Below are 88,141 nucleotides of genomic sequence, written 5' to 3' on the forward strand. Positions count from 1 at the left end.
CCAGGATCAAACTCTCCAATAAAGAGTTGATATAGCTCATAAAATGTACTAGTTTAGTACGTTGTTTTGTTAATCGAAATTAACGTTGGCACGCTTGGTTTTGTTTAGTTTTCAAAGATCATTTTTGGAGCGGGTGAAGGGAATCGAACCCTCATCATCAGCTTGGAAGGCTGAGGTTTTACCACTAAACTACACCCGCAAAGTGACTCCACTGGTCGGGAAGACAGGATTCGAACCTGCGACCCCTTGGTCCCAAACCAAGTGCTCTACCAAGCTGAGCTACTTCCCGTTTATATGGCGCGCCCGAGAGGAGTCGAACCCCTAACCTTTTGATCCGTAGTCAAACGCTCTATCCAATTGAGCTACGGGCGCATATTCATTTAAGAATCTTTTAGAAGCAACTTAAACATTTTATCAAATCACGATGCTTATGTCAATACTTTTTTCGAAACTATTTTGTTTATAACTGGTGCGGCCGAGAGGACTTGAACCTCCACGGGGTCGCCCCCACTAGGCCCTCAACCTAGCGCGTCTGCCATTCCGCCACGACCGCGAATGAAAACAATGGTGCGGGTGAAGGGACTTGAACCCCCACGTCACAAGGACACTAGATCCTAAGTCTAGCGCGTCTGCCAATTCCGCCACACCCGCACGGTGTGTATAATGGTGAGCCATGAAGGACTCGAACCTTCGACCCTCTGATTAAAAGTCAGATGCTCTACCAACTGAGCTAATGGCTCATCTAATAATGAGTAGTACTATTGAGTTAATCACTTGTTTCTGACGCCCAAATCTCAGTAAGTTTATTCAAGGAGCAACTCGATTTGTGCGCTGACGTCTCGCTTCACAGCAAATTCGATCGTGCTCTACCAACTGAGCTGATGGCTAATTATCAAATGAGTAAATATCTTTGCGAAAATGGCTGGGCTAGCTGGATTCGAACCAACGCATGACGGAGTCAAAGTCCGTTGCCTTACCGCTTGGCTATAGCCCAATAAAATAACATCTTTTAAATCATTCTATCAAATCAACAAGAATTTAATGATAACACTTTATCAAAAATAAATCAAGTTGTATTTTTAACCATACACTCATTTAAAACAATGGCGGTCCGGACGGGACTCGAACCCGCGACCTCCTGCGTGACAGGCAGGCATTCTAACCAACTGAACTACCGGACCAATTATATCTCGGAAATAAATAGGAAGTGAGCTTTGCGCATTACGCAATTACCCACATCCTATTCTTCCACATATGGTCATGACCCGTACGGGATTCGAACCCGTGTTACCGCCGTGAAAGGGCGGTGTCTTAACCGCTTGACCAACGGGCCATATAAAATATGGCGGAGAAGGAGGGATTTGAACCCTCGCGCCGCTTACGCGACCTACACCCTTAGCAGGGGCGCCTCTTCAGCCTCTTGAGTACTTCCCCGTATGGCTCCGCAGGCAGGATTCGAACCTGCGACCGATCGGTTAACAGCCGATAGCTCTACCACTGAGCTACTGCGGAATATTTTCAACAGACTTCCTTTATTATATTGAGTAAGGATTGTCCTGTCAATACTTTTATTTCATTTGAAGTTCCATTTCGTTTTTTAAATGCACCATCTGCGACGGCTTTTATAATTTATCATAGTACCAATCATTTCGTCAACCCTTTTTTATACAGATAGATTTTTCCACCGCATCTTCCACATACTAGACGAGTTGTATCAACTCTTCGCTTACGATTATAGAGTTGATGACAGTTCTTACATTTATATTGCAAAAAGACACTATTCCTCTTTTTTTCTTGCTTGAGAGGCGTACAGTACCTTGGAGCACCTACTTCTTTTAGTAATTCTTTAAAGTCTTTATCACCATGCTTATAGCCTCTTCCTTCTAAATGCAAATGGTAGTGACAAAGTTCATGCTTAATGATGCCAATCACCTCATCAAGACCATACTCTTGATAGTACTTTGGATTAACATCAATATTATGGCTTCTTAATAAATACCTTCCTCCAGTCGTCCTCAGCCTTTTGTTAAAGGTTGCTTTGTGGTTGAATTTTTTATGAAAATAGGTCAAAGATATATCCTCAACAATTTTCTGGAGCTGTGTATCATCCACGGTCATTTCCCCCAATTTATATGGTACATCGTACTAGCAGTCTGCATACATTATAAACACCCATACTCCATTATAATGGTTAAGGAGGTATGAGCAAATGCCATCATGGTTACAAAATCAAATGCAACGTGCCTTTTATGAAAAAAATCGCTACCAAATCAAATTACTTAATCAGTGCTGGTTTTTCTATAGAGAAAAACACTGCTCGTAAAAAGCAGTGTTTCTTTTTAATTGTGCACCATAGTAAGTGCAACTCTTCCTTTTTTATGATCAACATCATCCACCCAAACCGTTACAACATCTCCAACAGATACAATATCAAGCGGATGCTTAACAAAGGATTTGCTCAATTTTGAAATATGAACTAGACCATCTTGCTTTACACCAATATCAACAAATGCTCCAAAATCAACGACATTGCGCACAGTCCCTTGCAATTCCATCCCTTGCTGCAAGTCTTCTAATTTTAAAACATCTTTCTTCAATAATGGTTTTGAAACTTCGTCGCGCGGGTCTCTTTCTGGACGAATTAATGCATCGCATATATCTTTAAGTGTTAACTCACCAATTCCAAGGACTTCTGCTGTTTCTTTGAGATTTATATTCAGAATCTTTTCTTTTAACTCTTCACTTCCCAGATCAGAAACAGAAGCATTTAATTGATCCAAAAGCTTATTTACTTCTGCATATCTTTCAGGGTGAATTCCAGTTCGATCCAAAGGCTGTTCACCTTCTAAGACTCTTAAGAAACCAATACACTGTTCAAATGTTTTCGCTCCTAAGCGAGGAATGTCCTTTAACTGTTTGCGGTTTGAAAATCTCCCAAGCTCTTCCCTCTTCTTCACAATATTGTTTGCAACAGCTTTACTTAAGCCGGCAACATATTGGAGCAATGAAGGTGAAGCTGTATTAACATTTACTCCTACCTGGTTTACGACTGTTTCAACAACAAAAGTTAACGACTCATTTAGCTTTTTTTGTGAAACATCATGCTGATATTGACCAACACCAACTGATTTAGGATCAATTTTAACTAATTCAGCCAATGGGTCCTGGAGTCTTCTTGCAATCGAAACAGCACTTCTCTCCTCAACCTGCAAATCAGGAAATTCCTCTCTAGCCAAATCGGAAGCAGAATAGACACTAGCACCAGCTTCATTAACAATTAAGTAAGAGACCTCTTCATCTATTTCTTTTAATATATCCGCAATAAATTGTTCTGTTTCTCTGGATGCAGTTCCATTCCCAATGGCTACAATTTCAATATTGTAGGTTTTCAAAACATCTTTTACAGTCGCAACCGCTTGCTCCTTCTTATTAACTGGCGGATGCGGATATACAACTCCTATATAAAACATTTTTCCGGTTTGATCAACAACAGCAAGTTTACAGCCTGTTCTATACGCCGGGTCTACTCCTAATACCATCCTACCTTTTAAAGGTGGCTGCAAAAGCAAGTTACGCAGGTTTTCTGAAAAAATATGGATTGCTCGATCCTCTGCCTTTTCTGATAGTTCTTTTCTAATTTCTCTTTCAATAGATGGCTGAATCAATCTTTTATAGGCATCATCAATGGTCTCCATCAAAATGGTATGTACGATCGTTGATTTACCCTTTAACTCTTGTTTCTGAATATAGTTAATAATTTCATCGTATGGCGGAATGATCGCGATGCGAAGAATATCTTCTTTTTCCCCCCGGTTTATCGCAAGTACACGGTGTGGAACAATTTTTTGAATAGGTTCTTCGTATTCGTAATACATTTCATACACATTTTTTTCATCTTTTTCTTTATCCTTTACAATAGAAGAGATAGCACCTTTTCTAAACGTTATATCACGGATCCACTGACGGTGCTTTGGTTCGTCAGATAGTTGCTCCGCAATAATATCCTTGGCTCCATTAATAGCTTCTTCAACTGTGTGTACCTCTTTTTCTTCATTTATAAATTCGCTTGCCTTTTCTGTTACATCTCCTTGACTTGGCAATTGGAGAATCCACTGCGCAAAGGGCTCAAGGCCTTTTTCCTTCGCTACAGTTGCCTTTGTTCTGCGCTTTTGTTTATAAGGCCGATATAAATCTTCAACCTGCTGCAGCTTCATGGATTTTTTAATATCAACAGCAAGCTCCTCAGTTAGCTTCCCTTGTTCGTCAATAAGACGGAGTACTTCTTCCTTGCGATTTTCAAGGTTTTGTATGTAAGTCCACTTTTCGGAGATGTCACGAATTTGTACCTCATCAAGTGCACCTGTTTGTTCCTTACGATAACGTGCAATAAACGGTACGGTATTCCCTTCTTCTAGCAGTCCTATCACATTAGCTACTTGCTTGAATTGGATCGAAAGCTCTTTACTAATGTGCTGCATGATTTGATCCTGTTTTTCTATCATCATAGCCTCCAAATTATATAGTCTCTCTTCTATACATCATTGATCTGTTTTAACAATCACATATGTAATCAGTTTACCAGATATAAATACATGAATAAAATAGGACTAAAGATAATCATTTATATACAAAAAATAATAGCCGCCCAACTATTTTAAGAAGTTAAAATAGCTGACCGACTATATAGGTCAAATCATCATTCCTTGTTTTTGTATAAGCCTCCAAAGATTGCGATAACTCTTCTACCGACCGCCCTTTAATAAGAAGCGCTTTTGCCCCCGGAAGCACCAGTCCATCTGTATGAATAATAAATTTGGATCCTTTATCATACGAATATGTTTGAGTTCGGTATTTCTGAGGTTTTCCTGATAAGTAGCCTAAAATCGGCAAGGGATAAATAAAGGAACCGGTTGGTGAACAAAGGATAAAGCGGATATTTCCCACTGAACTATATGTGAATTGGTTATTCTTAAAATCAATTTTCAGAATCGAGACTGTCGCACCTCGCTTATCCTTTAATTCTTGATTACAAAGATCAATTAAGACATCAACATCTTCATTATGTTTTCTTTCCACTAGTGCGCTTATAGCAGAAGAGGAATCATTTGCACGTTCTCCGCTCCCTAAACCATCGGCTAATGCACAAATAAAATAATCCTCAGTCGCTTTTATAAAAAAACTATCTCCACAGCAGGTTTTTCCTTCTTTTGGCAATTGATAAACTAATGTATGTACAAAGCTGTTAGATTCTCGAACAATCATTTATTTATCTCCGAAGGCATGTCTTTTAATAAAGCTTCCTTTAATTTTTGAATGGCCCTTCTTTGTAAACGTGAAACATGCATTTGTGATATTCCAAGCTGTTCACCTGTTTCCTTTTGGCTCATATTCAAATTAAACGTACAATCAATAATTTCTCTTTCTCTATCCGTTAATACATGTAATACGCTTTGTATCATAAGTTTTTGATTTACCTTTTCATAGCCTTGTTCTTTGGTACCTACAATATCCAGAATGGTAACAGTACTTCCCTCCGCATCAGCTTCTATTGAATGATCAACAGACAGGGCCTGATAGCTTTTTCCCATTTCCATTGTTTCTAGAACTTCCTCTTCTGTTACATCTAAATAATCTGCTATTTCTTGGACCTTCGGAGACCGCTGCATCTCATTTGTAAGTGTATCCACAGCTGTTTTAATCTTTGGTCCCAATTCTTTAATTCGTCTCGGAACATGGACACTCCATGTTTTGTCTCTTAGGAAACGCTTAATTTCTCCAATGATGGTTGGGATTGCGAATGCTTCAAACGGCTTACCGACTGTAGGGTCATATCTTCTGATCGCCCCAAGCAGACCAATCATCCCAACCTGTCTTAGATCTTCATGGAAGCTCTTTCCTTTGGAGTATTTTTTAGCTAATGTTTCAACTAAGCCCGTAAAGTGTTCAACTAGAGCTAATTGCGCATCGTTACTTTCAGTTTTCTGAAATTCAATAATTAGCTCATTCACCTTTTCTTTAGTTAGCTTCATAGTTCGTAATGGTTGTGTCATGATCTATTCGCTCCCCGCTTAAGTACTTAGTCATGAAGACTGTTACACCTGAGTTAACAAGTACACGGACTTCATCCATGAGCGTTTCCATCAAATAGAGACCCAACCCTCCTTCAGGAAGCTGGTCAATTGGACTTGAAGCAGAATAAGGACCAAGTTCATTTTTTGTTTTTTCAAAATCAAAGCTCTCTCCATTATCAGCAATCATGACATCAAGACGATCATGATAAAGACCAAATCCAACGACAACCTCTCCGCCTTCTTCATGCTTATAAGCGTGCTGAACAGCATTCGTACAAGCTTCGCTAGTTGCAATTTTCAAATCTTCTATATCATCATAGGAATATCCCATTCTACTAGCTATTCCAGAAAGAGTTAGTCTGATAATTCCTACATACTCCGGTTTAGCTGGAACCTTCATTTCTATATAATCTACTAATTCCTTCATTGTACCCCACCCTCTGATTTTGAAGATATATCAATGATGTCATTTAGTCCAGTTATACTAAATAGGCGTTCTAAGCGATCTGACAATTCAATAAGATTTAACTGACCATTATTCTTTCTTATGACTTTCAATAAGCCTACAAACACTCCTAAGCCCGTACTATCCATATAGGATACCTGTTTTAAGTTAACAATAATATTTGGGTTGGGCTTTTCTGCTAATGGTATTAAGGTTTCCCTTAACCTTGGAGCTGTATATGCATCAATTTCTCCTGCTACTAAAACCATTTCTTTATCATCAAGATTCTCTATGTCTATCTTTATATTCATTCGTTATCACCCCAAAAAGATCTAATATGTAGTTACATACCCCAATTTCTATAACATTAAACCATTCTTTTTAAAATTATTAATGTAAAATCATCTCTAAGTTGAAAATCCTGCATTTTTTCAAAATTTCGATAAATTTTTTCAACAATTTGTTGGGAAGTAAGATCTTTATATTGCCGGATCAAATCAGTAATAACAGACCTTTCAACAAACCCTTCGTCGGTTCTCGATTCCGTTACACCGTCTGAAAGTAGGATTACCATATCGCCTGGTTTTACGTTTTTTTGGTATTGGTGGTACTTAACATTTTGATCCACACCTAAAACAAGTCCTTTTGTTAAGAGGTCCTCAAACGAATCGGTAGAGGCATGATAATAAAAGCCTGGTTCATGGCCAGCAGAAGCATATGTAAAGAAATGATCACAAGTGTTATACATTCCGTAAAACATGGTAATAAACATACTCGCATCCACATTCCGTTCAACCACTCGATTCAGGTTTTCCAATATTTGATTAGGATATTTACGTGATTCTGGAAAACTATCCATTGCATATTTAATCATCGACATACATAAAGCAGCTGGTATTCCTTTACCAATAACATCTGCCACTGCAATACTGATTCCTTTATCATCTTGGACAAAGTGGTGATAGTCTCCATTCATTTGCTTTGCCGGTACGCTAATTGCACCTATATCCAATGAATCAATTACAGGAATGGATGTTTCCAGCAACGTTTGCTGAACACTTGCAGCAATCTGAATTTCTGATTTTATCTCTAGCTGCTGATCACGCAAGCTCTGATGCTCTTGATAGGCCATTCCATAGCCCATCATCACTTCCAGCAAGAAATCGAGTGAAGTTAGGACCTCACTTTTTATATCTGGAAAAAGCTCCTGCAAAACCTTACGGTGTATACTAATGATCTCTTCTGGTGATATTTGATGTTCGATCGTTTTTCTGCTTAGCTTTTGACCCTGATATAATGCTGATTCGGTTTGATCATCCAAGTAATTTCTTAAAAGCTCTCGATATTTCGTTTCTAAAAAATCACGATAATCCATTTAAGCCCTCCTACCGAAGCCATTTCACCGCCTGTATATTCGTGCCTTCTCCAACAGAGGAAGTTATATCAAATGTATCCATTAAGCGTTTAACTCCTGGTAATCCAGCACCTAATCCTCCTGAAGTTGAAAACCCATCTTCCATTACTTTTCGGATATCCGGTATTCCAGGCCCCTTATCAATGGCTATTATTTTTAAACCTTTTTTACCAAGGTCTTGGATGCGTTCTATACGCATTTCACCTTGTCCTGCATATAAATATATATTTCGAGCAAGTTCAGATATGGCAGTTGTAATTCTTGCTTGATCAACTGTACCAAACCCTAACTCTTTTGCAACATTTCGACCTAGCTGTCGAGCTGCAACGATGTCCCACTCGGTGACAATTTTGACACAGGATTGGTTTTCCATCCTTTACTCCTCCAACTCCCGCTGTAATGTTTCTAGCCCTTTTTCTAAATCTAAAGCAGTCTGTACATCCTCCAGGTGGATGCCTAACTCAATTAATGTAATGGCCACCGCAGGCTGAATTCCTGTTAGAACAACTTTAGCTCCCATTAGCTTAGACATGCTGATAACGTCCCCAAGAACCTTTGCGATAAAAGAGTCAATAACATCAACTGAAGTTAGATCGATAACGACTCCATTCGCCCCTGTTTCATGAATCTTATTTAGAAGATCTTCTTGAAATTGCAGAGCTGTCTGGTCATCTATCTCCCATTGAATGGAAACTAGTAAACAATTACGCAGCTTTAAAATCGGTATTCTAGCATTCATTTTGCTATTCCCCCAAAGATACAATTTGACGATTTGTCATTTCTAATGCGGCTTCAATTCCCTTTTGCAAAGAATTTTTAGTTATAACTTGACTTAAATCAATTCCTAGATTTACAATCGTTTGGGCAATTTCAGGGCGTATTCCTACAATTAAGCATTTTGCCCCTACAAGCCTTACTGCCTCAGATGCTTGTATAATATGATGAGCAACCATCGTATCAACAACTGGTACCCCTGTAATATCTATCAACACAACCTCTGCCCGGTGCTTAACAACACCTTCCAAAAGATTTTCCATAATTCGCTTTGCCCTTTCGGTATCAATTGTTCCTACTAAAGGCATAACGGTAATATTATCGAAAACCGGAATTAATGGAGCCGACAATTCCTGAAGAGCAATTTTTTGAAGGGATACTGTTCTCTCCCAAGATGATGCATAATAATGGAGAATTTCATTATTAATAGGAGAGATCCATTTATCAAATGACCAAACTAGATTCAATTTCTCTTCTTCATTTTTATCTACTGTCATCATTTCAAAAAGAACTTTATTCAGTTCCGCTAAGCTGGTCGAAATATATTTTAATGACCATCCTAATTGAACAACCTTTTGAGAGAATTCAGTAATTTTACCAACCATATCTTTATCCACACTTCTGAAATGAAGTAATAATATATTCATATATTCATTAGAAATAGTAGAATAGACTTGATCAGAAATAACGTTTGATACCTTCTGGTCATCGAGTTCTTTCATTCTCTCTGTCCAGTTTTTTAACAATTCTTCACGATTTAATTGTATAAATTCCATGAATGGATTTGAAAGATCGTTCATTTTTTTAGTAAATCCTCCTTCTTTAATTACGAGCGTATCTTTATTTTATTATACCGATTTATTACATTAAAAAAAAGAAATACCCTTATTTACCTTTATAAGATGAATTTCAAATCGTTAAAAAGCGAAAGAGGCTGCATACAGTGGCAGCCTCTTTCTATTTCATATTTAACACGTCTATTATTTTAAATTAACTAAAAATCAATAAGTCCTAAGCTTATTTGCAAGGCTTCATCTACTTTATCCATCATTTCATCATCAAGATGGGTAATTTTATCAGTAAGCCTCTGCTTATCAATCGTTCGAATCTGTTCAAGCAGGATCACCGAATCCCTTTCAAACCCGTAACGCTTTGCATCAATCTCAACATGAGTTGGCAATTTTGCTTTTTGAATTTGGGCCGTAATTGCCGCTATAATAACTGTAGGACTAAAGCGGTTTCCGATATCATTTTGGATAATTAATACAGGACGTACGCCACCTTGCTCCGAGCCGACAACAGGTGAAAGATCAGCAAAATATACGTCACCGCGTTTAACAATCAAATGATTAACCCCCGCTTACTAAGCGTTCAACGGTATGATCAGCCTCAGATTCTGCCAGAAATGCTTCAGATGCAATGTTTAGATTAATTTTTGCCATTTCCATGTAGCCGCGTCTCATTGATTCGCGAATTTGGCGCTTTTTTCGTTCACGAATATACATCTTCGTTGCTTGATAAATAAGCTCGTTTCTGTTCCCGTTCTCCTGTTTCACAAGTCCATCCAATTCTGATACTAATGCTTGAGGTAACTGAATTAAGATTTCTGTCGTTGCGCTGGATTCAGACACAAACATACACCTCCACCAAACTTACCATCCTAAATTCCATTCCAAATTTAATAATACCATTTACAGCCCAAGATGCAAAGTGTTTTATTAAGAAAAGCTCAAAGCGCCTTGACCAGCCTTGGGCAAATAAGAACGATTTAAAATGGAAGGCGTTCTTTGCCTTCAATTCTAAATTGGCTTATGACCTCGCAGGGCTAGGCGCTGCTGCTGGACAACAACAAGACGAAGCACAAAAAACCTAGGGCTAAACCAGCTGAAAAGATCCTTTAGTTATGTTGGTATCAAACGAAACCAAAGGATAACAAAATTTACTTATTTAACTTATGCCTTCCTCTATTATCGTCATGTACAGGTTATTTATTCACTTTTTATCCCAACAACGTTAATTATTTTACATATTTGTTAAAAGAGGATTACTCACTTCAATTATACTCCTATTTTTCAAAAACATACGGGGAACACGCGAAGTTACCGTACACGTAACTTCATAATTGATTGTATCAAGCCGTTTTGCTACTTCATCAACAGGAATATATTCATGATTTTGTTTACCGATTAGGGTTACTTTTGTTCCCACTGGGAGCTCATATGGAAGCTTAACCATACATTGATCCATACAAATTCTCCCTACTAACGCCGTTCGTTTCCCATCAACTATGACGTCTGAATTTTTTAAGCTTCTAATCCACCCATCAGCATAGCCAATTGGCAATGTTCCGATCCATTCGTCTTCCTCTGCCTCATATGTTGCACCATAACTGACTTTTGTCCCTTTCCGAATCTTTTTCACATGAACTAATTTTGTGTGCAAGGAAAAGGCTTCTTGGAGGGTATATGGTAATTCATCCTTTATTTCTAAAGAAGGTGATAAGCCGTACATAGAGATGCCCAGACGAACTGCATTATATAACTTAGTTGGAAAACGGAGTCCTGTTGCACTATTTCCACAATGAACAAGTATTTTATCTCGTGCAATTCCTTCGATAAGCTCCTGAAATTTTTCGTACTGAAAATGAAAATAACTAAGATCAAGTTCATCCGCCGTTGCGAAATGCGTATAAATACCTGTTATAACAAATTGAGAACTATCCTGAACAGCTTTAAATAGAGAGGCGAGGTCATCCGCATTAGTAACACCCAGGCGACTCATCCCTGTATCAAGCTTAACATGAAGATGAACAACATCCATTCCAGCATATTGTTTTGCTTCCTCAAGCCAATCAACCGAAAAGACAGTAAGGGTTATGTTATTTTCAATTGCTAGTGCAACATTTTCAGCTCTTGTGGCCCCTAAAACTAAAATCGGCACGTCCAGACCTGACTTCCTTAAAGCTAATGCTTCATCTAATAAGGCTACAGCAAGAATAGATGCTCCTGCTTCCAAGGCAGCTTTAGCAACCTGGACAGCTCCATGCCCATAGCCATTTGCTTTTACTACTGCAATAATTTCTACATTTTCTCCAATATGATGTTTCATTGATTTTACATTATGCACAATTGCATCCAAATCAACTTCCACCCATGTATCACGATAAAACTCTTGCTGCATCTTACTCCACTTCCTCATCCAAACGTTCTACTAGAATGATTATCGCGACAAAGGTATGGAAATGTCAAATAGTGAAACATAAAAACACAAAAATGGGGAAACATTATGCTTGTATTAGAGGAGTAAATCTTAACCTTTCCTTAATTAAAATAAGTTAACTTTAGTTGTTAATTTCCGCTTCAAGAGATCAGCTTTAGCGGATGATCCGGGAGCCTTCCAAGCTAATTTGCAGTTGCTTCGTTCTCCCCTGTCCTTGATGTTGCTACTGGAGTTTCGCTGCCTCACTGCAATCAATCAATTACTCTGCATCACTTGGTAAATAGCCACAAAGTTTACGAAAATAGCTCAAAAATAAATAAGGCTGTCTAAACCAAAGGGCTAGACCCTTCTAAGACAGCCTCATCTTTTATTTTGCTGCTTGACCTTGAACAGATTTGGCAACCATAAGCATTTCCTCTTCCGTTAAGTCTTCAGAAGCTAGCATATAGTCTACGCCATCATATGTCCAAGTAAGTGTTGATTCTGAAATAGCTCCGATTGTAAATCCTAGGTCTGCCGGATGACCATTCACATATGTTGAGGTGGAGGCAGAAGCAGGAGCGGCAATTTCAGCACTTTCTTGAATAAGCGTAAATGATTTTTCTCCGCCAAATGTCAGGATGACACGTTTTCCATTTTCAGTTTCCATTTCAGTCTCCTCTACTAATTCAACCCCTGCAGGCTGCTCAAGAGGATACTTAACTGCAAATGTCTCATTGTCACCTGAAGCCATTGTTGGAACTTCAATTTGGGCACTTGACATATTTTTCTCAACATCAAATGAATTATCGTCAAATGAAGCGTTGAATTCAAATTTAGAAAACTCTACTACAACAAGCGGATTTCTGTCTGTATCCATCACCTTAACCATAGAAGGGGATAAGTCCTTTTTATTAAAGGTAATTTCTTGAGTCGGCAGCATTCTATTATTTTGATAATTTGTTTTCGTTTCAAAAACATAGTTATTTTCTGCTGCACTGAACTTGGCCTCTGGATCATTGATAATATCCTTTACCAATGATTCAAATAGGTAGGCTTGACTACTATTTGTCGGCCATTCACTCTGGAAACGGAAACTCTTGTTTAGTGCAGGAGTTAGCACAAACACTCCCTCATCATTACGTAAAATCATCTGGCTTTGCTCTTTCTTTGAATTTTTAAGATTTACTCTGTAGTAAGTAGGTCCCTTATGCCAGATTTCAATTTCGTATTCTTGTGGTTCGCTGCCGGTTTGAAGTGTCATCTTTCCTTTGGCTTTATAACCGGACATTTCTTCAATCTTCTTTTCTAACGCTTGAACGACATCTGATTGTGATTTCTCTCCGCATCCCGCAAGTACGAGTACTGTTAAAAGTCCTACTAACAGTAACACTAAGCTTTTTTTCAACATGTTCAACCCCTTTGCCTCATATAACGTTAAAAAGGAAGAAATCGTTTGCTAGACCTCATCTTACTAAAAGACTAAGCTCTAAAACTTATTGTATTTCAAGCCAAAGATCAAGATGAACTCCAAAAACAACTTGTCTTCCCTATCGCATTACCAAATATATGAGACAAACTTTCCAAATATGCAGAAATAATTTTAAAAGCGGAAGCGGCTTGATTTGCCCCGACAAGCATAAGAAGCTCATAAATAGGAAGGTGTTCTTTACCATCCATTCATGAGCGTCTTATGCTCGAGAGGCCAGGCGCTGCAGCTGGACACCAAGACCAAGTTCAAACCCATATATGTATCCATCCCTCACCTTTCTAAAAGAACCTGTGCTGCAGCATACTGGCGCGAATGGGTAATCGAAACATGAATGGTATCTGTTTGCGGTAGCTCTTTTAGTAGTTTAATAATCGGCTTTCCTCTTTCATCATTGATCACTTCAATGTCCTGAAAACTTATTTCTTCTCCAATTCCTGTTCCTAATGCTTTTGAATAAGCCTCTTTTACAGCGAAACGCCCAGCTAAAAATTCCACTTTACGTTCCTTTGAAAGAGTTGCATATTTTTCAATTTCATTTATTGTTAAAATCCGTTTAATAAAACCTGGCTGACGTTCAACTATTCTTCGAATCCGATCGAGCTCAATGATATCTAAACCAATACCCGCTATCATCTGAAAACAACACCTTTCAATAGTCTGTAATCGTACTATTTTAATGAACTCGTACATATTCGTGTAGTATAAGTCGAATTCTACTAGCTATTCATTATGATGGCTATTTTATTGTACCTTATTGACCTTTAAGAATAAAATTGAAGTCAGATCTAAATAAATTTTAGAAAAGAGGCTAAGCAATGTTTACCAGAACAGAAAACTTTCAAACCTTTCTTAGGTTATATCCGGTTGTTTCGATTCTAGTCAGCATTCACATATTCTTTTGGTTGCTCTTCCAATTATCAATTCCCACCCTGCAAATTGTGTTAAGTTTATTGGACGGATATAATGCCGGAATTGCAAATGGTGAGTTTTGGCGCATTATTACACCGATCTTCCTTCATATTGGCTTTGGTCACCTTTTCTTCAATACGATTTCCCTTATCTTATTTGCTCCTGCATTAGAAAGAATGTTAGGAAAGGGAAAGTTTATTTTTCTCTATATTGGTGCAGGAATTATTGCAGATATCGCTACCTTTGTGTTAGAGCCGCAGCAATATTCACATATTGGGGCTTCAGGTGCTATTTTTGGCTTATTTGGAGCGTACCTATTTATGGTTTTCTTCCGAAAAGGGATGATGGATCAAGCGAATTCGCAAATCATCATAAGTATTTTAGTTATCGGATTAATCATGACATTTTTCAATGCAAATATTAACATTGTTGCCCATATTTTCGGCTTTATTGGCGGCTTTGCCTTAGCTCCCCTAATTATCAAAAAACGAGGACAGTTTGTTCATCAAACCTATTACAGTCCAAGCAATGTAAAAAAGTTCTCCCTTCATAAATTAGGGATAAAGCAGATTCTTTGGATGCTGTTCGGCTTATTAATCGTGATTGGGATTCTTACTCGGTTAATTTAAAGTGAGACTTACCGGATCTTTACGGGCAGTTAGTTTTCTCTACCTTCAAATCCTATTCTAAAATTTATAAAGAGATTTACTGCCCGTTAAGAGGGGATAGAGTGAGAGTTCCAGCAGTGGAGGTTTCTTCGATTGCGATAAAATAAGGCTGACTAAAAGGTTTAACCCTCTTAGACAGCCTTATTTTTCTTTTATTACTTCGGGTGTGAGTACCAGCCAGTCATGTTGTTAACATCCTCCTGATCTACATCCTGAATGGAGAAGGTTTTCCCCATAATCCCTGACTTTATCGAGGCCTCAAACGACTGTAATAATTTCCTTTTTTGAAAATAAGAAGTTTTGCTCTTTATCGTCTGCAGTCGATTGCGGTGGATGAGAACGGTCGTTTTTGAGACAAAGCGAAAGCTTAATTGTATCTGGTTCCCTGTTATATTCCAGCCTGCATCTCGATATGAGCAATATCCCCAATAAATGAATAAGGGAATTAATATGAAAGAAAAAGCCCCCCACGGTACGAAAAAATAAGTAATCGGGATACAAATGATAGCAGTAGGGATAGCCCTTCTAGCCATATACCGTTTTCTTGACCTTTTAGGCAATCGATTCAGGTCATCACTCTTTTTAAATAACGGAAGAAACTGCTCCAAGAGTACAGTTACCTCTTTTTTAGGCACGACAGGAAATAAGATTGTTGAAGCGCCTTCGTCACGGCTGCTTCCACCGGCACTTTCAATATAGACAGTTGCATATCCTAACAGTTGTCTAAGTGGATTTTGAACAATTCTAATTGCTTGGATACGCGTAATAGGAATTGACACTTGCTGTTTTTCGAAAATTCCCCTCGAGATTTTGATTTCATCATCAGCTTTTAACACAGTAAAATAAGCATACTTTAGCAAAACGCCTATAATACTTAACAACCATGCTATAAACAAGACAATAAATACCAACCCTGCATATAATGCAAAGCTTGCCTTTGTCAGAAATTCAAAACGGTCGATAATCTCCTCAAAGGGAATAAAATCATCAAATTGGGATACAAACGCTACAATAGCGGAGATGATTACGCCGATTCCGCTTGAAGTAGAAGCAGCAACAAAAAGATCCCTCGGCCTCATCTTAAACACAGGAAGCTCTGGCTGCTCCTCATTTTGAACTTCAACAAGCCTTAACCCATCCTGTTTATAGTCTGAGATCGACTGTTGTATACGATCCGCTTCTTGTTTTTTTATAGCCGTTAAAACAGCCTCGGCTTCCATTCCGCCGCCGGCTGTTTCGATTTGCACCTTTACAAGTCGGAACAGCTGCTGAACAATGCCTGCACTAATATTGATAGATTGAATCCGTTCAATTGGAATATAGCGTTTTTTCTTAATGAAAATCCCGTGCTCAATTCTTAGATCTCCATCTTCAAGCCAATAGGTAAACTTCCACCAATCCAAAATACTTGTGACAATGATAATGATAAATAAGCAAACACCGCCGATGCTTATATAAACATTAAAGCCCTCATTATTGCCAAAAAAGAAGAAAACAATGACAGGAATAATATATGACTTAATTATCTTTATGAAGCTTAAAAGCATACCTACTGGATGAATTCGCTTCGGTTCAAACATCATCATCCGTCACCCTTGCCAGCTTCGAAATGTGATCCCTTAGTAAATCTGCTTCTTGCAGGTCCAAGGCCGGAATTTCATGCTTTGTGGCTGCTGTTGATATTTCAATTGAAGCCAGATTATATTTTCGCAGCAATGGTCCTTGATGTGTATCAACATGCTGCACCCTTACCATTGGTACAAGTACTCGTTTGATCACAAAAAGTCCAAACTGGAGGTCGATCTCATGCTCATGTACTTCATAACGCCAAACGCGGTGCCTAATTTTTGGAATAATGTAAATGGATAATAGTGAAAAAATAAGCCAAATAATTGCAGCCCCTACTGTGATCCAGTATGTGAAATCTAGAAAATATACCCCTATCCCTACCCCAACTACCACCAATAAAAAAATAATTGAGCTAATAAGAGCACTTAGCCGCCAAACAGTTAACGCCTTTAAGCTTATTTTATTTTTCGGTAAATCCCTCAAACTTCTCTCTCCTTCAGTTAGAAAATAATCCCATTTGATTATAGCATCAATTAAAAGGTCGCAGCGTTTGTTTTATCCCTTTTTGAAAATTAATCTATTTTAAAGGACGCTTGATCCACCCATTCAATCTTATGATACTTCTTCAAATCATCCACTAACTGAAAAAGAGCATTGTCCTTCTGTTTTGCTTCAATCATACAATCCAGCCTATCTACGCTGCCTTTTACAACTCCTAAAAAATCCATAAACATTTGCGCGTCGATGAAATCAGAATGCGCCCGGAAATCCTTTGTATTTTTAGGGCTTGAGATATGCATCTTTACTGGCAGGGGCGAACCTTTCCATGTGTTAAGAATCCTTCCCCAGTGTTGTTCCCAATTTAAGTCATCATGGTAAGCCAAGTGATGATGGTAATCAAACACTTGTGGCACACCGAGCTTTTCACATAAATATAACGCATCGTTTAAGTGAAAGGTTGTATCATCATTTTCCAGCATCAGCATCTTTTGGATACCGGCAGGAATGAATCCCCAATTATGAATAAACTGTTCAAGCGCCTTCTCCTTATCATCATAGGCTCCCCCAATATGCAAGACACAACGATGCTCAGGGTCAATCTTCATTCCCTTTAATAATAATTCGTGCATCCGCAGTGTTTTTAATGACCTCTTTAAAATATCTGAATCAGTAGAGTTTAGCACAACAAAATGATCCGGATGAAAATCGACTCGCATCGGATGCTCGCTTAAAAATTCGTTAATTAATCCGAATGAATCGGATAAATTTCTCATAAAATGCCAATCTTGAAGCTCCTCATGATTAGCCAATGGAATTAATTTTGAGCTTAACCGAAAAAAAAGAATATCATTTGCGTAGCTATGCTTTAATAATCTTAAGCAGTTATCGATATTTGACTGTGCAATCTTCTCAAGCTTCCGTATGGCTGCCTCACGATCCTTAATTTTTGCAAATTGACTGTAGGTCATTGTTTGTGAGGGAGAACAGTTTTGAAGATTCATACTCATGGCCACATAACCTAATCTGACAATCGTCATAAATGGCATCACCTCCTGGAAATCCTTTTTTAGTTTCCCCTATTGTCTGATTTCCATTTAAAATGACGGGATGTCCCACGCAATGAACCACTTATTATTTTTTAAATTACTGATTGTTTCAATTGCAACGTTTTTTGGTTTTTGAACCATTCCGCTAAATTTTTGAACTACTCTCTTTTTCTATATAAAAAAAGATCGAACCCATAATATGGATTCGATCTTCATCATTTTATTTTGAATTTGAGTAGCGGCGCTTCGCTGAATTACCATAGTTGCCTTTGCCTCTGTCACGGTCACCGTAAGAACGGTTGTTGTTTTTCTTTTGTCCGCCGCTTCGGTTATAGTCGCCTCTTCTTTTATTATTGTTAGAACGACCTTTGTTTTTAGAGGATTTAATAAATAGCGGCGCTTCCTCTGTTAATTTTACTTCTACATCATTTGGCTCTTTCGTCATGAACTTAATAGCAGCAGCTACTACTAACTGTGCATCAAATTCTTCTAAAAGTTCTTCGGCAGTACGCTTGTAGAAAGAAAGGTTGTCATTTTCAACGATTGAGCGAATTTTCTCAACAGTCATTTGTTGTTGACTCTCAATAGCTTCATCAACTGTTGGCGGCTTCATGCGGTCCATCTTACGCTTTGTTGTACGCTCGATATTTTTTACGATGTCCATTTCTCTAGGTGTTACGAATGTCATCGCCATACCTGTTTTCCCTGCACGTCCAGTACGGCCAATCCGGTGAACATAGCTTTCCGGATCTTGAGGAACGTCAAAGTTATATACATGTGTGACACCTGAGATGTCCAATCCGCGAGCGGCAACATCTGTTGCAACTAACACTTCAATGGCACCCTCTTTAAATTTGCGTAAAGTTGACATACGCTTGGCTTGAGTAAGATCTCCATGTATACCTTCAGCTGTATATCCTCTTAATGTTAAAGCTTCAGCTAATTCATCTACACGACGTTTTGTACGTCCGAAAACGATCGCAAGCTCTGGAGATTGAATATCAAGCAATCTTGTGAGAACGTCAAATTTCTTTCTTTCGTGAGTTTCAAGGTAATATTGGGTAATGTTAGGCACAGTCATTTCTTTCGCCTTTACTTTAACCAGTTCTGGATCCTTCATGAATTTTTCTGCAATACGGCGAATCGGATCTGGCATTGTGGCAGAGAACAGTAAAGTTTGGCGATCTTCTGGAACATTTGAAAGAATAGCCTCAATATCCTCGATAAAGCCCATGTTTAGCATTTCATCTGCTTCATCCAGAACCATCGTGTGAACACCATTTAATCGGATTGTTTTACGGTTGATATGATCAATAAGACGTCCAGGTGTTCCAACAATAATATGAGGATTCTTTTTCAAGGAACGGATCTGTCTATTAATATCCTGACCACCATAGATCGGGAGAACACGTGAGCGCTTATGATAACCAATTTTATAAAGTTCTTCAGAAACCTGAATAGCAAGTTCACGTGTAGGAGCGACAACAACAGCTTGAATATTATTATTTTTCACGTCGATTTTTTCAATAAGCGGGATTCCAAATGCAGCTGTTTTTCCTGTCCCAGTTTGCGCCTGTCCGATTACGTCCTTATTTTGCAGACCTAACGGAATCGTTTGTGCCTGAATCGGAGACGGCTCTTCAAAACCCATTTTACTTATTGATTGCATCAGTGACGAACTTAAACCTAAATCTTGAAACGTTAATGTCAATGTATTCATACTCCTTCTATATCGTTTGCTGTAAATATTTACAGACCTTATAGGTAACAGGTTTTTAATCAAATGTATCTATCTAATTCAATAAGCTAAAAACAATTGGCCATTAGAAAAGCGCATGCGCCTTAACCAGCCTAAGGCAAATAAGACGCTTAAGAATAAAGACCTTTTTTGCTTCAATTCCTAAGCGGCTAATAACTCGAAGAGCTAGGCGCTGGAGCTAGACACCATGACAAAGTACAAAAATTTTTATACTTTCTTATCCAAATAAACCAAAAAGCAGCCTATTAAAGGGTGTATCATCAATAAAACGTTCAAATTAATTGCCAACAAAAAATGCCCTCATATCACCAAGGGCAGCAGTTTACCTTATTTAAAGCCCGCAAACACTTTAAAAGTAATCATACCACTACCAGTTTTTTATTTCAACTTCATGTATAACGAACTGAACCAAAAAAAGCATGATTTCCCATTCATTTCCCCATTGAACATCGGTATTTTAATTTACAAATTGACTAGCTGCCTGAGTTTTGGTGTGAAAATTCCCTATTGCTTGCAAAAAGGAAATTCTCAACATATTCCTTTAAGTCCTCATAATCTTCGCCATAGCATACATGATGCTTAGAGCAGGGGAGCAAACGAAGCTCCTTCTCTTTTGAAGGGATGGTTTTGTATAAATAGTGTGCACTTTTAACAGGAACAATTCCGTCACATTCACCTTGTATGATGAGGACTGGCAAGGTTAATTTTTTCAAATAAGGTTTTACCTTCTTCACTAATTTCTGAAATTCCATCGTTGCAAGCAGCGGAGTTTCATGTAATTTTTTCTTATAACGTTTAAATAACTCGTTTTCATTAATTTTCCCGGTCAGCATATCTTTAATCATATCTTTGCAATCCAGCAACAACTGTTTTGGGTTTACATAATAGACCGCAGCACTTAAGAGCACCAGCTTCTTCACTTCATATTTTGCCGCTAAATACGAAGCAATAACACCTCCCATTGAAAAGCCGACTACATATACCTCATCGGCTTCCTTCATTAGGGCGTTCAGCTCCTTTTCTGCATGTGCAATCCAATCATGATAGGTATACCCTTTTAGCGAGAGTGTTTCACCATGTCCCGGGAGAGTTGGCACTTTTACAATCCAATCTGTCTTTTCCTTCATATAGGATGCCAATGGCTCTACCTCATATGGCGCACCTGTAAAACCATGAATAAAGAGACATCCGATCATGCGTTGGTACCCCTCCTTAAAGCGCAGAGCCAGTTTTATGTAAGCAAAACCTTTTCTGCTGCATCACATAAGATTATTTTTAACATTTTACGGTTTATTCATCCCTGTTTTCCTATCTTTTTCCCGATCTTAACGGGGAGTAAACAGAAAGTGAAGAATAAAAAACAAGTGTGAGATGATTGCCCGTAAAGATCAGACGAAGGATTGTTACACAAGTTGGCAAAACACATAAAGAAGTGTCGGTTTTAACGTAATGTGTCTCAGCACAACCGTACGTGAGGGATGGCCGACTAACTTTCGTCACGACCTGTAGCAAAGTCGGCACTTATACATCCTGTATTTCCGGGCCCATAATGGAAGTCTCACTTTATTAATTCATTTACGACTTCTTCAAGTCTCATTCCACGGGAAGCCTTCACAAGTACAACATCGTTTTTGTTTACCATTGATTTTAGTTGGGTAATTAATGCCTGTTTATCCTCGAATGGGTGGATGCATTCCTCTGGAAGGTTTTGTTTAGCGCCATTTGCAATTTCAATCCCTAATTTTCCAAAGGTGAATAGATGGGAAATTTCCTCTTTTTTAAGGGATGCACCTACCTGGCGATGAAATTCCATCTCATTTTCCCCTAATTCAAGCATATCTCCAAGAACAACGAATTTTTGGTTAAAACCGGTTAAATCATTAAGTAAACGGATGGCTGCAAGCATTGAGGTAGGACTTGCATTGTAGGCATCATTAATAATGGATACCCCGTTTTTCGATTCAACTAACTCTAAACGCATTCCTGTTATTTTTATCGCTTTAAATCCTTCGATAATGTCTTTTTCTTTTACTTCAAAGAAACGTGCGGCTGCATAGGTTGCCAGCGCATTACTGACATTATGCTTTCCAAGCACCGGAATGAAAAATTCAGTATCCTTAATTTTAAAGGATGTTCCGTTAACCTGCTGAATAATTGATGTAGGGAAGTAATCGTTTTTAGGACCTTCTCCAAATGTTACAGAGGATATCGATAAAGATGGAACCCGTTCCTCCAGCAATGGCTCATCCCCATGGTAAATTAGCAAACCATCCTGTTTTAGACCCTGCACTATTTCAAGCTTAGCCTCGGCGATACCCTCTCTTGAACCTAAATCCATTAAATGAGCCTCACCGATATTTGTAATAAGCGCTACATCAGGTTTTGCAATCTTTGATAAAAGTTCAATTTCACCTTTTCCGCTCATTCCCATTTCTAGAACAGCAATTTCTGTATCCTCAGCCATACTTAAAACGGTTAAAGGAAGACCGATATGATTATTAAAGTTTCCTTTAGTTTTATGTACCTTATAGGTTGTTTCAAGAACGCTTGAGACCATATCTTTTGTCGTTGTTTTCCCATTGCTGCCTGTAATTCCAACAACCTTTGGCTTTACTTGCTGCAAGTAGGCTTCAGCAAGATCCTGCAACGCCTTTAATGTATCATCAACAAAAATAACCGGTATATTTTCCGGCGGATTTGATTCCTTTTCATCCCAGACAACGGCCGCGGCTCCATTCTCTATAGCCTTTTCGACAAATTTATGTCCGTTAAAGGTTTCTCCTGCTAATGGAAAAAATAAATTTCCCGTTTTTACCTGGCGAGAATCAGTTGTGACTCCGTTTATTTTTTCATGCTTAAATGCTTCATTCAGTCCTGAGCCATTTACCATACCTTCAATTTCGGTTAATGTACGTTGAATCATATTGTAAGCTCCTTTTCTATGAATATAGTCTTAACCTTTTTTTCAAACAAAGAGGAACTGATTATCATCCATTCAGCCCCTCTATTAAAACGCTATATTCAAGTTCTTAGTTAATTAAAAAGAATGCTTTATTTGCTGCTTTTGTTCAAATCTTTCTAGTGCAAGCGAAACCAGCTTTTCAATTAATTGTGGATATTCAACACCTGTATGCTTCCAAAGCAATGGGAACATGCTATATGGAGTAAAGCCAGGCATTGTATTTACCTCATTAATTAACGCCTTTCCGTCCTCAGTTAGGAAGAAATCAGCACGCACTAATCCAGAACCGTCAATTGCTTTAAATGACTTGATCGCCATTTCTTTAATCGTTTCATATTCTTCATCTGTAATATTTCCTGGAATAATGAGATCTGTATCCCCATCCTCATACTTTGCTTTATAATCATAGAATTCCTTTTTAGGCGCAATCTCACCAACAACAGAGCAAACAGGATGGTCATTGCCGATAACAGCAATTTCAATCTCGCGGCCGATAATTCCCTCTTCAACAATAATCTTGCGGTCATATTCAAAAGCTTCCTTGAAAGCTTGTTCTAATGACTCTCGATCTTTACATTTATTGATGCCAACGCTTGAACCCAGGTTGGCAGGCTTTACAAAGCAAGGGTAGCCTATTGTTTCTTCCACATTGTCGTAAGCTGTTTCTGGGGCTGATTCAAAATCGCTTTTAATAAAGGAAACATATTTAGCTTGCGCTAAACCTGCTTGAGCGAATAAATTCTTCATGATCACTTTATCCATGCCAGCTGCAGAAGCTAAAACACCATTTCCTACATATGGGAGATTCAACAACTCAAGCAATCCTTGTATTGTGCCATCCTCCCCATTTGGTCCATGTAACAATGGGAAAATAACATCTATTTTTTCCTGATCCGCTACTTTTGCAGGGAATAATTCAGAATTTAAGGAAACCGGGGAAACCGTGCTGCCTCCATCCTCAAGTTTGAGGGAGCTTACCTGACTTACAGGTGCATCTAAAGCATTTCCTCTTACCCATTCACCGTTTTGATTAATATAAATTGGATGTATTTCAAATTTATTCATATCTAAGGCATTTATAACTGCAAGGGCTGTTTGCAGGGAAACATTATGCTCTGCAGATTTCCCCCCATAAACAAGGCCTAATTTAATTTTCATGTAGATTTCCTCCTCAAGTATCATCATTCCTATTTTATCACTTTAAGCAAAAATTGTTATTAGAGATTCCTTTATTTCTTTTATAAGTTTTCGTAACAACTTGTCTTTTTTTAATGATACTGTCAGATTTTCTGTTTGTATTTATTAATCAGATGATTTTCCCTTGAGGATAATGTATGTATACTGGATGCATTCTCTTTACTTTCCCTTTGTTGCTTCAAAGGTATAAACTTTATGGTATGACCTCCCATTTTGTCCATTCGCTTGCTGATAATCCCCTGAAATAGCCACATTAGTAAAGCCGATTTTTTCAAGTACTAACTTAAATTCTTTTACCCCAAACCATAGAAATGTTTGCAATCTTCGTTCTCTTTGAAGACACTCTCCTGCTGTCCACTGTTCATAAGTCAAAAAATACGTTGCTTTTTGTTCATAATAATCCACATCAATCATTTGCGATTCAAATACTAATAGGTTGTCTTTATCATATTTTATTTCCGATTTCTTTGGATTTGAATGAGAATGTTCTTCCTGCAAAATTAAGTCAATGATTATTCTGCCGTTTGGCTTTATATGATCGTAGCATGATTTTAATGCCTTAATCGCCATCACTCTTTCAGGAATCGCTAAAAATTGCCCAAATGGTATGAAAATGGCATCATATAAATAGGAAGGTTTTAACAAAAACGGCTCAGCTGTTGTATTTTCCTCAAATACCTGCTTGGCAATAACCATCCCTTCAACTTGCAGACCATTGCCGGTTAATGATGGCTGTAAAATCGCCTTTCGTAAGCCCACCTCAAGAATTCTGCCCTTATATCCCGAAAGCTGTTTACTATAAAAACTTAAGGCATTTGAGTACACATTATTCATGTCTTTCCGTCCATCTAGTTTGTCCATGACAAACCAACGTAAAGCAGCATCCATTTCACATCACTCCTAACATAACTTTAAGGGGGAGCTTATCTTGCACTCCCTTTATCATTCCCTTTTTTTCTTAACAATTATGTAAAATAAACCCTCCCGCTAAAAAGTAAGTCAATCTTTTTCATTCATTTTCCAATATTTTCTTTATAATAAAGATGGAAACTTTTTATTGAATAAACGAAACATCTTATCTTTTTAGTCGTCTTTCATTATGGGGCAAGGGGGGAGAAAAGCGTGGACAAACAAAGCATTTCAAACATACTTGAAGCCAACAGATCAAAAATTATCAAAATAACCAAGAATATTATTAAAAACCCCTCTTTGGTAGATGACATTGTTCAAGATGCCAGTCTAAAAATCTATACATATTTTCAAAAGAAGGATTATGTGTTGCCTAAAAATCTGGAAGCATGGGTAACCATTATTACGAAAAATACTGCTTATGACCATCTAAGAAAACTAAAGCGGCAGCAAGATCTACAGCAAAATATAAATGAAATGTATCAATCTCATTATCCTCAGGGGTCAGAGATTCCAGAAAATACACTGCTTACCAGGGAAAAGATTCAGTATATAAATGAAGTCTTCCACCTGCTTGATGAGGAAACGCAAGAAATATTCATTCTTCGGAATAAAGGCTATTCCTATCAGGAAATTTCAAAAAAGAAGAAGCTTTCGTTAGGAAAAGTAAAAACGAAGATTTTCCGCGGCCGAAAAAAAATGATGGATCACCTTATCGAAAAGGGGGTGCTGTAATGACCTGTAAAGAGTTTCATGAGAATATCCTTACATTTGAGCAATTGTCCGAACAAGATCAGAATCAACTGTTAGAGCATATTGAACAATGCTCAGACTGTCAACTCTACTTTAATCGCTACTTAACATTAGAAGAAGGGCTAGATATCATTCTTGAAAAAGAACAAGTTCATGTCGCTGGCATCAAGAAAAAATCGTATCAGCGAATCTTTAAAACGGCATTACTCACCTGTGCTTCTCTTTTACTTTTGATTGTCGGTGCATGGAATACTCCGCCAGTAAAAGCTGTAATTAAAAAGGCATTAAACGAAGTGATCATCGACCATTTCTTAAATGGCCAAAAGCCGTTGAATCATCAAGAGGATAGTGCAACAACAGAGAATATAATTTATATGGAACAGAACCTGCAAAATGGGGAAACTGTTTATGTATACGTTTCGGGACAAAAAGTGAGAAAAGAGTATCAAAATGGCAACTACTCGATATCAGATGAAATGTATTTAGCATCCTATTCAAAAAAGGATAACTTGTTTGTTCTAAAAGAACTTGATTATGAAGGAATTCCTTATGAAGTTGAATTCTTCCGAAACATCGATCCAAAAAACATTTCCTATCTGGGTGAAAAAATGTATTTAAATCGAAAGGCCAATGTTTACTTAGTAAAAGAAGGGCAGCATGTAAAAAGAGAATATTGGTTTGATAAGGATTCTAGTTTATTTATTAAAGAGGTTGAAATTTACAATGGTAAGCGCCAGGAATGGGGAGGGTTAAAAAAGTTTGAAATGATGAAGGTTAAAAAAAATCATCGCTTATTTGATTTTATCGCACCTGAAGGAGCAAGGATTGTTGATGAGTCAAAATAGTTTGAACGGCATAAAGGATAAGGGGCTTCCCCCTTTCACAATATATAGGAATTTACACTCAAACTGTTAGTCCTACATATTGTGTTTAAGGGGTCTGACCCTTTGCTTTTACGTACAGTCATTATCCTGTTGCAAAGGATAAATAATGATAGGTTTGTTTCCCTACAATTCCATCAACTTTCAACCCCTTACGATTTTGAAATGCTTTTACAGCAGCCTCTGTTTTGGTCCCAAAGATTCCATCTATTGCCCCAGGCTCATATCCTAAGCAGCTCAGAGCAGATTGTATCCCCTTTACATATGTACGATTATTCCCTGAATATCCCTTTTTTGTTAGATAAGGAAAATCAAAATTTATCTTTGTATTATTTAATACGACACCAATTGTTCTGCCGCCAGAGGAGCCTGTCTGAATATACCCCTTCCAGCCCTGTCCAACAATCCACGTAAAACCAGATGATTCTGTTTGTATTTCCTTTGTCCAGGAACTTCTTCCATTGCAGCTAAATGCTCTTACATAATAATAGGCTGTACTGCTTAATTGGGATACCGTTGCTTGCTTTTGATCAGAATAATCTTTAGGGGGAAGGTCTAAGGCCTCCTCTGCAAATGCTTGTCCAATGCAGATGCTCCCAGCGAATACCAAACTTACCAAACATGTGATTATTTTCCCCATTCCAACTCCTCCTTTTTACTTAATACGGAAGCAAATGGAAGAATGTTTCACGAATTTCATGTTCTGATGAAATAATCAAACAGTCTCTTTATTAATTGGGAGACACCTTGTACACTTGAGTTGTATATAACTCAATTTATTTTACTCATACTATTAAAGGAAGTGAAAACCTTGAAACGAGTCAGTGTTTTTTGTGGTTCAAGTTCTGGAGCATCGCAAATGTATACAGATGATGCAAAACGACTAGGCACTCAGTTGGCAAAAGAAGGAATTACCTTGGTCTATGGCGGTTCAAAGGTTGGCCTTATGGGAACTGTTGCCAATGCTGCATTACAAGCGGGCGGAGAGGTAATTGGTGTGATTCCAAGAATGTTAATGGAAAGGGAAATCGCTCATACGGGTTTAACAGATTTGATTATTGTAAATACAATGCATGAGCGTAAAGCGAAAATGGAAGAATTATCAGATGGTTTTATCGCGATGCCTGGCGGTCCTGGAACGATGGAAGAGTTTTTCGAGGTCTATACTTGGGCCCAATTAGGTGAACACCAAAAGCCAATCGGTATGCTAAACAGCCAACATTATTATGATAAGCTTCTCTCCTTTTTTGACCATATGATCGAACAACAATTTTTAAGATCAGAATATCACTCCATGATAATTGTCGAAACAGATCCTCATCAACTCATCGAAAAATTTAGGCATTACGAGCCGCCAAAATTAACAAAATGGATAAATCGCGAACAAACATAAGGAATATTTTTCGGGAAATAATTTGTCTAAACTTGACGAGAAAAGACATATCCCGATGAGATTAAACCTAAAAAATTTAATTCCTTCATCTTGGAATATCATCAATGATTTGTTAAACACTACATACTAGAGGTGAGGTTTAATGAATCGAGGGATATGGACAGCACTTTCAGGGATTGGAATTGCTCAAGGATTAAAAATTTTTACCAATAAAAGGGTAAATGGTGTGTGGGATTGGCGGCCAATCTTCTCAACAGGCGGAATGCCCAGCTCCCATTCTGCAGGAGTATCTGCATTAGCAACCTATGTAGCGGCAAAAAAAGGGTGGGGTTCAACTGATACTGCTTTAGCGGTCATATTTGGAATCATCGTTATGTATGATGCACAAGGAATAAGAAGACATACAGGTGAAATTGCGAAAATAGTCAATGATCTTGATGCTGATATAGAAGTACTTTCAGGTCATATGCCAGGTTTATTTCATGTAAAACAAGAAAAGGAATTGAATGAGCTTTTAGGCCATCAGCCTGCTGAGGTTGCCGGCGGAGCCTTATTAGGAATTTTGATTGGCCTAGTTAGCTCAATGTTAGAAGCAAGAAGATAAGAAAGGAGCAAGCGCCTTGCTCTGCCTTGGTCCAATAAGCCACTCATGAATAGAAGGCTTATTTATCCTCAATTTAGTAAGAGGAAGGCTTGGAATCAGACACCAAAACTAGGTATAAATTTTATTCTTTCTTAATTTTTAAAAAGAGGATGACTCAACCTAAGGATCGGGCGATCTTTGTCCGTTCCTGCTGAGTCATCCTTATTCTATATGTTAGTTTGTCAGCAATTTGAATGCCTGGTATCCAAAATATAAGCCAAAGCCTATTAACGATATACCCGATATGATAGAGATAGCAATAAGCAGTTGATTTGTTAAAAATTTACGGAAGGTACTTGCTACACATGCCATCGTAAAATCCCAAAGCAGCAGACCTGATAAAATGGCTGTGCTATAAACAATCAGTTGATTTGTGCTGTAGGAGGCAGCTGCATTTGCTAATACTGAGCCATATATTCCAAGCCAAAACATAATAGTAAGCGGATTTGCCAAAGACATAAAAAAACCTGAGAAAAATGATTTTGAATACGTAACTTGCGTTCTCTGGTTATGTATCGTTATTTTATTAGCCCCAAACAGGCTTTCTATTCCTGTATAAACTAAGATAAAAAAGCCAAAAAGCCATAAAAATGCCTTCATAAATGGAATTTCTAAAAAATGCACTAACCCTAAATACACCACTAACATATAAGCTAGGTCTGCCGTTGTGGCTCCTAACCCCACTAGCCATGCATGTATGAATCCGCCTTTAATTCCCTTGTCAATCTGGGCAGCATTAATTGGACCGATCGGTGCTGCTAATGATAATCCCAAAAAAATGTAGCTAATAATAACGTTCATTCATTTTCCCCCAGAATTACAACAATTTGTGATGCTTGTACATTTTATTCATAAACAAGGAGATTATCACTTATTTTTCCAAAGGGAAAACATGATCCAATATGCTATTCATATCTTAAACTACTACGATATAACTCTTACATCTAATAAAAAAAACCAGCCCAAAGGCTGATTTTTTGTTTACTTAATGTACATTTACGAGCTTAATATGCTCGATATGATGTCTTCCATGCCAGGAGTATAATGCCAGAGTTGTAGCTAATGAGATAAAACTACCCATTCCCGGATGATAAAAGCGTTTATCATAGTCAGCTTTGCTCATTGACCTTAGCAAATGTGACCACCGAATATGGAGGGACTCTAGTAATTGAACGGAGACATCTACAGGCAGCTCCGTAGAATCGGGTAAGAGAGCCCATGAATTTTCATCATACGCTTTGATGGCAGGTTTATCTTCAGTAAGGGCAAGTTTAAAGCGAATATAACTGTTCATATGACTATCGGCAAGATGATGCACGACTTGCTTTACGGTCCAGCCGCCATGGCGGTACGGCGTATCCATTAATTGCGGTGATAGGCCTGCTAATGCCATTTTTAATCGTTCTGGGGTTTCTTCAATGTCTAAAATCCATTGTGCAATGTCATCATTTGTTAAGCGTTCTGGGGCTTTGAACTCTCCGATTGGATATTGAAGGCTTTTTCGCATCTGCACACTCTCCCTTAATTACTTCTTACAATTTGATTATATTTCCTATACTCTTTTTATACAAGGAAAGACCATCTTTTAGAAAACCATGAAACATTTGCGTGTTCATATAGGTAGGTTTATAGTATGATAACCCTGATAACCAAAATATGTATGGTTTAAACAAGTAAACTGAGGTGATCTTTTGAGAGCTATATTACTCGGGGTTTGTTCCTCTTTCTTTTTTGCCTTTACATTTGTCTTAAATCGCTCAATGGAACTCTCAGGAGGAAGCTGGTTATGGAGTGCTTCACTGCGTTATTTTTTCATGGTTCCATTTTTGTTTCTGCTCGTGTTTTGGCGGAAAAATTGGCTGGCACTATGGGAAGAACTGAAAAAAAATCCTAGTCAATGGTTCTTATGGGGAACTGTAGGATTTGGCCTTTTTTACGCTCCAATTTGCTTTGCAGGTGCATATGGTCCAGGATGGCTTGTCGCTGCAACCTGGCAAATCACGATTCTATCAGGCTCGCTCCTTGTTCCTTTGTTCTATGAAGAAAGACAGACCGCAAATGGACCAATTAAAATTAGAGGGCAAATCCCATTGAAAGGCCTTTGTATGTCATTCATTATTATTGCAGGCATTGCCGTCATGCAATATGAACATGCATCACAATTATCATTAAAGCCAATGCTTTTAACCATTATTCCAGTGTTGATTGCATCTTTTGCATACCCTCTTGGGAACCGAAAAATGATGGTGATTTGTGAAGGGAGATTAGATGTTTTTCAGCGCGTACTTGGTATGACTTTAGGAAGTCTGCCTTTTTGGATCGTTTTAGCTATTATTGGAATCATAACAGACGGACCTCCAACGAAAACACAGACCTTCCAATCTTTTTTAGTAGCAATCTGCTCAGGGCTTATTGCAACACTGCTATTTTTCCAAGCGACAAATTTAGTGCAACATAATATGGCAAAGCTTGCAGCTGTAGAAGCTACACAATCGGTTCAAGTACTATTTGTCCTGATTGGAGAGATTCTCTTTCTCCAAGCACCGCTTCCAGCTCCGGTTTCTTTAGCAGGAATCCTATTTGTCATCGTCGGGATGATGCTGCATAGTATTGTGTCACGGACAAATCAAGTAAAGGTGTCACCAAACAAAGGTGCTTCAAAGCAATTTTCATAAGAGAGCTTTGGAGTTAGATAACAGAAAAAAGCTCGCCTCTTGCGAGCTTTTTTCTTATTCGAACATAGTTCCTAATCGGCCTTCCAAAGCTCTACACGTTTTTTGACAAGCTTTGTGTATTCCTTTTCTGCCTCTTCTACACCTGCTTTTTCTAAATCCTTCATAAAAGTGTTCCACACTTTATCAAAGTCTTCTGGTTTAGCAAGAATGGCCTCTGGGATCCGTTTTTTCACTATATCTAAAGATTTTTGCATTATAACCTCTAAATCCGAGCCAGCTTCAACAGGAATATTGTAGGCTGCTCCCCATGGCTTCACTGGGAATTCTTCCTTTTGCGGATAGAAGTCTTTCCACATTTCTACTCCATAATTATTTAAAACTTCTTTTTCAACATCTGTATAGGAATTTTTAATTTGATCAGGACTTGCAATTGAATATGTTTGTCCTGTTGAATCTGTTACACCATCCCCATAATAAGGGGCAAAACCTTTTAGGACACCAATTCCGGTTTCTTTTACATAGTTTGCATTATTGTTGCGTTTTTTCATCTCTTCTTCAGAGATGAGGCGCTTACCGTCAACAATTTCGTAATGCTCTCCTTCAATTCCCCATTGCTGTAGAATTTGCCCTTCTTCTGATGCTAAGTAATCAAGGAATTTTATCGCTCGGACAGGATCTTCGCAATCAACAGAAATTCCTATTCCCCATCCGCCAAGATAACCTGTATCTTGGAAGTTAGGATGCTTATATTCTTCAGTCAATGTTACAGGGTACATGCCATGCATTCGTTCATGCTTTCCTGCTTCCCTGAGTGCACGCTCAGCATCTGCAACTTCCCAATCAGTGTCAATCAGCCCCAGAACACGGCCAGATGAGATTTTTGCTAAATATTGATCATATTTTTGCACAAAGCTTTCTTGATCTAATAACCCTTCCGCATTCATATGATTCAGCCAACGGAAGTACTCCTTTTCATCCGGCCTGCGGTAGTGCATTGTTGCCTCATATGTTTCCGGGTTAATATAAAACTCTCCATCGTCGGATGCACCGGTAGCGAAAAATGCCGGATTGGTTGTTGAAATCATAATTCTCCAATCATCGGCCAGTAAAGATAAGCCAAGTGTCGGCTGCCCATCGATTGTTGGGTGCTTTTCTTTGTATTCTCTTATTGCATTTTCAAAATCCTTCACCGTTCTGATTTCGGGATAGCCTAATTCCTTTACAACTTCATGCTGGAGCATAAAGCCCGTTCCAGGAGTCCAATACGTATGATCAACTGGAGAAGTTGGCAAGATATAGATTGATTGGTCCTCATTACTCCACTTTAAACGATTAAAATATTCACCATATATCTTTTTTAGGTTAGGCGCATGCTCTTCAATCAGATCTGTTAAATCAATTAAAGCTCCTGCTTCAACTAATGTACCTGCAGAACCCTTCGGCAAGATTAAGTCTGGATATTCTCCGCTTGCAGCCATTAACGGAATTTTCTGTTCTCCACCGCCAACATCAAATTCAGCATTTATTGTTACACCTGTTTCTTCAATAACTTTTTTGCTTACTGGGCTCTCCATATTATCCCACTGTGAATGTGGATCGGCACTGAATAAAGAGAAGGTAACCGGACCATCTGAACTCCTGCTGTCTGTCTTATTTTTCGACGCACTTTCATTACTGCAGCCTGTAATCGCTAGAACACATGTCAGCAGAAGACTGGCGACTATTTTCTGTGTTTTTCCACCCATGTTTATTTTCTCCCCTATTCGCCATTATAAGTGATAGCACATTTCAACCTATTTATGACTCATACACTCTGTCGTGCTTCTAAAAAACCGCTTTTTCTGAATGCGCTTTCTATTCATCCTCTAACCCATCCCCTCCGATCTACACTTTTATCATAGCGAAATTTTAACCTTATCAATACCCGCTAGATTTAGAGAGAATTCAGGTCAATATTAGAGGTGAAGCTGTTAGTTGGGGACTGTCCCCCTGCTTTTTTATTCTTCCTTACGAAAGGAGGACGGGGAGAGGCCAACATATTTTTTGAATTTGCGATGAAAATAGTCAACATTTGCGTATCCTATTTTTTCTGCAACTTCATAGACTTTGTAGCCTTTTAGTAACAGCTGCTTTCCATTTTCGATTCTTACTTTATCAAGATACGTATTAAAGTATTCACCTGTATGGTTTTTAAAAAGCTTTCCTAAGTAAGCACTGTTGTAGTTAAATACATCTGCTAAGGTTTCTAATCGTAAGTTTTGATTAAACTCCTTGTGGATTAAATCGGTCATTTTTTTGAGCGTCACATCTGTTTGTCCATTATCAAAACACTTGATCATTTTTTTAAACTGGTTCAGGATAAATTCCTTGATTGTTAGAATGCTTTGCATCGCGAAGATGTCACCACCGTTTGACCCCAGCGGGTAAAGAACGGAATGCATTTTCTCGTTTGCTAGCAGAAGCTTATTAAATGTCGCAGTGTATAGGTGAAATACATGCTTTTTTACTTCCTGTTCCGACTCATTTCGGCCAATTAGGTCATCGACAAGCTCCATGACGATTTTTTCACATGCTTCGATATTGGCAATATCAATTGAATAATACAGCCTTTCCACATAGGATTCAGTAGGAAACCTGCTTTCAGATATAGCCTCAAAGGCAGTATCAGATAAATCTTTTGACACCTGGCTTGTTATCAATGGTCCTCCCATATGGAAAAATTCCCTTTCAAGCAGGATGGCAGCGGTTTTATATGATTGATGAATATCCTTTGGCTTGTAGACTTTTTCACCGATTGAAGGCAGCAGATGGAACTCTTCCATAAAGTGAAGAAGCTGAAGATATTGTTTATCACATCTATATTTAGAGAGAAAATCATCCTTAAAAAGAATGATAAGCTTCCCTTTGTTCACTAGAACATATCCGCGATTATTTTTTTCGATTAGTGTTTTCACCTTATCTTTTATGTCATGGTGGTGTTTTAATGAAGCCATGAATACCTGATATGCAGAGGATGTTAGCCCATATCGCTGACAACGCATGTCAAATTCCAGCTTAGTAAATTCATCCACTCCCTTTAAAAGGTTGGTTAAGAACTCTTCACGCTTTTTTCCAAAATCATCTTCAATTAAATGATGAAGCTTCTGTTTGTCTTGCAGTTTTTTATAAACCACCCCTAAACAATCGATTAATTCGTCCTCATCAAGCGGCTTTAATAAGTAGCCATCACACTGACAACCAAGCGCCTTTTTTGCATATTCAAAATCGGCATAACCGCTTAAGATAATAAAATGCACGTATTTATTTTCTCCTCTTATCTTTTCAATTAGATTCAGGCCATCCATTTCCGGCATGCGAATATCAACAATCATTAAATCTGGTGAATGATGCTTGTATTTTTCTAAGCCGTCCCGGCCATTTTTGGCTATGTCAATTACTTGAAATCCAAATTCTCCCCATGGTATTAGTGTTCTTAATCCTTCCCTGATCATTGGCTCATCATCAACAATGATCACTTTATACATTTTCATCCCCCCGCGGCATATTAAACTGAATTTTTGTTCCTTTCCCTTCTTGACTATCAATCATTAGCCCGCTTTGTTTACCATAAGTGAGCTGCAGTCGATTATGAACGTTCAGCAAACCAATTCTATTGCCATTTCCCTCATGATGTTCAGCTAACATATGAATAATTTCATTTAATCTTTCTTCTTTCATCCCGCTCCCGTTATCCTCCACGGTAACCGTTAAAAATTCCGCAATTACTTTTGTTTTTATCAGGATCATTCCGCCATCTTCTCTGTCTTCTAATCCATGGATAACGGCATTTTCCACTAAAGGCTGAATAATAAGCGGCAAAATTTTCATATTTTCAGAGAGTGGATCAATGCTAAGCTCATAGTTTAAGCGATTTTCATAACGGAATTTCTGAATCTCCAAATAACATCTGACCATTTCGATTTCGCTGCTTAACGGAATCTTGCTGCCTCCAACTTCAAGGCTTTTCCTCATTAACTTTCCTAACTGTTTTACCACCTTCGCTATTTCCTTTTCGCCTTTCATATGGGACTTCATTCTAATTGATTCAAGAGTGTTAAATAAAAAATGCGGATTGATTTGACTCGCCATCATTTTTAGCTTGATTTCATTTTGACTCATCTCTAAAGCATTTTTTTGTTTCGTCGTTTCTTCTACTTGATCGATCAGTCCGTGGATATTTTCCACCATATTGTTGAATTGCTTGGATAATTGACCAATCTCATCATCGCCATCAACAACAATCCTGGTCGATAAATCTCCTGCGGAAAGGCGATTAATATTCTGACTTAAATTTGAAAGACGTTTTGATAGAAGCCATGAAACAGAGGTGATTAAAATAACAGCAATAATTACTCCAATTAATGTTACCGCTGCTCCCAACATACTTAATTTATTTGCATCCTTCACGATATGCTTGTCCGTTACAATAGAAATAATCCTAAGCTGGTTTTGACTCATCTCAGGGAGAAGATTATCAACAATAATTTGTGATGATTCGCCGTTTATCTCTCCATTTATGACTGCTGGTTGATTTTTAATTTTATGCTTTGGATCAATGATTTCGTATAACCCTTTTCCAACGATGTGTGGTTGATTGGCAGAAATAATAAAATTGCTTTCATCTACGATCATCGTCAAAAAGGGCTCCTGCTGTAATATCTTTTTTAATTGTCTAGGATCAATTGTAATAACGAGAGTTCCGTGTGTTTTTTGCTCTAAAAAGTTAATCCTTTTTACTAGACTTAAATAATAATGGTTAGCTTTTGTTTCATCTGCAAGGTAGTACCAACGGTTAAATCCTGGTTCACTTACTGAATGGCCAAACCAAAAAAGGTTCCTTTCTTCCTCCCCTACCGGGATAAACTCCCAATTATTAATCAAAGTTGGATTGTCCATATAAAACTTAATATTGTAAATCTCCGGGTAGTACTGTAAAAAATAATCAAACGTACGGTAATCACGATAGGCTTTAACCACTTCATAGGTTGATTTATAGGAGGTATTGACTAACTCACTCAATCTCTGGTCAAATTGCAGATTATTTGAGATATAAATAGGTACATTTAAGATTTCTGCTGTCCTCTTTTTTACTCGCTCCACATTCACTTGCGATTGCTCAATTGCATCCTTTACAGCATTATCTCTAAGTTCATAGGTTAAAAATAAACCAACAACCATAATCGGGATAAAAACAACAACAATAAATGTAAAAATTAATTTGTCGCGTAATTTCATATTATTTATGGTCTTAATAAATAAAATTTCGATATTTTTTCTCACAGTGAGGTCCCCTTGGATAGTAAGCGCTTACAAATTTAAAATGTTTAGTTCTATTATATCGTATAGGTAAAAGTCCGTAGGAAAAAGAATCCGTACCATTTTTAACAAGTTTTCATGTTAAAATTAGTGAATGGAAAAATAAGTTCCATTACGAATGATAATCATTTATGCTCTGATTTTTCTTTATTCTACTAACAACAAAGTCTATGAAAATAGCCATTAAAGCCCCCACATGGTGACCATGCAGGGGCTGTTTTTCCTTAATTACAATCTAACTTCAATTGTTGTGACACCTTCGTCAGGCAGCAATCTTAATCCAAATTCATTGGCTTCTGCTTTTGCACCGTTTACTGAGACAACTTGATCGATTCCACGCAATAGCACACTCCAAGGTTTATCCGTTTCTGTAACTTCTAATGTCATAATAGTTGACTCTCTTACTGCCGAAAATGTCACTTCCTGTTTCTTCTGTTCAGAATAAATGGAGGTTTCTGTACGGTTTCCTTCACCCAGCTCAAACAAATGGAACTCAACACCATCTGTATAATCATAATCTGGTTTCTCGGAAACAGAGCCCATGGCAATCACTGAATTCTCCCGAACAAATAATGGGATGCTTAAATAATCATGATGTTCTTTCCGCCATACACCACCATCTGCCTTTTCACCAGTTAATAGATTGGTCCACTTCCCTTGCGGCAGATAGTAATGCGCCAATCCCTTTTCATTAAAAATAGGGGCCACCAGCAGTGAATCACCAAGCATGTATTGCCGGTCTAAATACGCACAGGATGGGTCCTCATGAAATTCTAATACCATGGAACGCATCATTGGCACTCCTGTTTCAGCGGCTTCATTTGCCTGCTTGTAAAGATATGGCATTAATCGGCATTTAAGTTTCGTAAAGAAACGAAGAACATCAACGGATTCCTCATCATACAGCCATGGAACCCTGTAGGATCTGCTGCCATGAAGGCGGCTGTGGCTTGATAAAAGACCGAACGCAATCCACCGCTTATATACATCAGCCGTTGAATTGCTTTCAAACCCGCCAATATCATGACTCCAAAATCCAAAGCCTGACATGCCCAGAGACAAGCCGCCGCGCAGACTTTCAGCCATTGATGGATAAGTAGCTGCACAATCTCCTCCCCAATGTACAGGGAATTGCTGACTTCCCGCAGTAGCCGAACGTGCAAATAAAACAGCTTCTCCTTTTTCTTTTTCCTCTTCCAATACATCAAAGACAACTTTGTTATAAAGGAATGTGTAGTAATTATGCATTTTCATCGGATCGGAACCGTCATAATAAATGACATCCGTCGGGATTCTCTCGCCAAAATCTGTCTTAAAGCTATCAACGCCCATTTGTACAAGGCGGCGAAGCTTGCTGGCATACCATTCACAAGCTTGAGGGTTGGTAAAATCAACAACCCCCATCCCCGGCTGCCATAAATCCCACTGCCAAACATCACCATTTTCTTTCATCAGCAAATAACCATTTTCTACTGCTTCATCAAACAAACGGGAACGCTGAGCAATATATGGGTTAATCCAAACACATATTTTCAGGCCCTTGTCCTTTAAGCGCTGCAGCATTTGTTCTGGTTCCGGGAAGATTCGTTCATCCCATTCAAAATTGCACCACTCAAATTCCTTCATCCAGAAGCAATCAAAATGGAAAACATGAACTGGTAAATCACGCTCTGCCATGCCATCGATAAACTGATTGACAGTTGCTTCATCATAATTCGTTGTGAATGAAGTTGATAACCATAGACCAAATGTCCATGCCGGAGGTAAAGCTGGCTTTCCTGTTAATTCGGTATAGCCTTCAATCACCTTTTTCATCGAGGAACCCCCAATTAAAAAGTAATCAAGATGCTGTCCAGTGACACTAAACTGCACCTTTGAAACATTTTCCGATGCGATTTCAAACGACACCAATTCAGGATGGTTCACAAACACACCATAATTTTTATTTGATAGATAAAAAGGAATATTTTTATAAGATTGCTCTGTGTTTGTTCCTCCATCTTTGTTCCAAATATCTACCACCTGGCCATTTTTTACAAATGGTGTAAATCGTTCACCTAGCCCATAAATATATTCATCAGGTTCTACGTCAAGCTGCTCTCTCATGTACACGCTTTCATCCTGTGAAAGAATATGAGCGATACTTTTATAACCGCTTGATGTTATTTTTTCACCGTTATATTCATACGTAATTTCCCAATTTCCTTCTTTTTGAATCTTTACCGATAAAGCTCCGCTCGTTAACGATGCCACAGCTTCCGTTTCCTCAATTAAAACTGCATGCCCATCTTGTTTGTTCGTCTCAAAATGCGGCCCCCGCTTTTTTGTGCCTTTATGATGATAAATCTGAACACGGATCACATCATTTAAAGGCGCTGAAAAATTCACCTCAAGTAATGGTGTATCAAGCTGGCCCGAACGGTTTACTATTTGCCTTGGTGATGCAAGGACAGTAAGTGAATGATGGTGCTGAATCACTTCATGTACCTCTACGGCACTGATAAGTTGGTATTCCTTCCTCGTTAACCATTGCCCATCTGAAAACTTCATAACTGGATCACCCTTTCAATACGATTGAATACAAGCTTATTCTTGATTATAATAATAATGATTAATAACGAGCTAATCTTGATGATTTCTGTTATTTTATATAACAATTCTGATCTTTTTTAATTGGGGTGAAGAAATTTGGAAAATGATCGATTGTTAGAGGATCGGTTGCACGGGAATTCTATGTTTCCATTAAAGGTCTATATGGTTGATTATGTAAGTGGAAATGCGATTATTAATTGCCATTGGCATCCTGAGATGGAATTCATTTATATGGAGGAAGGTGCAGCTGTGTTTCAAATCGGCGAACAATCTCTTACCCTTAACGCGGGTGAAGCGCTCTTTATACCAAGCGGACAGCTCCACTCAGCATATCCTATCGACAATACGCCATTTCAGTTACATGCGATTGTCTTTCATGCTGATCTTATTACCAGCAATTCATATGACACCATTCAAAATCAGTTCATTGATTTTATTAGCAGTCCAAATTCCTTCACTCCCGGCATCATTCAGGGTGAAGTCCAATGGATGGAGAAGATGTTAACTTCTCTGAAGATAATTATTCAGTTGTTTCATCGTAAAGAGCCTGTTTATGAACTCTCAATTAAGGCTCACCTACTCTTGCTTATAGCCGATATGATCAAAAACAATCAGAGGGATTATAAAGGGAAAAACCAACAGGATTCGGTTAAAATTAACCGGATTAAACAGGTTATTCAATACATTGAACAGCATTATCATGAGAAATTAACGATTCAAGAGCTCGCCAGCATCGTTCAAATGAGTGAGGGCCATTTTAGCAGGTTTTTCAAGGCATTTGTCAGAATGACTCCTGTAGAATATATGAACACACTTAGAATAAATAAAGCTGCAAAGCTATTAAGAGAAACAGACCGTCGAATCATAGATGTATCAATGGAGGTTGGCTTTGATAATCCAAGTTATTTTATCAAAACCTTTAAACAGCAAAAAAGCTGTACACCATCTGAATTTCGGAAGTTATAAAGTGAGACATCCATAAGTGGGGTTTTCTCGAAATACAGGAAGTAAAAGAACCTGCTTATCACCCAGACGCAACGACCTATAGTCAGCCATCGCTCACTCAGGGTTAAATAAAATTATGGAACTATACGGGCAGTTATCCACAACCTTGCTCCTTAATCCCAATTGAATATTGAAGCGGGGTTTTACTGCCCGTTAAGATTGGAATGAACATAATGCACATGCGTCTAAAATAGACTCGGGCAAATATTTAGAATAAAAGGTGCTCTTTGCTATCCAGACACTGAAATATTCTATACAAAAAAGGCAGCTGCTACCAAAAGGTATTGCTGCCTTACAACTATTCAAAACAAATTCCATGTAAAGTGTTTACATTTCTGTGGATAAAACAGTTGATATGTGAATATCTTGTGGATAACCTATGTAGTTATCCACTTTTTCTTCCTTATGCAAGTCCCGCTACTGCTGATTTAACTATTTGACTAGTTGCTAGATTCTTAATCTGGTGATCAATGCTATCCACAATATATGGGGCATCATAATCCATTGACGCCACATGATATGAATTTCCAAGTACAATCATTTTTTTCTTAGACGTACTGACATGCTGAAAAATAAACTCTGAGTTTGCAGGAGGTACAACATGGTCGGCGGCTGACTTAAAAATGATCGTTGGGCAAGTTACTTTTGAAACATTCATTTTTGTATCATCCATTAAATCTAATAGCTGATGGATCGCTTTCACTGGCACTTTATCATACGTAATTTCAAAAACAGCAGGTTTTTTTATATCAGGAGAACCCTCTTCAACAAATCGCGGCTCCATTATACCGCGAAATTCTTTATAGCTAACATCTGTTACAGCTGCATTGATGAGGAAGATTCCATCCACATCTGGATTATTTGCTGCCACCTGTAAGGTCAAAGCTCCTCCCATCGATTGACCCACAATAAATACCTTTTCACATTCCTTCTTTAAACCACGGTATGCCCTTTGTAAATCCGTTATCCACGTTTCATATGAGCTTTTTTCCATATCTAAATAATGTGTACCATGTCCGTTTAAACGAGGAATTGAAACGGTATAGCCACACTTGGAAAGCTGCTCTCCAATATATTGCATGCTCTGCGGTGTGCCATTAAATCCGTGACAAAGTACTACACCTATCTTATTTCCTGGAATAAATAAACTTTCAGCACCATTAATAACTGGGTGTAATTCAATGCTCATTTCTTTTCCTCCTTAAACAAACGTTTATTTATATTTATAATTAATTTTATAATTCTTATGTGTTTACTTGGTTTTATATTACTCTATCTTTATGATTATAGCAAGTCTTTTTCCATAGGAAAAAACATCCTCCCAAGACCTTAACTGGTCATTTTTTAAGCATCACCTTGAAAGAAATAAGATGAATCATGATTTAACACTAAGTGCGTTCACACATGAATTGGTATGGTAACAATAACTTCTGTCACTATGTTAAATAAGGTGTGACTTCAAATGTATTTATGCCCCATTTCCCCAAAACTCTGGCCATCAACAGAAAAATGCAAAAACTCATAATTGATTCAGATTGCAGGATATAAAGAGTGTCTTGTACATTAGGGCTTTTCTATTGAACATGTACATGTTGAATAAAGGGAGGTTTGTCCTTTTAAGCCTTTCTATTGAGTTACATATTGAATAAAGAGAGGTTTGTCCTTTTGAGCCTTTCTATTGGACGATTACTTAATGATTAAAGAGGTAACTGTCCAATAGAGTCTTTCCATTGGACAGTTACCTCTTTTTGAAGGGGTTATTGCCTTTTGAATCACAGTTGGAATAAGAAATTATAAAAATGCCAAAGGATTTCCTTTGCTGTGAGCGTTTTTTACCCATAATAACTGTTACTGCTAATGTGATATTTCAACTGTAAAAGACATTTTCTATTTCTATATAGTTCCTATTAACAAAATTAAATGGCTCAAGTTATTTATGCATTATTTATAGACCGGATATCCTGTAAATTTGAAATCCTTTCCGATCATTTGTACGTCCATCTCAGAAAGTTCAATCGCATCGGCCATTTTTTCAATCCCTGTACCGGCGAAAAATCCAGGAGCTTGTTTTCCGCCAATTAATTTCGGTGCCATATAGAGAACGAGTTTATCGACCAATTGTTCCTTCAGGAAGGAGGAATTTACTTCACCTCCGCCTTCAATCAGCACAGATGAAACGGAGTGCTCTCCTAAAATGGTAAGCACATCATGGATATCAACACGTTTTTCTCCGCTTGTGACGAAGACATGATGGCCTAACTGTTCAAGTTTTTTCTTTACCTCTTTATCATGGTTCTTTGATGTAAAAATCCATGTAGGTGCTTGTTGGTCCTTCACCACTTTCGCATCTAAAGGGATGCGCAGTGTGCTATCTAAAATCATTCGAATTGGATTCCTTCCATTCGGGATTCTAGTTGTTAATTCAGAGTCATCCTTTATAACGGTGTGCACTCCTACTAATATCCCTACATGCTCATGACGCAGTTGATGAACATCCTTCCGCGCTTCCTCAGAGGTGATCCATTTACTATCCCAGATTGAGCTCGAGATTTTGCCGTCAAGCGTAGTTGCGGATTTTAAAGTAATAAACGGCTGTTTTTTCACAATGAACTTATTAAAAACCTCGTTCATTTTGATTGATTCTTCTTCACAAATCCCAACAATAACCTCAATACCTGCATTTTTTAAGATAGCAATTCCATTTCCAGCAACGATTGGATTCGGGTCCAATGTCGCGACAACCACCTTTTTAATCCCAGCTTTTACAATCGCCTCTGCGCATGGACCAGTACGACCATGATGGGAGCAAGGTTCAAGCGTGACATAAATAATTCCTCCCTTCGCTTGGTCTCCAGCCATTCGTAATGCATGAATTTCTGCATGAGGCTCTCCTGCTTTTAAGTGGGCTCCAACTCCGACGATTCGATTATGATTAACGACAACAGCCCCGACTAGCGGATTTGGATCTGTCTGTCCCTTCATTGCTTTTGCATTATTGATGGCTAATTTCATATAAAACTCATGTTCACTCAATTGGATAGCCTCCTCTAAAATGACCCGCCTTTTTCATTTTTGTTTCTAGATAATGTTTATTATATCCTGAAATATCTCCCCATAAAGGAATTCTGCCAGAAAGATTGGCACCTGAATGTTTAAGTGCTTCAAGTTTTTTAGGATTATTTGTTATTAAGGTTACAGGTCGTTGACGTAATGCTTTCAAAACACTAATAGCTTCATCATAGCTTCTTGCATCATCCTCAAAACCTAATTGTTCATTTGCTTCCACCGTGTCAAGCCCCTCTTCTTGAAGAAGATACGCAAGTGCTTTACTAAATAATCCAATCCCCCGTCCCTCATGATTCGCCAGGTAAAAAAGCGCTCCTGCTCCGTGCTCAACTATCATTTTCATTGACTGTTTTAATTGAAAGCCGCAATCACATCGTTTACTTCCAAAGATATCTCCTGTATGACAAATACTATGCATGCGAATCAATGCCTCTTCTGCTTTCTCAAAATCACCGTATACTAACACACTTGATTGCTGACTGTCTGCTAACTGAGCTTGTGGAAGGTATTTTATCAAATCGTCGATCTTGCTGTCTGATTGGCTTAAACCGTCATCTTCAACTACTAACCAGCTATACCATTTAAAAAACGCCGTTTCTCCGTCGAGCTGAACAGGTAAATGAATGGGTCCTACCAGAAAAATCGATCCGTCACCATAAGGAACAATTTTGATTTTTTCCTTCATTTTTATTAACGGATTATTAGTTATTGCTTCGATGATCATGAAACATCCTCCTCTTTAGTAAAATTCCGCTTTATATAAACGTTTTGACGTCACGTTGAAAACTTACTTATTGTAAGTTAGTATATAATTACAAGTTTAAAGCGTCAAGCATTTCGCATCTGCCTTTTCTTCACAAAACCCGCAATCTTGCTAAGACATTATAGCAAAACTTAAAAGCTGGATTACTGTTTTTTCTTAGCTTATTGGTTACAATAGGTTTTGGAGGTGATAACAATGGAACTAGTAAAAAGTGAAGATCAATTTGAAGAATTAATATCCAGCAAGGAACCTGTTGTCTTAAAGTTCGTTACAGACTGGTGTCCTGATTGCAAACGAATGGACATGTTCTTACCGACCGTATTTGAGGAAATCGGTAGTGTAACGATGTACCAAATCGACAAGGATGAATTCCCTGAGCTTGCTGAAAAATATACTGTCATGGGCATCCCAAGCCTATTGGTGTTTAAGAATGGTGAAAAGCAAGCACATCTACATAGTGCAAATGCTAAAACACCAGATCAAGTCATTGAGTTTCTATCAGAGAATTTAAAATAAATTAGACTTCAAGCAGTGGGATTTTACTGTCCTTTAAGTTTGGAGAAGAACTAAGAGACTGACGCATCCACTTTATGTGAATAGTGTCAGTCTCTTTTCTATTCAATTCCTTCAGTCATCAATAAACCAACCAAATATACCTGCATTTGAAACAGTTCAAAAGATTTGTTTTTACATTCAACATAGTTCTAAACAACCGGATTAAACTGTAAACTATACAAGATTTATTTAAAGGAGGAGATTGTGTGGGGGCTAAATTTTTTAAGATTGCTGTTGTTTATTTAGTCATTGGAGTATCCATCGGGTACGTCATGGGAATGACTCATAATTTCAGCTTTACATCTGTGCATGCTCACGTAAACCTGCTTGGCTGGGCTTCTATGGCGTTATTCGGGCTAATCTATCATTTTTATCCGAGAGCAGGGGAAACCGGCTTAGCAAAAGCACATTTTTGGCTCCACAATATTGGAACTCCATTTTTAACCGGCGGTGTGTTTTTAATTGTTTACTTACAAAATGAAGGACTAACCATACTGCCAATCATAGGTTCAAATCTAGTGTTATTAGGCATTATTTTATTTTTAATAAATGTATTCCGTCATGTAAAGACTGAAAATCTGCGCGGTTAAGAATAGTTGTTTATTGAAAAAGGAAAGCAGCCCGCTTCCCTTTTTCAATAAGTTAACATTATCTAGAAAGACAACTCTTTATTTTTTGTTTGGCTTAAACCCCATCGTGGCTTTAACAGCCTGTTTCCAACCGTCATACAATGAATTTCTTTGCTCATCACCCATCGTCGGTTCAAACGATTTTTGCATCTGCCATTGCTTCTCTATTTCTTCTCTGTCCTTCCAGAAGCCCACAGCAAGTCCGGCTAAATAAGCAGCTCCTAATGCTGTTGTTTCATTAACCACAGGACGTTCAACTGCGACATTTAATAGGTCGCTTTGAAAATTCATTAAGAAATTATTTTTAACAGCTCCGCCGTCAACACGTAATTTTTTTAATTCAATGCCTGAATCTGCCTCCATCGCCTTGAGCACATCTTTTGTTTGATAGGCAAGTGATTCAAGGGTAGCGCGGATAAAGTGTTCCTTAGTCGTTCCGCGGGTTAACCCAAAAATCGCCCCGCGTGCATCGCTATCCCAATATGGTGTGCCTAAGCCAACAAAAGCAGGAACAACATACACACCATCTGTTGATTCAACCTTTGAAGCATACCCTTCGCTTGCAGGTGCATTGTCAATCATACGCAACCCGTCACGAAGCCATTGAAGGGCAGACCCTGCGACAAATATACTGCCTTCCAGAGCATACTCTACCTTTCCATCTATTCCCCAAGCGATCGTTGTTAACAGTCCGTTTTCAGAAGGAACGGCCTTTTCACCTGTATTCATTAACATAAAGCAGCCTGTACCATACGTATTTTTAGCCATTCCTTTTTCATAACAAGCTTGTCCAAATAAAGCAGCATGCTGATCTCCTGCTACACCTGCGATCGGAACTGCTTCACCAAAAAAGTGATAATCAACCGTTTTGGCATAAACTTCAGAAGATGAGCGAACGTCAGGCAGCATTGCTTTTGGGATATCTAATATTTCAAGCAGCTCATCATCCCATGCTAAGTCATAAATATTGTACATAAGTGTTCTAGAAGCATTTGTATAATCTGTGACATGCTCTTTGCCACCTGAAAGCTTCCAAATTAACCAAGTATCAATCGTTCCAAATAACAGTTTTCCTTGTTTTGCTTGTTCTCTTGCACCTTCAACATGATCAAGAATCCATTTCACCTTAGTGCCTGAAAAATAAGCATCAATTAATAAACCTGTTTTCTTGCGAAATAAATCATTATATCCCTTTTCTTTTAACTCTTCGCAAATGTCAGCCGTTTGTCTCGATTGCCAAACAATAGCATTATAAACAGGGCGGCCTGTTTCCTTGTCCCACACGACCGCTGTTTCACGTTGGTTGGTAATCCCTATACTAGCTATTTCTTTTGCTGAAACATTTGAATTTGTAAGGACTTCTGCTATAACTGCTAAAATGGAGCTCCAAATTTCTTGAGGGTTATGTTCAACCCAGCCTGGCTTAGGGAAATATTGTTTGAATTCTCTTTGTGCGATATCAACTATTTCTCCACTTTTATTAAAAAGAATCGCTCTTGAACTTGTTGTTCCTTGATCTAATGACAAGATATACTTTTTTTCCATCTGTTCTTCCTCCTGCCTCTCATCCTTTTTATATTACTTCCCTTTTCTTATTCCATTTCCTTTATTGTTTTGAATGAAATCTCCATTCAAGCTGACTGACCTATTTCCTCCTTATCCCTCATTCATGCTTGTTGAATGTGCACCCCATTCCCGCTTTGGATAAGGCACTCAAACCAATAGGACGAATTCGGTTAAAATCCCAATTAGCAGATACAATGCAAGCATTGATCCGCCCTATGGAACTGTACTCCGCCTACACTGCCTACAACATAAGCACCAAAGGCTGCAAGCAATCCTCCAGCCAAATAAGTTTTCTCTTCATCTACTAAGCTGAAAAAACAAAAAGACAGCCTATCGCGATTAAAAAGAAAAAGTCCTTTTTAACACAATAAGCTGTCTCTTCATAACTCTTCAGCACGATTCTTAACTTGTTAGTGCCATTATAATGTAAAAGAGTGGTTTTGTAAACGCTCTTCCTGTGTTTTCTTAGACATGCTTATTTAAATAATTGTATTTCTTTCAGAGTTACCGTTAATCGATCAATCATTTTTCTAAACTTCGTACGGTGGTCAGGCAAAAGCTGGTGACCCGATAATTTTGCGATCGTTTCAACAACTTCTTCTATAGTCATTTTATCTGTTTTGATATGTTCTTTAAAAACATCTTTCTCTAAACAACTAAGTCGGTGATCGATTTGATTATAAGCCCAGGAATGATTGCCCTCAAATCTTTTCCTTAATCGCTGTTGAATAGTTTTCTTAGCAGCTGCCAAAGTAACATGCTTTACCTCAATTCCGTCTTTCTTTAATCTCCCAATTATTTCATCAAAATAGGATTTATTGGTGAGTGTCATCGGAACAATAATGGTTCCGTGGTAATTATTCGCAATTTGTTTTAGCAGCTTGTAGTTGGCTTCACGCCATAATGGATAATCTTGAAAATCCCCCTTTGCCAGCTCTTTGGGGATGTTTGCCATTAGTACATAACCGAATCTTTCCGGGTCATACACAAATGATTGAGGCATTCGTCTTTGTAACTCATAAGCTGCTGTCGTTTTACCTGACCCGAATGTTCCATTGATCCATATAATCAAGTTATCACCCTCATTACTATTGGGAATACCATAATTATACAAAATCCTTTTTCATCCGTGTTATACTATTTGTGATGAAGGGTTATCAAAATGTTATTAGGAGCGTGAAAATGATGGCAAAATCAAAAGCTAGAAAAAGCAGGGAAAAACAAATTCGGGAAGGAAAATGGGATGTTACGTTAAAACGTGGCAGTTGGGGAGAATTTAAGCCGTATAATCGCCAAACGAAAACAAAAAAAGAAGCTTTACATCAAATGGAAACAAAACACCAAAAAAAGAACCATTCTCACAAAGATTATGACGAGAACGGTTCTTTTCATTTTTTTAGTCATTATAAGCCTTTATATCTTACTCTCCTGCTTGCACCACATTCTGAACGATTGCATCTCCATCCTTCAGCTTAAAGAGTGGAACGATTAGTAAAACTCCAATAAAAAATAAGACCCCGGACAAGAGATAAACACCTAATAATGACATTGGAACTTTTAATATCCCGGAAACTGTCATGCCAATTACCATCATTCCCATAAATAATGGATTTAGGACTCCGTTTACACGCCCAACAAAGGATTCATCTGTATTTTTCAAGATTAAGGTATTGATACCAATATGAATGCATGGGAAAAATAATCCGTTAAAGACTTGTAATACGATCGTGATGACAATACTAGTTGACCAGCCGATTCCAATCGTGCTAATCATGCTTGCGAGAATACCAATCGCTAGCAGCTTTTGTGGGGATACCTTTTTAGAAATGGCCATCACCACCCCGCCTCCAATTAGCATCCCTACACCATTTGCCATAAGAAGCCATTGAAGGAAGTCTTTTGTCATCCCAAGATTTTCAATTGTTACGAAAATCATTAAAGGCTGAATAAGCCCTACTGCCAATCCACATACCGCAAAGATTGACCCCATCGCTTTAAGGATCTTATTTGAAAGGACATAGCGAAATCCATCAGCAAGCTCCTTTTTGAAATTGCTGTCTCCATCAGCCTTTTCCTTTTCAATATCTTTTGGAAGAAACATAAGCACGAATGCCGAAAGGAAAAACATTGCACCCATCACACCGATAGAAGTCATGATTCCGAATTTTTGATAAACAAATGTTCCAATCATTGGACCGATCACCATGAAAACTGCCATCAATGATTGGAACATCGCCATAACTGTCTGCAATTGTTCACCAGGCACATGCTGTTTAAATAGTCTCATAGCAGAAGGCATTGAAAACTGAGATAAGATAGCTGATACTAAAGTAGCGAAAAAGATAGCCTGCCATGAGCCGTAAATTAGCGTTAGCAAAACAATTAAGATCGAGACAGCAGATAATAAATCACACCAAACCATGGTTAACTTAGGCTTCCAGCGATCAGCGAATGTACCTCCGATAAAAGAGAAAATAAATATCGGAGCAAACTCTGCGACTGAAATCAACGATACATACAACGGATCATTGTTTGTAATATCTGTCACATATAAGAGAATGGCAAAATTCCTAATCCAAATCCCTAATTGCAGCAAGAAGTTTGAGGTCATGATAGCCAGTACAATTCGATTTGCAAATATGTTCCCAACAGGCTGTTTTGGTAAAGCAACACCTTCATTCCTTTGCATTTCCATTAAACCTACCCTTCTAATGATAAAATCTTCATTTAGTAATAACTCCAAATATTACGGTAAAGCATGACGTAACGTAAAAGTCAATAGATATAAGTGCAAATGATCTGATTGGGGTCATGTATAAAAATAAATTGTTTCAAATTTTTCCCTTATCTACATAAACACCAGCAACAGTATACTTTAAAAAGCACCAGCACGCAAGAACATTTGTTCTAGAAGAGTGAAAAAATTTAATGAACTTGAAAAATGTTTACCTGGTATATTGCGCCTTACATATTCTAGCCAATAATTCCGGCATACAATCTCAAGGATGGCCTTTATTTGATTCGTCTACTAAAATCTTTTTTGATAAGATTACTGTTGACCAGCAATAAAGAAAAGGTTAATTTTACTTTAATTTCAATATCTTGAGTTTATCTATTTAATCATCAATTAATTAAACGCTTATTTAAAATAGCTGTTAAAAAACATTGTTGAGTTATCAATTGTTGATCGCTTAATCTGTTGGGTAAAAAAAAATCCCTAAAAAGGGAATTGAATAGAGTTAGTAAGTATTTTATCTTTGCATCATTCGTTTAATCATTTTAATCGCATCAAAATGCATGCCCTCATGGTATAAGCAAAAGGTAATAAATTCTTCTACAGTTGATAATGTAAGACCTCTTGAAGTTGTATATGGCTGCTTTACAGCCTCTTTCAATCGAGATTCTAAGGCTCCCTCGATTCTATCCAATTGATTTTCGAGCAGCTGAACAAGCTCCAGAACAGTTGGTGCTTGTTGTTCTCCCCATTCAGCCGGTTTCGTTCCTGGAGCAAATAATGCTGGGAACGATTCTGGCAGCTCCATTTTTTCTCCAATAAAATAGAACGCATTCCGTTCATGAATAAGATAAATATGACCTAAATTCCATTTAATATTATTATTGAACCCCGCTGGGATAAAAAGAGCCTCCTGATCATTGATACCTTTCACATCACTTAGAGTACAATTTCTTGCAAAACGTAATTGTTTAAAAATAACATTTCCCATATTGGTTCCTCCTCAAAAATTTCCAGATCCATTTTGATGGATATAAACAATGATCACAGAGCCCGACTACTACTGGTGTAAACAAATAACCACAGCTGCACCCTCCCATCATAAAAGGCAATCAAACTTGCTTCACCAGTTAAAGTACAGCCCTAACTTGTATTCCTGCCAGAGTGACTATGGTGGAGCTGGCAGATCTAAATTGATTTTACACCCATATTCCATACCGAATATTACTTTCAGCGTTTTCAAGTGAAATTTAATTAAAATACCTTTTAATAATGGATACTTAAAATGTCCTAATTATTTGATTTTACCAAATAATTCAAATCAATGGTAGGATGTAAGATCAGCTGAGTAAGCGAACTCAGTTATTTTTTTATTACTACGATATATAAACAAAAGTTAGATACCCTGTTTTTATAAACCATTGTTAATTTTCCGCTTTTTAATCCTAAATTCAGAAGATAGTTAATACTAAAGCACTTATTTTTCATAAAATTTTTGACACACTAAATTTGAATTGATTAAAAGGGTGTCACTTAATTAATCGTTTGTTTAAAAATCTATTAAAATCCATAGGTAACGCAAGATTTACAGAAAATTATCGTTTTGTTTCAAGTTCCCTTTCCCAAAACCACATTAAAATAAAAAAAACACACGTTGATCATCTATAAATCAAATACGTGTGTTTTTTATTTTCAACTATATTGTAAGCAATTAAATAGACAGGTACCCACTAATTACCGCACTTTTTCCCGCATAGCCTTTACCGGACGGTAGCTTGGTTCCCACATAGCATCGTTGACAGCTTGTTCAATATTAGCTGGCTTTATGCGAGCGACACCTGCATGTATTGCGGCTTTTGCTACTTCTATTGCTACTTTTTCCGAGATTGCTCGAATCTCTTCAACCTTCGGTAATAAAGGTGCACCAAGTCGGCTTACATCTATACTGTTTGCGATGGCCTCAGCAGCCGCAGTGAACATGGTGTCCGTAATGAGCTGAGCTTGCGTTACCATTGTTCCAAGGCCAAGGCCTGGAAATACAAATGCGTTGTTAGATTGTCCGATTGTGTAGATCGTGTCATTATACGTTACAGGAGCAAATGGACTTCCCGTTGCTACAAGCGCTCGTCCATCAGTCCATTGAATTAAATCAACAGGTTTTGCCTCGGACAATGAGGTTGGATTTGACATCGGCAATATGACAGGTCTCTCAACGTGAGATGCCATCTCTTTAATAATCTCTTCGGTAAATGCTCCAGCGACTGTTGATGTACCAATCAAAATGGTCGGTTGAACTTGGCTAACAACCTCCATAAGTCCAATTTCACCATTTGTGCTGTTACTCTTCCAATGAGTCACCTCTTTATTTGATCGAGCATAAGGCTTTTGAAAATCGAGCATCGTATCCATATCATCCGTGAGTAAACCAAATCGGTCAATACACCAGAATCTGCTGTTCGCCTCTTCTACTGATAATCCGTCACGTACCATCGCATCACGGATTTGGTCAGCGATTCCAATTCCGGCAGTGCCGGCTCCAAAGACGATAATCCGGTGTTCGCGTAATGGTATCTGCGAAACCCGCAAAGCCGCTAATACGGCAGCCAGTGTAACAGCCCCCGTTCCTTGGATATCATCGTTAAATGTACAAACTTTATTACGATACTTGGCCAAAATACTTGGAGCGTTACTAGAGCTGAAGTCTTCCCAATGCAGTAAGGCATTTGGAAATACCTTCTCTAATGTTGATACAACTCTGTCAATAAAGTTATCATATTGCTCCCCATGAATACGCGGATGCCGATTCCCAATATAAAACGGATTATTGAGCAGTTCTTCATTATTTGTCCCGACATCCAAGACAACAGGCATGACACAGCTAGGATCTATGCCTGCTGCAGCCGTATAGACAGCGAGCTTGCCGATAGCAATATTGATTCCTCCAACACCCCAGTCACCAATTCCTAATATACCTTCTCCATCAGTGATGACGATTAATTTAATATCCGTTGCATTTTCCCCAAAATTAACAAGTGCCTCTTCAATACCATTTGGATCATGAATGGATAAGTAAACCCCATGAGGACGGCGATATTCATGGCTATATCGCTGAATGGCCTCTCCAACTGTCGGCGTATAGACGACCGGCATCATTTCACTTAAATGATCGGTGAAAAGTCGATAAAATAAAACAGCATTACGGTCATGCAAAGCAGTCAAATAAATATTTTTACTCATGTCGGTTGGCTGTGACCGATATTGCTCATATGCACGTTGAGCCTGTTCTTCCAAAGTTAATACAGCCGGCGGCAGGAGACCAATTAATCCTAATTGTTTTCGCTCCTCCAGTGTGAATGCCACTCCTTTGTTAAGCACTGGTGTTGACAGTATCTCTGCACCCCGCATAACTGTTTCGAATTCCCCGTTAGGAGTAGAGATAAATTTATACATAAAATACCTTCCTTTTTCATCATACTTCTTTTTTATTATTTCTTAAAAGGGGGTTAACAAAATCCCCCTATATATTTACTCTCTATCAAATAATGCAGCACCGGAAATACCTGGTTTTGTCATTTCATAAGGATTTAATATTAGATCAAGTTCTTCTTCTGTTAATACATCGTACAGCAGGCACAGTTCACGAACAGATTTACCTTCAACTATCGCTTCTCTTGCAATACGAGCTGCCACTTCATAGCCAATATGCGGATTAACCGCTGTAATAATCCCGACGCTTTTTTCTACATATTTTTTTAGAAGCTCTTCGTTTGCTTCAATGTTCTTTAGACAAAAATCTGTAAAAGCACGGAAAGCATTATTCATAATGCTGATGGATTGAAGCAGGTTAAAGACAAGCACAGGTTCCATGACATTTAGCTCAAGCTGGCCAGCTTCCGAAGCCAGGCAGATGGTATGGTCATTGCCGATAACTTGAAAGGCAACCTGGTTGATCATTTCAGCCATCACCGGATTTACTTTTCCAGGCATAATCGATGAACCAGGCTGGCGGGCAGGCAATGTGATTTCACTTAAACCGGCACGAGGTCCAGATGCCATTAATCGTAAGTCATTCGCAATCTTAGACATATTCATCATACATACCTTTAACGCAGCAGAGACTTCTGTATAAGCATCGGTGTTTTGTGTTGCATCAACTAGATGCTCGGCTCCAACAAGCGGAAGGCTGCTAATTTCAGCCAAATGCTTAACAACCATTTCAATGTAGCGAGGATCTGCATTTAAACCTGTACCCACCGCTGTGGCACCCATGTTTACTTCATATAAATGCTGACGTGATTGTTTGATTCGCTTAATATCGCGTTCTAACACCCTGCTGTATGCCTCAAACTCCTGACCAAGGCGAATCGGCACAGCGTCCTGTAGATGTGTCCGGCCCATTTTTATGACATGATCAAATTGTTTGGCCTTTTCCTTAAAGACAACCAGCATATCCTCCATCGTCTTTAACAATTTTTCGAGTAAGTTAAGGGTAGCGATATGAATTGCTGTTGGAAATACATCGTTTGTTGATTGTGACATGTTCACATGAGTATTAGGGCTTAATTGAAGAACATAGTCGCCCTTCTCTTTTCCAAGCAATTCGAGTGCACGGTTGGCAATGACTTCGTTCGCATTCATATTCATCGATGTACCTGCACCGCCTTGAATTGGATCCACGATGAAGTGATCATGCCATTTTCCATTGATCACTTCGTCTGCAGCTTGAACGATCATTTTCCCAAGCCCCTCGTATAAGCGTTTCGTATCCATATTGGCTAAGGCTGCTGCTTTTTTTACGATGGCTAATGCTTTAATTAAATCTTCATGAATACGATAGCCTGTAATCGGAAAGTTCTCGACTGCTCGCAATGTTTGAATCCCATAGTATGCATCCGCAGGTACTTCTTTTGATCCTAAGAAATCCTTTTCAATCCGAACATTTTGTTTACTATTGATTGTTGACATGGTGTTCCCTCCATCAAGATTCTTTATCTTGTGATCAGCCACGTTTATCTACGTTTAGGCTGCGTTCGACTGTTTTATTGAATGAACGTATTTATTTGCTTGCTCTTGGTCAAATACACCTTCCCACTTGGACATCACAATCGCCGCTAATGAATTACCCATTACATTAACCGCAGTTCGCACCATATCTAAAATACGGTCAATACCAGCAATAAACGCCAGGCCTTCTAATGGCAATCCCATTGAACCAAGTGTTGTTAAGACAACAACGAACGATGCTCCTGGAACACCGGCCATTCCTTTGGAGGTTAACATTAAGACGAGTAATAATGTTATTTGCTGTGCAATGGACAAATCAATTCCATATATTTGAGCCACGAAAAGGGCAGCAAGTGCTTGATAAATAGATGAACCATCTAAATTAAACGTATAGCCAGTTGGAATAACAAATGAAGTAATGGATTTAGGACAGCCGAATTTCTCCATCTTCTCCATAATCCTAGGTAAGACAGACTCTGAGCTTGCCGTTGTAAATGCTAAAATCAATTCATCTTTTAATACCTTCATAAGAATGAAGATGCTTGTTCCGGACATTTTTGCGATAATGCCAAGAACAACTAAAACAAAGAAGATCATCGTCACATAGACGGCTAGCACTAGTTTTCCTAAAGGAATTAATGTGCCGATACCAAATTTAGCTACGGTAACCCCAATCAGTGCAAATACACCAAACGGAGCAAATTTCATTATTTGATTCGTCACCCAAAACATGGCTTCTAATACACCTTCAAAAAAGCTTAGGACAGGTTTTCCTTTGTCTCCTATCGCCGCAATTCCCAAGCCAAAAAGGACTGAGAAAAAGATAATCGGCAACAAATCACCTTGGACCATGGATTCAAAGACGTTTTTTGGAACAATATGGACAATCGTTTCTGCAAAGCCTTTACTTTCAGCTTCTTTTGTCGTTTCTTCATATTGGGAAATATCACTCTTTTCAAGATTGCTTGTATCTAATCCGGAACCTGGGTGAAACAAGTTAGCCGCCAGCAGGCCAATTGCGATGGCGATTGTGGTGACAATCTCAAAATAGAGAAGCGTCTTTCCGCCTAGTTTTCCTAATTTTTTAATATCACCAACTCCTGCTATTGAGACGACTAATGCAGCAATAACGATTGGAACAACAATCATCTTAATTAAATGAATAAAAATGTCGCCAATCGGTACCATAATGGCCATAGCTGTTTCATTACCGTGAAAGACAGCTCCGACAGCAATACCTAGTATAAGTGCAACAAATATTTGTGTAGCTAACCCAAACTTTTTCAATGAAATTCCTCCTTGTATCTTTTTGTTAACGCTTTCAAACTCGTGAATATTCTTAGTTTATATTCCGGACTACGAAAACCTACTGAAACCTACGAAAACCTACAAGAACAAATAGGAAAATATAATATCTCTATGAAAACCCTTTTCACTTTTTAGCTATTTCAGTACAATGTGTATTGTTTTTATCTAGTCATTCGGGAGGGACCGTCTTGAAAGAACGTACATGGTTTTTATTAATAATGATGATTGCGGTGCCTTTAGCTGGAGAATTTAAATTTTATCCATTTGATGATACCTTCAGAGTTAGTTTGGGGACGCCCGTCTTCTTCTTATTTTTGTTATGGGGAAAGAGGATGCACCCGATTCTTGCAGGTATTTTAGCGGGAACGAGTGTGTTTGCTTTTCGATTTTTTCTAGCTGTTGGGATCAGAGATATATCTATTGAAGAAGGAATGTATCTCCATCTTCCCGCCTTTTCCTATTACGTCATTTATGGTGTCCTATTTCATTGGTGGAAAATGAACGAACGGCATGATCAACCATTTATGATTGGAATCTTAGGGGTAGCTATTGAGATTATGGCAAGCTTATCGGAGATGTTGATCCGTTCCTCCTTGGTCTATAATGAGGATATATCTTTACTTGAGACCCAGCAACTCGTGATCATTGCATTTATCCGAAGCTTTTTTGTTCTTGGCTTTTTTAATATTTTTAAGCTGAGAGAAGCAAAGTTAGCAGAAGAAGAACAACGCCGACAAAAGGAAAAAATGCTTATTTTCATATCAAATTTGTATGAGGAATCCGTTCAACTGAAGAAAACGATGCAAAATGCGGAAGAAATCACCGGCATGTGTTATGATTTTTATCGCCGCTTAAAATCATCGGAAACAAACGGAAAAGAAGCGCAAACAGCGCTGCAAATTGCCGGTCTTGTGCATGAGATCAAAAAAGATAACCAGCGTATTTATGCAGGTTTATCGGAACTCATGTCTTCTGAAAGCCTGCAGGATTATATGAATATTGAACAGCTCGGTAACATCATGACTGTGTCAAATAGACGCTATGCAGAGTCCCTCGGCAAAGATGTTTCATTCTCCTTGCATATAAAGGGTGATCATCCTCCCTATCATGTATTTATGGTATTATCATTAATCAATAATTTGTTAGCCAATTCTGTAGAAGCCATTAAAGAAGAGGGTTACGTATCATTGGTTGTGAAAAGAAAGGATCAATATGTGGAGTTTTCTGTTAGTGACAATGGTCCTGGTATTGCACCTAAGCTCAAAGAAGTCATTTTTACAGAAGGCTTTACAACGAAGTTTGATTCAGGTGGAAACCCCTCAACAGGAATTGGTTTATCATATGTGAAACAAACAGTAGAAAAATGGGGTGGACAAATTTCGCTTATGCAAAACGATAATGAAACCACCTTTATCGTTGAACTTCCGATAAATACGATAGTAGAGAAAGGATGTGTGAGATGAATTACTTTATTATAGATGACGATCCCGCCATACGAGCAATGCTGACAGATATTATTGAAGACGGAGATTTAGGGAGTGTGGTAGGTGAAGCAGAAGACGGAGCAATAGTAGACAATGGCTTACTATCTTTAAAAAAAGTTGATATTGTCTTGATTGATTTGCTTATGCCAAGACGAGACGGAATTGAAACGATTCGGGCTCTTGCTGAAGGATTTCAAGGAAAATTTGTGATGATTTCCCAAATCGAAGCCAAGGAATTGATTGGCGAGGCCTATAGTTTAGGGGCGGAATATTACATTACAAAACCTCTCAACCATCTTGAAATAACAGGCATATTAAAAAAAGTAAACGAGCGGGTGCTGTTAGAACAATCGATCAGAGGCATTCAAGAATCGCTGAACTTGTTTACAGGCCGCCCTCAGTTCTCGTTCGTCCCCTCCTCTCATACAACAAGTTTAATGGAAGCGGGACGTTCCTTAATTTCTGATCTAGGGATGATAGGTGAAGGCGGCAGTGAGGATTTGCTTAAAATAGTAGTCTTTCTTCAGAAGGAAAAAGAAAGGCTCGGTTCTGCCTACGCCTTTCCATCACTAAAGGTCATTTTTGCTAGTATTGCTGCTGAAAAACTGGGAGATCAAACAAAAGAAGCTGAGATCCTGAAAGAAATGAAAGCATCTGAGCAGCGTGTCCGACGAGCTCTTTATCAGGCGCTTATCCATATTGCTTCATTGGGATTAACAGATTATACGAATCCTAAATTTGAAGCCTATGCTTCTACATTTTTTGATTTCTCAGAAGTGCGGAAAAAAATGCTCGAGCTGGAAGATAAAAGCAAAACACCAAACAACCAGAGCCGTATTAACATGAAAAAATTTATCCAAGCATTGTTTATGGAAGCAACAAAACTGATTGATTCATAAAAACATACTCCTTAAAAGCTTAATCAATAATTAAATGATCAATCTCGACAAAGTCTTTGCTGTCTCGAAATGTTCCTGCAGAGACACCCACTGCTTTACGGAACACTTTGTTGAAATAGTTGGCATTTGCATAGCCTACTTGGGCCGCAATGTCTGTAACAGTGAGGCTTGTGGAGCGAAGCAGCTCTGCAGCCTTTTGTATTCTAACTTTAGTCAGGTATTGAACAGGTGTCATATTCAGCTGCTGCTGAAACTGTTTAATAAAGTAATATCTTGAATAGCCGGATATAGCAGCGATCTCGTCAAGTGTGATCGGTTCATGATAATGTGTTTGGATAAAGGATAAGGCTTTTGTAATCTGAAGCGAAAACTCTTGAACTGTTTTTTCGATATTCCTTGTAAAACGGTAACACTCCATAATAAACTCATAGGCTTTTGCAGAGGCATAATAGGCGTCTGTAATCTTTTGCTCATATGTATCGTGATAGTTTCTCAGCAACAGCTGAATCAGCTTGGTATCAGGAGGAATTTTTAAAACCGGACCGCTTTGTTCTTTCATAAACCTCCAGCAGGCGGCTGCCTCGTTTCCTACAAGTGTAATAAATACAAACTCCCACCCTTCACTATCCTTTGGCAAATAATAGCGATGATCACTAGGAATCTCGACGATGAATGCTTCCCCAGCTTCTAACGAATAGCTTTTCCCATCTATATCGAGCCTGCCCACTCCTGAGAGCGTATATTGAAACACATAAGTACCGATATCTCTCCGCTTTAATCCGTGCCAATCATAAACATCACCAAACATTCTCTTTTCCCGGCCGAGCACCGAAATATTTGCCACATCATTAGGAAGTGCTTCATGAAAGCGAAAACCGTATGTTCCATAATCCTTCACCGTTTTTCCACGATTAGAAAAAGACAATATTCTACCCCCAAATCACACTAACTTACCATTGAAGTTAACTTGTAAACGTTTTACCATAATTATAACAATAAAAAATAAAAAGTTGAATAAGAGATGCCGCTCTATTTTTTAAAGCAATTTTTTATCCTACCTTAAAAAATAGATAGTCTCTGTTTCACTTTATAGGGAGGTACTTTTATGTCAAAAATTACGTTTATCGGAGCAGGAAGCACTGTTTTTGCCAAAAATGTTCTAGGTGATTGTATGTTTGTTCCAGCTTTAGCCGGATTCGAATTCGCATTATTTGATATAGATGAGCAACGCTTAAAGGATTCCGAAAGCATGCTAAACAACTTAAAGCAAAGCTTACAGGCAAATGTAGTTGTTAAAGCTTATACAGATCGTAAGGAAGCCTTAAGAGGAGCAAAATTCGTGATTAATGCCATTCAAGTCGGAGGCTATAAACCAAGTACAGTCATCGATTTTGAAATCCCTAAAAAATATGGGCTTCGCCAAACAATTGCCGATACAATTGGAATCGGCGGCATTTTCCGTTCACTTCGCACCATTCCGGTTATGTGGGATTTTGCCAAAGATATCGAAGAGGTTTGTCCTGACGCCTTATTATTAAACTATACAAATCCTATGGCAACATTAACAGGGGCAATGCTGCGCTATACAAATGTCAAAACAGTTGGATTATGCCACAGTGTACAAGTTTGCAGCGAGCACCTTCTCAAGTCTTTAGGCATGGATCATGAAGGAATTGAAGAAAAAATCGCTGGTATTAATCATATGGCATGGCTTCTTGAAATTAAGCGTGACGGCAAAGATTTATATCCGGAAATTAAACGTCGTGCAAGAGAAAAACAATTATCAAAGCATGATGATATGGTCCGCTTTGAATTAATGGATAAATTCGGTTATTACGTAACTGAGTCATCTGAGCATAATGCAGAATATCATCCATACTTCATTAAACGCCATTATCCGGAGCTCATTGAGAAATACAATATTCCTCTTGATGAGTACCCGCGCCGTTGTGTTGATCAAATTGATCGCTGGGAAAAAATGCGTGACGAGATTGTTAACAATGCGCAGCTTACCCATCAACGTTCTCATGAATATGGATCACGTATCATTGAAGCAATTGAGACAAACGTTCCATTTAAATTCGGCGGCAATATTCTTAACACAGGAAGATTAATTAGCAATTTACCAGAAAAAGCAGTTGTTGAAGTTTCCTGCGTTGCTGATCGCAGCGGCATCACCCCTTGCTATGTAGGAGATCTGCCGGAGCAATTAGCTGCCCTTAACCGAACAAATATTAATACACAGCTTCTAACAATTGAAGCAGCGGTAACGAAAAAGAGAGAACACATCTATCAGGCAGCCATGCTTGATCCTCATACTGCGGCTGAATTATCGCTCGACGACATCGTTGCATTATGCGATGATTTAATTGAAGCACATGGTGACTGGATTCCAAAATTCGAAGATCGTAAAGCTATTTCGTTTTCATAAAAATAACAACCACCCGTTTTTCACGGGTGGTTGTTTCTGGTGCCAAATGCTTTTTACAGATCATCACCTTGCTTTAAAAGTCTTTTGGAACAAACTAGGGTTTTCTCTTTCATAGCAGGCATTGATTATTGAAATGATATGGGTCACATTATTTTGTATTTGAGTCAATCTTTTCAACAGCTGTAAGAATTTCATTACGTGCACGATTTCTATGGGACTCCATTAAAATACCAGCAGCATTGCTGTCTTTTGCCTTCATACATGAGATAATTGCTTTATGCTCCACTATAGAACGCAAAGGAATAGGCCTATGATTAATTGTAAATAATCTTGCTCTATATAATTGGTCCGAATGGCTATCAATTACCGTCCTAAGACGTTTATTATCCGCATAGTCAATAATCAAGTGATGAAATTGATCATCTAATGCAGCCCATTTTTTTAAATCCTTTTGTTCAAGCGCTTCTTCCTGCTGCACAATTAATGATTCCAGCTTGTCCAGTTCTACTTCTCCAACCTTTGCGGTAGCGAGACTTACTGCAAGTCCATCGAGCGTTTCCACTATTTCATAAATTTCTTTAAGGTCTTCCCTCTCAATTGGTTCAACAATGAATCCGCGTCTCGGAATAAGACGAACCATGCCTTCAGTTTCCAATCGCACAAGAGCTTCCCTAACAGGAGTTCGACTCATTTGCAGCACTTCAGCCATCTCTCGCTCTAGTATCGTCTTACCAGGAGGAAGGATTAAATCACGGATAGCCAGCCGAACAATATGATATGCCCGTTGCGGCAACCGGTAATCATCAAATTCTTTTAGACTTTCAATAAAGAGCAAAAAATCTTCCCCCATGCTTGTTGCATATTGAGAAGGATGTTTTTCATTATCTTTATCAGTCAACTTTTTCACCATCTCTATCACCAAGTCAATTTTTATTTTCCCAATCAATCTTACGCTTAATATTTACTATTTTACATGCCTATAAAGAAAAAAGGTAGTTTGCAAATTCAATACAGATTCTTGAATGTTTATAGAACATCCATAAACGAACAGTATATCCGCTTTTCAGGCATCGCTAAAATTAGTGTCTGAATCTTATTGCGACTCATTTTATTAGATGCTCATATAAAGAGAGAAAGGTAGAAAGATTTCTAGGGAAATCTCTCTACCTTCCTCCTTTTATACCTCTGCTTCAACCTTCGTTAAATTCTCAATAATCACATCTGTAATTTCAATTGTATTATATGTTCCTCCCAAGTCACGAGTAAGAATGCCTTGGCGGGTCGTTTCCGCAATTGCTTTATTAATGACTTCTGCTTCTTCTTTTAACCCTAAATGATCTAACATAAGTGCAGCACTTCCAATAGCTCCAATTGGATTAGAAATTCCTTGTCCGGCAATATCAGGTGCTGAGCCGTGTACGGACTCAAACATACTTGGCGTCCGCCCTTCCGGATTTAGGTTTGCACTGGCAGCCAATCCCAAGCTGCCTGCCAAAGCGCTTCCTAAATCTGAAAGAATGTCTGCAAATAAATTTGAAGCCACCACAACTTCCAGCTCCTCAGGTTTTAATATAAACTGGGCAGCTGCTGCATCAACAAGCCATTGATCCGTCTCTACATCTGGATAATCTTTACTCACCCGAGCAAAGACTTCATCCCAGAGCACCATCCCATATTGTTGTGCGTTACTTTTCGTAATGCTTGTTACTTTCTTTCTTTTACGTGTCCGAGCCATATCAAAGGCAAAACGGATGATCCGTTCACAACCATGTTCGGTAAATAAAGCTGATTGTACAGCTACCTCTTTTCCAGGCCCGCGTCCTGAGAAATTCCTTCCCCCGATCCCTGAATATTCTCCCTCAGAGTTTTCACGAATCAATATCCAGTTAAGGGTATCTACATCTGGATGATTAAGTCGTCTTGGGACACCTGGCAGAAATTCAACAGGACGAATATTAGCCCACTGATCTAAACCCTGGCAGATTTCTAAACGCAATCCCCATAAGCTTACATGGTCTGGTACTCCCGGGAATCCAACTGCACCAAAGTAAATCGCATCATAATCTCTTAGTTTTTCAACCCCGTCTTCATCCATCATTTTTCCGTTTTTTAAATAATATTCACATCCCCAAGGATAGAAATCGCTTTCAAATTCAAACTTCCCGTTTGATTTCTTGGCTAAATGATTAATGACACGAAGTCCAGCCTCTACTACCTCTGTACCGATTCCATCACCAGGTACAACAGCTAAACGGAACTTTTTAGTCTCACTCATAAAAATGTCCTCCTCCTTTAACTCCCCTTAAAAGTGGTTAATTTTTTAAATTTCCTTATGATTCTAATCATAAATAACGTATACGTTATTGTCAATTGATTATTTTATAATCCTCAATTATTTTAGTGAGAAGCTTTTGTCCATCATAAGTAAATCTTATTTAATTCAAATAAAACATAAATCCCCTTAGTCAATCTTTGAATAATACCTGACCTTTATCATAATCACAACGTATACATTGATGTGTATTTTGAGAAGATTACTCTAAAATTTTATTATTATTATTAATCAGTCTAAGAAAAAGTGCGTTACATCTTTCTTAACAAGATTAAAACTTTATTTTCAATTTAAACTGCTAATAAAAAAATAAAGTCCAACTTTAAATGTCGGACTTTATTTTTGATGGGTTATTATTTGTTTTTTACCTAACCATTTCCCACTCATGAATGTTAAACCCTCGTGCTCCTTGGATGATATAGGGGTCTTGTTTTGTGAGTTGTTCCGCTTCTTCAAATGAATTAACTTGATAAATCACTAATCCCCCTTTTCCGTCAGCAAATCGACCATTTGCAAATATTTTGCCCTCTTCGCGCTTCTCGTTTAAATAGTTAAGATGATCTTCCCGGTACTTTTGGCTTTTCTCTTGATCCAACATCGGTAAAAATACAGCAAAGTATTTCATTGTAATAACCATCCTTTCTGCAATATTAAATGTTATCAAAATACACTTTTATATTTGTTTAACTGCATGAAGTAACCGAAATAATTGATTAGTCGTTACTCTTAAATTGTTGTATGTCACATTTGAATCCATCGCTTCATTCAGTGTCATAGGCTCATTCAAAATTGAAAAGTAGGAAGTAATACCAAGTTTGTTTAATTTAGATGTCTCATCAGTAATACAGCCTGCTAATGCAAGAACAGGTATTTTATATTTTTGGGCTAGTTGTGCTATCCCAAGAGGAGCCTTTCCCATTGATGTTTGACCATCCAGTTTCCCCTCCCCTGTAATCACAAGATCGATACCTTGCATGTTCTTTTCCACTTCAATGATTTCTAACACTAGATTGATACCAGATTGAAGCTGAGCATTTAAGAAGCCTGAAAATGCAGCTCCTAATCCGCCAGCTGCACCTGCACCAGCTATATTGTGAATATCTATATTTAATTCTTTAAGGACAACTTCAGCAAAATGTTTAAGCCCTTGATCAAGCTGTTCAATCATTTCAGGTGTAGCACCCTTTTGTGGCCCAAAAACATGTGTTGCTCCATTTGGGCCGTAAAGAGGGTTATTAACGTCACAAGCGACTTTGAACGTACATTCCTTCAATTTTGGGTTTACATGATTAAGATCAATTCTCCAAATATCTTGTAATTCCTTTGCATCCAATCCAACTTCTTCATTATTTTGGTTTAAAAAACAAAAACCTAACGCTTGAAGCATACCAATCCCTGCATCGTTTGTAGCGCTTCCACCAAGCCCAACGACAAATTCATTGCATCCTTTTCCTATAGCATCAAGAATGAGTTCCCCAACACCGTATGTGGTTGTAACCAGTGGGTTACGCTGATCAAAGGGAACCAGGGGCAAACCACATGCAGCAGCTACTTCAATAACCGCTGTCTTCTCGTCGCCTAAAATTCCATACATCGCATCCACTTTTTTTCTTAATGGACCCATGACTTGTTTTTTAATTATTTTACCGCCTGTTGCCTGTACCAATGTTTCAACAGTACCTTCACCGCCATCTGCTAAAGGAAGTGTGACAATCTTTGCTTCAGGATAGACATCCTTTATACCTAAAGAAATAGCTTCACTCCCTTTTAAAGAAGAAATACTTCCCTTAAACGAATCAATTGCAATTAAAACTTTCATCATTTGCACCTCCTGCATCTACATAGATTGTAGTAAAAGATAGCCCAGAATGTAATAGTCTTGATAACAAAAGAAATAAGATAGATTTTGGCATCCATAACAAAAAACTTCAAACTAAAAAGTTTGAAGTAAAAGAGCCATATAAAGCTTCACTGAATCATCGTAACTTCTTGGATTTGCCCCTGTTTTTTGAGCAATTCTATCAAGACGGTACTGCAAGGTGTTTTTATGAATAAATAGATCCTCAGCTGTCTTTTTGAGCGAAAGATTATGACTAAAATAGGAATGCAGCAAACTTATCTCCTCATCTGAAAGATCACCAATCAGCTTAGTTACATAATCATTTCTTATTGGGAAATCTATGTTTTCCATAATCAGTTCTAAATCCAGCTTTGCATATTCATACACTGTTACTTTTCTTGAAAGAGCATATTTCAAGGCAAATTTTGCATGTTTATAGGATCTTGGAAGTTCTTCTATCATGCCAATGCTTCCTATCCCTACAGAATAATTTAAATTCATCGTTTGGAAATATGAAGAAAATATTTGTTGTAAGTGATTGTACTGTGATTCATTAATAATTAGGGCATACTGGTTTGGAAATAAATAAGTAAAAAGGTTGATTCCCTGATCTAATAATATTTTATTCATTTTACCAGGAAGCGGTGTGGTATGATCGAACGCTTGAAAATGGATAATCGCTACAAATGCTCTCTCTTCTAATTCGTATTGCAGTTGATGCATGTTTCCATTTTTAAATACATGTTCTTTTTCATTCTCAAAAATCAGCATACGTACGATGGATGAGCGCAATTCGTCTATAGAATGATGGACGCTTTTTATCAGTTGTTCCTTTATTAATACCTCAGTGATTTTTGTGAGCAAAAAACCTAATGACCTGCATTCTTCAGGATCTCCAGAGATACCGATAACACCAAGCATTTTTTGATCAATCATTATTGGATAATTGATGCCTTTTTTAGCTCCCTTAAATACATCATCTTCCAAAACCTCTACAACACTTTCTGTTTCTTGCACTTCAAGTGCGGCAGCATGTAAAGAGCCAATTCTCTCTGGATCCGTACTAGCTAAAACCTTTCCGTCAAGATCGATAAAATTTATATCTTTCCCAATAACTTCTTTTGCTGCATCTACGATCATTTGAGCTAAAGAAGGACTAATTTGAAATTTTTCGTTCATCATCATCTTTTCCTTCTCTATTGTATTTTGTTATACTTATTTTACCATCAAATAAATGAGAAAGACTGAAAACATGACAATTACTTGATTCAGACTTTGAAACTGATTAAAAACCTATATGAAGTCTCCTGTTATTATTCATAATCATTAAAATAAACAATCTCAGATAGAATTTTACCCCCCTTTATCCTGCTAAAAACCTCCCTAGCTTCTCTTTCCGTGTTAAACTCATACATTTTCATCTTTTTATTGAAAAAGGTTGTAATAACCCACATGAACACTTCCCCCTCCTGACCTCATTTACTTTTTATTCTATCAGTCTACCTTAGGAGAATATGACTTAAGCTAGCTTTGACGTAAGATCGTAATTTTTCTTTGTATAGACATAGCCTTCTAAAATCATACGCGCTGTACGCACGACCTTAATTGCGCTAATCGTTCCGGCTATTAATTCAACCTTAGTTTCCATTATTCCAGCAGGATGTGCTAGACGGACAACTTCTTTCTTTACACTTATGATCTCAGATAGGATTGTGTCATTTAAAAAGGCTCCTGCTGTTGTACAAATAGCGCCAGTTATCGCTAGTGCCTGATGCGGTTTTTGCATGGATATCATTCTTATCGTACAGTCCATATCTGCAGCCTTTCTTTCAGATCCTGTCACATCGATATAATCTTGAGGTGAAGCAATAATTGTCATTTTTGGTACTGCTGGTGATTTTTGTGTTGCTTCCTCCTTCACAGCAAATTGACACATCTCGGCTGCCACTGACCTGATTTCCTCTAGTTCATTTAGTTTTTCTGCAGTTAATTCATGAGGCAGCTCAGTACCTGCTAAACCAACATCATGAGCATGAACAAAAACGAGCGGGTTAGCAACGTCAACAATAGAAACATTGATAGGTCCTTTTCGAGATTGAATGACATCAATCGGATTACCAGTAGGAAAAAGTTTCCCGGTTACTGCACCTTCGGCTCTCGTAAAAGAAAGATAAATAGGGGAACCCGTACCTGGTACACCAGGGATTGAACACATACCTTCCGTTTTGACACGGCCATTTTCCACCTCTACCTCAGCGACAATTACCTTTTGAGTATTTGTATTATATATTCTCACTCTTGTAATAGGTTCTATTGCTGGTACCAGACCCTGCTGAATAGCATAAGGACCGACTGCAGACGAAATATTTCCACAGTTTCCTTTAAAATCTACTAATTGATTTTCGATACTTACTTGGGCAAATGTATACTCGATATCGATTTCCTCTAGATCAGATTTTTTAATAATAGCTGCTTTACTTGTTAATGAATTGGCCCCGCCAAGTCCGTCAATTTGGCTTCGATCGGGACTTCCCATAATATCCAGCAAAAATTCTTCCCAAAGCATACGGTTTGATGGCATATCATTAAAATTTAAAAATACAGCTTTGCTCGTTCCACCACGCATAACAACAACAGGCACTCTCATCCTCTTACCACCTTTTCTGATTCACTTTTTAAAAGTACCGGTGCTTTTAAAATTATAGTATGATATGAACCATCATAAGTAAAATAGATATTTTGTTATAAAAACACAAAAAAATATTTATAATCAGAAGATTGGAGCTGAACGTGATGGATGAAAAAGACTGGAATGCGATCCGGATTTTATATCAAGAGAAAAATATTAGCCGTGCGTCAGAACGATTATATATTTCTCAGCCGGCCTTAACCTACCGCCTTAAAAATTTAGAAAAGGAGTTTGGTACCAAACTGTTTTTTAAAATTAAAGGGGGAATTGAGTTTACTTCTGAGGGCTTACATTTAGTTGAATATTCCGAAGAAATGATAAAAAAACTGCAAAAAACAAAAGATTATATGATTAATATGCAAAATGAGGTGAGAGGAACTCTAAGATTAGGCGTTTCAAGTAACTTTGCTCAATATAAGCTGCCAAAGATCTTAAAAAGATTTTCAACGAAGTTTCAAAATGTACAGTTTAATATAAATACAGGCTGGAGTACGGATATTTTAAACCTTCTTACCAACGATACGGTACAATTAGGCATCCTGCGGGGAAATTACGAATGGTACGGAAAAAGAACGTTATTGCACAAAGAAAAACTATGTTTAATTTCAAAAAAAGAAATTGATATGGGCAATTTACCAGACCTCCCATTTATTAATTACAAAACAGATAGTACCTTAAAAGCACTTATTAACGGATGGTGGCATGACAGATTTTCCGAGCCTCCCTTCATCATGATGGAAACAGATCGATTAGAGACCTGCAAAGAAATGGTGAAAAACGATTTAGGGGTTGCTATTGTTCCGCAAATTTGTTTACAGCCTTCTGATAACCTGCAAATCCAAGAATTATTTTATAACAATGGTGAACCGGTATTTAGAGATACCTGGTTAATGTATAATCAAGATTCATTAAAATTATCCACTGTTAAAAACTTCATAGATTTTTTAAATGAACATCCCACAATATAAAGGCGCTTTGCTGGTCTCAATGAAAGGGGAATAATCACTATTCCTCTTTTTTATAAACTTGATTATAAATTTTTTTTTATAAATTTCTTAAAAAATATATATTTTACTTATCTAATCGTTTGTAATATTCTAAAAACACAAAATATTAAATGGTGAATACCAGCTTCTATTTTTTAAAAAATATCATTTCATCGTTATTGAAAGCGATTTCTTTACTGGGAGGGATTCTTATTCTTACTTTTTTAGGAATTTCAATGGTTGTCGTTTTTACTTATTTGATTATGGCTAAAAAATTATCGCCTGTTACTGCACTTGTCATTGTCCCAATCGTATTTGCCGTTATTGGCGGATTCGGCTTAGAGCTCGGGAAAATGATGCTGGATGGATTAAAGGAAGTTGCTCCTTCAGCTGCCTTACTATTGTTTGCAATTATGTTTTTTGGCATCTTAATCGATGCAGGGTTATTCGATCCATTAATTAATCAAATGATGAAGTTCGTAAAAGGTGATCCTCTTAAAATTGCAATTGGAACAGCTATCATTGCCATGACTGTTGCTTTAGATGGAGACGGAACAACAACTCATATGATCACGATTTCTGCTATGCTGGCCCTTTATCTTCGAATTGGTATGAATCCGCTTATTCTTGCAACCATTTCCTTGCTTTCTGTCAGTATTATGAGCGGGATGACTCCTTGGGGAGGACCATCAACAAGAGCAATTGCTTCATTGGGACTTGATGCGAATGAATTTTTCCTTCCATTATTACCAACAATGCTATCAGGGATAGGGTGTATTCTTTTTATCGCCTTTGTTCTTGGAAAAAAAGAAAGAGCACGAATTGGCGTGATCAATGTTGAAAATATTTCACCTCAATCATTAGAACTAAGCGAAGCTGCAGCAGCCTATTCACTGCAAGAGGATACGAAACGCCCCAAACTAAGATGGGTAAATCTCTTGTTAACTTTAGCTGTTATGGTTGTGTTAGTTATGGGGTTAATATCCGCCCCGGTCCTATTTCTAATTGGTTTTGTAATCGCTACCATGATTAACTATCCTAATTTAGAGGAACAAAAGGAACGAATTTTGGCACACGCACCGAACGCACTAACTGTAGTCATCCTTGTGTTTGCTGCTGGTATTTTCTCTGGAATTTTTTCCGGAACAAAAATGGTCGACGCCATTTCAAATGCATTAGTCTCGATCATTCCAGAGTCTGTAGGTTCCTTCTTCCCTTTAGTTGTTGCATTAACAAGCATGCCATTTACGTTCGTATTGTCCAATGATGCTTATTACTTTGGAGTGCTGCCTATTCTTGCTGAAGCAGGTGCAGCATACGGGGTAAGCCCCTTAGAAATCGCCAGAGCATCTGTATTAGGGCAGCCTGTACATTTTCTAAGTCCGCTTGTTGCCTCCACTCTTTTACTAGTAGGAATGGTTAAAACAGATATTGGTGAATTCCAACGTTATGCATTTAAATGGACTCTTCTCTGTTCGTTAGTCATCATTGCTGCAGCTTTTATAACAAGTGCAATCAGCTAAGAACAAAAGCGCAAGCGCACTTAGCATTCCGCGACAAGCATATGGCAAATAGGAATAGAAGGTATTCTTTCCCTTCAATTCCTATTTGACTAGATCCTAGAGCCAGTCAGAAACCAGAGCTTCCTTATCTCTTGACTGTACTTGCACATCCTGTGCTTCACCGATGGCGTCTAGAGCTGGACACAAAACTAATTCAAAAGGTTATAATCGCTTATATTGCAAAACAAAAACTAAGGCTGTCTAAAAACCACCTCAGATCCTTTGGTTTTTAGACAGCCCTTATAAGTATCTAGCTCTCTTGATCCTTTGATAAATGGTCACTAACCTCTACAATTACCTTCACAATCGTTTTTGCGAGATTCATGACAGTAAACAAACGGGTATCATTTAAAAATTGAGTCGTTGGCAAGGGATCTATATAATTTACAATCCCAACGAAATGATAATCTCCTACTGCAGGAAGCATCTTTTCTACTGCTTTTCCTGGAATTAATGGCCCCTCTTTAAATAGGATATAACCTACTTGATTCTCCTTGCCAATTGAGGCATCAACGCTAATAATAAGAGGCTTTTTAAATTGCTTCTTAATTTCCTTTACGATACCTTTTAAATTAAATGCATGTACTGGCTCTTCTAACGTTCCGTAAACACGGAAAGGAACTTGACTTTCTTTAAGCATTGTCCCAACTAAAGGACCTAAAGAATCGCCAACATACCGATCAGACCCTATACATAAAAGAACCACATCTTTGCATGAGGAGTCTTGAATAATTTCTTTCAATTTAATTGCTAACTTCTCTATATCTTTTTCTTCTGTCCTGCCTTTGGATTTTATTTGATAGGAATATGTTTCTTGCATCTTTTTTTCTTTATCGTAATAAAAAGCACACACAGTGATCACCCTTAGTTTTATTTTCCCGCCATCTTTAAAAAACTAATTTTTAAATCATTATAATTTTTTTATAAAGAATTGGAAACCAAAAAGCTAGGCTGATTGATACGAATGAGTCTTCTTTTTCAACTCCATGTATTTTAAAAATCTGAAAAAAGGAGGGAGAATTAAACAAACAGCGACTATCCTGAGCACTTGCACGGTCACGACAAATGTGAAATCACCTTTAAGCACAAAAGCAGTGGTGGTCATCTCCGCAATGCCTCCAGGTGCAAATGCCAATCCGGCAGTAAGGAATGGTACATCGGTTAGCCTCGAAACAAAATAGGCACATAGAAACATAGAGACAATTAATCCTATGGTACTTACAGATGAAATAAACAATGTTCTATTTATTCCATAAAACATTTTTTTATGAAAGCGCGAGCCAATGCTGGCTCCGATAAATATTTGCGATAAGATGATGAGACTTGGCGGCCACCAGGCTACTAGGTCATCTTTTGTAAAGAAAGTGCTTAAGGAATTAACTGAAGCTACACCAATCATACTTCCAATTAGCCAAGGTGCCGGGAACCTTAAAAGCTTTCCTATATAATATCCAATCCATGCTGCAACCACAAACAAGCTTGTAAATGCAAGCTGATTCGGTTCAAATTTTGTTAGTGATGCAGCAGCCGTATCGGTAAATGAATGAACCTCAGAATGAGGATACAAAAAGGACATGATAACAGGTACCGTAATGATGACTAAAAATACACGCATGGCCTGAATAATACTTACAATACCAGTATTGGCGCCAACCTCCTCAGCAATCCCCGGAATGGAAGAAAGTCCGCCAGGTGCAGTAGCAAAAAAACTTGTTAACATATCTAACTTACTCCACTTCCATAAAATCAAGCCTGAAAGCAAAGAAAAAAAGATTGATAGTAAAAGCATGACCGTAATGATGGACCAATTCTCATAAAAAATGGTTAAAACAGAATGATTTACTTTCTGACCTAACTCTATTCCTAACATACACTGTCCAATGTATAACCATTGTTTTTGAATTCCTTTCTGATTTGCAGGTACACGCAAAGCCTTTGGACGCATAATCGATAGAAAAGCTGCTGTAAGGAGTGTTCCAATCATCCATCCAATCGGGAGACCTGTTAAGGAGAGCAAAAATCCCCCTATTCCGCTTAATGTTACGAACCATACATATGGAAGAAACCCCATTGTTTTTTTCATCCTAGAATCCTTCTTTCTTATTTACTTAACAACAGCCAGTTCTGTAAGTATCTTTATTCGATAGCTCAAATATAGTATAATTTTTGAAATAAATAAAATATTAATTTATTATGATTATCCATAAATAATATTGATAGCTAAATGGGAGGTTTTTCTATTGGATGAACGAGATTGGCTGGTTTTACAAACCCTCTTTAAAAAAAAGAACATTACAAAGGCGGCCGAGCATTTGTATATTTCTCAACCAGCCTTAACTAATCGTTTACAGCAATTAGAAAAGGAATTTGGTGTAAAAATTGTAAATAGGGGAAGACGCGGTGTTCAATTTACGCCACAAGGGGAGTATTTAGCCAAAAGTGCACATGAAATGCTACTAAACATACAAAAAATAAAGGAAAATGTCCTGAACATGGAAAATAACATAACAGGAACATTGAGATTGGGCGTTTCTAACTTTTTTACTGATTACATGCTTCCTAACCTACTAAAGCTATTTAAAGAAAAATATCCTGATATTGAATTTAAAGTCACAACAGGCTTTAGCAGTGATATCGCCCATTTAATTCACAACCAAGATGTCCATATCGGCATTATTAAAGGTGACTTCAGTTGGAAAGATCAACGACATTTATTATTTGAAGAGACCATTTGCATCGCTTCTAAGCATAAAATCGATATACAAAACTTACCCCATCTGCCACGAATCGATTATCATACTGATCCTCTGTTAAAAAATTTGATGGATCATTGGTGGTCTGAACATTTTACCCAGCCGCCACTTATCAGCATCGAAGTAGATAAGGCGGACACTTGCAAAAAAATGGTGATCAATGGGTTAGGATACGGTATCCTGCCAAGCATGATTTTAAATGATCGGAAGGATTTATATCGAACCGATATTAAAACAGTTGAAGGAAAACCGATCGTCCGTAAGACATGGATGTATTACCACAAGGATTCATTGAAATTAAACATTGTAAAGGCATTTGTTGATTTTATTGAACATGAATTTAAAGGATAGCACTAGTAAGCGGCTGTTTCAACAGGAGCTGATCCTTGGTTTGAAACAGCCTCTTTCATTTTTAAAGGTTTGAAATCTCCATCTTTTCTAGAGTATATTGGGCTGCAGACGTTCCAGCTAATTTTCCAAAAACTGCTCCTGACATTAATCCAGAACCGCCTGGATAATTTTTGTGAAAAATCCCGCCAACCATTTCACCTGCAGCATAAAGCCCGGCAATCGGCTCCCCTTCTTTGTTTAATACAGCACCTTCTGAATTAACATGTAACCCGCCAAAGGCAAAGGTAATACCGCAGGTTACTGGGTATGCATAATAAGGAGCTCGCTCGATTCGTAATGCCCAGTTCGTTTTTGAAGGAGTAATTCCAATTGTGCCTTTTCCATCTTTTACTGTTGGATTATACTCTCCTCCTTGAACAGCAGCATTATATTCTGCAATTGTTTTTAGAAATTGGGCTTTATTTACTGCCATCAATTCGGCTAACTCTTCAAGGCTATTCGCTTTAAAAAAGGTTGCCTCTTCAAGGTGATATTCCTTTCGCAACATCGGGCGTACTTGAGCATCAAAGAGCTGGAAAGCAACATGACCTGGTTGTTTTAATACTTCGCGGCCATATTTTGCATAAGTGTAGTTCCGAAAATCAGCTCCCTCATCAACAAAACGGTATCCATCTCTGTTAATTAAAAGGCCAAGAGGAAATGATGATTTTTTAAAGATATCACCAGGCTTGTTAAAGTCGCCAAATTTAGGGGCGTTGTAATCCGTTCCAATTGAATGGCAGCCAGACCACTCACCGTATTTTTGCGCTCCGACAGCCAATGCCATTGATAATCCGTCTCCAGTATTAAATTCTGTCCCTCGAACAATCGCCGCTTCCCATTCGTCCCCTAGATGCTCACTTCGCATGTTGTTATTCGCTTCAAAGCTGCCGCATGCTAAAACGATACTTGTTGTTTGAATCGTTATCAATTTTTTATTTTTTTCCACTTTAATGCCGTTGATATGATGCTGATCCATTACTAACTCAATGCCACGTGAATCATACCAAATGTCTATACCTATATCTTCCGCTCTCTTAAAGAGACTTTTTATTAAACCAACACCCTTGTTTTTCGTTTTGACTGGGAGTCCACCCCAAAAATGCCGTTTACCATTCTGCTCAAAGGATTGATTTTCACTATTCAATTCAAATACAATTCCTTGATCACACATCCATGTAATCGTCTCATACGATTTTGAAATAAGCTGTTTTGCTAATACAGGATCACTTTTTCCTTCCGTCACACGCATTAGGTCGTCATAAAAATCAGATTGTGTATATTGTGGCATCACAATCCTTTCTGCTTCTTCGTCTGTGATGTCAGGTATGACCTTTCGAATGTCATCCAAATTATTGTAAGCTACCCTTATCGCTCCATCAGTAAAAAATGAATTCCCCCCGCGTTTTTCAACAGGTCCACGCTCCAAAACCAGGACTTCAGAACCCTTTTCTCTTGCTGCAATCGCTGCACACAAAGCAGCATTACCTGCCCCAACTATGACAACATCATACTTTTTCACAAACATGTTACCCCTCCTATATGGTTTTCTTTCTTAAATTAATAGTAAGGTAACAAAAGGAATTAATAAAATATTGAAGTTTTATCATATTCCATAACCAAAATTTATGACTAAAAGAAAGGCTATGTGGAAGATACCTACTCCCACTCCTCAAAAGATAAATTTGTTGGCTCATCCAACAGATCACCTTGAGAAATCAATAGTAGTTGTTGGTGTTTGCTTATCAACTTCCTCAAATTTAAGTTCATCAATCCACACCTGCCCATTTCCTGAGAGCAAAACGCCAAATGCAATGACTGCACTATTTTCAGGTACATCTAAAACAATGTGATAATGATTCCACTCTGTATTTCCTACAATTGGACGATCTCCCATATTATCAAATTGAAGGACATCATGAAGCGCATCATCTACCCGCATCCAAAATCCACAGAACCCTTCTACATTTTTTGATTTTAAAAATCCAGACAGCTTTAGTCTTTTGCCAAGGTGCTTATCTGCTTTAAATTCCTGCATCATTGTTGCAAATTCACCTTGGGATTGTACAGTAACAGATTTTAAGACCCCAGATGCCTTCCCTTTATGAAAGATTTCTCGATCAATTCCCATCTGATAGTTAAATGGATGACTTCCGCTTAATTTCCACACTTTTAATAACTGTTCATGTGTCATCTTGATTTCCTCCCTTTGGAACGTTAATTTCCCCATGATTTTTCGGTATTGGCCTGGCGGCAATTGATAATATTTCTTAAAAGAACGTGTAAATGATTCTTGTGTTTCAAAACGATAATAGAAAGCAATATCGATTATCTTTTCTTCTGAAAAAAGAAGCATATTAGCCGCATTCGCAATTCTTCTGTATCGGAAATATTCGGATGCAGTCACGCCAATCTCTTTTTGAAAAATTCGGTGAAAGTGATACTTCGAAAAACCAGCAAACTGAGCAAGGCTTTCTAATGTTAGCTCTTCATGTAAGTTCCGCTCTATATATTCAATCGTTTTTTGAATGATGGGACTATAACTCATTTCATGAACCTCCTTATATGTAAGATATCAAAAGTAATAATCATCTTTTTGACATTTATTGCTTTTTATTGGTCCTTATTAAGAAAATTAGTGATAGCAGAAGTGAGGCGACTCACAAAAAAATTACTCATTCACATTTATCATTTAGAAGGTTGTGACCAAGTTGTTAGGAATATTTCTAAAGAATAAATGAACTTACAGCCATGTTACTCTTAATCATTTTAGGATAACTTTATCTGCTTTCAGGTCTGTTGGATACACAAAATGAGGATTTATGTCTGAAATTGTCAGAACATTATTAGGGATTAAAATTGATTTTCCATTTTTTATAATGTTAATATGGTAATGTAAGTGTTTGCATACTTTTAACATCACGAAATACATAGATTACTATTTTTGAGGAGGGTTTTATGAGTCAAATAACAGCAGGTCTAAATGAAAAGGTAGATAGGTTTTTGAGCGGAAAGAAAAAGCTTTATATTAATGGTGAATTTGTAGAAAGCAAATCGCAAAAAACTTTTGATACTTACAATCCGGCTACTGGAGAGGTATTAGCCAGTATTTATGAAGCAGGTGTGGAAGATATTGATCTGGCTGTAAAAGCTGCCCGTAAAGCCTTTGATGAAGGACCATGGTCCAAGATGAGTGCTTCTGACCGAAGCCGTCTTATGTATAAGCTCGCTGATCTAATGGAAGAAAACAGCAAGGAACTTGCCCAGTTAGAGACGTTAGACAATGGTAAGCCAATTCGTGAAACAACCAATGCAGACATTCCTTTAGCAATTGAGCATATGCGTTATTATGCAGGCTGGTCTACTAAGATTGTTGGACAAACTATACCTGTTAATGGACCATTCTTTAACTATACACGCCATGAGGCTGTTGGAGTAGTTGGACAAATTATTCCTTGGAACTTCCCTTTACTTATGGCAATGTGGAAGCTCGGAGCTGCTCTTGCAACTGGCTGTACTATCGTACTAAAACCAGCTGAACAAACACCCTTATCAGCTCTGTACTTAGCTGAATTACTGGAAGAAGCAGGTTTCCCTCCTGGTGTGGTAAATATTGTTCCCGGGTTTGGAGAAACAGCAGGCCAGCCGCTAGTTGACCATCCATTAGTTGATAAAATTGCTTTCACTGGTTCCACTGAAGTAGGGAAGCAAATCATGTCAAATGCTTCCAAAACATTGAAGCGGGTTACACTTGAGCTTGGCGGCAAGTCACCGAACATCATTCTTCCTGATGCCGATTTAACAAAAGCAATCCCAGGAGCACTTAACGGTGTTATGTTCAATCAAGGCCAGGTTTGTTGTGCAGGTTCCCGTGTGTTTATTCAGAAAAAGCAATTTGATAATGTAGTAGCAGATATGGCAGCCCATGCCACTAAGATTAAACAAGGTGCCGGCATCCATGCTGATACAGAAATCGGACCTCTTGTTTCTGCTGAACAGCAAAATCGTGTGCTTAGCTATATTGAGAAAGGATTAAGTGAAGGTGCACAGCTTGTAGCTGGAGGAAATAAGCCTCAGGAACAAGGATACTTCGTCTCCCCTACGATCTTCGCAGATGTGAGAGATGAAATGACCATTGCAAAAGAAGAAATCTTTGGACCGGTAATATCAGCTATGCCATATGAGGATTTAGATGAATTAATTAATCGTGCTAACAATAGTGAATATGGACTTGCAGCTGGTGTGTGGACTAAGGATGTTTCCAAAGCTCACTATATTGCCAATAAACTGCGTGCAGGAACTGTTTGGGTAAACTGCTACAATGCATTTGATGCTGCCTCTCCGTTCGGTGGATATAAACAGTCGGGTATTGGCCGTGAAATGGGCTCCTATGCACTTAATAACTATACAGAAGTAAAGAGCGTCTGGATCTCAATGAATTAAAAAAAGTAATATCCCGATATACAAAAATAAATTGTCATTTTTAAGAAATCTCAAAAAGGCCAATCCCATATGGTTCAAGGGTTTGGCCTTTTGTTTGTTTTTAATTGCTTATCCTCGGTTTCTCACGAAAACACCCAAGAATTCAGCAGGCATATACTTTCGTTTTTTCTTTTTTCGGAGATGGGATTTAGAAAGGGAAATGTCAACTTACATCAATACCCCTCCATACCTGCCATCACGGCAAATAAAAAAGCCGATTCCTCCCTCCTTACCGACTTTGTCGCTTAAAAAGAGGTGCTCTCGGCATACTTGATTAAATTTTATACAATTATTGAAGCAAACAGAAAATAGCACAAAAATACGTGGAAATACTAGTTCACAGTTCTACTATCATTCTTAGGAAAAGCCTTGATTGCGGTTCTTCCTTTTTTACTGTTAAACATTTAATACACGTCTATAATTTTATAAAATCAGCTTGCATTACTCATAAACTGTGATTCCCATGTTTTATATTCCTTGGTACTAGCATTCCAACTTAACCAAGATACCATAATAAGAATGTTATTGTCATATACAACCCAGTATTCCCACCGTTTTTTTTGTATATTTTCATATACCCCAGTTTGCTTAATGAATCGCATATCTTCTCCCCCTCATCCAATAACATGATAAAACGAAGTAAAGATTAGAATATAGAACCCTGGAAACGAATATCGAAATGAAACTTAATTATAATATTCTATGTTTTTTGTCTTTTTCCTTCCTTTTTTATTAAAATTTACTAGTTACATTTTTTCACAGTAAGTATTTGTACTACTACATGTCTATTTTAAGCATTCAAGCGCAATTATTAATTAATTTCTCAAACTGAAACAACTTTATTTGTTTTTATTATTTTAAATAATGCCGAACCTGTATTTTTAAGTTCGATTCTCCACTCTAATCCCCTTTTTATAAACTAAATCTTACTACATAATTCAAAGGAAGTACCCAATACAAGAGTAACTAAAGAATGGTCAGGACCCTGTATTTAATTCTATTAAATTGGGTATTAAGAATACAGAATTCTGGACTATGGTTACGATGAAAAAGATGAAAGAAAAAAACGTACTGCAAATTAATACTATTCCATGTTAGAAATCAAAATAGTTTGTTAATCAGGATCAAAAAAAGTGTTGGCTTAAAATCGCCAACACTTTTCCTTTTTTATCTAATTTTGTTATTCAACAATTCATAAACTTCCCAAAAATCCCCTTACTCAACCGTAACACTCTTCGCAAGGTTACGCGGCTTATCAACATCACAACCGCGATGCAGTGCAGCATAGTAAGAAATTAATTGTAACGGAACGACTGCAACTAATGCTGAAAGCTGTTCATGAACGCTTGGAAGGACGAAACGGTCGTCTTCTTCTTCAAGGCCTTTCATGGAGATAATGCATGGGTTTGCTCCGCGTGCAACCACTTCTTTTACATTTCCGCGAATGCTTAGGTTAACATGCTCTTGAGTTGCTAATGCAATGATCGGTGTGCCTTCTTCAATTAAGGCGATTGTACCGTGCTTAAGCTCTCCGCCTGCAAAACCTTCTGCTTGAATGTATGAGATTTCTTTTAGTTTTAATGCACCTTCAAGGCCAACATAGTAGTCTACAGAACGGCCAATGAAGAAGGCATTGCGAGTTGTTGATAAATATTCACGAGCGATTGCTTCCATTTCTTCTTTTTGATCACACAGAACTTCCATTGCGTTTGCAATGATGCCAAGCTCTTTTGTTAAATCAAATTCTAAAGAGTAACCTTTTGCATTTGCTGCAACAGCGGCAAGAATAGAAAGTACCGCTAATTGTGCTGTATATGCTTTTGTAGAAGCAACGGCAATTTCAGGACCAGCGTGTAGTAACAGCGTATAATCTGCTTCACGAGATAGTGTTGACCCTGGAACATTTGTTATTGTTAATGCTTTATGCCCAAGCTCTTTAATTTGAACAAGAACGGCACGGCTATCTGCTGTTTCACCACTTTGTGAAATAAAGATAAATAATGGATTAGCAGAAAGCAACGGCATATTGTATGAGAATTCACTTGCGATGTGAACCTCAACCGGAGTGTTCGCCCATTTTTCAATAAATTGCTTGCCAATCAATCCAGCATGATAGCTTGTTCCTGCAGCGATGATGTAGATACGATCTGCTGCATTCACAGCATTAACAATATCCTTGTCGATAGTTAAGCCGCCATCTTCATTGCGGTATTTCTCGATAATTCTTCTTGTTACTAAAGGCTGTTCATCAATTTCTTTTAACATGTAGTGAGGATATGTGCCCTTTTCAATATCGCTTGCATCAAGTTCAGCTTTATAAGGAGCACGTTCAATCACATTTCCTTGTAAATCTTGAATCGTTACAGATTCACGTTCAACAAGAACCATTTCTTTATCCATAATCTCTACGTACTGATCAGTAACCTGCAGCATTGCCATTGCATCTGATGCAACAACGTTAAAGCTGCCATCACCTAATCCAACAAGAAGCGGACTTTTGTTTTTTGCAACATAAATTAAATTTGGATTTTGCTCGTCTAATAATGCAATCGCATATGAACCTTTTAAGATTGATAACGTTTGACGGAACGCTTGCTCAACCTCTAATCCTTCTGCTACAAATTTCTCGATTACTTGAACGATTACTTCTGTATCAGTATCACTTTTCAATTGTACATCTTGTAAATATTCACGCTTTAAGATTGAGTAATTTTCAATAACACCATTATGCACAAGTGTAAATCTGCTTGTTGTACTTTGGTGTGGATGTGCATTCACTCGGCTTGGAACACCATGTGTTGCCCATCTTGTATGACCAATTCCTGTTGATGCTTGTACTTTTTCATCAACACTTTCGCGAAGCTCGGCAATACGTCCTTTTTCTTTGAAAATATGCACACCATCTTCGTTCATGGCTGCAATACCAGCAGAGTCATATCCACGGTATTCTAGTTTTTCTAATCCTTTTAATAAAATGTCCTTAGCATCTTGTTGTCCAATATAACCTACGATTCCGCACATATTATTTGTTTCCTCCCATAGTGTGTAACCAGGGACAGGAAGCCGTTTTTCGGAGACATTCACTGTCCCCTCACACATGTTTTATTTATTTGGAAGGCTACGTTTTTCTCTTTGTACAAAAAGTTGCCTCTTTGTTTTAAAGAAAAACTTACGGCTGTAACCTAAAATCAGCCGGGAGGCATCCGCCGAATTTTCGATAACCTCCATCCTCGTCAACTAAGCACTTTCGTCCAGCTCAGTTCAGGCGCTTTAAAAAAATAACTAATCTAATCTCTTTGTTGCTCCTTTCCCTCAAAATAAAAAATACAAAAACAATCATACAACACATAAAAAAAACCGTCAATCAAAAACTTGTGAAAACTTAACCATTCAGCTTTAAATGGTATAAGTTATACTATGTATGAAAATGCTTTCATGTTATTAAAAAAGGCAGGTTTCCCTGCCTCTATTCTTTCTACTCCATACCCATTTCTTGTTTTACAACCTCTACAATCCGCTCAACATACTCACGGCACAGCTCTTCAGTTGGTGCTTCAGCCATGACACGAACTAAAGGTTCTGTACCTGAAGGGCGAACAAGAATGCGGCCATTTCCATTCATTTCTGACTCAACTGCAGAAATGACTTCTTTTACCTTTTCAGTTTCTGTTACATGATGTTTATCTGTTACTTTTACATTGATTAGTAATTGTGGATATTTTGTCATTTCACTCGCAAGCTCTGAAAGCTTCTTGCCTGTTCGCTTCATTATGTTAACAATTTGCAAGCCTGTAAGCAGTCCGTCACCAGTTGTATTGTAATCAAGGAAAATTATATGCCCTGATTGCTCTCCGCCAAGGTTATAGTCATTTTTCTTCATTTCCTCTACAACATAGCGGTCACCAACAGCAGTTGGAATACTGTTAATTTCATGCTGCTCAAGCCCTTTGTAAAAGCCAAGGTTACTCATAACGGTAGAAACAACCGTGTTTTTCTTAAGTCTTCCTTCACTTTTTAAGAATTTAGCACAAATATACATGATTTGATCGCCATCAACAATATCGCCATTCTCATCAACAGCAATCAGACGATCACCATCACCATCAAATGCAAGGCCGATATCCGCATTTTTCTCCTTAACAAAAGCAGCTAATGCTCCTGGATGTGTTGACCCTACACCGTCATTAATATTTAATCCGTTAGGAGAGGTACCCATCGTTGAAACGTCTGCATCCAAGTCAGCGAATAGATGAGTAGCAAGAGATGACGTTGCACCATGGGCACAATCCAAAGCAACATGAATAGCAGTAAAGTCTTCATCAACTGTTTGTTTCAGGAATTGAAGGTACTTTTGACCACCCTCGAAATAATCATTAACTTGTCCGAGATGCGCTCCTACAGGTCGTGGAAGTGTATCTACCTCTTGATCCATTAAGTTTTCAATTTCATACTCCTGCTCATCTGAAAGCTTAAATCCATCTGGGCCAAAATACTTAATGCCATTATCTTGAACAGGGTTATGTGAAGCAGAGATCATGACTCCCGCTTGTGCTCCTAGTGCCTTTGTTAAAAAGGCTACACCTGGAGTGGAGATAACGCCTAAACGCATAACTTCCGCTCCAATTGATAGAAGACCTGCTACAAGAGCACCTTCTAGCATATGACCTGAAATACGAGTGTCACGACCAATTAATACTTTTGGTCTTTCTGTATTTTTCGTTAAAACATACCCGCCGCATCGCCCGATTTTAAAGGCCAGCTCAGGTGTTAATTCACTATTTGCAACTCCTCGTACTCCGTCTGTACCAAAATACTTTCCCATGGGTTTCGCTCCTTTATTTATTCCGCCTTAAGTGGCTGAAGAAATTTTCACTTTTACTTTTGCTTGTTCTAATGACCATGTTATATTTTGTGGGCCATTCACCTCAACAGGTACTTCATGTTCACCTTCACTTAGATCTGAAAGGTTTATATATAATTCTATATCAGAAGAATTAATCTCTTTAATCACATTTGGTGCTCCGAATATAATAACATCCAGTGTTCCAGATTCCGGATCAACCATCTCAACGTCCATGCCTTCAGATAAACCAACTGCTTTCACTGATTGAGCCTCAAAGGTTTTTTCATCTTGTTCAGCGACGTCTATATTGATTTTGATTTTTTCAGGATTTACTTTATTAACTCCTTCTGGAATTGGAATAGGTACTTCTAAAACAGTGTCCTTTTTGATTTTACTAAGATCGACTGTAACCCCATCTATAAATTGAAGTTCCTCTATTACATCCAAAGGACCAAATACGGTAATTTCCTTAGGTTCCGGTTCGATACTTGATATACTTAAGCCTTTTTCAAGCTCACCTTCCCTGACAATTTTAAATGGCAAAACTCTACTTGGACTTTTAATAGGGACTGTTACATCAACGACCGTCGGTTCTACCTCAACAGGCAACTCATTTCCGGCACTGTCATAGATCGTTATTCGTGATTCCTGATTAACGGTTTCTTCTGCATCTTCTAAGTTTACGACTGCTTTTACACTTGAAATCTGCTCAATTACTTCTTTTGAAGCTGTCACCCGAACGCTGTTTGGATTGACAATTGGTTGATCCGCTTCATAGCCTTCCTCAAGCTTATCTTCATTCAGAAAATCGACTTCTACTTGAAAATCCTTTGTAACCTTCTCTTCAATTGAAACAGAAATAACATTAGGGTTAATATTTGCCTCGAGGTCCCCAGAAAGATTTTTTATCCCAAGCTTCACTTTATGAGTTCCGGTCGATAACTTCGTTAAGTCTGCATATACTTCAAAATCTCTAAGCTTACTCGCTTTCGTTAACGTGCCTGTTGCCCCTTCCAAATCTACTTCAACTGATTCAGGAACACCTGTAACAACAAGGTTTTCTTGATCAAAATATGTTGTAACAGGAACACCTGTGACAGTAGTCTGGTCCGCTTCAGGCGAAAAGGACAAAGGAGATGATGAATTATTCTTAACCGAAGTGCCTGAATCGATATTGACTGAAGCATATAACATTAAGGCCATGAATAAAGCAATAACCCTCATCACCCAATGGTTATTCATTAGCTTATCCATTATTCTTACCCCTCCATTGCCAGCGGTTTGAGGAAGCAGGTTTTGTTGAAACAATTAACTCTTTTTGAAGAATTTCCCTTAATTCATCTTGAGTCAAGTTTCGATAAAGCTCACTATTTCTTGCTGCAGAGACACTTCCAGTCTCTTCAGATACGATAATGGTTAAACTGTCTGTCACTTCACTTATCCCTAAAGCTGCCCTGTGCCGCGTCCCCAATTCCTTAGAAATAAACGGACTTTCAGAAAGAGGCAGATAACAAGCAGCTGCAGCAATTTGATTCTTTTGGATAATAACCGCTCCATCATGAAGCGGTGTGTTCGGGATAAAGATGTTAATTAACAATTCAGAAGAAATCATAGAATTTAAAGCTATTCCTGTTTCTATGTAATCACTCATGCCTGTTTCTTTTTCTATGGACATTAACGCACCAATCCGACGCTTTGCCATATAATCTGTTGCCTTCACAATTGCCTCAACAGTTATTTCAGGATCGTCCTCTCCAGGCAGACTGCCCCTGGAAAATAAACGTCCTCTGCCTAGCTGTTCTAAAGCTCTGCGCAGCTCTGGCTGGAAAATGATAATAATGGCTAAAAACCCCCATGTTAAGGCTTGGTCCATTAACCACTGTAACGTGCTTAAACCTAGATATTGACTTAACATGCGGACTACAATTATCACTGTAATTCCTTTTAATAGCTGTACAGCCTTTGTTCCCCTTATGACCATAATCAATTTATAGATAACATACCAAACAAGGAGAATATCAACAGCTATGCCGAGGTAATGCAATATTGGTATATCCTCATATCCCATTCACTCGTCCTCCATGTATTTCACTCTTTTGATAGGTAAAATCTCGTTTATTTAGTTTTTATCATCAGTGAAGTATTTCCCCTTACTAAACTAAACTGAAATAAAGGGTTCTAATAACTATAGTATTATATCACTTCTTGAGTAGAAATGTAAAAAGGCCACCATAATGATGGCCTTATGTTTAATCAAAAACACTGATAACATCCTGTGAGAGGGATTTAATATGGTACCATAACCACTCAAACAACTGATCCACTTCCTCTATCTCTCCGGTCACTTGGCCTGCTGATGCGAGGTATTTCTCCCCATTGATCACAGTAACATTTCCTTCAATTTTACCCTCAATCACTAATGTCCCGTTTTTTACAGTGACATCTCCTTTAATAACTTCTCCCTTTGGTACTGTGACCTTGCTGTTTTCAACAACTAGATCAGAGTGCTTAGAGACACTAAATTGCTGATCTTCATTCCAAGCGGAAAATAAACTTCCTGCCATAAGAAGAACAAATAAAGATGCCGCTGCTAATAGTGGATGGCCCTTCAGCCAACGATTCCACGATACGGTACGCTTTTCTTTTGGAAGTCTGTTCATAACGGCTTGGGTGAAATCTTTTGGAGCTTCAATATGGGATGTACTTTGGACTAGTGCAATAGCTTTTTCTAATTCATGAAAATGTTGAAAGCACTCTTTGCACGTATGAAGATGGTCTTTCACCTTTTTTTCTTCATCACTTGTTAGTTCATGATCCAAATATTTATGCAAAAGCTGCACGAATTCAGAAGAACAGCTCATATTTCTCACCTCATTATAAATGCCTTAATTGCTTTCGCAGGGCTTCTCTACCTCTGTGAATCCGGGTTTTGACAGTACCTATCGGAATATCAAGGATTTCACTTATTTCTATTAATGATAGCTCATCTATATACTTTAAGACAATAACCGTTCGATATTTATCTGGCAGCTTTAAGATTTCTGCCTGAATTGTCTGCTGAAGCTCCATCGTTTCAAGCTCATCCTCAGGTAAAGCTACCTCTGCAGCAATTTGGGAATACATTGTTAATCCATCTGTTCCAGAAACTTCTGCATCAAGGTAATAATCCGGCTTCTTTTTTCGAATTCGGTCAATCGAAAGATTCGTTGCGATGCGATATAGCCATGTTGAGAACTTTTTATTCATATCGTACGTATGGATATTTACATACGCACGTATGAAGGCTTCCTGTGCGATATCTTCTGCTTCATGCGCGTTTCCCAGCATACGATAACATAATTGATAGATCTTGTCCTTATACAAATCCACGATTTCAGCAAATGCATTTTGGTCGCCCTTTTTAACCTGTTTAATCCGCTTCTTTACTATTGTTTCCATTTTCACATACCTCCGCACTCTGCGGGTCTCTTTATATACGTATTATCATTCCATAAGGTTTCATTTATTGCACATAAAAATATTTTAACAAATTTTGGAGATGAGTAGGGCATTTTTATTAATTTGTTTTAAATAGAATATAAAGAAATAGATTTATCTTTGTACCAGTCAAAAAGTCACAAGAAAAAGGGGTAAATCGAGTGAATTATATGAACGATAACGAAAATACAAAAAAACCATAAACAATTGTCCATGGTTGTATCTTTTTATTAATATATGCATTGGTGGAGCCTAGCGGGATCGAACCGCTGACCTCCTGCGTGCAAAGCAGGCGCTCTCCCAGCTGAGCTAAGGCCCCAATTAAGAGTATGGAGCGGAAGACGGGATTCGAACCCGCGACCCCCACCTTGGCAAGGTGGTGTTCTACCACTGAACTACTTCCGCAAGAGATGAGCCATGAAGGACTCGAACCTTCGACCCTCTGATTAAAAGTCAGATGCTCTACCAACTGAGCTAATGGCTCTAATGGCTGGGCTAGCTGGATTCGAACCAACGCATGACGGAGTCAAAGTCCGTTGCCTTACCGCTTGGCTATAGCCCATTGAAAAGATTACTTCTATGAATATTTATAAAATAGTATCAACAATACCTAGTGAAAATATTCACAACTAAACTCTCTAAACAAAATCAAAGATAAACAAATGATGAAATGGAAGCCCATTTTCCTTCGTTTATCTACATTTTTTATGTAAATGGTGGAGGGGGGCAGATTCGAACTGCCGAACCCTAAGGAGCGGATTTACAGTCCGCCGCGTTTAGCCACTTCGCTACCCCTCCATATTTATGAAACAGTGCCGGCAAGAGGACTTGAACCCCCAACCTACTGATTACAAGTCAGTTGCTCTACCAATTGAGCTACACCGGCGTACTAGATGTTAGAACTATAAAAGTACGATGTTGGAGAAGTTCATTAAAGATTTTTCTAACCTCTCACTTCTCACATCTAAATTCTAAAATGGTGGAGGATGACGGGATCGAACCGCCGACCCCCTGCTTGTAAGGCAGGTGCTCTCCCAGCTGAGCTAATCCTCCGAGATTATGTATTAAATGGTGACCCGTACGGGATTCGAACCCGTGTTACCGCCGTGAAAGGGCGGTGTCTTAACCGCTTGACCAACGGGCCATTGAGGCATTTTCTTTTTTGAATATTAAGCTTCCAACCGGGCTCGAACCGGTGACCTCTTCCTTACCATGGAAGTGCTCTACCAACTGAGCTATGGAAGCATTGGCTCCGCAGGCAGGATTCGAACCTGCGACCGATCGGTTAACAGCCGATAGCTCTACCACTGAGCTACTGCGGATTAATAACAAGCCTGGCAACGTCCTACTCTCACAGGGGGAGACCCCCAACTACCATCGGCGCTGAAGAGCTTAACTTCCGTGTTCGGCATGGGAACGGGTGTGACCTCTTCGCCATCGCCACCAGACAATTAGTTTTCGGCTCCCGATGAACTTCACATTTCTGCGTCATCTCATTCGTCAACATCCTCACGTACAGCTGTACGCTCCGGTGTCTCCTCAATCGATTCCTTGAACTGTTGGTTCCTCGAAATCCTCTTACTTGGTATTAAGTTTGAAGGTTTACTATGTTCCCTCAAAACTAGATAACGATTATACAATTCATTCACTGAGCTTTTCGCTTTTGTATTAGGTTAAGTCCTCGATCGATTAGTATCAGTCAGCTCCACACGTCACCGCGCTTCCACCTCTGACCTATCAACCTGATCATCTTTCAGGGATCTTACGTTACAAAGTAACAGGGAAATCTCATCTTGAGGGGGGCTTCATGCTTAGATGCTTTCAGCACTTATCCCTTCCGCACATAGCTACCCAGCTATGCCTTTGGCAAGACAACTGGTACACCAGCGGTGCGTCCATCCCGGTCCTCTCGTACTAAGGACAGCTCCTCTCAAATTTCCTGCGCCCACGACGGATAGGGACCGAACTGTCTCACGACGTTCTGAACCCAGCTCGCGTACCGCTTTAATGGGCGAACAGCCCAACCCTTGGGACCGACTACAGCCCCAGGATGCGATGAGCCGACATCGAGGTGCCAAACCTCCCCGTCGATGTGGACTCTTGGGGGAGATAAGCCTGTTATCCCCGGGGTAGCTTT

At 38.2% G+C, this 88,141-nt stretch carries 75 protein-coding genes, 21 tRNA genes, 2 rRNA genes and 2 pseudogenes; 18 read left to right on the forward strand and 82 right to left on the reverse strand.

The annotated features are described in order from the left end of the window. Nucleotides 1–125 precede the first annotated feature (125 nt). The 12 genes from WQ54_RS10175 to WQ54_RS10230 all read right to left on the reverse strand — a co-directional run bounded on the left by WQ54_RS10175 (nt 126) and on the right by WQ54_RS10230 (nt 2,112). Nucleotides 126–199: transfer RNA gene (locus WQ54_RS10175), tRNA-Gly, on the reverse strand. A 13-nt stretch (nt 200–212) separates the two neighbouring features. Then, nucleotides 213–289 (reverse strand) — tRNA-Pro (locus tag WQ54_RS10180). A 6-nt stretch (nt 290–295) separates the two neighbouring features. Further along, a tRNA-Arg gene (locus tag WQ54_RS10185) sits at nt 296–372 on the reverse strand. 95 nt (nt 373–467) lie between these two features. Next, nucleotides 468–553: transfer RNA gene (locus WQ54_RS10190), tRNA-Leu, on the reverse strand. 12 nt (nt 554–565) lie between these two features. Beyond that, nucleotides 566–651, reverse strand: a tRNA-Leu gene (locus WQ54_RS10195). Between the two features lie 13 nt (nt 652–664). Continuing rightward, nucleotides 665–740: transfer RNA gene (locus tag WQ54_RS10200), tRNA-Lys, on the reverse strand. A 179-nt stretch (nt 741–919) separates the two neighbouring features. Continuing rightward, nucleotides 920–994, reverse strand: a tRNA-Gln gene (locus tag WQ54_RS10205). A 110-nt stretch (nt 995–1,104) separates the two neighbouring features. Next, nucleotides 1,105–1,181, reverse strand: a tRNA-Asp gene (locus WQ54_RS10210). Between the two features lie 80 nt (nt 1,182–1,261). Beyond that, nucleotides 1,262–1,333: transfer RNA gene (locus tag WQ54_RS10215), tRNA-Glu, on the reverse strand. A gap of 10 nt (nt 1,334–1,343) precedes the next feature. Beyond that, nucleotides 1,344–1,434, reverse strand: a tRNA-Ser gene (locus WQ54_RS10220). 3 nt (nt 1,435–1,437) lie between these two features. Beyond that, nucleotides 1,438–1,512: transfer RNA gene (locus tag WQ54_RS10225), tRNA-Asn, on the reverse strand. 132 nt (nt 1,513–1,644) lie between these two features. After that, nucleotides 1,645–2,112, reverse strand: coding sequence for a SprT family protein (locus WQ54_RS10230; protein WP_046515906.1), 468 nt, complete (start codon nt 2,110–2,112; stop codon nt 1,645–1,647). 97 nt (nt 2,113–2,209) lie between these two features. On the opposite strand from WQ54_RS10230, the gene cmpA reads away from it, so the two are divergent. Next, nucleotides 2,210–2,323, forward strand: a complete 114-nt coding sequence (cmpA, locus tag WQ54_RS33505) for a cortex morphogenetic protein CmpA (RefSeq protein ID WP_156177859.1) — start codon at nt 2,210–2,212, stop codon at nt 2,321–2,323. Between the two features lie 16 nt (nt 2,324–2,339). Here cmpA and WQ54_RS10235 read toward each other — a convergent pair whose 3' ends face one another. The 14 genes from WQ54_RS10235 to acpS all read right to left on the reverse strand — a co-directional run bounded on the left by WQ54_RS10235 (nt 2,340) and on the right by acpS (nt 14,027). Next, nucleotides 2,340–4,502 (reverse strand): Tex family protein, encoded by a 2,163-nt coding sequence (locus WQ54_RS10235; protein ID WP_046515909.1) that lies wholly within the window; start codon nt 4,500–4,502, stop codon nt 2,340–2,342. Nucleotides 4,503–4,662: 160 nt separating this feature from the next. Further along, nucleotides 4,663–5,262 carry a PP2C family serine/threonine-protein phosphatase gene (locus WQ54_RS10240; RefSeq protein ID WP_046515912.1) on the reverse strand — a complete coding sequence of 200 codons (600 nt, stop codon included), beginning with the start codon at nt 5,260–5,262 and terminating at the stop codon, nt 4,663–4,665. After that, entirely contained in the window at nt 5,259–6,050 is a 792-nt protein-coding gene (sigB, locus tag WQ54_RS10245) for an RNA polymerase sigma factor SigB (RefSeq protein WP_046515915.1), read from the reverse strand. The genes WQ54_RS10240 and sigB overlap by 4 nt, the downstream gene beginning before the upstream one ends. Next, nucleotides 6,016–6,498, reverse strand: a complete 483-nt coding sequence (gene rsbW, locus WQ54_RS10250) for an anti-sigma B factor RsbW (RefSeq protein ID WP_046515918.1) — start codon at nt 6,496–6,498, stop codon at nt 6,016–6,018. The genes sigB and rsbW overlap by 35 nt, the downstream gene beginning before the upstream one ends. Then, nucleotides 6,495–6,827 carry an anti-sigma factor antagonist gene (locus WQ54_RS10255; protein ID WP_046515920.1) on the reverse strand — a complete coding sequence of 111 codons (333 nt, stop codon included), beginning with the start codon at nt 6,825–6,827 and terminating at the stop codon, nt 6,495–6,497. Before WQ54_RS10255 ends, rsbW begins: the two co-directional genes overlap by 4 nt. Before the next feature lie 56 nt (nt 6,828–6,883). Next, nucleotides 6,884–7,891, reverse strand: a complete 1,008-nt coding sequence (locus WQ54_RS10260; protein WP_046515925.1) for a PP2C family protein-serine/threonine phosphatase — start codon at nt 7,889–7,891, stop codon at nt 6,884–6,886. 10 nt (nt 7,892–7,901) lie between these two features. Next, nucleotides 7,902–8,303 carry an anti-sigma regulatory factor gene (locus tag WQ54_RS10265; protein WP_046515928.1) on the reverse strand — a complete coding sequence of 134 codons (402 nt, stop codon included), beginning with the start codon at nt 8,301–8,303 and terminating at the stop codon, nt 7,902–7,904. Between the two features lie 3 nt (nt 8,304–8,306). Beyond that, the gene (locus tag WQ54_RS10270; protein ID WP_046515931.1) at nt 8,307–8,669 is read right to left on the reverse strand and encodes an STAS domain-containing protein; all 363 of its coding nucleotides are present in this window, start codon (nt 8,667–8,669) and stop codon (nt 8,307–8,309) included. Between the two features lie 4 nt (nt 8,670–8,673). Next, a complete protein-coding gene (locus WQ54_RS10275; RefSeq protein ID WP_046515935.1) occupies nt 8,674–9,504 on the reverse strand; it encodes an STAS domain-containing protein in 831 nt (276 codons plus the stop codon). Nucleotides 9,505–9,698: 194 nt separating this feature from the next. Next, nucleotides 9,699–10,049: a type II toxin-antitoxin system endoribonuclease NdoA gene (gene ndoA / locus WQ54_RS10280; protein WP_026562078.1), complete on the reverse strand. Its 351-nt coding sequence runs from the start codon at nt 10,047–10,049 to the stop codon at nt 9,699–9,701. A 4-nt stretch (nt 10,050–10,053) separates the two neighbouring features. Then, nucleotides 10,054–10,335: a CopG family ribbon-helix-helix protein gene (locus WQ54_RS10285; protein ID WP_026562079.1), complete on the reverse strand. Its 282-nt coding sequence runs from the start codon at nt 10,333–10,335 to the stop codon at nt 10,054–10,056. A 391-nt stretch (nt 10,336–10,726) separates the two neighbouring features. Continuing rightward, entirely contained in the window at nt 10,727–11,884 is a 1,158-nt protein-coding gene (gene alr / locus WQ54_RS10295; protein WP_046515946.1) for an alanine racemase, read from the reverse strand. Nucleotides 11,885–12,290: 406 nt separating this feature from the next. Continuing rightward, complete coding sequence (locus tag WQ54_RS10300) at nt 12,291–13,310, reverse strand: outer membrane lipoprotein carrier protein LolA (protein ID WP_046516090.1); 1,020 nt, start codon at nt 13,308–13,310, stop codon at nt 12,291–12,293. 354 nt (nt 13,311–13,664) lie between these two features. Next, nucleotides 13,665–14,027, reverse strand: coding sequence for a holo-ACP synthase (acpS, locus tag WQ54_RS10305; protein WP_046515950.1), 363 nt, complete (start codon nt 14,025–14,027; stop codon nt 13,665–13,667). A 182-nt stretch (nt 14,028–14,209) separates the two neighbouring features. Between acpS and WQ54_RS10310 the strand changes: the two are divergent. Then, a pseudogene (locus WQ54_RS10310) lies at nt 14,210–14,794 on the forward strand (rhomboid family intramembrane serine protease); the annotation flags it as partial. A 332-nt stretch (nt 14,795–15,126) separates the two neighbouring features. Here the strand turns inward: WQ54_RS10310 and WQ54_RS10315 are convergent. The 8 genes from WQ54_RS10315 to WQ54_RS10350 all read right to left on the reverse strand — a co-directional run bounded on the left by WQ54_RS10315 (nt 15,127) and on the right by WQ54_RS10350 (nt 24,893). Next, on the reverse strand, nt 15,127–16,557 hold the full coding sequence (locus WQ54_RS10315; protein ID WP_084821950.1) for a PH domain-containing protein: 1,431 nt from the start codon (nt 16,555–16,557) through the stop codon (nt 15,127–15,129). Then, complete coding sequence (locus WQ54_RS10320; protein ID WP_046515960.1) at nt 16,544–17,023, reverse strand: PH domain-containing protein; 480 nt, start codon at nt 17,021–17,023, stop codon at nt 16,544–16,546. Before WQ54_RS10320 ends, WQ54_RS10315 begins: the two co-directional genes overlap by 14 nt. Before the next feature lie 89 nt (nt 17,024–17,112). After that, nucleotides 17,113–18,078, reverse strand: coding sequence for a UV DNA damage repair endonuclease UvsE (gene uvsE / locus WQ54_RS10325; protein WP_046515963.1), 966 nt, complete (start codon nt 18,076–18,078; stop codon nt 17,113–17,115). Between the two features lie 229 nt (nt 18,079–18,307). Next, a complete protein-coding gene (locus tag WQ54_RS10330) occupies nt 18,308–19,798 on the reverse strand; it encodes a DEAD/DEAH box helicase (RefSeq protein WP_046515967.1) in 1,491 nt (496 codons plus the stop codon). Nucleotides 19,799–20,319: 521 nt separating this feature from the next. After that, complete coding sequence (locus WQ54_RS10335) at nt 20,320–21,042, reverse strand: carboxylesterase (protein WP_046515977.1); 723 nt, start codon at nt 21,040–21,042, stop codon at nt 20,320–20,322. 362 nt (nt 21,043–21,404) lie between these two features. After that, complete coding sequence (gene murF / locus WQ54_RS10340) at nt 21,405–22,769, reverse strand: UDP-N-acetylmuramoyl-tripeptide--D-alanyl-D-alanine ligase (protein ID WP_046515983.1); 1,365 nt, start codon at nt 22,767–22,769, stop codon at nt 21,405–21,407. Nucleotides 22,770–22,883: 114 nt separating this feature from the next. After that, nucleotides 22,884–23,966, reverse strand: a complete 1,083-nt coding sequence (locus WQ54_RS10345; protein ID WP_046515987.1) for a D-alanine--D-alanine ligase — start codon at nt 23,964–23,966, stop codon at nt 22,884–22,886. 198 nt (nt 23,967–24,164) lie between these two features. Then, nucleotides 24,165–24,893 carry an SAM-dependent methyltransferase gene (locus WQ54_RS10350; RefSeq protein WP_046515989.1) on the reverse strand — a complete coding sequence of 243 codons (729 nt, stop codon included), beginning with the start codon at nt 24,891–24,893 and terminating at the stop codon, nt 24,165–24,167. 234 nt (nt 24,894–25,127) lie between these two features. Between WQ54_RS10350 and WQ54_RS10355 the strand changes: the two genes are divergently transcribed. Both WQ54_RS10355 and WQ54_RS10360 read left to right on the forward strand, forming a co-directional pair. Beyond that, nucleotides 25,128–25,649, forward strand: a complete 522-nt coding sequence (locus WQ54_RS10355; protein ID WP_046515992.1) for an RNA polymerase sigma factor — start codon at nt 25,128–25,130, stop codon at nt 25,647–25,649. Beyond that, nucleotides 25,649–26,512 (forward strand): hypothetical protein, encoded by an 864-nt coding sequence (locus WQ54_RS10360; protein WP_046515993.1) that lies wholly within the window; start codon nt 25,649–25,651, stop codon nt 26,510–26,512. The genes WQ54_RS10355 and WQ54_RS10360 overlap by 1 nt, the downstream gene beginning before the upstream one ends. A 121-nt stretch (nt 26,513–26,633) precedes the next feature. Here the strand turns inward: WQ54_RS10360 and WQ54_RS10365 are convergent, their stop codons facing one another. After that, complete coding sequence (locus WQ54_RS10365; protein ID WP_046515997.1) at nt 26,634–27,188, reverse strand: peptidoglycan-binding protein; 555 nt, start codon at nt 27,186–27,188, stop codon at nt 26,634–26,636. A 171-nt stretch (nt 27,189–27,359) separates the two neighbouring features. On the opposite strand from WQ54_RS10365, the gene WQ54_RS10370 reads away from it, so the two are divergent. Both WQ54_RS10370 and WQ54_RS10375 read left to right on the forward strand, forming a co-directional pair. Then, complete coding sequence (locus WQ54_RS10370) at nt 27,360–27,941, forward strand: TIGR00730 family Rossman fold protein (protein ID WP_046515999.1); 582 nt, start codon at nt 27,360–27,362, stop codon at nt 27,939–27,941. A 142-nt stretch (nt 27,942–28,083) separates the two neighbouring features. Then, a complete protein-coding gene (locus tag WQ54_RS10375) occupies nt 28,084–28,545 on the forward strand; it encodes a divergent PAP2 family protein (RefSeq protein WP_046516001.1) in 462 nt (153 codons plus the stop codon). Between the two features lie 213 nt (nt 28,546–28,758). Here the strand turns inward: WQ54_RS10375 and WQ54_RS10380 are convergent, their stop codons facing one another. Both WQ54_RS10380 and WQ54_RS10385 read right to left on the reverse strand, forming a co-directional pair. Beyond that, entirely contained in the window at nt 28,759–29,385 is a 627-nt protein-coding gene (locus WQ54_RS10380; protein ID WP_046516005.1) for a LysE family transporter, read from the reverse strand. Nucleotides 29,386–29,569: 184 nt separating this feature from the next. Beyond that, nucleotides 29,570–30,091: a YfiT family bacillithiol transferase gene (locus WQ54_RS10385; protein ID WP_046516008.1), complete on the reverse strand. Its 522-nt coding sequence runs from the start codon at nt 30,089–30,091 to the stop codon at nt 29,570–29,572. A 184-nt stretch (nt 30,092–30,275) separates the two neighbouring features. Between WQ54_RS10385 and WQ54_RS10390 the strand changes: the two genes are divergently transcribed. Next, nucleotides 30,276–31,259 (forward strand): multidrug resistance efflux transporter family protein, encoded by a 984-nt coding sequence (locus WQ54_RS10390; RefSeq protein ID WP_046516010.1) that lies wholly within the window; start codon nt 30,276–30,278, stop codon nt 31,257–31,259. Nucleotides 31,260–31,330: 71 nt separating this feature from the next. On the opposite strand, the gene WQ54_RS10395 is transcribed toward WQ54_RS10390, so the two are convergent. The 4 genes from WQ54_RS10395 to yicI form a co-directional block, all read right to left on the reverse strand. Further along, a complete protein-coding gene (locus WQ54_RS10395) occupies nt 31,331–33,004 on the reverse strand; it encodes an ABC transporter substrate-binding protein (RefSeq protein WP_046516013.1) in 1,674 nt (557 codons plus the stop codon). A 252-nt stretch (nt 33,005–33,256) separates the two neighbouring features. Next, nucleotides 33,257–34,783 (reverse strand): response regulator transcription factor, encoded by a 1,527-nt coding sequence (locus WQ54_RS10400; protein ID WP_046516015.1) that lies wholly within the window; start codon nt 34,781–34,783, stop codon nt 33,257–33,259. Then, a complete protein-coding gene (locus tag WQ54_RS10405) occupies nt 34,776–36,578 on the reverse strand; it encodes a sensor histidine kinase (RefSeq protein WP_084821956.1) in 1,803 nt (600 codons plus the stop codon). Before WQ54_RS10405 ends, WQ54_RS10400 begins: the two co-directional genes overlap by 8 nt. 264 nt (nt 36,579–36,842) lie before the next feature. Then, nucleotides 36,843–39,164 carry an alpha-xylosidase gene (gene yicI, locus WQ54_RS10410; RefSeq protein ID WP_046516016.1) on the reverse strand — a complete coding sequence of 774 codons (2,322 nt, stop codon included), beginning with the start codon at nt 39,162–39,164 and terminating at the stop codon, nt 36,843–36,845. 138 nt (nt 39,165–39,302) lie between these two features. Between yicI and WQ54_RS10415 the strand changes: the two genes are divergently transcribed. Continuing rightward, nucleotides 39,303–40,172: an AraC family transcriptional regulator gene (locus WQ54_RS10415; protein ID WP_046516019.1), complete on the forward strand. Its 870-nt coding sequence runs from the start codon at nt 39,303–39,305 to the stop codon at nt 40,170–40,172. A gap of 442 nt (nt 40,173–40,614) precedes the next feature. Here WQ54_RS10415 and WQ54_RS10420 read toward each other — a convergent pair whose 3' ends face one another. The 3 genes from WQ54_RS10420 to WQ54_RS10430 form a co-directional block, all read right to left on the reverse strand. Then, nucleotides 40,615–41,400, reverse strand: coding sequence for a carboxylesterase (locus WQ54_RS10420; protein WP_046516022.1), 786 nt, complete (start codon nt 41,398–41,400; stop codon nt 40,615–40,617). A gap of 752 nt (nt 41,401–42,152) precedes the next feature. Further along, nucleotides 42,153–43,244 carry a bifunctional diaminohydroxyphosphoribosylaminopyrimidine deaminase/5-amino-6-(5-phosphoribosylamino)uracil reductase RibD gene (ribD, locus tag WQ54_RS10425; RefSeq protein ID WP_084821958.1) on the reverse strand — a complete coding sequence of 364 codons (1,092 nt, stop codon included), beginning with the start codon at nt 43,242–43,244 and terminating at the stop codon, nt 42,153–42,155. Next, on the reverse strand, nt 43,237–43,962 hold the full coding sequence (locus WQ54_RS10430; RefSeq protein WP_156177867.1) for a GTP cyclohydrolase II: 726 nt from the start codon (nt 43,960–43,962) through the stop codon (nt 43,237–43,239). The genes ribD and WQ54_RS10430 overlap by 8 nt, the downstream gene beginning before the upstream one ends. Before the next feature lie 273 nt (nt 43,963–44,235). Here WQ54_RS10430 and WQ54_RS10435 point away from each other — a divergent pair, with 273 nt between their 5' ends. Further along, nucleotides 44,236–44,556 (forward strand): thioredoxin family protein, encoded by a 321-nt coding sequence (locus WQ54_RS10435; protein WP_046516027.1) that lies wholly within the window; start codon nt 44,236–44,238, stop codon nt 44,554–44,556. A 245-nt stretch (nt 44,557–44,801) separates the two neighbouring features. Next, nucleotides 44,802–45,185 carry a cytochrome-c oxidase gene (locus WQ54_RS10440; protein ID WP_046516030.1) on the forward strand — a complete coding sequence of 128 codons (384 nt, stop codon included), beginning with the start codon at nt 44,802–44,804 and terminating at the stop codon, nt 45,183–45,185. A 78-nt stretch (nt 45,186–45,263) separates the two neighbouring features. Here the strand turns inward: WQ54_RS10440 and glpK are convergent, their stop codons facing one another. Further along, nucleotides 45,264–46,769 carry a glycerol kinase GlpK gene (glpK, locus tag WQ54_RS10445; protein ID WP_046516032.1) on the reverse strand — a complete coding sequence of 502 codons (1,506 nt, stop codon included), beginning with the start codon at nt 46,767–46,769 and terminating at the stop codon, nt 45,264–45,266. Nucleotides 46,770–47,265: 496 nt separating this feature from the next. Next, the gene (locus WQ54_RS10450; RefSeq protein WP_046516035.1) at nt 47,266–47,862 is read right to left on the reverse strand and encodes an AAA family ATPase; all 597 of its coding nucleotides are present in this window, start codon (nt 47,860–47,862) and stop codon (nt 47,266–47,268) included. A 110-nt stretch (nt 47,863–47,972) separates the two neighbouring features. Here WQ54_RS10450 and WQ54_RS10455 point away from each other — a divergent pair, with 110 nt between their 5' ends. After that, nucleotides 47,973–48,266, forward strand: coding sequence for a hypothetical protein (locus tag WQ54_RS10455; protein ID WP_046516038.1), 294 nt, complete (start codon nt 47,973–47,975; stop codon nt 48,264–48,266). On the opposite strand, the gene WQ54_RS10460 is transcribed toward WQ54_RS10455, so the two are convergent. The 5 genes from WQ54_RS10460 to WQ54_RS10480 all read right to left on the reverse strand — a co-directional run bounded on the left by WQ54_RS10460 (nt 48,211) and on the right by WQ54_RS10480 (nt 55,815). Next, entirely contained in the window at nt 48,211–49,401 is a 1,191-nt protein-coding gene (locus tag WQ54_RS10460; RefSeq protein ID WP_231597497.1) for an MFS transporter, read from the reverse strand. The two genes, WQ54_RS10455 and WQ54_RS10460, sit on opposite strands and share 56 nt — an antisense overlap. Nucleotides 49,402–50,041: 640 nt before the next feature. Then, nucleotides 50,042–50,515 (reverse strand): DinB family protein, encoded by a 474-nt coding sequence (locus tag WQ54_RS10465; protein WP_046516040.1) that lies wholly within the window; start codon nt 50,513–50,515, stop codon nt 50,042–50,044. A gap of 743 nt (nt 50,516–51,258) precedes the next feature. Beyond that, nucleotides 51,259–52,974 carry an NAD-dependent malic enzyme gene (locus tag WQ54_RS10470; protein ID WP_046516043.1) on the reverse strand — a complete coding sequence of 572 codons (1,716 nt, stop codon included), beginning with the start codon at nt 52,972–52,974 and terminating at the stop codon, nt 51,259–51,261. 75 nt (nt 52,975–53,049) lie between these two features. Beyond that, on the reverse strand, nt 53,050–54,489 hold the full coding sequence (gene aspA / locus WQ54_RS10475) for an aspartate ammonia-lyase (protein ID WP_046516045.1): 1,440 nt from the start codon (nt 54,487–54,489) through the stop codon (nt 53,050–53,052). Between the two features lie 54 nt (nt 54,490–54,543). Beyond that, a complete protein-coding gene (locus tag WQ54_RS10480) occupies nt 54,544–55,815 on the reverse strand; it encodes a cation:dicarboxylate symporter family transporter (RefSeq protein ID WP_046516047.1) in 1,272 nt (423 codons plus the stop codon). A 209-nt stretch (nt 55,816–56,024) separates the two neighbouring features. Between WQ54_RS10480 and WQ54_RS10485 the strand changes: the two genes are divergently transcribed. Together WQ54_RS10485 and WQ54_RS10490 are read left to right on the forward strand one after the other, a co-directional pair. Further along, the gene (locus tag WQ54_RS10485) at nt 56,025–57,299 is read left to right on the forward strand and encodes a sensor histidine kinase (protein ID WP_052737744.1); all 1,275 of its coding nucleotides are present in this window, start codon (nt 56,025–56,027) and stop codon (nt 57,297–57,299) included. Further along, nucleotides 57,296–58,219 (forward strand): response regulator, encoded by a 924-nt coding sequence (locus WQ54_RS10490; protein WP_046516049.1) that lies wholly within the window; start codon nt 57,296–57,298, stop codon nt 58,217–58,219. The genes WQ54_RS10485 and WQ54_RS10490 overlap by 4 nt, the downstream gene beginning before the upstream one ends. 19 nt (nt 58,220–58,238) lie before the next feature. Here the strand turns inward: WQ54_RS10490 and WQ54_RS10495 are convergent, their stop codons facing one another. Beyond that, nucleotides 58,239–59,144, reverse strand: coding sequence for an AraC family transcriptional regulator (locus WQ54_RS10495; protein WP_231597495.1), 906 nt, complete (start codon nt 59,142–59,144; stop codon nt 58,239–58,241). Nucleotides 59,145–59,324: 180 nt separating this feature from the next. Here WQ54_RS10495 and WQ54_RS10500 point away from each other — a divergent pair, with 180 nt between their 5' ends. Further along, nucleotides 59,325–60,650 (forward strand): alpha-glucosidase/alpha-galactosidase, encoded by a 1,326-nt coding sequence (locus WQ54_RS10500; RefSeq protein ID WP_046516051.1) that lies wholly within the window; start codon nt 59,325–59,327, stop codon nt 60,648–60,650. A 148-nt stretch (nt 60,651–60,798) separates the two neighbouring features. On the opposite strand, the gene WQ54_RS10505 is transcribed toward WQ54_RS10500, so the two are convergent. The 7 genes from WQ54_RS10505 to WQ54_RS10530 form a co-directional block, all read right to left on the reverse strand. Continuing rightward, on the reverse strand, nt 60,799–61,560 hold the full coding sequence (locus tag WQ54_RS10505) for a GntR family transcriptional regulator (protein WP_156177863.1): 762 nt from the start codon (nt 61,558–61,560) through the stop codon (nt 60,799–60,801). 267 nt (nt 61,561–61,827) lie between these two features. Beyond that, the gene (locus WQ54_RS10510; RefSeq protein WP_046516054.1) at nt 61,828–62,925 is read right to left on the reverse strand and encodes a tartrate dehydrogenase; all 1,098 of its coding nucleotides are present in this window, start codon (nt 62,923–62,925) and stop codon (nt 61,828–61,830) included. A 421-nt stretch (nt 62,926–63,346) separates the two neighbouring features. After that, nucleotides 63,347–63,607: a YciI family protein gene (locus WQ54_RS10515; RefSeq protein WP_046516056.1), complete on the reverse strand. Its 261-nt coding sequence runs from the start codon at nt 63,605–63,607 to the stop codon at nt 63,347–63,349. Nucleotides 63,608–63,655: 48 nt separating this feature from the next. Beyond that, on the reverse strand, nt 63,656–64,804 hold the full coding sequence (locus WQ54_RS10520) for a glycerate kinase (RefSeq protein ID WP_331435098.1): 1,149 nt from the start codon (nt 64,802–64,804) through the stop codon (nt 63,656–63,658). Between the two features lie 111 nt (nt 64,805–64,915). After that, nucleotides 64,916–66,007 carry a sugar diacid recognition domain-containing protein gene (locus WQ54_RS10525; RefSeq protein ID WP_084821962.1) on the reverse strand — a complete coding sequence of 364 codons (1,092 nt, stop codon included), beginning with the start codon at nt 66,005–66,007 and terminating at the stop codon, nt 64,916–64,918. Between the two features lie 128 nt (nt 66,008–66,135). Beyond that, nucleotides 66,136–66,276, reverse strand: a complete 141-nt coding sequence (locus WQ54_RS34250; RefSeq protein WP_197089579.1) for a hypothetical protein — start codon at nt 66,274–66,276, stop codon at nt 66,136–66,138. A 65-nt stretch (nt 66,277–66,341) separates the two neighbouring features. Then, nucleotides 66,342–67,469 carry a 2-methylaconitate cis-trans isomerase PrpF family protein gene (locus tag WQ54_RS10530; protein ID WP_046516062.1) on the reverse strand — a complete coding sequence of 376 codons (1,128 nt, stop codon included), beginning with the start codon at nt 67,467–67,469 and terminating at the stop codon, nt 66,342–66,344. A 146-nt stretch (nt 67,470–67,615) separates the two neighbouring features. Between WQ54_RS10530 and WQ54_RS10535 the strand changes: the two genes are divergently transcribed. After that, nucleotides 67,616–68,479, forward strand: coding sequence for a LysR family transcriptional regulator (locus tag WQ54_RS10535; protein ID WP_046516065.1), 864 nt, complete (start codon nt 67,616–67,618; stop codon nt 68,477–68,479). A gap of 230 nt (nt 68,480–68,709) precedes the next feature. After that, nucleotides 68,710–70,020: a CitMHS family transporter gene (locus WQ54_RS10540; protein WP_046516104.1), complete on the forward strand. Its 1,311-nt coding sequence runs from the start codon at nt 68,710–68,712 to the stop codon at nt 70,018–70,020. 289 nt (nt 70,021–70,309) lie between these two features. Here the strand turns inward: WQ54_RS10540 and yyaC are convergent, their stop codons facing one another. Together yyaC and WQ54_RS10550 are read right to left on the reverse strand one after the other, a co-directional pair. Beyond that, a complete protein-coding gene (gene yyaC / locus WQ54_RS10545) occupies nt 70,310–70,912 on the reverse strand; it encodes a spore protease YyaC (protein WP_231597496.1) in 603 nt (200 codons plus the stop codon). A 93-nt stretch (nt 70,913–71,005) separates the two neighbouring features. Continuing rightward, entirely contained in the window at nt 71,006–72,142 is a 1,137-nt protein-coding gene (locus tag WQ54_RS10550) for an AbrB family transcriptional regulator (protein WP_046516068.1), read from the reverse strand. 157 nt (nt 72,143–72,299) lie between these two features. Here WQ54_RS10550 and WQ54_RS10555 point away from each other — a divergent pair, with 157 nt between their 5' ends. Continuing rightward, nucleotides 72,300–73,163: a LysR family transcriptional regulator gene (locus WQ54_RS10555; protein ID WP_046516071.1), complete on the forward strand. Its 864-nt coding sequence runs from the start codon at nt 72,300–72,302 to the stop codon at nt 73,161–73,163. 61 nt (nt 73,164–73,224) lie between these two features. On the opposite strand, the gene tcuA is transcribed toward WQ54_RS10555, so the two are convergent. Together tcuA and WQ54_RS10565 are read right to left on the reverse strand one after the other, a co-directional pair. Beyond that, nucleotides 73,225–74,730, reverse strand: coding sequence for an FAD-dependent tricarballylate dehydrogenase TcuA (gene tcuA / locus WQ54_RS10560; RefSeq protein WP_197089580.1), 1,506 nt, complete (start codon nt 74,728–74,730; stop codon nt 73,225–73,227). Nucleotides 74,731–74,861: 131 nt separating this feature from the next. Continuing rightward, nucleotides 74,862–75,750, reverse strand: a pseudogene (locus WQ54_RS10565) (helix-turn-helix transcriptional regulator). Nucleotides 75,751–76,160: 410 nt separating this feature from the next. Here WQ54_RS10565 and WQ54_RS10570 point away from each other — a divergent pair. Then, nucleotides 76,161–77,645, forward strand: a complete 1,485-nt coding sequence (locus tag WQ54_RS10570) for an aldehyde dehydrogenase family protein (protein WP_046516073.1) — start codon at nt 76,161–76,163, stop codon at nt 77,643–77,645. Nucleotides 77,646–78,115: 470 nt separating this feature from the next. Here the strand turns inward: WQ54_RS10570 and WQ54_RS33510 are convergent, their stop codons facing one another. The 19 genes from WQ54_RS33510 to WQ54_RS10660 form a co-directional block, all read right to left on the reverse strand. Continuing rightward, complete coding sequence (locus WQ54_RS33510) at nt 78,116–78,286, reverse strand: hypothetical protein (protein ID WP_156177865.1); 171 nt, start codon at nt 78,284–78,286, stop codon at nt 78,116–78,118. A gap of 613 nt (nt 78,287–78,899) precedes the next feature. Next, on the reverse strand, nt 78,900–80,705 hold the full coding sequence (gene glmS, locus WQ54_RS10575) for a glutamine--fructose-6-phosphate transaminase (isomerizing) (protein ID WP_046516076.1): 1,806 nt from the start codon (nt 80,703–80,705) through the stop codon (nt 78,900–78,902). Between the two features lie 454 nt (nt 80,706–81,159). Next, on the reverse strand, nt 81,160–82,506 hold the full coding sequence (gene glmM / locus WQ54_RS10580) for a phosphoglucosamine mutase (protein WP_046516078.1): 1,347 nt from the start codon (nt 82,504–82,506) through the stop codon (nt 81,160–81,162). Between the two features lie 27 nt (nt 82,507–82,533). Next, complete coding sequence (locus WQ54_RS10585; RefSeq protein WP_046516079.1) at nt 82,534–83,781, reverse strand: YbbR-like domain-containing protein; 1,248 nt, start codon at nt 83,779–83,781, stop codon at nt 82,534–82,536. Next, entirely contained in the window at nt 83,774–84,595 is an 822-nt protein-coding gene (gene cdaA, locus WQ54_RS10590; RefSeq protein ID WP_046516082.1) for a diadenylate cyclase CdaA, read from the reverse strand. The genes WQ54_RS10585 and cdaA overlap by 8 nt, the downstream gene beginning before the upstream one ends. Nucleotides 84,596–84,776: 181 nt before the next feature. After that, the gene (locus WQ54_RS10595) at nt 84,777–85,388 is read right to left on the reverse strand and encodes an anti-sigma factor (protein WP_046516084.1); all 612 of its coding nucleotides are present in this window, start codon (nt 85,386–85,388) and stop codon (nt 84,777–84,779) included. Nucleotides 85,389–85,401: 13 nt separating this feature from the next. Continuing rightward, complete coding sequence (sigW, locus tag WQ54_RS10600) at nt 85,402–85,965, reverse strand: RNA polymerase sigma factor SigW (protein ID WP_046516087.1); 564 nt, start codon at nt 85,963–85,965, stop codon at nt 85,402–85,404. Between the two features lie 282 nt (nt 85,966–86,247). Then, nucleotides 86,248–86,323: transfer RNA gene (locus WQ54_RS10605), tRNA-Ala, on the reverse strand. A gap of 11 nt (nt 86,324–86,334) precedes the next feature. Next, nucleotides 86,335–86,409: transfer RNA gene (locus WQ54_RS10610), tRNA-Gly, on the reverse strand. Between the two features lie 6 nt (nt 86,410–86,415). Beyond that, nucleotides 86,416–86,488, reverse strand: a tRNA-Lys gene (locus tag WQ54_RS10615). Nucleotides 86,489–86,491: 3 nt separating this feature from the next. Beyond that, nucleotides 86,492–86,566 (reverse strand) — tRNA-Gln (locus WQ54_RS10620). Nucleotides 86,567–86,718: 152 nt separating this feature from the next. Continuing rightward, a tRNA-Tyr gene (locus WQ54_RS10625) sits at nt 86,719–86,802 on the reverse strand. Between the two features lie 15 nt (nt 86,803–86,817). After that, a tRNA-Thr gene (locus tag WQ54_RS10630) sits at nt 86,818–86,890 on the reverse strand. A gap of 91 nt (nt 86,891–86,981) precedes the next feature. Further along, nucleotides 86,982–87,057, reverse strand: a tRNA-Val gene (locus WQ54_RS10635). Between the two features lie 16 nt (nt 87,058–87,073). Beyond that, nucleotides 87,074–87,148 (reverse strand) — tRNA-Glu (locus WQ54_RS10640). Nucleotides 87,149–87,176: 28 nt separating this feature from the next. After that, a tRNA-Thr gene (locus WQ54_RS10645) sits at nt 87,177–87,249 on the reverse strand. A gap of 2 nt (nt 87,250–87,251) precedes the next feature. After that, a tRNA-Asn gene (locus WQ54_RS10650) sits at nt 87,252–87,326 on the reverse strand. Nucleotides 87,327–87,336: 10 nt separating this feature from the next. Continuing rightward, nucleotides 87,337–87,452, reverse strand: a 5S ribosomal RNA gene (gene rrf / locus WQ54_RS10655). Nucleotides 87,453–87,673: 221 nt separating this feature from the next. Next, a 23S ribosomal RNA gene (locus WQ54_RS10660) occupies nt 87,674–88,141 on the reverse strand; the annotation flags it as partial.

The sequence above is a fragment of the Bacillus sp. SA1-12 genome, from assembly GCF_000981385.1.
Lineage (GTDB): Bacteria > Bacillota > Bacilli > Bacillales > Bacillaceae > Metabacillus.

Excerpts from the sequence above, each read along its gene's own strand:
- cmpA (WP_156177859.1), top strand. The coding sequence starts at position 2,210 with ATGCCATCATGGTTACAAAATCAAATGCAACGTGCCTTTTATGAAAAA.
- WQ54_RS10235 (WP_046515909.1), bottom strand. The coding sequence starts at position 4,502 with ATGATAGAAAAACAGGATCAAATCATGCAGCACATTAGTAAAGAGCTT.
- WQ54_RS10240 (WP_046515912.1), bottom strand. The coding sequence starts at position 5,262 with ATGATTGTTCGAGAATCTAACAGCTTTGTACATACATTAGTTTATCAA.
- sigB (WP_046515915.1), bottom strand. The coding sequence starts at position 6,050 with ATGACACAACCATTACGAACTATGAAGCTAACTAAAGAAAAGGTGAAT.
- rsbW (WP_046515918.1), bottom strand. The coding sequence starts at position 6,498 with ATGAAGGAATTAGTAGATTATATAGAAATGAAGGTTCCAGCTAAACCG.
- WQ54_RS10255 (WP_046515920.1), bottom strand. The coding sequence starts at position 6,827 with ATGAATATAAAGATAGACATAGAGAATCTTGATGATAAAGAAATGGTT.
- WQ54_RS10260 (WP_046515925.1), bottom strand. The coding sequence starts at position 7,891 with ATGGATTATCGTGATTTTTTAGAAACGAAATATCGAGAGCTTTTAAGA.
- WQ54_RS10265 (WP_046515928.1), bottom strand. The coding sequence starts at position 8,303 with ATGGAAAACCAATCCTGTGTCAAAATTGTCACCGAGTGGGACATCGTT.
- WQ54_RS10270 (WP_046515931.1), bottom strand. The coding sequence starts at position 8,669 with ATGAATGCTAGAATACCGATTTTAAAGCTGCGTAATTGTTTACTAGTT.
- WQ54_RS10275 (WP_046515935.1), bottom strand. The coding sequence starts at position 9,504 with ATGAACGATCTTTCAAATCCATTCATGGAATTTATACAATTAAATCGT.
- alr (WP_046515946.1), bottom strand. The coding sequence starts at position 11,884 with ATGCAGCAAGAGTTTTATCGTGATACATGGGTGGAAGTTGATTTGGAT.
- acpS (WP_046515950.1), bottom strand. The coding sequence starts at position 14,027 with ATGATAGCGGGTATTGGTTTAGATATCATTGAGCTCGATCGGATTCGA.
- WQ54_RS10315 (WP_084821950.1), bottom strand. The coding sequence starts at position 16,557 with ATGATGATGTTTGAACCGAAGCGAATTCATCCAGTAGGTATGCTTTTA.
- uvsE (WP_046515963.1), bottom strand. The coding sequence starts at position 18,078 with ATGACGATTGTCAGATTAGGTTATGTGGCCATGAGTATGAATCTTCAA.
- WQ54_RS10335 (WP_046515977.1), bottom strand. The coding sequence starts at position 21,042 with ATGATCGGATGTCTCTTTATTCATGGTTTTACAGGTGCGCCATATGAG.
- murF (WP_046515983.1), bottom strand. The coding sequence starts at position 22,769 with ATGATTCAACGTACATTAACCGAAATTGAAGGTATGGTAAATGGCTCA.
- WQ54_RS10345 (WP_046515987.1), bottom strand. The coding sequence starts at position 23,966 with ATGAAAATTAAATTAGGCCTTGTTTATGGGGGGAAATCTGCAGAGCAT.
- WQ54_RS10350 (WP_046515989.1), bottom strand. The coding sequence starts at position 24,893 with ATGGATGCTGCTTTACGTTGGTTTGTCATGGACAAACTAGATGGACGG.
- WQ54_RS10360 (WP_046515993.1), top strand. The coding sequence starts at position 25,649 with ATGACCTGTAAAGAGTTTCATGAGAATATCCTTACATTTGAGCAATTG.
- WQ54_RS10365 (WP_046515997.1), bottom strand. The coding sequence starts at position 27,188 with ATGGGGAAAATAATCACATGTTTGGTAAGTTTGGTATTCGCTGGGAGC.
- WQ54_RS10375 (WP_046516001.1), top strand. The coding sequence starts at position 28,084 with ATGAATCGAGGGATATGGACAGCACTTTCAGGGATTGGAATTGCTCAA.
- WQ54_RS10380 (WP_046516005.1), bottom strand. The coding sequence starts at position 29,385 with ATGAACGTTATTATTAGCTACATTTTTTTGGGATTATCATTAGCAGCA.
- WQ54_RS10385 (WP_046516008.1), bottom strand. The coding sequence starts at position 30,091 with ATGCGAAAAAGCCTTCAATATCCAATCGGAGAGTTCAAAGCCCCAGAA.
- WQ54_RS10395 (WP_046516013.1), bottom strand. The coding sequence starts at position 33,004 with ATGGGTGGAAAAACACAGAAAATAGTCGCCAGTCTTCTGCTGACATGT.
- WQ54_RS10400 (WP_046516015.1), bottom strand. The coding sequence starts at position 34,783 with ATGTATAAAGTGATCATTGTTGATGATGAGCCAATGATCAGGGAAGGA.
- yicI (WP_046516016.1), bottom strand. The coding sequence starts at position 39,164 with ATGAAGTTTTCAGATGGGCAATGGTTAACGAGGAAGGAATACCAACTT.
- WQ54_RS10420 (WP_046516022.1), bottom strand. The coding sequence starts at position 41,400 with ATGAGCATTGAATTACACCCAGTTATTAATGGTGCTGAAAGTTTATTT.
- WQ54_RS10430 (WP_156177867.1), bottom strand. The coding sequence starts at position 43,962 with ATGAAGGAAAAAATCAAAATTGTTCCTTATGGTGACGGATCGATTTTT.
- WQ54_RS10435 (WP_046516027.1), top strand. The coding sequence starts at position 44,236 with ATGGAACTAGTAAAAAGTGAAGATCAATTTGAAGAATTAATATCCAGC.
- glpK (WP_046516032.1), bottom strand. The coding sequence starts at position 46,769 with ATGGAAAAAAAGTATATCTTGTCATTAGATCAAGGAACAACAAGTTCA.
- WQ54_RS10455 (WP_046516038.1), top strand. The coding sequence starts at position 47,973 with ATGATGGCAAAATCAAAAGCTAGAAAAAGCAGGGAAAAACAAATTCGG.
- WQ54_RS10460 (WP_231597497.1), bottom strand. The coding sequence starts at position 49,401 with ATGACCTCAAACTTCTTGCTGCAATTAGGGATTTGGATTAGGAATTTT.
- WQ54_RS10465 (WP_046516040.1), bottom strand. The coding sequence starts at position 50,515 with ATGGGAAATGTTATTTTTAAACAATTACGTTTTGCAAGAAATTGTACT.
- WQ54_RS10470 (WP_046516043.1), bottom strand. The coding sequence starts at position 52,974 with ATGTATAAATTTATCTCTACTCCTAACGGGGAATTCGAAACAGTTATG.
- aspA (WP_046516045.1), bottom strand. The coding sequence starts at position 54,489 with ATGTCAACAATCAATAGTAAACAAAATGTTCGGATTGAAAAGGATTTC.
- WQ54_RS10490 (WP_046516049.1), top strand. The coding sequence starts at position 57,296 with ATGAATTACTTTATTATAGATGACGATCCCGCCATACGAGCAATGCTG.
- WQ54_RS10500 (WP_046516051.1), top strand. The coding sequence starts at position 59,325 with ATGTCAAAAATTACGTTTATCGGAGCAGGAAGCACTGTTTTTGCCAAA.
- WQ54_RS10505 (WP_156177863.1), bottom strand. The coding sequence starts at position 61,560 with ATGGTGAAAAAGTTGACTGATAAAGATAATGAAAAACATCCTTCTCAA.
- WQ54_RS10510 (WP_046516054.1), bottom strand. The coding sequence starts at position 62,925 with ATGAGTGAGACTAAAAAGTTCCGTTTAGCTGTTGTACCTGGTGATGGA.
- WQ54_RS10515 (WP_046516056.1), bottom strand. The coding sequence starts at position 63,607 with ATGAAATACTTTGCTGTATTTTTACCGATGTTGGATCAAGAGAAAAGC.
- WQ54_RS10520 (WP_331435098.1), bottom strand. The coding sequence starts at position 64,804 with ATGATGAAAGTTTTAATTGCAATTGATTCGTTTAAGGGAAGTATTTCT.
- WQ54_RS10525 (WP_084821962.1), bottom strand. The coding sequence starts at position 66,007 with ATGATGATGAACGAAAAATTTCAAATTAGTCCTTCTTTAGCTCAAATG.
- WQ54_RS34250 (WP_197089579.1), bottom strand. The coding sequence starts at position 66,276 with ATGTGGGTTATTACAACCTTTTTCAATAAAAAGATGAAAATGTATGAG.
- WQ54_RS10530 (WP_046516062.1), bottom strand. The coding sequence starts at position 67,469 with ATGAGAGTGCCTGTTGTTGTTATGCGTGGTGGAACGAGCAAAGCTGTA.
- WQ54_RS10535 (WP_046516065.1), top strand. The coding sequence starts at position 67,616 with ATGGATGAAAAAGACTGGAATGCGATCCGGATTTTATATCAAGAGAAA.
- WQ54_RS10550 (WP_046516068.1), bottom strand. The coding sequence starts at position 72,142 with ATGAAAAAAACAATGGGGTTTCTTCCATATGTATGGTTCGTAACATTA.
- tcuA (WP_197089580.1), bottom strand. The coding sequence starts at position 74,730 with ATGTTTGTGAAAAAGTATGATGTTGTCATAGTTGGGGCAGGTAATGCT.
- WQ54_RS10570 (WP_046516073.1), top strand. The coding sequence starts at position 76,161 with ATGAGTCAAATAACAGCAGGTCTAAATGAAAAGGTAGATAGGTTTTTG.
- WQ54_RS33510 (WP_156177865.1), bottom strand. The coding sequence starts at position 78,286 with ATGCGATTCATTAAGCAAACTGGGGTATATGAAAATATACAAAAAAAA.
- glmS (WP_046516076.1), bottom strand. The coding sequence starts at position 80,705 with ATGTGCGGAATCGTAGGTTATATTGGACAACAAGATGCTAAGGACATT.
- glmM (WP_046516078.1), bottom strand. The coding sequence starts at position 82,506 with ATGGGAAAGTATTTTGGTACAGACGGAGTACGAGGAGTTGCAAATAGT.
- WQ54_RS10585 (WP_046516079.1), bottom strand. The coding sequence starts at position 83,781 with ATGGATAAGCTAATGAATAACCATTGGGTGATGAGGGTTATTGCTTTA.
- cdaA (WP_046516082.1), bottom strand. The coding sequence starts at position 84,595 with ATGGGATATGAGGATATACCAATATTGCATTACCTCGGCATAGCTGTT.
- WQ54_RS10595 (WP_046516084.1), bottom strand. The coding sequence starts at position 85,388 with ATGAGCTGTTCTTCTGAATTCGTGCAGCTTTTGCATAAATATTTGGAT.
- sigW (WP_046516087.1), bottom strand. The coding sequence starts at position 85,965 with ATGGAAACAATAGTAAAGAAGCGGATTAAACAGGTTAAAAAGGGCGAC.